This is a genomic window from Microbacterium sp. A94, from assembly GCF_051842855.1.
Lineage (GTDB): Bacteria > Actinomycetota > Actinomycetes > Actinomycetales > Microbacteriaceae > Microbacterium.
Genome location: NZ_JBPXMU010000001.1, coordinates 568011 through 679112, shown reverse-complemented (window position 1 = coordinate 679112; position 111102 = coordinate 568011). Strand labels below are relative to the sequence as shown.

The 111102-nt window shown below is 63.9% G+C and carries 112 protein-coding genes and 3 tRNA genes (2 of these 115 running past the window's edge); 75 read left to right on the top strand and 40 right to left on the bottom strand.

Going from position 1 to position 111102, the window contains the following annotated elements:
* The 7 genes from ACSU1L_RS03425 to ilvC form a co-directional block, all read left to right on the top strand.
* On the top strand, positions 1-1151 hold the 3' portion of the coding sequence (locus ACSU1L_RS03425; RefSeq protein WP_439254725.1) for an MFS transporter. Its footprint begins 85 nt before the window's first position; the window shows 1151 of its 1236 coding nt (coding positions 86-1236); the start codon falls outside the window, past its left edge; it ends in the stop codon at positions 1149-1151.
* A 40-nt stretch (positions 1152-1191) separates the two neighbouring features.
* Positions 1192-2604 carry an alpha,alpha-trehalose-phosphate synthase (UDP-forming) gene (locus ACSU1L_RS03420; protein ID WP_439254724.1) on the top strand — a complete coding sequence of 471 codons (1413 nt, stop codon included), beginning with the start codon at positions 1192-1194 and terminating at the stop codon, positions 2602-2604.
* 35 nt (positions 2605-2639) lie between these two features.
* Positions 2640-3437 (top strand): trehalose-phosphatase, encoded by a 798-nt coding sequence (otsB, locus tag ACSU1L_RS03415; protein ID WP_439254723.1) that lies wholly within the window; start codon positions 2640-2642, stop codon positions 3435-3437.
* 9 nt (positions 3438-3446) lie between these two features.
* Positions 3447-5162 (top strand): dihydroxy-acid dehydratase, encoded by a 1716-nt coding sequence (ilvD, locus tag ACSU1L_RS03410; RefSeq protein WP_438254756.1) that lies wholly within the window; start codon positions 3447-3449, stop codon positions 5160-5162.
* A gap of 70 nt (positions 5163-5232) precedes the next feature.
* Positions 5233-7035, top strand: coding sequence for an acetolactate synthase large subunit (locus ACSU1L_RS03405; RefSeq protein ID WP_438254754.1), 1803 nt, complete (start codon positions 5233-5235; stop codon positions 7033-7035).
* A gap of 3 nt (positions 7036-7038) precedes the next feature.
* On the top strand, positions 7039-7548 hold the full coding sequence (ilvN, locus tag ACSU1L_RS03400) for an acetolactate synthase small subunit (protein ID WP_438254753.1): 510 nt from the start codon (positions 7039-7041) through the stop codon (positions 7546-7548).
* Between the two features lie 81 nt (positions 7549-7629).
* Positions 7630-8658: a ketol-acid reductoisomerase gene (ilvC, locus tag ACSU1L_RS03395; RefSeq protein ID WP_439254722.1), complete on the top strand. Its 1029-nt coding sequence runs from the start codon at positions 7630-7632 to the stop codon at positions 8656-8658.
* A gap of 54 nt (positions 8659-8712) precedes the next feature.
* On the opposite strand, the gene ACSU1L_RS03390 is transcribed toward ilvC, so the two are convergent.
* Entirely contained in the window at positions 8713-9651 is a 939-nt protein-coding gene (locus tag ACSU1L_RS03390; RefSeq protein WP_439254721.1) for a hypothetical protein, read from the bottom strand.
* Positions 9652-9721: 70 nt separating this feature from the next.
* On the opposite strand from ACSU1L_RS03390, the gene ACSU1L_RS03385 reads away from it, so the two are divergent.
* The 3 genes from ACSU1L_RS03385 to serA all read left to right on the top strand — a co-directional run bounded on the left by ACSU1L_RS03385 (position 9722) and on the right by serA (position 12260).
* A complete protein-coding gene (locus ACSU1L_RS03385; RefSeq protein WP_439254720.1) occupies positions 9722-10192 on the top strand; it encodes a hypothetical protein in 471 nt (156 codons plus the stop codon).
* On the top strand, positions 10189-10524 hold the full coding sequence (locus tag ACSU1L_RS03380; RefSeq protein WP_439254719.1) for a hypothetical protein: 336 nt from the start codon (positions 10189-10191) through the stop codon (positions 10522-10524). The genes ACSU1L_RS03385 and ACSU1L_RS03380 overlap by 4 nt, the downstream gene beginning before the upstream one ends.
* 131 nt (positions 10525-10655) lie before the next feature.
* Entirely contained in the window at positions 10656-12260 is a 1605-nt protein-coding gene (serA, locus tag ACSU1L_RS03375; protein ID WP_439254718.1) for a phosphoglycerate dehydrogenase, read from the top strand.
* Positions 12261-12287: 27 nt separating this feature from the next.
* On the opposite strand, the gene ACSU1L_RS03370 is transcribed toward serA, so the two are convergent.
* Positions 12288-12845, bottom strand: a complete 558-nt coding sequence (locus tag ACSU1L_RS03370; RefSeq protein ID WP_439254717.1) for a TetR/AcrR family transcriptional regulator — start codon at positions 12843-12845, stop codon at positions 12288-12290.
* Between the two features lie 65 nt (positions 12846-12910).
* Between ACSU1L_RS03370 and ACSU1L_RS03365 the strand changes: the two genes are divergently transcribed.
* The 9 genes from ACSU1L_RS03365 (at position 12911) to ACSU1L_RS03325 (ending at position 22180) form a co-directional block, all read left to right on the top strand.
* Positions 12911-14446 carry an MFS transporter gene (locus tag ACSU1L_RS03365; RefSeq protein ID WP_438254744.1) on the top strand — a complete coding sequence of 512 codons (1536 nt, stop codon included), beginning with the start codon at positions 12911-12913 and terminating at the stop codon, positions 14444-14446.
* Positions 14447-14512: 66 nt separating this feature from the next.
* Complete coding sequence (locus ACSU1L_RS03360; protein WP_439254716.1) at positions 14513-15562, top strand: 3-isopropylmalate dehydrogenase; 1050 nt, start codon at positions 14513-14515, stop codon at positions 15560-15562.
* Positions 15563-15607: 45 nt separating this feature from the next.
* Positions 15608-16702 carry a branched-chain amino acid aminotransferase gene (locus tag ACSU1L_RS03355; RefSeq protein WP_439254715.1) on the top strand — a complete coding sequence of 365 codons (1095 nt, stop codon included), beginning with the start codon at positions 15608-15610 and terminating at the stop codon, positions 16700-16702.
* A 139-nt stretch (positions 16703-16841) separates the two neighbouring features.
* Positions 16842-17618 carry a fumarylacetoacetate hydrolase family protein gene (locus ACSU1L_RS03350; RefSeq protein WP_439254714.1) on the top strand — a complete coding sequence of 259 codons (777 nt, stop codon included), beginning with the start codon at positions 16842-16844 and terminating at the stop codon, positions 17616-17618.
* Positions 17615-18874, top strand: coding sequence for an MFS transporter (locus tag ACSU1L_RS03345; protein WP_439254713.1), 1260 nt, complete (start codon positions 17615-17617; stop codon positions 18872-18874). The genes ACSU1L_RS03350 and ACSU1L_RS03345 overlap by 4 nt, the downstream gene beginning before the upstream one ends.
* 12 nt (positions 18875-18886) lie before the next feature.
* Positions 18887-20392: a glutamate--tRNA ligase gene (gene gltX, locus ACSU1L_RS03340; protein WP_439254712.1), complete on the top strand. Its 1506-nt coding sequence runs from the start codon at positions 18887-18889 to the stop codon at positions 20390-20392.
* A 63-nt stretch (positions 20393-20455) separates the two neighbouring features.
* Positions 20456-20953: a lipocalin family protein gene (locus ACSU1L_RS03335; RefSeq protein ID WP_439254711.1), complete on the top strand. Its 498-nt coding sequence runs from the start codon at positions 20456-20458 to the stop codon at positions 20951-20953.
* A gap of 94 nt (positions 20954-21047) precedes the next feature.
* Positions 21048-21119: transfer RNA gene (locus ACSU1L_RS03330), tRNA-Gln, on the top strand.
* Positions 21120-21217: 98 nt separating this feature from the next.
* On the top strand, positions 21218-22180 hold the full coding sequence (locus tag ACSU1L_RS03325; RefSeq protein ID WP_439254710.1) for a DNA topoisomerase IB: 963 nt from the start codon (positions 21218-21220) through the stop codon (positions 22178-22180).
* On the opposite strand, the gene ACSU1L_RS03320 is transcribed toward ACSU1L_RS03325, so the two are convergent.
* The 4 genes from ACSU1L_RS03320 to ACSU1L_RS03305 all read right to left on the bottom strand — a co-directional run bounded on the left by ACSU1L_RS03320 (position 22181) and on the right by ACSU1L_RS03305 (position 25804).
* Positions 22181-23434, bottom strand: a complete 1254-nt coding sequence (locus ACSU1L_RS03320; protein ID WP_439254709.1) for a sugar ABC transporter permease — start codon at positions 23432-23434, stop codon at positions 22181-22183.
* Positions 23431-24228 (bottom strand): ATP-binding cassette domain-containing protein, encoded by a 798-nt coding sequence (locus ACSU1L_RS03315; RefSeq protein WP_438254731.1) that lies wholly within the window; start codon positions 24226-24228, stop codon positions 23431-23433. Before ACSU1L_RS03315 ends, ACSU1L_RS03320 begins: the two co-directional genes overlap by 4 nt.
* Positions 24229-24330: 102 nt before the next feature.
* Positions 24331-25437, bottom strand: coding sequence for an ABC transporter substrate-binding protein (locus tag ACSU1L_RS03310; protein ID WP_439254708.1), 1107 nt, complete (start codon positions 25435-25437; stop codon positions 24331-24333).
* Between the two features lie 163 nt (positions 25438-25600).
* On the bottom strand, positions 25601-25804 hold the full coding sequence (locus ACSU1L_RS03305) for a cold-shock protein (RefSeq protein WP_036279545.1): 204 nt from the start codon (positions 25802-25804) through the stop codon (positions 25601-25603).
* A 294-nt stretch (positions 25805-26098) separates the two neighbouring features.
* Here ACSU1L_RS03305 and pepN point away from each other — a divergent pair, with 294 nt between their 5' ends.
* Positions 26099-28591: an aminopeptidase N gene (pepN, locus tag ACSU1L_RS03300; protein ID WP_439254707.1), complete on the top strand. Its 2493-nt coding sequence runs from the start codon at positions 26099-26101 to the stop codon at positions 28589-28591.
* A 7-nt stretch (positions 28592-28598) separates the two neighbouring features.
* Here the strand turns inward: pepN and ACSU1L_RS03295 are convergent, their stop codons facing one another.
* A complete protein-coding gene (locus ACSU1L_RS03295) occupies positions 28599-29237 on the bottom strand; it encodes an MBL fold metallo-hydrolase (protein ID WP_439254706.1) in 639 nt (212 codons plus the stop codon).
* A gap of 156 nt (positions 29238-29393) precedes the next feature.
* Here ACSU1L_RS03295 and ACSU1L_RS03290 point away from each other — a divergent pair.
* Positions 29394-29466 (top strand) — tRNA-Glu (locus tag ACSU1L_RS03290).
* A gap of 141 nt (positions 29467-29607) precedes the next feature.
* The gene (locus ACSU1L_RS03285) at positions 29608-30042 is read left to right on the top strand and encodes a hypothetical protein (protein ID WP_438254725.1); all 435 of its coding nucleotides are present in this window, start codon (positions 29608-29610) and stop codon (positions 30040-30042) included.
* Between the two features lie 20 nt (positions 30043-30062).
* Here the strand turns inward: ACSU1L_RS03285 and ACSU1L_RS03280 are convergent, their stop codons facing one another.
* From ACSU1L_RS03280 to ACSU1L_RS03265, 4 genes are read right to left on the bottom strand one after another with little or no spacing between them, the layout of a single operon-like run.
* The gene (locus ACSU1L_RS03280) at positions 30063-31313 is read right to left on the bottom strand and encodes an MFS transporter (RefSeq protein WP_439254705.1); all 1251 of its coding nucleotides are present in this window, start codon (positions 31311-31313) and stop codon (positions 30063-30065) included.
* On the bottom strand, positions 31313-31861 hold the full coding sequence (locus ACSU1L_RS03275) for a helix-turn-helix domain-containing protein (RefSeq protein ID WP_438254723.1): 549 nt from the start codon (positions 31859-31861) through the stop codon (positions 31313-31315). The genes ACSU1L_RS03280 and ACSU1L_RS03275 overlap by 1 nt, the downstream gene beginning before the upstream one ends.
* A gap of 60 nt (positions 31862-31921) precedes the next feature.
* Positions 31922-32935 (bottom strand): DUF4349 domain-containing protein, encoded by a 1014-nt coding sequence (locus ACSU1L_RS03270; RefSeq protein ID WP_439254704.1) that lies wholly within the window; start codon positions 32933-32935, stop codon positions 31922-31924.
* Positions 32932-33489 carry an RNA polymerase sigma factor gene (locus tag ACSU1L_RS03265; protein ID WP_439254703.1) on the bottom strand — a complete coding sequence of 186 codons (558 nt, stop codon included), beginning with the start codon at positions 33487-33489 and terminating at the stop codon, positions 32932-32934. The genes ACSU1L_RS03270 and ACSU1L_RS03265 overlap by 4 nt, the downstream gene beginning before the upstream one ends.
* 112 nt (positions 33490-33601) lie before the next feature.
* Between ACSU1L_RS03265 and ACSU1L_RS03260 the strand changes: the two genes are divergently transcribed.
* From ACSU1L_RS03260 to ACSU1L_RS03225, 8 genes are all read left to right on the top strand, one after another.
* Positions 33602-34441, top strand: coding sequence for a hypothetical protein (locus ACSU1L_RS03260; protein WP_439254702.1), 840 nt, complete (start codon positions 33602-33604; stop codon positions 34439-34441).
* A 187-nt stretch (positions 34442-34628) separates the two neighbouring features.
* Positions 34629-35645 (top strand): TerC family protein, encoded by a 1017-nt coding sequence (locus ACSU1L_RS03255; RefSeq protein WP_438254718.1) that lies wholly within the window; start codon positions 34629-34631, stop codon positions 35643-35645.
* Between the two features lie 153 nt (positions 35646-35798).
* The gene (gene leuC, locus ACSU1L_RS03250) at positions 35799-37268 is read left to right on the top strand and encodes a 3-isopropylmalate dehydratase large subunit (RefSeq protein ID WP_439254701.1); all 1470 of its coding nucleotides are present in this window, start codon (positions 35799-35801) and stop codon (positions 37266-37268) included.
* A 2-nt stretch (positions 37269-37270) separates the two neighbouring features.
* Complete coding sequence (gene leuD, locus ACSU1L_RS03245; protein WP_438254715.1) at positions 37271-37891, top strand: 3-isopropylmalate dehydratase small subunit; 621 nt, start codon at positions 37271-37273, stop codon at positions 37889-37891.
* Between the two features lie 77 nt (positions 37892-37968).
* Positions 37969-39336 carry a UDP-N-acetylglucosamine 1-carboxyvinyltransferase gene (gene murA / locus ACSU1L_RS03240; protein WP_438254714.1) on the top strand — a complete coding sequence of 456 codons (1368 nt, stop codon included), beginning with the start codon at positions 37969-37971 and terminating at the stop codon, positions 39334-39336.
* Positions 39337-39341: 5 nt separating this feature from the next.
* Positions 39342-40097 carry a lysophospholipid acyltransferase family protein gene (locus ACSU1L_RS03235; RefSeq protein ID WP_439254700.1) on the top strand — a complete coding sequence of 252 codons (756 nt, stop codon included), beginning with the start codon at positions 39342-39344 and terminating at the stop codon, positions 40095-40097.
* Positions 40087-41220, top strand: a complete 1134-nt coding sequence (locus ACSU1L_RS03230; RefSeq protein WP_438254711.1) for an NAD(P)H-dependent glycerol-3-phosphate dehydrogenase — start codon at positions 40087-40089, stop codon at positions 41218-41220. The genes ACSU1L_RS03235 and ACSU1L_RS03230 overlap by 11 nt, the downstream gene beginning before the upstream one ends.
* Entirely contained in the window at positions 41126-42214 is a 1089-nt protein-coding gene (locus tag ACSU1L_RS03225; protein ID WP_439254699.1) for a D-alanine--D-alanine ligase family protein, read from the top strand. The genes ACSU1L_RS03230 and ACSU1L_RS03225 overlap by 95 nt, the downstream gene beginning before the upstream one ends.
* 13 nt (positions 42215-42227) lie before the next feature.
* Here the strand turns inward: ACSU1L_RS03225 and ACSU1L_RS03220 are convergent, their stop codons facing one another.
* Entirely contained in the window at positions 42228-42743 is a 516-nt protein-coding gene (locus tag ACSU1L_RS03220; RefSeq protein ID WP_438254709.1) for a DUF3515 family protein, read from the bottom strand.
* Positions 42744-42766: 23 nt separating this feature from the next.
* Here ACSU1L_RS03220 and thiL point away from each other — a divergent pair, with 23 nt between their 5' ends.
* Positions 42767-43759, top strand: a complete 993-nt coding sequence (gene thiL, locus ACSU1L_RS03215) for a thiamine-phosphate kinase (RefSeq protein ID WP_439254698.1) — start codon at positions 42767-42769, stop codon at positions 43757-43759.
* Here the strand turns inward: thiL and rsmD are convergent.
* Positions 43729-44307 (bottom strand): 16S rRNA (guanine(966)-N(2))-methyltransferase RsmD, encoded by a 579-nt coding sequence (gene rsmD, locus ACSU1L_RS03210; protein ID WP_439254697.1) that lies wholly within the window; start codon positions 44305-44307, stop codon positions 43729-43731. The genes thiL and rsmD overlap by 31 nt on opposite strands.
* A gap of 44 nt (positions 44308-44351) precedes the next feature.
* On the opposite strand from rsmD, the gene ACSU1L_RS03205 reads away from it, so the two are divergent.
* The 7 genes from ACSU1L_RS03205 (at position 44352) to ACSU1L_RS03175 (ending at position 50638) form a co-directional block, all read left to right on the top strand.
* Complete coding sequence (locus ACSU1L_RS03205; protein ID WP_439254696.1) at positions 44352-46532, top strand: ATP-dependent DNA helicase RecG; 2181 nt, start codon at positions 44352-44354, stop codon at positions 46530-46532.
* Positions 46533-46591: 59 nt separating this feature from the next.
* A complete protein-coding gene (gene coaD / locus ACSU1L_RS03200; RefSeq protein ID WP_438254703.1) occupies positions 46592-47089 on the top strand; it encodes a pantetheine-phosphate adenylyltransferase in 498 nt (165 codons plus the stop codon).
* A 120-nt stretch (positions 47090-47209) separates the two neighbouring features.
* On the top strand, positions 47210-47707 hold the full coding sequence (locus ACSU1L_RS03195; RefSeq protein ID WP_439255039.1) for a YceD family protein: 498 nt from the start codon (positions 47210-47212) through the stop codon (positions 47705-47707).
* A gap of 2 nt (positions 47708-47709) precedes the next feature.
* Positions 47710-47919, top strand: a complete 210-nt coding sequence (rpmF, locus tag ACSU1L_RS03190; protein ID WP_438254702.1) for a 50S ribosomal protein L32 — start codon at positions 47710-47712, stop codon at positions 47917-47919.
* A 17-nt stretch (positions 47920-47936) separates the two neighbouring features.
* A complete protein-coding gene (gene rnc, locus ACSU1L_RS03185; RefSeq protein ID WP_438254700.1) occupies positions 47937-48629 on the top strand; it encodes a ribonuclease III in 693 nt (230 codons plus the stop codon).
* On the top strand, positions 48622-49497 hold the full coding sequence (gene mutM / locus ACSU1L_RS03180) for a bifunctional DNA-formamidopyrimidine glycosylase/DNA-(apurinic or apyrimidinic site) lyase (protein ID WP_439254695.1): 876 nt from the start codon (positions 48622-48624) through the stop codon (positions 49495-49497). Before rnc ends, mutM begins: the two co-directional genes overlap by 8 nt.
* A 4-nt stretch (positions 49498-49501) precedes the next feature.
* On the top strand, positions 49502-50638 hold the full coding sequence (locus ACSU1L_RS03175) for a hypothetical protein (protein ID WP_439254694.1): 1137 nt from the start codon (positions 49502-49504) through the stop codon (positions 50636-50638).
* 38 nt (positions 50639-50676) lie between these two features.
* Here ACSU1L_RS03175 and ACSU1L_RS03170 read toward each other — a convergent pair whose 3' ends face one another.
* From ACSU1L_RS03170 to ACSU1L_RS03150, 5 genes are all read right to left on the bottom strand, one after another.
* Entirely contained in the window at positions 50677-51996 is a 1320-nt protein-coding gene (locus ACSU1L_RS03170) for an FtsX-like permease family protein (protein ID WP_439254693.1), read from the bottom strand.
* Complete coding sequence (locus ACSU1L_RS03165; RefSeq protein WP_438254694.1) at positions 51993-52688, bottom strand: ABC transporter ATP-binding protein; 696 nt, start codon at positions 52686-52688, stop codon at positions 51993-51995. Before ACSU1L_RS03165 ends, ACSU1L_RS03170 begins: the two co-directional genes overlap by 4 nt.
* Positions 52689-52826: 138 nt before the next feature.
* Positions 52827-53903, bottom strand: coding sequence for a GNAT family N-acetyltransferase (locus ACSU1L_RS03160; protein ID WP_439254692.1), 1077 nt, complete (start codon positions 53901-53903; stop codon positions 52827-52829).
* The gene (locus ACSU1L_RS03155) at positions 53900-54988 is read right to left on the bottom strand and encodes a GNAT family N-acetyltransferase (protein WP_439254691.1); all 1089 of its coding nucleotides are present in this window, start codon (positions 54986-54988) and stop codon (positions 53900-53902) included. The genes ACSU1L_RS03160 and ACSU1L_RS03155 overlap by 4 nt, the downstream gene beginning before the upstream one ends.
* Before the next feature lie 15 nt (positions 54989-55003).
* Positions 55004-55288: a hypothetical protein gene (locus ACSU1L_RS03150; protein WP_439254690.1), complete on the bottom strand. Its 285-nt coding sequence runs from the start codon at positions 55286-55288 to the stop codon at positions 55004-55006.
* A 479-nt stretch (positions 55289-55767) separates the two neighbouring features.
* Here ACSU1L_RS03150 and smc point away from each other — a divergent pair, with 479 nt between their 5' ends.
* Positions 55768-59319, top strand: coding sequence for a chromosome segregation protein SMC (gene smc, locus ACSU1L_RS03145; RefSeq protein ID WP_439254689.1), 3552 nt, complete (start codon positions 55768-55770; stop codon positions 59317-59319).
* Positions 59320-59440: 121 nt separating this feature from the next.
* On the opposite strand, the gene ACSU1L_RS03140 is transcribed toward smc, so the two are convergent.
* A complete protein-coding gene (locus ACSU1L_RS03140) occupies positions 59441-60109 on the bottom strand; it encodes a hypothetical protein (RefSeq protein WP_439254688.1) in 669 nt (222 codons plus the stop codon).
* A gap of 147 nt (positions 60110-60256) precedes the next feature.
* Here ACSU1L_RS03140 and ftsY point away from each other — a divergent pair, with 147 nt between their 5' ends.
* Complete coding sequence (ftsY, locus tag ACSU1L_RS03135; RefSeq protein ID WP_438254685.1) at positions 60257-61132, top strand: signal recognition particle-docking protein FtsY; 876 nt, start codon at positions 60257-60259, stop codon at positions 61130-61132.
* A 21-nt stretch (positions 61133-61153) separates the two neighbouring features.
* A complete protein-coding gene (locus ACSU1L_RS03130; protein WP_438254683.1) occupies positions 61154-61654 on the top strand; it encodes a DUF2004 domain-containing protein in 501 nt (166 codons plus the stop codon).
* A 48-nt stretch (positions 61655-61702) separates the two neighbouring features.
* Here ACSU1L_RS03130 and lipA read toward each other — a convergent pair whose 3' ends face one another.
* Entirely contained in the window at positions 61703-62689 is a 987-nt protein-coding gene (gene lipA, locus ACSU1L_RS03125) for a lipoyl synthase (RefSeq protein ID WP_439254687.1), read from the bottom strand.
* On the bottom strand, positions 62686-63324 hold the full coding sequence (gene lipB, locus ACSU1L_RS03120; RefSeq protein ID WP_439254686.1) for a lipoyl(octanoyl) transferase LipB: 639 nt from the start codon (positions 63322-63324) through the stop codon (positions 62686-62688). Before lipB ends, lipA begins: the two co-directional genes overlap by 4 nt.
* 80 nt (positions 63325-63404) lie before the next feature.
* On the opposite strand from lipB, the gene ACSU1L_RS03115 reads away from it, so the two are divergent.
* Both ACSU1L_RS03115 and ffh read left to right on the top strand, forming a co-directional pair.
* Positions 63405-63992 carry a TetR/AcrR family transcriptional regulator gene (locus ACSU1L_RS03115; RefSeq protein WP_439254685.1) on the top strand — a complete coding sequence of 196 codons (588 nt, stop codon included), beginning with the start codon at positions 63405-63407 and terminating at the stop codon, positions 63990-63992.
* Positions 63993-64070: 78 nt separating this feature from the next.
* A complete protein-coding gene (gene ffh, locus ACSU1L_RS03110) occupies positions 64071-65621 on the top strand; it encodes a signal recognition particle protein (protein ID WP_439254684.1) in 1551 nt (516 codons plus the stop codon).
* A 59-nt stretch (positions 65622-65680) separates the two neighbouring features.
* Here ffh and ACSU1L_RS03105 read toward each other — a convergent pair whose 3' ends face one another.
* Entirely contained in the window at positions 65681-67408 is a 1728-nt protein-coding gene (locus tag ACSU1L_RS03105; protein ID WP_438254675.1) for an FAD-dependent oxidoreductase, read from the bottom strand.
* Positions 67409-67498: 90 nt separating this feature from the next.
* Between ACSU1L_RS03105 and ACSU1L_RS03100 the strand changes: the two genes are divergently transcribed.
* Together ACSU1L_RS03100 and glpK are read left to right on the top strand one after the other, a co-directional pair.
* Positions 67499-68464, top strand: coding sequence for a sugar-binding transcriptional regulator (locus ACSU1L_RS03100; RefSeq protein ID WP_438254674.1), 966 nt, complete (start codon positions 67499-67501; stop codon positions 68462-68464).
* Positions 68465-68565: 101 nt separating this feature from the next.
* Positions 68566-70065, top strand: a complete 1500-nt coding sequence (glpK, locus tag ACSU1L_RS03095; RefSeq protein WP_438254673.1) for a glycerol kinase GlpK — start codon at positions 68566-68568, stop codon at positions 70063-70065.
* Here the strand turns inward: glpK and ACSU1L_RS03090 are convergent, their stop codons facing one another.
* A complete protein-coding gene (locus ACSU1L_RS03090) occupies positions 70066-71211 on the bottom strand; it encodes a glutamate--cysteine ligase (RefSeq protein WP_439254683.1) in 1146 nt (381 codons plus the stop codon). It lies immediately after the preceding gene.
* Between the two features lie 210 nt (positions 71212-71421).
* On the opposite strand from ACSU1L_RS03090, the gene rpsP reads away from it, so the two are divergent.
* From rpsP to trmD, 4 genes are read left to right on the top strand one after another with little or no spacing between them, the layout of a single operon-like run.
* On the top strand, positions 71422-71841 hold the full coding sequence (gene rpsP, locus ACSU1L_RS03085) for a 30S ribosomal protein S16 (RefSeq protein WP_438254671.1): 420 nt from the start codon (positions 71422-71424) through the stop codon (positions 71839-71841).
* 6 nt (positions 71842-71847) lie between these two features.
* On the top strand, positions 71848-72078 hold the full coding sequence (locus ACSU1L_RS03080) for an RNA-binding protein (protein ID WP_438254670.1): 231 nt from the start codon (positions 71848-71850) through the stop codon (positions 72076-72078).
* A complete protein-coding gene (gene rimM, locus ACSU1L_RS03075; RefSeq protein ID WP_438254669.1) occupies positions 72062-72643 on the top strand; it encodes a ribosome maturation factor RimM in 582 nt (193 codons plus the stop codon). Before ACSU1L_RS03080 ends, rimM begins: the two co-directional genes overlap by 17 nt.
* A 20-nt stretch (positions 72644-72663) precedes the next feature.
* A complete protein-coding gene (trmD, locus tag ACSU1L_RS03070) occupies positions 72664-73377 on the top strand; it encodes a tRNA (guanosine(37)-N1)-methyltransferase TrmD (protein ID WP_438254667.1) in 714 nt (237 codons plus the stop codon).
* 1 nt (position 73378) lies between these two features.
* Here trmD and ACSU1L_RS03065 read toward each other — a convergent pair whose 3' ends face one another.
* The 4 genes from ACSU1L_RS03065 to ACSU1L_RS03050 all read right to left on the bottom strand — a co-directional run bounded on the left by ACSU1L_RS03065 (position 73379) and on the right by ACSU1L_RS03050 (position 75383).
* Entirely contained in the window at positions 73379-74203 is an 825-nt protein-coding gene (locus ACSU1L_RS03065) for an SURF1 family cytochrome oxidase biogenesis protein (RefSeq protein ID WP_439254682.1), read from the bottom strand.
* On the bottom strand, positions 74200-74391 hold the full coding sequence (locus ACSU1L_RS03060) for a hypothetical protein (protein WP_438254664.1): 192 nt from the start codon (positions 74389-74391) through the stop codon (positions 74200-74202). Before ACSU1L_RS03060 ends, ACSU1L_RS03065 begins: the two co-directional genes overlap by 4 nt.
* Positions 74388-74741, bottom strand: coding sequence for a DUF3099 domain-containing protein (locus tag ACSU1L_RS03055; RefSeq protein ID WP_438254662.1), 354 nt, complete (start codon positions 74739-74741; stop codon positions 74388-74390). Before ACSU1L_RS03055 ends, ACSU1L_RS03060 begins: the two co-directional genes overlap by 4 nt.
* A gap of 63 nt (positions 74742-74804) precedes the next feature.
* The gene (locus tag ACSU1L_RS03050) at positions 74805-75383 is read right to left on the bottom strand and encodes a DUF4190 domain-containing protein (protein WP_439254681.1); all 579 of its coding nucleotides are present in this window, start codon (positions 75381-75383) and stop codon (positions 74805-74807) included.
* Positions 75384-75511: 128 nt separating this feature from the next.
* Between ACSU1L_RS03050 and ACSU1L_RS03045 the strand changes: the two genes are divergently transcribed.
* The gene (locus tag ACSU1L_RS03045; protein WP_438254660.1) at positions 75512-76222 is read left to right on the top strand and encodes a beta-ketoacyl-ACP reductase; all 711 of its coding nucleotides are present in this window, start codon (positions 75512-75514) and stop codon (positions 76220-76222) included.
* 95 nt (positions 76223-76317) lie between these two features.
* Here ACSU1L_RS03045 and serB read toward each other — a convergent pair whose 3' ends face one another.
* Positions 76318-76953, bottom strand: coding sequence for a phosphoserine phosphatase SerB (serB, locus tag ACSU1L_RS03040; protein ID WP_438254659.1), 636 nt, complete (start codon positions 76951-76953; stop codon positions 76318-76320).
* Positions 76954-76975: 22 nt separating this feature from the next.
* A complete protein-coding gene (locus tag ACSU1L_RS03035; RefSeq protein ID WP_438254658.1) occupies positions 76976-78220 on the bottom strand; it encodes a glucose-1-phosphate adenylyltransferase in 1245 nt (414 codons plus the stop codon).
* Between the two features lie 46 nt (positions 78221-78266).
* On the opposite strand from ACSU1L_RS03035, the gene glgA reads away from it, so the two are divergent.
* The 3 genes from glgA (at position 78267) to ACSU1L_RS03020 (ending at position 80593) form a co-directional block, all read left to right on the top strand.
* Positions 78267-79451 carry a glycogen synthase gene (gene glgA / locus ACSU1L_RS03030; RefSeq protein ID WP_439254680.1) on the top strand — a complete coding sequence of 395 codons (1185 nt, stop codon included), beginning with the start codon at positions 78267-78269 and terminating at the stop codon, positions 79449-79451.
* A 17-nt stretch (positions 79452-79468) separates the two neighbouring features.
* The gene (locus tag ACSU1L_RS03025) at positions 79469-80254 is read left to right on the top strand and encodes an ABC transporter ATP-binding protein (protein WP_438254656.1); all 786 of its coding nucleotides are present in this window, start codon (positions 79469-79471) and stop codon (positions 80252-80254) included.
* An 84-nt stretch (positions 80255-80338) separates the two neighbouring features.
* A complete protein-coding gene (locus ACSU1L_RS03020; RefSeq protein WP_438254655.1) occupies positions 80339-80593 on the top strand; it encodes a type B 50S ribosomal protein L31 in 255 nt (84 codons plus the stop codon).
* Between the two features lie 62 nt (positions 80594-80655).
* Here the strand turns inward: ACSU1L_RS03020 and ACSU1L_RS03015 are convergent, their stop codons facing one another.
* Positions 80656-81375: a 3'-5' exonuclease gene (locus ACSU1L_RS03015; protein WP_439254679.1), complete on the bottom strand. Its 720-nt coding sequence runs from the start codon at positions 81373-81375 to the stop codon at positions 80656-80658.
* 60 nt (positions 81376-81435) lie between these two features.
* On the opposite strand from ACSU1L_RS03015, the gene ACSU1L_RS03010 reads away from it, so the two are divergent.
* Complete coding sequence (locus tag ACSU1L_RS03010) at positions 81436-82383, top strand: alpha/beta fold hydrolase (protein ID WP_439254678.1); 948 nt, start codon at positions 81436-81438, stop codon at positions 82381-82383.
* Here the strand turns inward: ACSU1L_RS03010 and ACSU1L_RS03005 are convergent.
* On the bottom strand, positions 82355-82828 hold the full coding sequence (locus ACSU1L_RS03005) for an Lrp/AsnC family transcriptional regulator (protein ID WP_438254650.1): 474 nt from the start codon (positions 82826-82828) through the stop codon (positions 82355-82357). The two genes, ACSU1L_RS03010 and ACSU1L_RS03005, sit on opposite strands and share 29 nt — an antisense overlap.
* Before the next feature lie 168 nt (positions 82829-82996).
* Between ACSU1L_RS03005 and pdhA the strand changes: the two genes are divergently transcribed.
* The 3 genes from pdhA to ACSU1L_RS02990 are packed head-to-tail and all read left to right on the top strand — an operon-like array spanning position 82997 to position 86503.
* Positions 82997-84109, top strand: coding sequence for a pyruvate dehydrogenase (acetyl-transferring) E1 component subunit alpha (gene pdhA / locus ACSU1L_RS03000; protein ID WP_439254677.1), 1113 nt, complete (start codon positions 82997-82999; stop codon positions 84107-84109).
* Between the two features lies 1 nt (position 84110).
* Entirely contained in the window at positions 84111-85121 is a 1011-nt protein-coding gene (locus ACSU1L_RS02995) for an alpha-ketoacid dehydrogenase subunit beta (RefSeq protein ID WP_439254676.1), read from the top strand.
* Positions 85118-86503 carry a dihydrolipoamide acetyltransferase family protein gene (locus ACSU1L_RS02990; protein WP_439254675.1) on the top strand — a complete coding sequence of 462 codons (1386 nt, stop codon included), beginning with the start codon at positions 85118-85120 and terminating at the stop codon, positions 86501-86503. Before ACSU1L_RS02995 ends, ACSU1L_RS02990 begins: the two co-directional genes overlap by 4 nt.
* Positions 86504-86524: 21 nt before the next feature.
* Here the strand turns inward: ACSU1L_RS02990 and ACSU1L_RS02985 are convergent, their stop codons facing one another.
* The gene (locus ACSU1L_RS02985; protein WP_439254674.1) at positions 86525-87118 is read right to left on the bottom strand and encodes a TetR/AcrR family transcriptional regulator; all 594 of its coding nucleotides are present in this window, start codon (positions 87116-87118) and stop codon (positions 86525-86527) included.
* 96 nt (positions 87119-87214) lie between these two features.
* Here ACSU1L_RS02985 and ACSU1L_RS02980 point away from each other — a divergent pair, with 96 nt between their 5' ends.
* From ACSU1L_RS02980 to ACSU1L_RS02960, 5 genes are read left to right on the top strand one after another with little or no spacing between them, the layout of a single operon-like run.
* Positions 87215-88768 carry a carboxyl transferase domain-containing protein gene (locus ACSU1L_RS02980; RefSeq protein WP_439254673.1) on the top strand — a complete coding sequence of 518 codons (1554 nt, stop codon included), beginning with the start codon at positions 87215-87217 and terminating at the stop codon, positions 88766-88768.
* Positions 88769-88773: 5 nt separating this feature from the next.
* Entirely contained in the window at positions 88774-90762 is a 1989-nt protein-coding gene (locus tag ACSU1L_RS02975; protein WP_439254672.1) for an acetyl/propionyl/methylcrotonyl-CoA carboxylase subunit alpha, read from the top strand.
* Entirely contained in the window at positions 90759-91922 is a 1164-nt protein-coding gene (locus ACSU1L_RS02970; protein WP_439254671.1) for an acyl-CoA dehydrogenase family protein, read from the top strand. The genes ACSU1L_RS02975 and ACSU1L_RS02970 overlap by 4 nt, the downstream gene beginning before the upstream one ends.
* A complete protein-coding gene (locus ACSU1L_RS02965) occupies positions 91922-92395 on the top strand; it encodes a MaoC family dehydratase (protein ID WP_439254670.1) in 474 nt (157 codons plus the stop codon). Before ACSU1L_RS02970 ends, ACSU1L_RS02965 begins: the two co-directional genes overlap by 1 nt.
* Positions 92396-92409: 14 nt before the next feature.
* Positions 92410-93204 carry an HpcH/HpaI aldolase/citrate lyase family protein gene (locus ACSU1L_RS02960; RefSeq protein ID WP_439255038.1) on the top strand — a complete coding sequence of 265 codons (795 nt, stop codon included), beginning with the start codon at positions 92410-92412 and terminating at the stop codon, positions 93202-93204.
* Positions 93205-93208: 4 nt separating this feature from the next.
* On the opposite strand, the gene ACSU1L_RS02955 is transcribed toward ACSU1L_RS02960, so the two are convergent.
* Positions 93209-93793 (bottom strand): histidine phosphatase family protein, encoded by a 585-nt coding sequence (locus ACSU1L_RS02955; RefSeq protein ID WP_439254669.1) that lies wholly within the window; start codon positions 93791-93793, stop codon positions 93209-93211.
* Complete coding sequence (locus ACSU1L_RS02950; RefSeq protein ID WP_438254636.1) at positions 93790-94629, bottom strand: Sir2 family NAD-dependent protein deacetylase; 840 nt, start codon at positions 94627-94629, stop codon at positions 93790-93792. The genes ACSU1L_RS02955 and ACSU1L_RS02950 overlap by 4 nt, the downstream gene beginning before the upstream one ends.
* Before the next feature lie 33 nt (positions 94630-94662).
* Between ACSU1L_RS02950 and ACSU1L_RS02945 the strand changes: the two genes are divergently transcribed.
* On the top strand, positions 94663-95487 hold the full coding sequence (locus ACSU1L_RS02945) for a TrmH family RNA methyltransferase (protein WP_439254668.1): 825 nt from the start codon (positions 94663-94665) through the stop codon (positions 95485-95487).
* On the opposite strand, the gene ACSU1L_RS02940 is transcribed toward ACSU1L_RS02945, so the two are convergent.
* From ACSU1L_RS02940 to ACSU1L_RS02925, 4 genes are all read right to left on the bottom strand, one after another.
* A complete protein-coding gene (locus ACSU1L_RS02940) occupies positions 95441-96460 on the bottom strand; it encodes an acyltransferase family protein (RefSeq protein ID WP_438254634.1) in 1020 nt (339 codons plus the stop codon). The two genes, ACSU1L_RS02945 and ACSU1L_RS02940, sit on opposite strands and share 47 nt — an antisense overlap.
* Positions 96457-97017 (bottom strand): RNA polymerase sigma factor, encoded by a 561-nt coding sequence (locus ACSU1L_RS02935; RefSeq protein ID WP_438254633.1) that lies wholly within the window; start codon positions 97015-97017, stop codon positions 96457-96459. Before ACSU1L_RS02935 ends, ACSU1L_RS02940 begins: the two co-directional genes overlap by 4 nt.
* The gene (locus ACSU1L_RS02930; protein ID WP_438254631.1) at positions 97014-97607 is read right to left on the bottom strand and encodes a hypothetical protein; all 594 of its coding nucleotides are present in this window, start codon (positions 97605-97607) and stop codon (positions 97014-97016) included. The genes ACSU1L_RS02935 and ACSU1L_RS02930 overlap by 4 nt, the downstream gene beginning before the upstream one ends.
* Before the next feature lie 112 nt (positions 97608-97719).
* Entirely contained in the window at positions 97720-98547 is an 828-nt protein-coding gene (locus ACSU1L_RS02925; protein WP_439254667.1) for an SGNH/GDSL hydrolase family protein, read from the bottom strand.
* Positions 98548-98665: 118 nt separating this feature from the next.
* On the opposite strand from ACSU1L_RS02925, the gene ACSU1L_RS02920 reads away from it, so the two are divergent.
* The 3 genes from ACSU1L_RS02920 to ACSU1L_RS02910 all read left to right on the top strand — a co-directional run bounded on the left by ACSU1L_RS02920 (position 98666) and on the right by ACSU1L_RS02910 (position 102350).
* Entirely contained in the window at positions 98666-100408 is a 1743-nt protein-coding gene (locus ACSU1L_RS02920; protein WP_439254666.1) for a DEAD/DEAH box helicase, read from the top strand.
* 109 nt (positions 100409-100517) lie between these two features.
* Entirely contained in the window at positions 100518-101612 is a 1095-nt protein-coding gene (locus ACSU1L_RS02915; RefSeq protein WP_439254665.1) for a VIT1/CCC1 transporter family protein, read from the top strand.
* Positions 101613-101690: 78 nt separating this feature from the next.
* Positions 101691-102350 (top strand): hypothetical protein, encoded by a 660-nt coding sequence (locus ACSU1L_RS02910; RefSeq protein WP_438254627.1) that lies wholly within the window; start codon positions 101691-101693, stop codon positions 102348-102350.
* A gap of 55 nt (positions 102351-102405) precedes the next feature.
* Here the strand turns inward: ACSU1L_RS02910 and ACSU1L_RS02905 are convergent.
* A tRNA-Leu gene (locus ACSU1L_RS02905) sits at positions 102406-102488 on the bottom strand.
* A gap of 110 nt (positions 102489-102598) precedes the next feature.
* Between ACSU1L_RS02905 and ACSU1L_RS02900 the strand changes: the two genes are divergently transcribed.
* Positions 102599-103894: a M20/M25/M40 family metallo-hydrolase gene (locus tag ACSU1L_RS02900; protein WP_438254626.1), complete on the top strand. Its 1296-nt coding sequence runs from the start codon at positions 102599-102601 to the stop codon at positions 103892-103894.
* 29 nt (positions 103895-103923) lie between these two features.
* A complete protein-coding gene (locus ACSU1L_RS02895; RefSeq protein ID WP_438254625.1) occupies positions 103924-104751 on the top strand; it encodes an undecaprenyl-diphosphate phosphatase in 828 nt (275 codons plus the stop codon).
* Here the strand turns inward: ACSU1L_RS02895 and ACSU1L_RS02890 are convergent.
* Positions 104748-105602: a PAC2 family protein gene (locus ACSU1L_RS02890; protein WP_439254664.1), complete on the bottom strand. Its 855-nt coding sequence runs from the start codon at positions 105600-105602 to the stop codon at positions 104748-104750. The genes ACSU1L_RS02895 and ACSU1L_RS02890 overlap by 4 nt on opposite strands.
* Before the next feature lie 93 nt (positions 105603-105695).
* On the opposite strand from ACSU1L_RS02890, the gene ACSU1L_RS02885 reads away from it, so the two are divergent.
* The 7 genes in view from ACSU1L_RS02885 to tatC are tightly spaced (at most 55 nt apart) and all read left to right on the top strand, a layout consistent with a single transcriptional unit that may run on beyond the window.
* Positions 105696-106382 carry an HAD family hydrolase gene (locus ACSU1L_RS02885; RefSeq protein ID WP_439254663.1) on the top strand — a complete coding sequence of 229 codons (687 nt, stop codon included), beginning with the start codon at positions 105696-105698 and terminating at the stop codon, positions 106380-106382.
* Entirely contained in the window at positions 106379-107395 is a 1017-nt protein-coding gene (locus tag ACSU1L_RS02880; RefSeq protein WP_439254662.1) for a tRNA (adenine-N1)-methyltransferase, read from the top strand. Before ACSU1L_RS02885 ends, ACSU1L_RS02880 begins: the two co-directional genes overlap by 4 nt.
* 10 nt (positions 107396-107405) lie before the next feature.
* A complete protein-coding gene (locus ACSU1L_RS02875; protein ID WP_439254661.1) occupies positions 107406-108380 on the top strand; it encodes an FKBP-type peptidyl-prolyl cis-trans isomerase in 975 nt (324 codons plus the stop codon).
* Positions 108380-109369: a helix-turn-helix transcriptional regulator gene (locus ACSU1L_RS02870; RefSeq protein ID WP_439254660.1), complete on the top strand. Its 990-nt coding sequence runs from the start codon at positions 108380-108382 to the stop codon at positions 109367-109369. Before ACSU1L_RS02875 ends, ACSU1L_RS02870 begins: the two co-directional genes overlap by 1 nt.
* Entirely contained in the window at positions 109369-110340 is a 972-nt protein-coding gene (locus tag ACSU1L_RS02865; RefSeq protein WP_439254659.1) for a helix-turn-helix transcriptional regulator, read from the top strand. Before ACSU1L_RS02870 ends, ACSU1L_RS02865 begins: the two co-directional genes overlap by 1 nt.
* A gap of 55 nt (positions 110341-110395) precedes the next feature.
* Positions 110396-110653, top strand: a complete 258-nt coding sequence (locus ACSU1L_RS02860) for a twin-arginine translocase TatA/TatE family subunit (RefSeq protein WP_439254658.1) — start codon at positions 110396-110398, stop codon at positions 110651-110653.
* 54 nt (positions 110654-110707) lie between these two features.
* Positions 110708-111102 carry the 5' portion of a twin-arginine translocase subunit TatC gene (tatC, locus tag ACSU1L_RS02855; RefSeq protein ID WP_438254862.1) on the top strand. 373 nt of this gene lie beyond the right edge of the window, so the window shows 395 of its 768 coding nt (coding positions 1-395); it begins with the start codon at positions 110708-110710; its stop codon lies beyond the right edge, outside the window.

Below are 111102 nucleotides of genomic sequence, written 5' to 3'. Positions count from 1 at the left end.
TTCCCTTTGCGATGATGGTCGTCGGAGTACTTACCCTCGTCGTCTCGGTCAGCGGTTCCCTTTCTCTGGGCGGCCTGACGTCGGCCGCTGTCGGACTGGGCACGGCATGCTTCGGGCCTCTGCTCGGAGGCGCAGCCGACCGGTTCGGGCAGCGTCCGGTGCTGGTGATCCTCGCCGTAGCCAATGGCGCGATGCTCGTGGTCTTCACCGCTGTCGTCTATACGACATCGATTGACGCTCTCATTCTGCTCGCCGCCGTCGGCATCGGCGCCACAGCTCCGCAGGTCGCGCCGATGTCGCGCTCACGACTTGTCGCGATCATCAACGAGCGGATGCCGGAACCTGTTCGGGTGCGCACCGTCTCCTCGACCATGGCGTACGAATCAGCAGCCGACGAAACGGTGTTCGTCTTCGGTCCGTTCGTCGTCGGCATCGTGGCCTCCTGGATCGCGCCGTGGGCGCCGCTGATCGGCGCTGCCGTGCTGACCGTGGTGTTCGTCGGCGCCTTCGCACTGCACCCCAGCGGCCGCAGCATCTCTCAGGATCGCGATGCGGACGGCCGTGCGCCTTCCCGGGCATCCGAGCTCTTTCGGCCCCAACTGCTCGTCGTGGTCGTGGGGATCTTGGGGGTGGGTATGTTCTTCGGAACGATGCTGACTGCGCTGACATCGTTCATGGCAGATCGGGGTGCTTCCGAACAGGCAGGAGTGCTTTACGGTGTCATGGGAATAGGCTCGGCGATCCTGGCACTCGCTGTGGCCTGGCTACCACCACGGTTCTCGCTGCGGGCGCGCTGGTTGGTGTTCTCAGGCATTCTGCTGATCGGATCCGTCTTCCTCGGCGCCGTCGACACGCCTGCCGCGATGATGGTGGTGCTTGCCGTGATGGGCATCGGGATCGGCCCGACTCTGGTGACCCAGTACAGCTTCGGAGCTGCGCGCAGTCCGCTCGGCCGTTCGGCGACGGTGATGACGATGCTGGGCTCCGGCGTGATCGTCGGACAGTCGATCGGCGCCGCCGTCACGGGGGAGATCGCCGAGAGCCTCGGCACGTCTGCGGCGCTGCTTCTGCCGATGATCGCCGCAGCCATTGCCTTCATCGCCGGGGTCATCAACTGGTATCTGAGCCGCGTGCGCTCCCGAAGTAGCTAGCCTAAGAGCGGGGCACGGAGCCCCTGTGTGAGGAGTCACCATGGCCACCGCAGATTTCGTCGTCGTCGCAAACAGACTTCCCGTCGATCGGGTGGTGGGCCCGGACGGGGCAGAGACCTGGCGGACATCGCCCGGGGGACTGGTCGCCGCGCTCGAGCCGGTGATGCATCAGGTCGACGGCGCCTGGGTAGGCTGGGGCGGACAGGCCGATCTCGCGTTGGAGCCCTTTGAAGCGAATGGCATTCGGCTCATTCCGATCCGGTTGTCTGCTCGAGAAGTGGCGGAATATTACGAAGGCTTTGCCAACGATACGATCTGGCCGCTCTATCACGATGTGATCGCGCCCCCGCAGTATCACCGGGAGTGGTGGGACTCCTACGTCACCGTGAACCGCCGTTTCGCCGAGGCAGCGGCCGAGGCCGTCGCCCAGAACGGCACGGTCTGGGTGCACGATTACCAGCTGCAGCTGGTCCCGCAGATGGTGCGTGCTCTGCGACCCGATGTCACAATCGGCTATTTTCACCACATCCCGTTCCCGATGCATGGCCTGTACGCACAGTTGCCGTGGCGCGATCAGGTGCTGCGCGGTCTGCTGGGCGCTGACGTGATCGGATTCCAGCGTGCACAGGATGCGAGCTACTTCGTCGCGGCGGTTCGTCGCAGACTCAAGTACGACACCAAGGCGACCACCATCAGCGTGCCCGTGGACGAACAGACACGCACGGTCATCGCCAAGGCATTCCCCATTTCGATCGACACAGCGCCCTATCTCGAGCTCATCGAGAAGCCCGAGGTTCAGGCCAGGGCAGCAGAGATCCGCGAGAGCCTCGGCAATCCGAAGACCATTCTGCTGGGAGTGGACCGACTGGATTACACCAAGGGCATCCTGCACCGGATCAAGGCATACGGCGAGCTTCTCGACGCAGGGCGGCTGAAGGTCGAGGACGCCACGCTCGTGCAGGTCGCGAGCCCCAGCCGAGAACGAGTCGACGCCTACGTGCAACTGCGGGACGAGATCGAACTCGCCGTCGGGCGCATCAACGGCGACACCGACACGATGGATCACTCGGCGATCCGTTATCTGCACCAGGCCTTCCCCCGAGAGGAGATGGTGGCTTTGTATCTGGCGGCGGACGTCATGCTGGTCACAGCACTCCGGGACGGCATGAACCTCGTTGCGAAGGAGTACGTCGCGACACGCGCCGACAACAGAGGCGCACTGGTACTCAGCGAGTTCACCGGGGCCGCCGACGAGTTGCGCCAGGCCGTGCGCGTCAATCCGCACGACATCGAAGACCTCAAAGACGCCATCATGACGGCCGTGGAGATGCCGCGCGCCGAGCAGAGCAAGCGAATGCGGTCGCTGCGCCGCCGGGTGCTCGAGCACGACGTCAACGCGTGGTCGTCATCGTTCCTGGAAGCCCTGGCAACCGCCCGTGCAGCGCGCACCTGAGTGGCAATTGCTGAGAATCGACGAGGAGAAGAATGATGACTCGCCCCTGGATCCCCGGTTCCGCTGACGCAGCGTTGCGCGCTATCGCCCGCACACCGCGGTTGCTGATCGCGCTCGATTTCGACGGCACGGCTTCCCCGCTGGTCGTCGAGCCGATGTCCGCGCGAGCGCTGCCAGAAGTGAAGGCACAGCTGAGCACGCTGGCAGCGTTGCCGGATACCTATGTCGCGTATGTGTCGGGACGCAGCATGCACGATCTGAAGGAGATCAGCGAGCACACGGCCGACTCGCCGTTCGCCCTGGCCGGATCCCACGGTGCGCAGTACTGGTTTCCCGGCACCGGAGACGCCGAAGTACCTGGAGTGATCGCAGACCAGGCCGCGAATGAGCAGCTGTGGGCCGCGGCGCGACCGATCGTCGAGCGTTTCGAGGGGGTTGAGCTGGAACCCAAAACCTTCGGCATGGGTATTCATACCCGCCGGGCGACGCCTGAGGTCGAGGCTACGGTATTCGCCGAGATCGATGCCCTCACCGCTGAGCGCTTCCCGCACTGGCGACGCCGCGCAGGTCATCGCGTGCTCGAGTTCTCGTCACGGATCGAGGGCAAGGACCTGGCGATGAGTGTGCTGCGCGATCACTTCAACGCCACGGGCATCCTCTTCGCGGGTGATGACGTCACCGACGAGGATGCGATGACGGTGCTTCGCGGTGATGATCTGGGGGTTCGTGTCGGGGCGGGGGAGTCTGCGGCAACTTTGCGTGTGGACACTCCACAACAGATCGCGCTTCTTCTAGAGGCGTTGGCGTCCGAGCGCGCCGCCGGTCGGGAATAGACTGCCGTCATGTCCTCGCACGATCCTTCACACGCTTCCATTGACATTAAACCCCGCAGCCGTGTCGTCACCGACGGCATCGAGGCCACGACCTCGCGCGGAATGCTCCGCGCCGTCGGCATGGGTGATGCTGACTGGGACAAGCCGCAGATCGGCATCGCGTCCAGTTGGAACGAGATCACGCCCTGCAACCTGAGCCTTGATCGTCTCGCGCAGGGCGCGAAGGAAGGCGTGCATTCCGGCGGCGGCTACCCGTTGCAGTTCGGCACCATCTCCGTCTCGGACGGCATCTCGATGGGGCACGAGGGCATGCACTTCTCGCTCGTTTCGCGCGAGGTGATCGCCGACTCTGTCGAGACGGTCATGATGGCTGAGCGCCTCGACGGCAGCGTGCTGCTGGCCGGCTGCGACAAATCGATCCCCGGCATGCTCATGGCCAGCGCTCGCCTGGATCTGTCCAGCGTGTTCCTGTACGCGGGCTCCATCGCCCCCGGCTGGGTGAAGCTCTCGGACGGCACCGAGAAGGACGTCACGATCATCGACTCGTTCGAAGCCGTCGGCGCCTGCCGTGCCGGCCTCATGAGCGAGGAAGACCTCAAGCGCATCGAGTGTGCGATCGCCCCCGGTGAGGGCGCCTGTGGCGGTATGTACACCGCCAACACGATGGCATCCGTCGCCGAGGCGCTCGGGCTGAGCCTTCCCGGATCTGCTGCACCGCCCGCTGCCGATCGCCGCCGTGACTACTATGCGCACCGCTCCGGAGAGGCGGTGATCAACCTGTTGCGTCAGGGGATCACGACCCGCGACATCCTGACGAAGGAAGCATTCGAGAACGCGATCGCTTTGGCGATGGCACTGGGCGGTTCGACGAACGTCGTTCTGCACCTCCTCGCGATCGCCCGTGAGGCCGATGTGGATCTGACGCTGCACGACTTCAACCGCATCGGCGACAAGGTTCCTCATGTCGCAGACATGAAGCCGTTCGGGCAGTACGTCATGAACGATGTCGACCGGCACGGCGGCATCCCGGTGATCATGAAGGCGATGCTCGACGAGGGACTCCTGCACGGTGACGCCCTCACCGTGACGGGCAAGACCCTGGCCGAGAACTTGGCGGAGTTGAACCCCGGACCGATCGATGGTGACGTCATCCACACCTTCGACAACCCGATCCACGCAACCGGCGGTTTGACGATTCTGCACGGCTCGCTCGCACCGGAAGGCGCTGTCGTAAAGACAGCCGGCTTCGACGCGACGGTCTTCGAAGGACCCGCCCGTGTGTTCGAACGCGAGCGCGCGGCGATGGATGCCGTTGCCAACGGCGAGATCGAATCAGGCACTGTCATCGTCATCCGCTATGAAGGTCCCAAGGGCGGACCGGGCATGCGCGAGATGCTCGCCATCACGGCGGCCATCAAGGGCGCGGGTCTCGGAAAAGATGTACTACTCTTGACTGACGGACGATTCTCAGGCGGCACAACCGGCCTGTGCATCGGCCACATAGCACCCGAAGCAGTGGACGCAGGTCCCATTGCCTTCGTGCGCGATGGTGATCTGATACGGGTCGATATCGCAGCTCGCTCTCTTGACTTACTCGTCGACGATGCAGAGCTCGCCTCCCGCCGCTCTGGCTGGGAACCGCTTCCCCCGCGCTATACCCGTGGCGTTCTTGCCAAGTACGCAGCCCTCGTCCGCTCCGCTGCCCAAGGCGCGACGACGGGTTGATCCTTCGGCAGGCTCAGGGACCGCACGTCGGTCCGACCCTGACGAAACAATCAGATCATCAAGGAAAATCATGACTGCTGATTCTGCTTCGGCCGTGCCGCGGCCACCATCCTCGAAGTCCACGCCGCCCGAAATGAGCGGCGCAGAAGCTGTCGTCCGCTCGCTGGAGCTGCTGGGCGTCACCGACGTGTTCGGTCTTCCCGGTGGTGCGATCCTGCCGGTCTACGACCCGCTGATGGACACCGACAAGCTTCGCCATATCCTGGTTCGCCACGAGCAGGGAGCCGGTCACGCTGCGGAGGGCTATGCCTCGGCATCCGGCCGCGTCGGCGTCTGCATCGCGACGTCCGGACCCGGCGCGACCAACCTGGTCACCGCCATCGCTGACGCGTACATGGACTCCGTGCCGATCGTGGCGATCACTGGTCAGGTGTTCTCGACGCTGATGGGAACGGATGCGTTCCAGGAAGCCGACATCGTCGGCATCACGATGCCGGTGACCAAGCACTCCTTCCTGGTGAAGGATGCCGCCGACATCCCCGGAGCCATCGCTGCTGCATTCGAGATCGCCTCGACGGGCCGCCCTGGTCCGGTGCTGGTCGACATCACGAAGGATGCGCAGCAGAACATGGCGCCGTTCGTGTGGCCGCCGAAGATCGACCTGCCCGGCTACCGTCCGGTGACGAAGGCTCACGGCAAGCAGATCCAGGCCGCGGCGACAATGCTCGCCGAAGCCAAGAAGCCGGTCCTGTACGTCGGCGGCGGTGTGATCCGCGGCCGCGCATCCGCTGAACTGCTCGAGCTCGCAGAATCCACCGGTGCACCGGTGGTGACGACGCTGATGGCTCGCGGCGCGTTCCCCGACTCGCATCCTCAGCACCTCGGCATGCCGGGAATGCACGGCACGGTGCCGGCCGTTCTCGCGCTGCAGGAGGCAGACCTCCTCGTCTCGCTCGGTGCGCGCTTCGATGACCGGGTGACCGGTAAGTCGGAACTCTTCGCCCCGAATGCGAAGGTGGTGCACGTCGACATCGACCCCGCGGAGATCTCGAAGATCCGTATGGCGGATGTGCCCATCGTCGGCGATGTTCGCGACGTGCTCGTCGATCTGGATGCTGCATACCGTGGCGCGATCAATGGTGCCAAGCCCGACACCGCTGAGTGGTGGTCGTACTTGGACGGTCTGCGCGACGAGTTCCCGCTCGGCTATACCGAACCCAGCGATGGGCTGCTCGCACCGCAATACGTGATCAAGCGCATTGGCGAGCTGACCGGTCCCGAGGGCATTTACGCCGCCGGGGTCGGACAGCACCAGATGTGGGCTGCGCAGTTCATCAAGTACGAGCGCCCCAACGCCTGGCTGAACTCGGGTGGGGCCGGAACCATGGGCTACTCCGTTCCGGCAGCGATGGGCGCGAAGGTCGCTGAGCCGCACCGGCCGGTCTGGTCGATTGACGGTGACGGCTGCTTCCAGATGACGAACCAGGAACTCGCGACCTGTGTCATCAACAAGATCCCGATCAAGGTCGCGATCATCAACAACTCCTCGCTGGGCATGGTTCGCCAGTGGCAGACGCTGTTCTACGACGGCCGGCACTCGAACACTGACCTGAACACCGGGCATGGAACAGTTCGAATCCCCGACTTCGTGAAACTCGCTGAAGCATACGGATGCCTCGCCATCCGCGTGGAGAAGGAAGAGGAAGTCGACGCCGCGATCCAGCTTGCGCTGGACACCAACGACCGTCCCGTCGTGATCGACTTCGTCGTCTCGGCCGACGCGATGGTGTGGCCGATGGTGCCCCAGGGCGTCAGCAATAACTACGTGCAGTATGCCCGTGACCACGCACCCGCCTTCGATGAGGAGATCTGAGCCATGTCAACTCACGTTCTGAGTCTCCTCGTGGAGAACACGCCGGGTCTGCTGACTCGTGTCGCCGGACTGTTCGCCCGCCGCGGCTTCAACATCGAATCCCTCGCCGTCGGGGTGACCGAGGTTCCGGGAATCTCCCGGATCACTGTGGTCGTCGACGTCGACAAGCTGCCGCTCGAGCAGGTCACGAAGCAGCTGAACAAGCTGATCAACGTCATCAAGATCGTTGAGCTCGACCCGGCATCCTCCGTGCAGCGCCAGCACGTCCTCGTCAAAGTGCGAACAGATAACACGACTCGCTCGAACGTGATCGAAGTCGTGAACCTGTTCCGCGCCTCGGTCGTGGACTATGCCGCCGATGCGCTGGTGATCGAGGTCACCGGCGATAAGGGCAAAGTCGAGGCGTTGCTGCGCGCACTGGAGCCATTCGGCATCAAGGAACTCGCCCAGTCCGGACTGCTCGCCATCGGGCGCGGCAGCAAGAGCATCACAGAGCGCGTTCTGCGCAGCTGACCCTTCGACAAGCTCAGGGACCGTCTGGTCCTGCAGGGACCGTCTGGTCCTGAAACAACCACAATCAAGGAGAAACACAACGTGAGTACTGAGATCTTCTACGACGATGACGCAGACCTGTCCCTGATCCAGGGCAAGAAGGTCGCGATCGTCGGCTACGGCTCGCAGGGCCACGCCCACGCGATGAACCTTCGCGATTCAGGCGTAGAGGTCGCCATCGCGCTCAAGGACGGCTCGAAGTCGATCGCCAAGGCAGAAGAAGCCGGATTCCCGGTGAAGAATGTTGCGGATGCGACGGCCTGGGCCGACGTCATCATGATCCTCGCGCCGGACCAGCACCAGCGCACGATCTACTCCGACTCGATCGCCCCCAACCTGGCTGAGGGCAAGACGCTGGCGTTCGCGCACGGCTTCAACATCCGTTTCGGCTACATTGACGCGCCCGCGGGCGTCGACGTCATCCTCGTCGCTCCCAAGGCACCCGGTCACACCGTGCGTCGCGAGTTCGTCGCCGGTCGTGGCATCCCGGACATCATCGCTGTCGAGCAGGACGCCTCGGGTCAGGCCTGGGCGCTCGCGCTGTCGTACGCGAAGGCCATCGGCGGCACGCGTGCCGGCGTCATCAAGACGACTTTCACCGAAGAGACCGAAACCGACCTGTTCGGCGAGCAGGCTGTGCTCTGTGGCGGCATGAGCCACCTCGTGCAGGCAGGCTTCGAGACCCTCGTCGAGGCCGGATACCAGCCTCAGATCGCTTACTTCGAAGTTCTGCACGAGCTCAAGCTGATCGTTGACCTCATGTGGGAGGGCGGCATCGCCAAGCAGCGCTGGTCGATCTCGGACACCGCTGAGTACGGCGACTACGTATCGGGCCCGCGCGTCGTCGACGCACGCGTCAAGGAAAGCATGCAGGGCGTGCTCGCCGACATCCAGTCGGGCGCCTTCGCCAAGCGCTTCATCGACGACCAGGACAACGGGGGCAAGGAGTTCCAGGAGCTGCGCGCCAAGGAAGAGCAGCACCCGATTGAGGTCACCGGCAAGGAGCTGCGTTCGCTGTTCTCATGGAAGCAGCAGGACGAGGACTACGTCGACGGCTCAGCCGCACGCTGATCCATCGTTATACGAAAATGGGCGCCCCTCGCGGGGCGCCCATTTTGCGTTCGGCTATTCGGCGACAGCCTCAAGCTTGAGTGGATCATCGGCCGGGTCAGCCCACACCGGCTGCGGCAGCAGCGTGTCTACGGCCCCGCCCTGGATCTCACGCAGCGCATCCGTGATCTCATCGGCGTTCTCGGGAACAGCCAGATCGCAGGCACGCAGCTCGGACACGAACTTCAGCGTGAGCCGGCCCTTGCCGGCCTCGATGGCTTCGGCGGTCGTACCGGTGATCTTCTCGCTGCCCGTTTGAATATCCGAGACCTCGTCGCACACGTGGTAAACGCTGCCACCGGCGACCCAGACGACCTCGTCCTGGCCGAGCAGCTGAATCACGGCGGACTGGTCAGCCGTGTACTGCTCGACGGACGGCGGGTTGTAGTCGATCCCCAGTGCGACCGCGACAGCCGCAAAAACGACGCCGATGATGCCGGCTGTTGTCTTCTGACCCTTGTCCATGTCCTTGTTCAGGAAGATCAGAATGATCAGCGGCAGGAACGCGACGATGGCGATGATCGCACCGAGCTGGTTCTGCACGAAGAAGCGAACGGTGTCGGACTTCTTCGCCGGATCCAGCCGATTGGCCTTCTTCCACAGCATCGAACCGGTGATCGAGAGCGCTGCGATCACGACGAGGGCGACGATGAGGGCGATGAAGGCCCATTGCGGGAAGGTGGCGGTCGCATTCTGTGTTTCCAGAAGCCCGGTATCGGGGTCGCGGATCAGCGTGCCGTCTTCGCCGACGAACTCGCGCTGGCGCAGCAGCCAGAAGATCGCGACGGCTTCGGCCGCGATGGCGACAGCCCACAATGCTGCTGCTATCCAGCGGAAGGTCGTCGCCTTCTTCTTCGACGCCGGGGTGGGAACCCAGGAGCGGTCGGATCCGTCGGCAGGCTCCGGCACGGAGGCGTCAGCCGAATCGGCGACCTTGTTCTTGCGCTCAACCACGTAAATTCTCCTCAGACTATGAACGCCCTGAGCATATCGGGCGGGGTGCAGTGATCGCTACGCTGGACACATGACATCGGATGCTGACGACGCGCTCTCTTGGGCGGGCGATGAAGACACGGCTGCGCCCCAGCCAGCCGCCACTCCTGCGCTGCCGGATGGATGGAATGCCGTCGGTAAAGACAGCGAAACGGTGGGGCGCCTCGAAGAGGACGGTTCCGTAACCGCTCCGACGGAGCCGAAGCCACTCAGCACGCCGATGCTCCTTCTGCTCGGTATCGTCGGCGGCGTCTACCTGCTGTACACGATCGGTTGGATCGTCGGCGGACTCAACCTGCAAGGCGGCGCCCTGTTCCTGATTCCCGGCGTCATGTACCAGGTGGCGTTGTGGGCGGCGGTGCTGGCCCCCGCCCTGTGGTTCGCCGCCGTCTGGTTCTTGACCCGTACCGCAGCCAGTTGGGTGCGCGTGCTCGGTCTGCTGGGCGGAGTGTTTCTGCTCGTGCCCTGGCCGTTCGTCATGACAGGAGTGATCGGAGCATGAGCGAGATGACAGCATCCCGTGGGCAGAGCCTCGGCCTGGGTAAGACGATCATCATCGGTTTGGCAGGACTCTTCTACGCTTACGGAGTGTGGAACGCCGTCGCGTACCTGGCAGCCGTGGCCGGCTTCGGCTTGAACGCGTACGGCTGGTTCGTGCTCATCTTCTCGGTGCTCTTCCCGATCCTGGTCTTCGCGGCAGCTTACGCATCAGGCCGACGCCGCAGCGCCGCGGAGCTCAGCATCACTCTGATCGCTGGACTGGGCCTGGTGGCCGTGTTCTGGATGAACGTCGTCGCGTTGAGCACCCTGAACTTCGCCTCGCTGACCGGATAGTGCGCATGACGCATCGCGTCACACGGCACGGAGCACCGTTCACCCTCCGGTAAGGTGGAACCGATCGCGCCCCGACGGTGTGCGGCGCATCGATCCCACCCGCGCTTGTCGCTTATCTCGAAGGATCCGCTGTGTCGAAGCCCGTCGTGCTCATCGCCGAAGTTCTCTCGCCCGCCACGATCGAGGCCCTCGGCCCCGACTTCGACGTACGACAAGTCGACGGCACCGATCGAGAGGCGCTGTTCGCGGCGCTCGCTGACGCGCAGGCCGTCCTCATCCGCTCTGCGACCAAGATCGATGCGGAGGCACTGAGCCACGCACCGAAGCTGAAAGTCGTCGCCCGCGCCGGGGTGGGCCTGGATAACGTCGATATCCCGGCGTCGACGAAGGCCGGCGTCATGGTGGTCAACGCACCGACGTCGAACATCATCTCTGCTGCAGAACTCACCTGCACGCACATTCTCAGCCTTGCCCGCCACGTGCCCGCGGCGCACGCATCGCTGGCTGCCGGCCAGTGGAAGCGCAGCGCGTACACCGGTACGGAACTGTTCGAGAAGACCCTCGGCATCGTTGGCCTCGGCCGTATCGGTGCTCTGGTGGCCGCTCGAATGCAGGGATTCGGCGTGAAGGTCATCGCCTACGATCCCTACGTCACGAGTGCACGCGCGCAGCAGCTCGGCGTCGAACTGCGCACACTCGACGAGCTGGTCGCTGAGGCAGATTTCTTGACGATCCACATGCCCAAGACGCCCGAAACGACAGGCATGATCGGCGCAGAACAGTTCGCGGCGATGAAGAAGTCCGCCTACGTCATCAACGTCGCCCGTGGCGGCCTGATCGATGAGGAGGCTCTCCGCGAGGCTCTCATCGCCGGTGAGATCGCCGGTGCCGGTCTCGACGTGTTCACTTCTGAGCCTCCGGCGGAGGGCGGCTCCGCACACGCCCTGCTGGACCTGCCGAACGTCGTCGTCACACCCCACCTCGGCGCATCCACCGACGAGGCACAGGAGAAGGCCGGCGTTTCGGTCGCGCGCTCCGTCAAGCTCGCGCTTGAGGGTGACCTGGTTCCGGATGCTGTCAACGTCGCTGGCGGCATCATCGACCCGTTCGTCCGTCCTGGCATCGCGCTCGTCGAGAAGCTCGGTCAGATCTTCAGTGGCCTGACTACGTCTGCTCTCACGAGCTTGGACATCGAGGTCCGCGGCGAATTGGCGGACTATGACGTCAGCGTCTACCGGTTGGCTGCGCTCAAGGGCATTCTTTCGAATGTTGTCAGTGAGAATGTCTCCTACGTCAATGCCCCGCTGTTCGCAGAGCAGCGTGGTATCGAGGCTCGTCTGATCGTCGAGAAGGACAGCCCGGAGTATCGCAACCTCACCACCCTGCGCGGGGCTCTGGCCGACGGCACTGTGCTGTCCGTGGCCGGTACTCTGGCGGGCACCCGAATGGTGCAGAAGATCGTGGGCATCAACGGCCACGACATCGAGGTTCCGATCGAGACGCACCACATCGTCATGCAGTACACCGACCGTCCGGGCATCGTGGCGGTGTACGGCCAGAAGTTCGGTGCGGCAGGCATCAACATCGCTGGCATGCAGGTTGCTCGCCGTGAAGCAGGTGGCCAGGCGTTGACCGTTTTGACCGTCGACTCCCGCGTTCCCGAGGATCTGCTCGCCGAGGTCGGCGAGGCGATTGAGGCCAACGTCATTCGCGAGATCGAGATCACCGAGGTCTGATCAGCGCCCGCCTCCTGAGCTCAGCGCTCAGGAGGCGGAACGCAGAACAAGCGCAATGAGTTCGTCAAGCCGGTCTCCGACCGGCACGGGCGTTGCGAGTCCGCTGGCTTCAGTGCCCGCGGCATCCAGCGCGTTGTTGTAGTAGAGGCCGTCGCTGAGTAGCATCACCAGGTCGAGCGCTGTTTCATCGCGCACGTGGGGGCGTAAAGCAGCAGCCCATGCCTCGCGGATGCGTCTCAAAGCCTCGGATGCTGCGACGGAACCTCCCTGGGCGACGCGCGATGCGGCGACCAAGGCGCGGTCGAGCGCGGCATCTTCCATCACGGAGGTTCGCAGAAAATAGGCGACAGCACCCTCCGGGGCAGTTGCCATGCGTTCGAGGTCTTCCTCCGCGAGAGTTTCGAGACGCTCCAGGAGCCCGGTGATCAGGTCTTCTTTCGCTGCGAAGTGGTACAGCAGACCGCCCTTGGAGACTCCGGCGGCCTTGGAAGTCGCATCCAGTGTCGCCGTGCGCTCACCATCCTCGATGAGGATCGCTTCGAAGGCGTCCAGGACGCGCTTTCGGGCGCGGGGAGGTCTGGCCATGTCTGTTACTATACCATCTGGACGGTTCAGTATCTCGACGCCGTCGAACGCAGAAGAGGATCTCCATGACGCAGGCCACGCCGACTGACACCGGCGGAATCTACGCACCCCGAGTGGGCGCACGCGGGTGGTTCGCACTCGTCGTGCTGATGCTGCCCGTACTGCTCGTATCCGTCGACACCACGGTGTTGAGCTTCGCGCTGCCGGAGATCGCGATCGCTCTCGCTCCATCCGGTGCCCAGCAGCTGTGGATCATCGACGCGTACCCGCTCGTGCTCGCCGGTCTGCTGGTCACGATGGGAACGCTTGGGGACCGATTCGGCCGCCGCCGCATGCTGCTGTTCGGTGCCACAGGCTTCGCGGTGGTCTCGGTACTCGCTGCTTTCGCGCCCACAGCCGCATTGCTGATCGTGGCGCGCGTGATGCTCGGATTCTTCGGAGCAATGCTGATGCCCTCGACGCTGTCGCTGCTGCGCTCGATCTTCCAGAATCGCGATCAGCGACGAATGGCCATCGCCGTGTGGGCCTCCGCCTTCTCCGCTGGTGCCGCGCTCGGCCCGATCGTCGGTGGGATCCTGCTGGAACACTTCGCGTGGGGATCGGTGTTCCTCATCGCCGTGCCGGTGCTCATTCCGTTGCTGATCTGCGCGCCCCTCCTTGTTCCGGAGAGCCGCGACCCGGCACCGGGCAAGATCGACCCGATCAGCATCCTGCTCTCGCTGGGGACCATGATCCCGATCGTGTACGCGATCAAATCCTTTGCTGTGGACGGTCCCACTCTCATCGCCGCGGCGTGGGCGATCGTCGGGGTTGTCTTCGGCGTGATGTTCGTCCGCCGGCAGTTGCACGCAGAGTCTCCGATGCTCGATATGGCACTGTTCCGCCGGGGCTCCTTCTCCGGTGCGATCCTGGTGAACCTGCTCAGCGTGGTGGCGCTGGTGGGATTCTTGTACTTCGTCCCGCAGCACCTGCAACTCGTGCTGGGGATGTCACCGATGATGGCCGGCCTGGCGCTCGTGCCGGGAATGCTCGCCGTCATCGTCGCCGGGCTGAGCGTCGTGCCGATATCGCGCCGTCTGCCTCCGCATCTGGTCGTGCCCGCCGCCCTGGTGTTCTCTGTCGTTGGATACCTCCTGGTCGCATTCACGGCAGCAGGGCACGGGCCATTGCCGCTGATCATTGCCTTCGCTGTGCTCGGGATCGGAATCGGTGCGGCCGAGACGATCTCCAACGAACTCATCCTCTCCAGCGCACCCGCTTCGAAAGCGGGTGCAGCGAGTGCCGTCTCAGAGACCGCCTACGAGTTGGGTGCTGTGCTGGGCACAGCCATCCTCGGCGGAGTCATCACGGCTCTGTATCGCGGTGCACTCGTGGTTCCAGAAGGCGTGCCTGCCGAAGCCGGTCGTGTTGCCCGGGAAACTCTTGCCGGCGCTTACACGTCAGCTCAGCAGTTGCCGGATGCGGTCGGCACGGCGCTGTGGGATGCTGCGGCGTCCGCGTTTGAATCCGGAATCATGGTCACGTCACTGATCGGCGCGGCACTCGTCGTGCTCGCTGGTTCGATAGCCGCCGTCACACTGCGCGCACCACGCGCACGCTGACCAGTACGCTGGGAGATACCGCGCGCCGGAGACTCGACGCCGCGGATCCCGATGCAAGGAGAGTCCATGTCGCGTGTCGTGAAGCTTGCGGTCATCCCGGGTGACGGGATCGGCCCCGAGGTCGTCGCAGAAGCCGAGAAGGTGCTCGACGCCGTCACCGCCGGATCCGATGTCGTGTTCGACAAGACGCGCTTTGCGCTCGGCGCTGCACGCTATCTCGAAACCGGCGACACGCTGAGCGATGAAGACCTGGAAGCGCTCAAGGCGCAGGATGCCATCATCCTCGGCGCTGTCGGAGGAACACCTGGCGACCCGCGCCTGAAGAACGCGAACATCGAGCGCGGCCTGCTGCTGAAGCTGCGGTTCACACTCGACCACTATGTGAATTTGCGTCCGTCGAAACTGTATCCCGGGGCATCCGGGCCTTTGGCGGATCCGGGCGAGATCGACTTCGTCGTCGTCCGCGAGGGGACCGAGGGTCCGTACGTCGGCAATGGCGGTGCCATCCGAGTCGGCACCGCGCACGAGATCGCCAATGAGACGAGCGTCAATACTGCTTTCGGTGTCGAGCGCGTCGTGCGCTACGCATTCGCTCTCGCCGAGCGTCGCCGTCAGAAGCTCACTCTGGTGCACAAGACCAACGTTCTGGTCCACTCCGGGGGCATCTGGCAGCGCATCGTCAACGAGGTGGCTGTTGAGCATCCGAATGTGGTCGTAGACTATCTGCACGTCGATGCGGCCACGATCTTCCTGGTCACAAACCCCGATCGCTTCGACGTGATCGTCACCGACAACCTCTTCGGCGACATTCTCACGGATTTGGCAGGCGCCGTCACCGGTGGCATCGGCCTCGCCGCTTCAGGCAATATCAACCCCGACGGCGCGTACCCCTCGATGTTCGAGCCCGTTCACGGCTCGGCGCCGGACATCGCAGGTCAGCAGAAAGCCGACCCGACTGCGGCCATCCTGTCTATCTCGCTCCTGCTCGACCATCTCGGGCTCCGCGAGGAATCGGCCCGCGTGACACGCGCGGTCGAGGAGGACATCGCAGCCAGAGACGGCTCTCGAACCACCAGCCAGACGGGCGACGCCATCATCGCCAGACTCCAGGCGTAGTCTGGATTCACGCGAGCGCCGCCCGCATCGAACGCAGGATGTGACATGACAACCACCGAAACCGAACTCGCTCCGTTGGAGTTCGCAGTGACGAAGAACCTCGCAGCAAAATCCGCTGCTGAGCGTGAAGAGATTCTGAAGGCACCGGGCTTCGGCTCGGTCTTCAGCGACCACATGGTCGATATCTGCTGGTCGGCACGTGGTGGATGGCACCGCCCGCGCGTGCAGCCCTACGGGCCGATCTCCTTGGATCCGGCAGCGGCCGTGCTGCACTACGGCCAGGAGATTTTCGAGGGCATTAAGGCCTATCGCCACGCGGATGGCTCTGTGTACACGTTCCGTCCCGACCAGAACGCCGCGCGCCTGCAGCGCAGTGCCCGGCGCATGGCCTTGCCAGAGCTGCCGAGTGAGTACTTCCTCCAGTCATTGCGCGAGCTCGTTGCGGTCGATGGCGCGTGGGTGCCGTCGGGCGAGGACCAGAGCCTGTACCTCCGGCCGTTCATGTTCGCAAAAGAGGCGTTCCTGGGCGTGCGTCCCGCGCAGAAGGTGGCGTACTACCTGATTGCGAGCCCCGCAGGCTCGTACTTCAAGGGCGGAGTGAAGCCGGTGCGGATCTGGCTGTCCGAGACGTATGCGCGTGCAGGTAAGGGCGGTACAGGGGCAGCAAAGACCGGAGGCAACTACGCCTCGAGTCTGCTCCCACAGGCTGAGGCCGCCGATCAGGGCTGCGACCAGGTCGTCTTCCTCGATCAGGACGGCAATGTCGAAGAGCTCGGTGGCATGAACGTCGTGTTCGTGTACAAGGACGGGCGTATCGTCACTCCGCACTCCGACAGCATCCTGGAAGGAATCACCCGCGACTCGTTGCTGCAGTTGGCCGAGGACCGCGGACACACCGTCGAGCGGCGTGCGGTTTCCCTGCAGGAATGGCGCGACGGGGTGGCATCTGGCGATATCGTCGAGGTTTTCGCCTGCGGTACCGCGGCGGTTGTGACTCCGATCGGCGCTCTGGTGACCGGCGAGTTCGAAGATCAGCAGCCCATCGGCGACCTCGCGCTGTCCCTGCGGGAAGAGTTGACCGACATCCAGTACGGTCGCCGCGCAGACAAGCACGGCTGGCTGCAGCGGCTCGACGGCTGACCTCAGTTCTACCTGTACGGATGCAGGGCCGATGCCCGGATGCAGGGCGAAACCACGGTGTTTCGTCCTGCATCCGGCTTTTCGCCCTGCATCCGGGCAGACGGATGAAGGGGACCAGCCGCGCGAGTAGGCTGACAGGGTGAAGATCGCTCGGTTCAGCCACAATGACGCTATTCGCTACGGCATCCTCGATGAGCAAGAGCTCGTCGTCCTCGATGGGGATCCGATGTTCGCCGGTTTCGAAACCACGGGCGAGCGCGTTCTGCTGGCGGATGTTGCGTTGCTCGCACCCGTCATTCCGCGGTCGAAGGTGGTCTGCGTCGGCAAGAACTATCACGATCACGCCGCAGAAATGGGGGGAGTGGCACCCGAGGAACCGCTGCTGTTCCTCAAGCCCAACACTTCGGTGATCGGCCCTGGCGACACGATCGTGCGTCCGACCCTGTCTGAGCGTACCGAGCACGAGGGTGAGCTGGCCGTGGTCATCGGTCGCATCGCCAAGAACGTCAAGGCAGCGGATGCTCTGGACTATGTGTTCGGGTACACCGTCGCCAACGACGTCACTGCCCGCGACCTGCAGAAGAAAGACGGACAGTGGACTCGGGGCAAGGGTTTCGACACCTTCTGCCCGCTCGGCCCCGTGATCGAGACCGAATTCGAGCGGGATGACGCGACAATCGAGACACGCGTGAATGGCGAAGTGCGTCAGAGCGCGCCGCTCAGCGACATGATCCATTCGGTTGAAGAGATCATCGAATACGCATCAGCGGTGTTCACGCTGCTTCCCGGTGACGTCATCCTCACAGGAACGCCCGCCGGGGTAGGCACCTTCGTCGCCGGGGACACCGTCGAAGTCGAGGTCTCAGGCATTGGCATCCTGCGCAGCTCCGTGCGGGACGCGATCCCGGTTTCGTGAGCGTACCGACCGTTCAGGAGCAGCGCGCTCTCCAGCGCCGAACGGTGCTGGTCCTCTCGGCAGGACAGGTTCTCGGCGGCATCGCCTTCGGTGCGACCGTCTCGCTCGGAGCATTGCTGGCCGCCGACATCTCCGGGGACGATGCGCTATCCGGACTTGCCACCGCCTCCGTCACACTCGGGGCGGCGCTGTGCGCCATTCCGCTCGCGCGGTTCGCGAGTGCGTTCGGCCGTCGGCGCGCGCTCACCCTCGGTAACCTCTTTGCGCTCGTCGGCATTGGCATCGTCATCCTCGCAGCGGCGCTGCGTCTCTTCCCATTGCTGCTGGTCGGGATCATCCTCATCGGCGCCGGGAACGCCGGAAACCTGCAGTCGCGATTCGCCGCAACCGATCTCGCGCAGCCTGTGCACCGCGGACGTGATCTGTCGATCGTCGTGTGGGCGACCACTGTGGGCGGTGTCTCAGGTCCGCTGCTGCTCGGCCCCGGTGAGATCGTGGGTCAGGCCATCGGGATGCCGCCGCAGACAGGTTCGTACCTGTTCTCGCTCGTTGCCCAGTCGGCCGCCTTCATCCTGTACATCATTGCTCTCAGGCCCGACCCGCTGCTGCTGGCACAGCGGCTGCTGGCGTCAGCCGCCGCGCAGACGCACACCGCTGCGCTCCGCGACCACGCTGGCGTCGCCCGCTACGCGATGTTCGCTATTGCCGGTGCGCACATCGTGATGGTTTCTGTGATGGCGATGACGCCGATCCATCTGTCGCACATGGCACACGACATGCACGGTGGGCACGCATCATCCACAGACATCACGACGCTTGTCGGCATCACGATCGCCGCTCACGTAGCGGGGATGTACGCCCTGTCGCCAGTCTTCGGCATCCTCGCAGACCGCTGGGGCCGGCTGCGCGTGGTCCTGCTGGGCCAGGTGCTGCTCGCAGCAGCCCTCGGTTTCGCCTTCTTCACCAACGATCAGGCGGGGGGAGTGATGATCGCATTGATCCTGTTGGGCCTCGGTTGGAGCGCCTCGACGGTTGCTGGCGCGGCTCTGCTCACCGAAGCCACCACACCGGAACTTCGTACGCGTCGCCAAGGACGCAGCGACTCGCTCATGAGCTTCTGCGGCGCTGGTGGCGCAGTTCTCGCGGGGGTCGTGATGGCGAACTTCCAGTACTCTGGCCTCGCCGTGGTCGCAGCCGTCGTCGTAATCGCGATCGCCGTCGCGTCTCCGCTCGGAAGGCTTCGGACACCCGCGTAGGATTGAGGAGATATGGCTACTCCTCACGCTCTCACCACCACTGCTTCGGGCTCTGACGTCCGCGTTCGCTTCTGCCCGTCTCCGACGGGTCTGCCGCATGTCGGTATGGTGCGCACTGCCCTGTATAACTGGGCGTACGCCCGTCATAACGGCGGCAAGATGATCTTCCGCATCGAAGACACGGATGCCGCACGCGACAGCGAGGAGAGCTTCCGCCAGCTCGTCGACGCTCTCACCTGGCTGAAGATCGACTGGGACGAGGGCGTCGAGGTCGGTGGGCCGCACGGGCCGTACCGCCAGTCGGAGCGTCACGACATCTACCGCGGCGTCATCGAGAAGCTGCTCACGACGGGTGCGCTATACGAGAGCTACTCGAACGCGGAGGAGATTGACGCACGCAACGAGGCAGCCGGTCGGGCGAAGCAGCTCGGCTACGACAACTTCGATCGCGACCTGACCGATGAGCAGAAGGCAGCTTTCCGCGCAGAGGGGCGTCAGCCGGCGTTGCGCTTGCGCGTGCCGGATGAGGATCTCACGTACGTCGACCTCATCCGCGGAGAAGTGACCTTCCCCGCCGGGTCTTTCCCCGACTTCGTGGTGGTTCGGCCCAACGGCATCCCGCTGTACACGTTCGTGAACCCGGTCGATGACGCACTGATGGGAATCACCCACGTGCTGCGCGGCGAGGACCTCATGCCCTCGACTGCACGTCAGCTCGCGCTTTACGCCGCGCTGATCGACGCCGGCGTCACAACCTTCGTGCCCCGTTTCGCTCACATGCCGCTGGTGCTGGGGGAGACCGGCAATAAGAAGCTGTCCAAGCGCGACCCACAGGCAGACCTCTTCCTGCACCGCGAGCGTGGCTTCATCCACGAGGGCCTGCTGAACTATCTCGCATTGCTCGGCTGGTCTATCGGCCCTGACCGCGACATCTTCTCTCTCGACGAGTTCATCGAGGCGTTCGATATCGAGAACGTCAACCCGAACCCGGCTCGCTTCGACCAGAAGAAGGCCGAGTCGATCAACGGCGACCACATTCGGATGCTCGGGGAGAAGGACTTCGCGGAACGCACCATCCCGTATCTCGCCGCTGCGGGCCTGTTCGAAGAACCGACCCACGAACAGCTCGTGATGGCTTTCCGGGTGGCACCGCTCGTGCACGAGCGCGTGCAGCTTCTGGGGGAGGTGCCCGGCATGGTCGGATTCCTCTTCTCGGACGATGTCTCCTATGACGCCGATGCGCTCAAGGGTCTGCCTGCGAACGCAGCGGATGTTCTGGATGCCTGCACCGCGGCTCTGGAGCCGGTCACCGAGTTCACCACCGAGAAGATCCAGGAGGCGCTGTCAACAGCACTCGTGGAGAAGCTGGAGTTGAAGCCTCGCGTCGCTTACGGGCCTCCTCGCGTGGCCATCACCGGACGCCGGGTATCGCCGCCGCTGTTCGAATCGATGGAGTTGCTCGGCAAGGAAGAGTCGTTGCGTCGCCTCGGCGCACTGTCTCAGCACTTGCGCCGATAGGCAACCCCCTCATCGTGAGCTCTGTGACCGAATACCGTGGTGCAGACCGAACGAGGAGGAACAATGACTGACCATGAAGCACGCTCTGTCGATGTATTTGATCTGCAGCGCTATCTCGGCCTCTGGTACGAGTTGGGGCGTTTGCCGTTGCGTTATGAAGACGATAAGGCGACCGATGTCACAGCGGAGTACTCGCTCAACGACGACGGCACCGTAAAGGTCGACAACCGCTGTCGCGATGAGCAGGGAGAGCCGACTCAGGCGCTCGGTTTGGCGATTCCGGATGAGGATCACCCGGGCCGGTTGGAGGTCACCTTCCTTCCCGAGGGGTTGCGCTGGATTCCGTTCACAAAGGCGGACTACTGGGTTCTAAAGATCGATTCTGACTACCGTTATGCGCTCGTCGGTACGCCCGATCACAAGTACCTGTGGTTGCTCGGGAGAGAGCCTCAGACGGATGCTGCCACCCGTGCGGAGTACCTCGAGGAGGCGCGGTTGCAGGGATATGAGGTGAAGAACTGGATCGAAGCGGGTCAGTCTGGACACCGGGTCGAGATCTGACCGCGGCGACGCGCCCGGAGGGGTGCGCACGTTTTGGCAGGAACACAGAAGTCGGGTAAAGTTAACTCTCGGTGCAAGGCTCCGGTTTTGCCCTTGGGGTATGGTGTAATTGGCAACACAGCGGTTTCTGGTACCGCCATTCTTGGTTCGAGTCCAGGTACCCCAGCATTCAGAACTCCCCGCTTTCGAGCGGGGAGTTCTTGCTTTCCCGGGGAATCACTTTCGAGTCAACGCTGTCGTCATCAGCGTTGGTACGGTCATCGCATGGTGATCACTCGTGAGTGGATCGACGGGGATGCGGTCGACCGGGACGGTGGGCGCCGCATCCGAAGCAAACGTGAGATCAAGCGCATAGATTCTCTCGCGATTCCGCCGGCCTGGTCCGATGTTGAGATCGCGCGTTCGCCGCGTGCCAAGGTGCTTGCTCGGGGCATTGACGACGCCGGACGCACACAGATGATCTACAGCCCGGCCTTTCGGCGCAGGCAGGAGAAGAAGAAGTACGCACGGATCCTGCGTTTCGCCGAGCGTCTGCCACGGCTGCGTAAGCAGGTCGATCGAGACATGCGGCGACGTCGGCTGAGTGAGGACAAGGTCGTCGCCTGCATTGTGAAGCTGATCGATCAGGAGTTCTTCCGGGTCGGAGGGGCCGAGTACGCGCGCAAGCACGGGCATTACGGCGTCACGACGCTGCACAGCAAGCACACGGAGATCACCTCGAAGAAGGTCACTTTCGATTTCGTCGGAAAAAGCGGCGCCCGGCACGTCAAGACCGTGCGCGATCCGCAGATCGTCCGTGTGATCCGCCAGCTTGACGAGATGCCCGGGTACGAGATCTTCCGGTTCTTCGACGAAGACGATGTCATCCACAATGTCGACAGCAAGCGTGTCAATTCCTATGTGCACAAGCACATGGGCGCGGAGTTCTCGGCGAAGGATTTCCGCACGTGGGGCGGTACGCTCCTGGCGACGTCAGCGCTGCTTGCCCGCGAGAGTACAGCGGAGGTGGATGCTGCTGCCATCCGCGATATCGTCGCCGATGTTGCGGAACGGCTCGGCAACACACCGGCAGTTACCCGGGACTCCTATATCGATCCTCGCGTGTTCAGCGCCGTCGAGGACGGTGTGACGATCCCCGAAGTTCGACGAGCTATGACCCGAATGCGTCCACGAACCTATCTCACCGTCGAAGAGCAGTGCGTGCTGCGGATCTTGCAGAAGCGCTGATCATGCACGTCCGTGCGTCGTGCGACTGCGGCGAGACGCCGCATCCAGCATGACTGCGAGAAGCAACACCGCGCCGGTGATCATGTACCGGAACGAAGAATCGAGATTCATCAACGTCAGCCCGCTCGAGATGGACTGAATCACGATGATGCCCAGCAGCGCGGCATAGGCGGATCCGCGCCCGCCGAACAGGCTCGTTCCGCCGATGACAGCTGCCGCAATCGCATTGAGGTTGACATCTCCGGTGCCGCTGCTCTGCGCGGCCGCTGCGAGTCGTCCAGCAGCGAGCATGCCACCGATCGCTGCGAAAGACGAGGCCAGCATGAACACCGACATGTAGATCCAGTTCACGTTGATTCCCGCCCGGCGGGCAGCCTCACGGTTGCCGCCGACGGCGTAGACCGAGCGACCCCACTTGGTGCGCGTCAGCGCGTACTGCATGACCAGCACGAGGCCCACGAAGAAGACGAACATCCAGCCGATGCCACGGCCCTGATTGAGGTACCAGACAGCGAGCAGCAGCAGAACAGCCAGGAGTGCGGTCTGGACGACCATCATCTGCAGCGACTTCGTGGAGAGGTCGGCCTTCCGTCGTGTGCGGGCAGCGAAGAACTGGTAGCAGAAGAACGCCGCGGCAGTCAGCGCGATGAGCGTGTACGACAACCAGGCAGGCACGAAGGCGAGCTGCCCGAACCAGACCAGGAACGAGTCATACGGGAGGTTGATGGTTCCATCAACGCCCAACACCCACAGTTGCAGGCCAAGGAAGCTCAGTAGCCCCGCCAGAGTGATGACGAATGAGGGCACCCCGAAGCGGTTGTAGACGAAGCCATAGATGAAGCCGACAGCGACGCCGACGGCGACCGCCGCGAGAATCGCCAACATGATCGGCCACTGCATATTGACGAACGTGACGCCGAGCACCGCTGCTGAAAGACCACTCACAGATCCTACGGACAGGTCGATTTCTCCCAGCAGCAGCACGCATACGACACCGAGCGCGATGACACCGACGGCGGCAGACTGCATGAGCAGGTTGCCGAGGTTTGCGGGGGAGAGGAAGACCGGGTTCAAAAACGAGAAGATCCCCCAGATGATCACCAGCCCGGCGATAACCGGAAGAACACCGAGGTCACCCCCGCGCACGCGGTCGATCGCACTGCTTACTGCCCCGCGGAAGCCGGTGCGCTGGATCAGCCGCTCATCCTGGAGGTCGGTCGCGATGGAGTTGGTAGCCATATCGATGTCGCTCATGCGTCGGCTCCGTTCTGTGTTGCTCGAGCAGCAGCCCGGCGTGTGACGACGTTGTCGCTGGCACCGGTGATTGCAGCGATGATCTCGTCCGAGGACACATCTCCGACGGCGAACGTGCCGTTGTTCTTCCCCAGTCGCAACACGGCGACTTTGTCCGCCACTGCCTGCACGTCCGCCATATTGTGGCTGACCATGATCACAGCGAGGCCATTCTCACGCAGACGCTCCACCAGGTTCAGCACCTCGGCAGTCTGAGCGACTCCGAGGGCAGCGGTCGGTTCGTCGAGGATGATGAGCTTCGGGCTGCCGAGCAGCGATCGGGCGATGGCGACAGTCTGGCGCTGGCCACCCGAGAGGGATGCCACCGGGATCCGCACCGACGGGATCTTTGCAGACAGCTGCCGCAGCAGCTTCCACGACTGAACCTCCATCTCGACCTCGTTGAGTTTCCAGGCGTTGATCTCGCGACCGAGAAACAGGTTTTCGACGACGCTGAGGTTGTCGCACAGCGCGAGATCCTGGAACACGGTGGCAATTCCCAGCTGCAACGCGGAATCCGGCGTCGGAATGGTCACATCGGATCCGGCGAACGTGATCGTCCCGGCCGTTTGGCTGTGTACACCAGACAAGATTTTTACGAGCGTTGATTTTCCGGCACCGTTGTCACCGACGACGGCGACGACCTCGCCGGTGTGCACATCGAGATCGATGCCCGTGAGCGCGGCTACCGCGCCAAAATTCTTGCTGATGCCGCGCAACGAAAGTACGGGCGAATCAGTGGAAGGTGATGTCATGGAAGCCTCTTTTCCGGCGAGGGCGGCGAGATTGCTGTGGAGCGCGTCAGAGCCGGTCCCGTGCGTTTGCAGCAGCGAGACCGGCTCTGCGCGTATCGACGGCTACTTTTCGATACCCGCCGCAGTGCACGCTTCAACGTACTCATCAGTGCACACCTGGTCGTAGGTGTAGATGCCGCCGTCGAAGATGACTTCCTTGACGTTGTCGAGCGTCACAACCTCAGGAACGAACAGCTGCGAGGGAGTGTCGAACAGCTCAGTGCTGGCTTCCGGAGTCTCACCGTTCATGAGCTGTACGGCGATCTCGGCAGTCGCCTCAGCGACGATGCGGATCGGCTTGGAGATGGTGTTGTACTGATCGCCCGCAATGATGCGCTGGATAGCCGCGATCTCGGCGTCGTTGCCGGTGACCGGCGGTACGTCCGTGATTCCAGCGGCCTTGAGAGCGGCGATGGAGCCTCCGCCCGTGCCATCGTTTGCGGCGACGACGCCGAGGATCTCATCGCCGAACTGCGCAACCTGACCGGAAACCCAGTCCTGGGCCTTGGCCGGCACCCAATCGGGGGTGTCGAAGGACGCGAGAACGGTGAAATCGCTCGCCTCGATGGCTTCGACCGAGCCCTCCTTGATAAGCATGGCTGCCTTGTCCGACGGCGAGCCATTGACCATGAGCAAGCCGCCCTCGGTCACGCCTTCGGATTCCAGATGCGCGACAAGGTCGGTTGCGATGAGTGAACCGATCTCCTTGTTGTCGAAAGAGACGTAGTAGTCGGCCGGTACGTCCACGATCGGGCGATCGTAGGTAATCACCTTGATCCCGGATGCCTGCGCACTGGTGACGATGGATGCCGCAGCCGTGGTGTCGACTGCGTCCAAGACGATGACCTTCACGCCCTGGGCGATAGCGGACTCTGCCTGTTGTTGCTGCTTCGTCGCGTCAGCATCCGCGTTCTGGTAGATGACCTCGCAGCCGTCACAGAGTTCAGCAACCTTCGCCGCGAAGAGCGGGTGGTCTTGCTGCTCGTACCGTGTGGATCCGCGATCCGGCATGAGAAAGGCGATGCTGCCGGAACTGGCTGATTCCCCGCCGCCACCATCGCTGCCGCCACCGGATTCTTCGCCTCCCGAGGCGCAACCGGGTAGGGAGAGGAGGAGCGCTGAGGCAAGCGCAATACCAAAGAGGGACTTTCGCCCGTGGGACATCTTCATTGAGGCTCCTTCGCAGGACTGCTGTGTCAAGGGGACTCGACGAGCGTATCTTTGGAGCACATCAGGGCATTGGCGACGCTCATAAGAGCGTTAATTTTGCCGGAAACGCCGAAGGCCCGGTTCCCACGCGAGGTGGGAAACCGGGCCTTCAGTTTGTTCTAATTCAGAGCGCGTTGATGTTCGTCGCCTGGGGGCCCTTGGGACCCTGCTCCGTGTCGAACTCGACCTTCTGTGCTTCCTCGAGGTTGCGGTGTCCGCTGCCCTGGATCGCGCTGAAGTGCGCGAAGACATCGGCGGATCCGTCATCGGGAGCAATGAAGCCGTAGCCCTTGTCGGAGTTGAACCATTTGACAGTGCCAGTGGCCATGCTGTGTTTCCTTTTTTGTTCGTGGGCCGAGCATCGACCCGTTATGCCTCGACGATGTTCGGCTCGGCAGCTTAGGGGGCTCTCAGGGTGGCGGCGATTGATCGCGGCACTACTCATCTGAGTGCGTGAGGTAGACGGTGGAAGGTGATCGAGTGGCCACCATGCCAATGAGGCAATCGGACCGATGAATACGCGGAGATTCCGGGTGCCATCGTGAATGTGTCAACTCAGCTTAGCGGATTCTGCCGAGTTTCTGTTCACAGCGATGAGACTGAGTCGTGAAACGATGGTCTGATGAGCTCCGCGAATCTGAATAGAGACGAGACGGCCGCGCGATCCGCGAACGTCACAGTGCACGCTATCCGCGTCGAACTCGACCTGCGCGAGGCCCCAGATCAGGCCAGATCAGGTTTCACCACCAGCTCCACATTGGTGTTCGACGCCACAGTCTCTGAGACGTGGATTGATTTTATCGGCGAGTCGGTGCAGCGCGTCACGGTCAACGGTGTCGAACAGTTGGTCGCGTACGACGGTGCACGGATCGCCATCGCCGGCCTTGAATCCTCTAACACCGTCGTGATCGAGGCAACGGGTGCGTACAGCCGATCCGGCGAGGGACTTCACCGGTTCGTCGACCCTGTCGACGGGGAGACCTACCTCTATACGCAGTATGAGCCGGCCGACTCCCGCCGGGTGATGGCCTGTTTCGAACAGCCCGACATGAAGGCGGCCTACACGTTCGTTGTGCATGCCCCGCTGGGCTGGCACGTGCTGTCGAACCAGAGCGCCGTCGCTACGACCGACCACGCTGATTCCCAGACGGTTGAGTTCGCCCCAACGCTTCCGCTGTCGAGTTACATCACCTCGGTTGCCGCTGGACCGTATCACCGGGTAAACGCGACTTGGACGCGTAACGAACAGACGATCGAGCTCGGAGTTCTGTGTCGTCCGTCGCTGGCGGCATACCTCGAAGAGGATGAGATCATCACGGTCACTCGGCAGGGACTCGATTTCTTCTCCGACGCCTTCGCATTCCCGTACCCCTGGGGCAAGTACGACCAGATCTTCGTACCCGAGTACAACCTGGGCGCTATGGAGAATCCCGGGCTGGTCACCTTCACCGAGGCCTATCTCTCTCGTGGCGCTGCGACAGACGCGCAGCGTGGTGCGAGAGCGAACACCATTTTGCACGAGATGGCGCACATGTGGTTCGGCGACCTCGTCACGATGCGCTGGTGGGATGACCTGTGGCTGAAGGAATCGTTCGCCGATTACATGGGCGCGCATGCCTCGGCTGTCGCTACCCGGTACACGGACGCCTGGGTACGCTTCGCTGCGAACCGCAAGGCTTGGGCGTATCAGCAGGATCAACTCCCCACGACGCATCCGATCGTCGCCGACATCACTGATCTCGAAGCGGCGAAGCTGAACTTCGACGGCATCACCTATGCGAAGGGAGCGGCCGTCCTCAAACAGCTCGTCGCTTTCGTCGGCGAAGAGAACTTCTTCGAGGGTGCCCGCCGGTACTTCGTTGCGCATGCCTACGGCAACACCACGCTTGAGGATCTGCTCGTCCAACTGGAGGACGTATCGGGCCGCGATGTGCGCGCTTGGTCGCGCGCCTGGCTTGAGACGAGCGGAATGTCCACACTCTCGCTCGAGACGGACGCGGATGGCGCTCGGATGCTGGTGCAGACGGATCCGCGTCCGCACCGTCTGCGCGTGGGCCTGTACGACCTCGTCGACGGCCGTTTCGCCCTCCGTGAGAAGGACGAATTCGACATCGTCGAGGAACGCACGCCAGTCGACTTCGATTCCGCTGATCTCGTGTTGATCAATGACGATGACCTCACCTACGCCAAGGCGCGATTGGATGAGCGCTCACTCGCAGCGGTGGAAAACGGCCTGTCTACGCTTGACCCGCTCCCGCGTGCGCTCGTGTGGTCTTCGCTGTGGAATGCGACACGCGATGGCGATCTGTCGGCGGTGCGGTATCTCGGTATCGTCGCAGCTCACGCACCGCGTGAGGAGAACATCGGCCTCCTCAGCGGGGTGGTTGCGAATGCTGCGTATGCCGTCGGTCATTTTGTGCCGGATGCCGTGCGAGCCCAGCACCGTCGCGCCTGGCTGACGAGCACATGGCAGGCGCTGCAGGAGGCGGAACCCCGCAGTGACGCTCAGCTGTCGTGGGCGCGGGCGTTCGCTGCGGCATCCGCCTATGACGATGGCTACGCCGAGCAGGCGCGGGCGCTCCTCGCCGGGGAAGCGCCACTCGGCCTCGTCATTGACCCCGACCTGCGCTGGGCGCTGCTGACTTCGCTGCGCACCACGGGTCATGCGACCGGGGAAGAAATCTCGGCCGAACTTGATCGCGATGAGACCGCCAGCGGCCGCACCGCGTCGCTGCGTGCCCTCTGGTCGAAGCCGATCGCCGCGTCGCGCGGCACAGCGTGGCATGCGGCCTGGGAGGATCTTTCGCTGACCAACGATCACCTCAGTGCGGTGATCAGTGGTGTGCGGGCCGGTGGCCGCCGCGACCTCATCGCGAGTCTCGACGAGGACTACTTCGATCGAATCCTCGGAGCCTGGCGGGATCGCAGCATCGAGCTCGCTCGGCGTCTCGTCGTGGGCTTGTTCCCCGCATCCGATGATCTCTCGCTCGTTGACGGATGGCTGGCGGAGAACGACTCGGCTCCGGCGGCGCTTCGCCGACTCGTCATCGAACAGCGCGATCATCTCGCGCGCGACCTGCGTGTGCGAGCGGCTCAGGCCCAGTTGCCCGGCTAGAGATCGTTCAGAATTCGAGCGAATCACCCGGGTTGAGTTCGAAGAACTCGCCGCCATACTGCTCGGTCGACCACTGCAGACGTTCGCGGTGCATCCGGCGACCCGCTTCAGAGAGCGTCATGTCATGCACGCCGAAGGCACGGCGCGGCCTCACCTCGAGGACGAAGTCCATCGCTTCGCCGATCTTCAGCCAGGGAGCGCCGAGCGGGGCGGCGAGCACATCGACATCGACGCCGACGGGAACAGCGTAGGAATCACCGGGGTAGTAGAGCATGCCGTTGACCAGCACACCGACATTCTGAACCGCGGGCAGCGACGAGTGGATGACGGCGTGCTCGCCGCCGAAGAACTGCAGCGTGAACGCGCCCGCGGACACAATGTCACCGGGGGTGACGACAGTGATGTCATAGTCACCGGCGGCCTCGGCTACGCCGGCGGGGGCGAAGACAGGGATGCCGGGAACCGCGGCGAGGATGCGATCAAGATGAGCTGCAGTCCAGTGATCGGCGTGCTCGTGCGTGATCACCAGCGCGACGGCATCGGAAAGGTCATCCAGAGGCGAGGTGAAGACACCAGGATCGACGATCAGGGTGTCGCCGTCGTGTTCGAGACGGAGCGTGGCATGTTCGTGTTTTGTGACGTGCATAACGCTGAGTCAACTCCTTTCCCGCGCGGGCGGCAAACCCCGATCTCGCGGAGACTCGCCCGAGAAACTCCGTCGGGGTGTCTCGATTTGGCGGAGCCGAAATCCTCGTGGCATACTTGTCTAGTTGTCGCGGGACGGAAACGCTCCGCAAGACCTGGCCCCATCGTATAGCGGCCTAGTACGCCGCCCTCTCACGGCGGTAACACGGGTTCGAATCCCGTTGGGGTCACAACACAGAAAACCCCCGGCATGCCCGGGGGTTTTCGCGTATCTCCCGTCAAGCCGTCAGGAATCGAGAAGCGGCCTCGGATGTCGCGTCGTAGCGTGGGTGTAGAAGCACAGAACCACCACGACGAACGAGGAGAGCGAAATGGCTGACAAGACCGCAGGACTGTCCCAGGACGAGCGAGACGCTGTCAAGGAGCGCGCAGCAGAAGTGCGAGCGCAAGAAAAGTCTGGAAAGTCACGCGCGGCGGGGGAGAAAGCGATCCGCGAGGCTATCGCGGCGATGCCTGATGATGACCGCGCACTCGCTGAGGGAATAGATCGCATCGTCTCTGAGGTAGCGCCCCACCTCATGCCGAAGACCTGGTACGGATTCCCGTCCTACGCCGACGCTGATGGCAAAGTCGTCGTCTTCTTCAAGGCTGCTTCGAAGTTCACCACTCGCTACGCAACGCTGGGTTTTGAGGAATCGGCGAAGCTGGACGACGGCGACCTCTGGGTGACATCGTTCGCCCTTCTTGCGCTGACACCGGACACCGAGAAGACGATCGCCGAACACATCCGCAAGGCTGCCGGCTGAGCAACCGCGGGGGAGCGGCTTCAGGCAGTTCCCTGCGAAGCCGGCGTGCGCAGCGATATCTCACGAAACGCCGGATTTCGCAGCGGCAGGATCATCAGCAGGGCCATTGCTGAACCGTAGACCGCAAACGGCACCCACAGCGCCGTTGCCGACGCCAACGCGCCGAACGCGGCCATGGCCAGGGGCATCAGCACGTCATCGCCGAGCCGGGTGAGGGAGCCCATTCGTCCGAGATACGACGGATCAACGGTCGCGGCGAAAGTGGCACCGAGGAGAACGGATGCATATCCGGCGGTCGCGCCGATCGTGAAACTCGCTGCGCCGACCGACCAAGCGGGACCGATCCCGAGCGCCACGATGCCGATTCCCTGCACGACCAGTGCGGCGAATCCGGCTCGCGCCTCACGTTTCGGGCGCCACTTCGCCACCGATACCGCCCCGAGCGCAGCGCCGAGGCCTAGCAGCCCCTCGAAGATGCCGACGGCCGATGCACCCCAGCCCTCGTCATGGGCGCGCAGCGCGATGCCGATCGCAATGGCCGGACCGCTCGCAAGGTTCAAGCCAGACACCGCAATCACGAGCGTGCGGGTGGTGGGGGCGTTGCGCAGATGGGCGAACCCCTTTTGGATGCCGCGCAGCGCCGATTCTTTGTCTGCTCGAGGCAGAGCGAACCGGGGCCGCAACCAGATGGCGATGAACGCGACGACCACGGTGAAAGTTAGCGCATTCACCGAGGCGCTGCCGACGAGCCCCATGGCAGCGACGAGGAAGCCACCGGCCGCCGCACCTGCCATCGTTCCCAGACGCGATGCGGTCTGCATCACGGCGGTGTATGACGGAAGATCCGACGTCCGCACCAGTTGCCGTGCAATCGTGCCGGCGGATGGCTCGTAGAAAGCGTCGCAGGCGCCGAATGCGATGGCTGCGAGCAACAGAATCAATACGGATGGCGGAGATGCCAGCACCCACAGGGCAACGGTGATGAGCACAACCACTCGAATGCTGTTGAACAGCATCATCACGTGACGAGAGTTCGCACGATCGGCGAGGATCCCGCCGAACAGCAGGATGACAGCTCGCGGCAGGGTGCCCGCAGCCACGATTAGGCCCGCAATGGCCGGGCTGGTGATCTGCACGGCTGTCCATGCCAGGGCGATGGTCCACACCGCATCGCCTGCGTCCGAGAGCGCCTTTATGCCGATCCACGCATGAACGGCGCGATCTCGAGGAAAGCGTGGCGGCTCGCGAAGAAGCAGAGGCTCGGCGGTCATCACGGCTCCGTGGGAAACGCTCGCGCGAAGAAGAAGACGGGCGTGCGTTGTTGCCCGTCTTCGAGATCGACGCTCTCGCGCCACTGTTCCAGCAGGAGTCGCACGCGGTTCGAGAGATCGGTGAGCTCCTCCGGTGTCGCCCACCCCAAGTTCTCCATATTGAAGGCGTCGTAGTCTTTGAGCTCAGCGCGCTGTCGACGCTTGTACCAGCGTTGCAAGCGCTCGATCTGCTGCCGGATACCGGTTCGCTCGGCCTCGCGCGCAAGAAGCGCATCGGCGGGCGAGTCCTCGAAGTCATCGGTCGACCAGGTGAATCCGCTCCTCGCGACTTTCCACCAGCTCGTGCGCTTGTCGCCGTGGGGATCAGTGGCGCGTTCGACGACGCCTGCGCGCTCCAGCATCCGCAGATGGTGGCTGATGCTGCCGACCTGGCTGTCCAGGACGCGTGCTATCGCCGTGACCTGCGAGGTTCCGTAGAGCAGTAGAAAGTCGAAGATGCGTCGGCGCAGCGGGTGGTGCACAGCAGTGATTACGGAGATATCTTCCACAATCCACAACGCTAGATGCGGTCTGCGAATCTCACAAGACTTCTTGTATACCCCGGAAAATCAGGCTTCTGGCGACTTCCCGCGCCGCCGGCGCACCAGCCAGATGACCAGAACAACGACGCCAGCGACGGCGAGCCACGGCAGCAGGAACCCGAACGCGATCACGAGTGCGTTCAGCGAGACGATCAGTCCGTTCCAGCCCGCGAGCAGGCCATCACCGAATCCCGCGGGATCGGCTGTGGTGGCAGTAGTAGTGCGGGTGAGTTCGACCTGCAGCGAGGACATCGCCACCTGATCGTCCAGAGCTGCCAATTGCTGCTCGTAGGACTCGAGTTGGGCCTGGCGCTCGGACAGCGCCACTTCGGCCTCGATGAGCTCGGAGAGAGTTCCGGTGTTCGACATGAGTTCCGTCAGGCGCTCAACAGAAGCACGAGTCGCATCCACCCGCGCCCGCAGATCGATCGCGGTCGAGGTTACATCCTGCTTTGAGACGGATGACGACAGCACGGTGCCGGACTCAGCCAGCTCTTCGATGACCGTGGCCAGATCTGCAGAGGGAACTCGGATCCCGATCCACCCGTATTCGGATTCGGGAGGCGCTTCGACGGAGGTTTTGTCCGTGACCGGCGCCGAACGGATCTCTGTCGTCTCCACATATCCGCCGTGCGTATCGGCGAGCGCCGCGATAGCGTCCGCAGCATCCCGGATATCGGCGACCTGGAGTGTTGCGTTGGCAGTCTGGATGATCTCACGGCCCGAGTCCTCGGCGACTGCCTGGTCGACCTGCGCGGATGTCGTGGCCGAGTCGGCCGCGGATTCGGGCATCGCTCCGCCGCTGGCGGTCATCGAGGTACCAGAGTCAACGATGTCGAGGATCGGCGGTGCGACAAGGATGCCGGCGGCGAAGGCCGCAGCGATACCCAAGCCGGTGAGCCACCGGCGTCGACGCGAGCGTGCAGCTGATGGTTGAGTAATCGGTCGCTTGGCGGTTATCTCTGCGAACACGGCATCCTCGATTCTGGCGATGCTCTCCGGTGACAACTCGGGGAGTGTGGGCTGGTCTTGTGGGTTCATGCGTCTCTCACTTCCTCAACGGCGCCGCGCATCCGCGTGCGCACTCGGGAGAGACGGTTGCGAACAACAGCGTGACTGACGCCGAGCTCGGCAGCTGCAGCCTCATACGCGTATCCCTCCGACGCGCACAGGCGGAAGATGTCCTGATCCAGGGCGCTCAGAGTCCCGATCTCCTTCGCGATCCGGTCGGCAAGCGCCGCCGTGATGACCTGATCCTCGACGTTCACCGTGTCGGCGATCGTCTCATCGGCAGCATCCGTTGTGTGCAGTTGATCGCGTCGTTTCTGGCGCAGCCGGTTTGCCGACTGGAACCGGCAGATCGTAGCTAGCCACGGCAGGATCGACTCGCCGGCGAGCTGCAGGTCCGGCAACTTTCGCCAAGCCGTGACGAAGGTCTCCTGGGTCACGTCTTCGGCGTCGACGGGGGAGTTCAGGATGCTGTGGGCGATCCAGTAGACCGGGCGAACGTGCGCGCGATACAACAAGCGAAAGGCGCTCTCATCACCTGTCGCTGCCCGTGCGGCCAGTTCCTGATCCTCAGATCGCTCTGACATCTGGCTCCTTTCGGTGTCTCTCACTAGAGAGTGTCGGCGAATGCGTCATCGTCTCAGAATCATTTCTTGCCCGGGCGCGGACGTCCAGCTGTCATGGTGCACACTGGCAGATATGAGGATGCTTCGACGGGTCGCGGCCGGAGCAACCTGTGTCTTTGCCCTTGCGCTCACCGGGTGCACATGGTCTGAGGATGCCAGTGCGAATCTCTGCGCGGAGGACCTCGTCGTCGCATGCGAAGGAGGCGACGGCTGGCTCTCGGTGACGATCGGGGATGATGCAGACGCGCAGGAAACCCTCGCCTTCGCGCGCCGTCTGCATTCGGCAGGTGCATCCGAGAATCTGACCGCCGGTGTCACCCTCCAGCGGGAGACCGCGGATGCTCGCCAACTGGACCCCGAGGTTGAAGCCCCCGCGCTATGGAAGCTGACCGTGTACCCGGCAGAAGAAACGGCGGTCGAATCCGATCTGACCGGGATGCTTGCCGTGGCCGATGTGCCCGGGGTGCGGGGGATCGGCGTCGCCGACGGTTGGCCCTATGTGCGCGTTTCAGACCTTGAGCAGTTCGATGACGTGTTCATGTCGGTGTCTTCCACGCTCCTGTTCGAGCATGGTGGCACGTACACGTTGTTCGCGCTCGAGGAGAGGCTCAGGATCGTTCACGTTCCCAGCCGCACCGCCGACGTCGCAATCCTTGAAGTCATCGATCTGGCACGCAGCTACCCCGCCGCTGAAGTCCTCTTGGAAGCGCCTACGGCTGGGCCGCAGTACCCGACGCTATATGTCGCGCGCCTGACACCGGAACAGGTACATGACATCGATGCTCGACTGCGTCAGCCGCACCTGGCCGGCGCAGACGTTGATGGGTACCCGGTGGAGTTCGTGCTCGGTTCGATCGGGCCCGATGGTGTGACGTACACAGGTGGGACGTTTGGGGACGTCCCACCGAGCTGAGGGGTCTGCGCAGCGTTCCCAGTGCGGGCGTGCCTCAGGTAGCATTGCTGAGGCGAGAGGGAGTATCCCAGTCCGCGCGTATCGTCATCACGAGCACCATCAAAGTTGCTCCGGGCGCGCGACGCACTCAGTGCGGGGGAGAGACTTTCGGCACTTAATCGACCCTCGCGAAAGGTGCTGAGCACTTTTGAACATCCCTGTCTGGTTTGAGATCACCGCATTGGCGGTTCTGGTCGTCGTCCTCATCGGCGACCTGCTTCTGGTGCGCCTGCGACCGCACATCCCCTCGACAAAGGAATCCAGCCTGTGGGTCGCCTTCTACGTCGGCCTCGCTCTGATCTTCGCCGTTCTGCTCTACTTCATCGCCGGCGGTCAGTTCGCTAGCGAGTTCCTCACCGGCTGGGCGCTGGAGTACAGCCTGTCGATCGACAACCTCTTCGTGTTCGTGCTGATCATGGCGCAGTTCTCGGTCCCGAGGCGCCTGCAGCAGCAGGTGCTGATGGTCGGAATCCTTATCGCCATCGTCCTGCGCGGTATCTTCATCGTCGCCGGCGTCGCGATCATCGAGAACTTCTCTCCGATCTTCTATATCTTCGGAGCCTTCCTGATCTGGACAGCAATCCGCCAGGCCATGCCGGAGGGAGACCACGAAGGCGAAGCCAAGCGCGAGAACTTCATCGTTCGTCTGCTCCGTCGTCGCATCGACATCAGCGATGAGTACGACGAGGCCAAGCTGCGCACGGTCGTCGGAGGCAAGCGCATGTGGACTCCGATGATCATCGTGTTCGTGGCGATCGGTGTCACTGATCTGATGTTCGCGATTGATTCGATTCCCGCCATCTTCAGCATCACGCAGAACACGTTCCTCGTGTTCACCGCGAACATCTTCGCTCTGATGGGTCTGCGTCAGCTCTACTTCCTGCTCGGCGATCTGCTCGATCGTCTGCGGTACCTGCACTACGGCATCGCGGTCATCCTGGGGTTCATCGGGGTCAAGCTGATCCTGCATGCCATGCACGTCAACGAGCTGCCGTTCGTCAACGGCGGACAGCACATTGAGTGGGCACCGGACATTCCGATCTGGCTGTCGCTGACCGTGATTGTCGGCGCGATGGGTATTGCCACCGTTGCCAGCCTTATCGCCTCGGCAAATGACCGACGCCGGGCGCCTGAGCAGCTGCATCCCGAGCCGCCCACACACTGATCGTCATGGTCCCGACCACCCGTCGCACCGGTGTAAACTGACCGGCATGCGGCGGGTGGTTCTTCTTCTTAGCGGCCGCGACGAGACCTCGAACTAGGCCTCCTCGTCGCGGAGTTCAGCGCGGCCGAACCACCGACTTCTGGAGATATCAACATGACCTCAGCTGATACTGCTCATTCGAGCGGCCCACGCACACTCGCCGAGAAGGTCTGGGATGACCACCTCGTCGTCAAGGGCAACAATGGCGAACCCGACCTCATCTACATCGACCTGCACCTCGTGCACGAGGTGACGAGCCCGCAGGCCTTCGATGGTCTGCGTTCAGAGGGCCGACCGCTGCGCCGTGTCGACCTCACGATCGCGACCGAGGATCACAACACTCCGACGCTCGAGATCGACAAGCCCATTGCCGATCTCACCAGCCGCACCCAGATCGAGACACTGCGCCGCAACGCCGCAGAGTTCGGTGTGCGCCTGCACTCGCTCGGCGACGCAGAGCAGGGCATCGTGCACGTCGTCGGACCGCAGCTGGGTCTGACCATGCCGGGTATCACCGTGGTCTGCGGTGACTCGCACACATCCACGCACGGCGCATTCGGAGCCATGGCCTTCGGCATCGGAACGAGCGAAGTCGAGCACGTCATGGCGACTCAGACTTTGCCGCTGAAGCCCTTCAAAACGATGGCGATCACCGTTGACGGCGAGCTCAAGCCCGGTGTCAGCGCGAAGGACATCATTCTCGCCGTGATCGCCAAGATCGGCACCGGCGGTGGCCAGGGCTACGTGCTCGAGTTCCGTGGCAGTGCGATTCGCGCGCTCTCCATGGAGGGGCGCATGACGATCTGCAACATGTCGATCGAAGCGGGCGCCCGCGCCGGCATGGTCGCCCCGGACGAAACCACATTCGCCTATCTGCAGGGTCGTGCGCACGCTCCCGAAGGGCAGGACTGGGAGGATGCCGTCGCCTACTGGCGTACGCTGCCCACCGATGACGGCGCGACCTTTGACGCCGAGGTCGTCCTCGATGCGAATGAACTCGAGCCGTTCGTGACCTGGGGCACCAACCCTGGCCAGGGCAGCTCGCTTTCTGCGACCGTGCCGAATCCTGCAGAGATGTCAGACCCCAACGAGCGAGTGGCTGCGCAGCGCGCTCTGGAATATATGGACCTCATTCCCGGGACGCCGTTGAAGGAGGTGCCGGTAGACGCCGTGTTCATGGGCTCCTGCACGAACAGTCGTATCGAAGACCTCCGCGCGTTTGCGTCAGTGATCAACGGTCGTAAAAAGGCAGACGGCGTGCGCGTCATGGTCGTCCCCGGCTCCGCGCGCGTCCGCTTGGAAGCCGAGGCCGAGGGGATCGACCAGATCGTCAAGGACTTCGGTGCGGAATGGCGTTTCGCCGGTTGCTCGATGTGTTTGGGAATGAACCCTGATCAGCTCGCCCCCGGCGAGCGTTGCGCTTCCACCTCGAACCGAAACTTCGAAGGTCGGCAGGGCAAGGGCGGCCGCACCCACCTCGTGTCTCCGCTGGTGGCAGCAGCCACTGCGGTTCGTGGCACACTGTCCAGCCCGAGCGATCTGTTGGATTCGCCGGTCGCCGAGTCTATCGAAGCGGGAGTCTGATCATGGAAAAGTTCACCACTCACACCGGGATCGCCGCACCGCTGAAGCGTTCGAACGTCGACACGGACCAGATCATCCCCGCGGTGTTCCTCAAGCGCGTGACCAAGACCGGTTTCGAGGACGCGTTGTTCCACGCCTGGCGTCAGGACCCGGAGTTCGTACTCAATCAGCCGGCGTTCCACGGAGCGTCCGTGCTCGTCGCCGGTCCTGACTTCGGCACCGGCTCGAGCCGTGAGCATGCCGTCTGGGCGCTTCGCGACTTCGGTTTTGCCGTTGTGCTCAGCCCGCGCTTCGCAGACATCTTCCGCGGCAACTCGGGCAAGCAGGGGCTGCTCGCAGCAACGATCTCCGAAGAAGACCTCGAGCGCATCTGGGCAGCGATCGATGCGAACCCCGGCATGTCGATCACGGTTGATCTTGAGGCACGCACGGCGACGGTCGGTGACCCGGCTGAAACCTCAGACGCGGCTTTCCAGGTCGAGATCGGAATCGACGATTACACTAGATGGCGGCTCCTCGAAGGGCTCGATGACATCGGGCTCACGCTGCGCAACGAAGACAAGATCACGCAGTTCGAGGCCCGCCGCGAGTCGTGGCGGCCACGTACGCTCCCTGTCCGCTGACACGGAGCACACCGTGAGCCTGGGGCATCCGCTCCAGCGGCTGAGCCGCGACCGTGAATGTGAAGTGAGGCCCTCGAATGACCACAACCGTGCGCGCTGAACTTCAGGATGGAGTTCCTGCTTTGACCGGAGACGTACTGGCGATTCGAGGCGGCCGACCGCTCCGGGGTCGTGTCGATGTAACAGGCGCGAAGAACCTCGCGACGAAAGCCATGGTTGCCGCTCTCCTCGGAGAAGACGCCAGTGTTCTTCGGGACGTGCCCAACCTCAGTGATGTTGCCGTTGTGCGCTCGCTCCTCGAGGTTCACGGTGTGCGGGTCACCGAGGGTGACGAAGCAGGTTCGCTGCGTCTGGACCCGAGCGACGTCGAATCTGCTCACATGGAAGAAATCGACGCACACGCCGGTGCCTCCCGCATCCCGATCCTGTTCTGCGGACCACTTCTTCATCGGCTCGGTCAGGCATTCATCCCTGACCTGGGCGGATGCCGTATCGGCGACCGCCCGATCGACTTCCACCTTGATGCACTCCGCAAATTCGGCGCGGTCGTTGAGAAGCTTCCCAGCGGCATCCGCCTATCGACGCAGGGCGGGCGTCTGCACGGTGCGAACATCCACCTCCCGTACCCGAGCGTCGGCGCCACCGAGCAGGTGCTGCTCACAGCAGTGCGCGCCGAAGGTGTCACCGAACTGCGCAACGCCGCCATCGAGCCGGAGATCATGGATCTCATCGCGCTGCTGCAGAAGATGGGCGCGATCATCTCGTACGAGCCGAACCGTGTCATCTTCATCGAGGGGGTCGAAAAGCTTCGCGGATACGATCACCGCTCGATCTTCGATCGCAATGAGGCTGCATCCTGGGCTTCGGCAGCTCTTGCCACCGACGGGGAGATCTTCGTCGGCGGTGCGAAACAGCCAGAAATGCTGACCTTCCTCAACGTCTTCCGCAAGGCCGGCGGCTGGTTCGACATCCAGGAGGACGGCATCCTGTTCCGACGCGATGGCGAGATCCGTCCTGTCGTGGTGGAGACCGACGTGCACCCGGGCTTCATGACTGACTGGCAGCAGCCGCTGGTGGTCGCGCTCACGCAGGCGAACGGCCGTTCCATCGTGCACGAGACGGTCTATGAGAACCGGATGGGCTTCACACAGGCCCTCGTGAAAATGGGCGCCGATATCGTCGTCCACCCGCACGGACTGCAGGATGGACCGCGACGCGTGCCGCGCCGCGAACTGGAGCAGGCAGCGGTCATCACCGGTCCCACACCGCTGCACGGCGCAGACATCGTGGTGCCTGACCTCCGTGGCGGCTACAGCCATGTGATCGCAGCGCTCACCGCGCAGGGGGAGTCCCAGGTGTCGGGTGTTGACATCCTCAGCCGCGGATACGAGAACTTCCTCGCTAAGCTCGATGTGCTTGGCGCCGACTTCGACGTCGTTCGGTGACGCTGATGGGCTCTCGCTCATCTGAGAAGTCCCGCCCGAGCCTCTTTTGGCCGCTCGCGGGCCTCGTGGTGCCCATCGTTGGTTTTCTCGCGAAGATCGAGATTCGCGGCAAAGAGAAACTTCCTCAGAAGGGTGCCTTCGTCCTGGCTCCCAACCATTACTCGGAGTTCGATCCGCTCATCGTTGCTGTTGCTGTCTGGCGTCTCGGGCGTGCGCCGCGCTTCATGGCGAAAGAGAGCCTGTTCCGGATTCCTGTGGTCGGGTGGGCGCTGCGTAAAACCGGAATGGTTCCGGTGTCGCGCTCTGCCTCGGCCAAAGCCGCGAGAGAGACGATCGCGCAGTCGAAGGCTCTCGTCGAGAACGATCGCGGTGTCATCGTCTACCCCGAAGGCACACTGACTCGCGACCCGGATATGTGGCCGATGCGCGGCAAGTCCGGAGCGGTGCGGCTGGCATTGGCAGGCGACCTCCCGGTGATCCCGATGGCGCAGTGGGGCACCCACAAGATCATGGGCAGGTATCAGAAGGGCCTGAGTCTGTGGCCACCGCGCAAGCGAGTGCAGGTGCTGATCGGCGATCCCGTCGATCTGTCTGACTTGAAGGAGCACGCCAGCGAGTCGGCGGTTCTCACCGAGGCCACCAACCGGGTGATGAACGCGATCACGGCGCTGCTGGAAGAACTGCGAGACGAGAAGGCACCCGAGAAACGGTGGAACCCTGCCGATCACGGTCAGAAGGAGACGGGACGCCTTGACTCGTAAGAATCAGACCTCAGACGGTCCCCGGGTCACAGTCATCGGCGCGGGCAGCTGGGGTACGACTTTCGGCAAGATCCTCGCCGACGGCGGAGCCCAAGTAACAATGTGGGCGCGGCGGCCGGAGCAGGCTCTCGAGATCGCCGAGGGCAAGCGCAACTCGAAGTATCTCCCCGGAATCAACCTGCCCCGCACGATCACCGCCACTCACGAACTGGCCGCAGCGGTGGAGGGCGCCGAGCAGGTGTACCTCTCGGTGCCCAGTCAATCGCTGCGTGAGAATCTCAAGGCACTCCGACCACTTCTGACGAACTCGGATGCGCCGCTCATCAGCCTGATGAAAGGCGTCGAACGCTCCAGCGGCCTGCGTATGAGTCAGGTCATCGAGCAGGAGCTCGCCTGCGACCCGCTTCGCATCGCCGTCGCATCCGGGCCGAACCTCGCTCTCGAGATAGCCCGGGAACAGCCGACGGCAGCGGTGATCGCCTCGCTCAGCCAAGAGACTGCGGAAACCGTCGCCCGTGCCGCGCGCAACTCGTATTTCCGCACTTTCGTGAACACCGACGTCATCGGCACGGAGTTCGGCGGAGTGCTCAAGAACCTCATCGCCGTTGCCATCGGCATCGTCGATGGAGTCGGATACGGCGAGAACACGAAGGCCTCGATCATCACCCGCGGTCTCGTGGAGATGACGGACTTCGCCGTAGCTAACGGTGCGCAGCCGGAGACATTGCAGGGCCTCGCCGGCCTGGGCGACCTTATCGCCACCTGCCAGTCGCCGTTGAGCCGCAACAACACCGCCGGACGGCTGCTGGGTCAGGGATACGGGTTCCAGGACGTCGTCAAGCAGATGAACCAGACCGCAGAGGGTCTGGCATCCGTCGCCCCGATTCTCAAACTCGCACACGAGTCTGACGTGTACATGCCCATCGTCGAACAGGTGAAGATGGTGCTCGACGGGAAGATGAACCCCCGCGATATCGCACCGCACCTGACGACTGAAGACGACACTCCCCAGGAGGAGAGAACCAATCATGGACAAGCAGACGGTGGTGGTGCTCTTCGGCGGGCGTTCCAGCGAGCATTCCATCAGTTCCGCAACGGCGGGCGGAGTGCTGCAGGCGATTGATCGCGACCGCTACGAGGTCATCCCCGTGGGGATCACACGTGCGGGAGCCTTTGTGCTCGAAGCCGATGACGCAGCGAAGTTCGCCCTGGATTCCGCGCATCTGCCCGAGGTGATCGATAACGGTACTCGCGTGCTGTGGCCACAGCCAGAAGGCGACCGCACACTGCGTGTGGCACAGACCGATGGATCCGTCACCAATTATGGCGAGATCGATGTTGTGCTTCCGCTGCTGCACGGGTTGCACGGCGAGGACGGTGCTATACAGGGCTTCTTCGACGTGATCGGGGTGCCCTATGCAGGATGCGGCATCTTGGATTCCGCCATCTGCCTGGACAAGCACTTCACGAAACTCGCCCTGGCATCGGCCGGTATTGCCGTCGCACCCGGGCTGACGATTCGTCGTACGCAGTGGGAGAGCGATCCCGATCGCGTCCGCAGCGAGATCGCCGCCCTCGGGGGCATCCTGTTCGTCAAACCGGCCACCGCCGGATCCAGCGTCGGCGTTTCCTGCGTTGTCGACGGTGAGGGCCTGGACGAGGCGATGCGCATTGCATTCGACGAAGACGACAAGGTTCTCGTTGAGTCCAAGGTTGAAGGTCGTGAGATCGAGGTCGGAGTTCTCGCCGGACGCGACGGCGCATCGGCGCGCGCCTCGCTTCCGGGCGAGGTGGTCCTGACCTCGCGGAGCTTCTACGACTTTGAAGGCAAGTACCTCGGCGGTGATGGCGTGGAAATCGTCTGTCCGGCGGATGTCGACGACGAGCTCATCGCACGTCTGCAGGCAACGGCTGTTCGTGCGTTCGAAGCCGTGGATGGACAGGGCCTGGCACGGGTGGACTTCTTCGTGACGCCCAGCGGAGAGTTGATCGTCAACGAGCTGAACACGATGCCCGGTTTCACGCCGATCTCGATGTTCCCGAAGTGCTGGATCGCCTCCGGCCTCAGCTACCGCGATCTGATCACCGAGCTCGTTGAGCTCGGACTGGAGCGCTGACGCGCGCGGCGCTTCAGCCGTCCAGCAGTTGCTGGGTGTCTTCGTCCAGTTCGTCAGGTGTCGTGCATTTGCCGACGGCGGGGATAGCGGTGATTGCGCCGACCAGCGAACGTGAGCTGATCACGTCATTGGAGCTGACGGCACCGGTGTTGACGTAGAGCTGCACGGCGGGGTCGCGCCCGTAGGTGGTCAGCGTCAAGAACGGGGTAGCTGAGGAGTCGACGAGCCAGTCGACACCTTCCAGCGTGACGCACTGCAATTCGCTCGTGGGCGCGGGAACGGTCACCCCGCAGCGCAAGAGCACGGCCGAATCCTCACCCGGAGCGCCCCAGGCAGCAGTGGCCTGAGCATCGGTCCATCGGCGGTCGAGATCGGCAACGCTGCGGGCGTTGTTCAAACCAACCGATACCTCAGCGCAGAGCGGATTATTCGAGTCCGCGGCCGGCTCCAGGTGCACGGTCGTCGAGCATCCGCTCAAGAGCGCCGCTCCCAGCACAACGGAGGCGACGGCGGCAAAACGACGAGACATGATTCCAGGCTACCTTTGACAGCATGCGTTCCCACTCAGCTGATGACCCGCGCCTGGGCGATGTCTCCGAAGGCACGGTTCTGCGTGCCATTCTGGCCCGCACCCCGCGCGCGGCCGCCGCGATCATCGGACCCGGTGATGACGCGGCTGTCATCGCGGCAGCGTCGGGAACAGTGGTGGCGACAACGGACACGCTCGTACACGGTCCCGACTTTCGGTTGGCCTGGTCCAGCGGTTACGACCTGGGCTGGAAATCAGCCGCCGTCAACCTTGCGGACATCGCCGCGATGGGTGCTCGGCCGACCGCGCTGCTGGTCGCGCTGGCCGTTCCGCGCGATATGCGTGTGTCGTTCGTGGAGCAGATGGCGGACGGGCTGCGCGCAGCCTGTGAGGCCCTTGCGCCGGGGTGCGCGGTGGTCGGCGGCGATCTGACGGTCTCTGATGTGCTGACGGTCGCCGTCACGGCGCTCGGCGATCTGGAGGGGCGGGATGCTGTCACACGAGGGGGCGCACGCGTCGGGGACGTCGTCGCCGTAGCCGGCGAGCTGGGGCATGCTGCCCGCGGACTCGCGGTGCTGTTCGGGAAGTTCCGCGATCAGGGCACACCGATTGCCGTGGTCACGTCCCAGTTGGCAGCAGGGGAGCGGTCCGCGTTGGATGCCCAGCTGCGCCCGGCACCGCCGATCGGGCTGGGCGTCATGGCATCCGTCGCCGGTGCGACCGCGATGATGGACATCTCTGATGGGCTTGCGCTGGATGCACGGCGGCTTGCCGCGGCATCCGATGTCACGCTCGATCTGGTGCGTTCTGCGCTGGGCGAGGATGCGCTGCTGGCACTGGCTGGCGGCGAGGATCACGCACTGCTGGCAACGTTCCCACCGGGCGTGTTGCCGCCCGGGTTTCGGATCATCGGTTCCGTGCGCGAGCGCGTGGACGAGGGCGTGCTGTGCGACGGCGAGCCGGTGGACGTTAGTGGCTGGGATCCCTACCGTGACTGGGACTCGACGACGGGCTGAGCCCACCACAGCGCGGTGTCACCGTAGGGCTTCTCACGGAAGACTTCGAGCCCGGCGGCTGCGACATCAGGCGCTGTCGCCCGTCGTGCACGCTCGATGACGACAACAGCGTCTTGCGACAGCAACGGCGAAAGTGCGATGAGATCGGCGGTCATCGCCGCATCGTCGAGATCGTAAGGCGGGTCGATGAAGACCAGGTCATAGGGACCGGCGGCCCGAGACAAGAACGCCAGCACAGCAGTTTCGTGAACATGCGCGACGGTGCCGGTGACGGCCTTGCTCACCGTCGCGATATTGCGGCGGACAATGGATGCCGCAGAGCGCGACCGCTCGACCAGCTCTGCACTCACGGCACCGCGACTCAGCGACTCCAGCGCGAGTGCTCCGGACCCGGCATAGAGATCGAGCACGCGGGCACCGGCGATGGCGTCCGCTGACTCGAGCGCACCGAACAGCGATTCACGCACGCGGTCGCTGGTGGGGCGAGTGCCCTTTCCCGGCACCTCGAGGCGGAGGCCGCGCGCGGCGCCGGCGATAATTCTTGTCACCCGTTCAGCCTATGGCTGTCCGGGGCGTTCTCTAGACTTCAGACATGGTCTTCTCTCTCACCTCGAGTCTGTCCGACGCCATCGGTCCGGCCGCCGCGAAGAAGATCGAGCGTGCCTTCGCAATGACCACGGTGGGGGATCTCCTCGGTCACTATCCACGGCGCTACGCCGATCCCGCAGAGCTCACTCCGATCCTTGACCTGCCCGTGGGTGAGACGGTGACGATCGTTGCAGAGGTGCTTTCCGCGACGGCACGTGGCATGCGAAACCGCCCCGGGGCAATGACCGATGTGATCATCGGGGATGGTAATGGTCGCGTGTCGTTGACGTTCTTCGCCAAGAATCTGAAACAGGCGGAGTGGCGGGCAGGCGAGATGCGTCGCGGACGTCGTGGGGTGTTCTCCGGCAAAGTCGGAACGTACAACGAGGTCACCCAGTTCGCGCACCCGCAATATGAACTCTTCGACGACGACGAGAGCGCGCAGGCACGTGCTGACGACAGAGCGCATCGACCGATCCCGATCTATCCGGCAACCTCTGCTGTCTCAAGCGGACAGTTTCGTGAACTCGTGGAGGCGGTGCTGCCAAAGCTCGGCGAGGTTCCTGACCCGCTCACGGATGAAGTGCGACGGCGCGAGCAACTGCTTGACGCCCGCACAGCGCTGGTGCAACTGCATCGTCCGCAGAATCTCAACGAAGTCGACCCGGCGGTGCGCACAGTGCGTATGCACGAGGCTCTCGTGCTGCAAACAGCGCTGCTGCAGCAGCGGGCTGCCGTTCGCGAGCTGAGCGCGACGAGCCGGGATGCGACACCCGGCGGATTGCTCGAGCGATTCGATGCGGCGCTGCCGTATACGCTCACACCCGATCAGCAGACTGTCGGCGAGCAGATCGCGGCAGATCTCACCGGCAGCTGGCCGATGAATCGGCTCGTCCAAGGAGAAGTCGGCTCGGGTAAGACCCTGGTCGCGCTGCGGGCGATGCTGCAGGTTGCCGAGACCGGTGGCCAGGCGGCGCTGATCGCGCCCACCGAAGTGCTGGCTTCCCAGCATCTGAGATCAATAACACGGATGCTGGGGCCACAGCTGGCACCCGAGGTCATGCCGACGCTCCTGACGGGGCAGATGTCAGCACCGGAGCGCCGGAAAGCCGCGCTGCGCGTTGCGTCCGGGCAGTCACTGATCGTGGTCGGAACTCACGCTCTGCTGGGGGATAAGACCACCTTCGCTGATCTGGGACTCGTGGTCGTCGATGAGCAGCACCGTTTCGGCGTCGAACAGCGCGAAGCACTGCGAGCCAAAGGATCGAGCCCGCACGCACTGGTGCTCACCGCCACGCCTATTCCTCGCACCGTCGCGATGACTGTTTTCGGTGATCTGGACACCTCGGTGATCCGGACCATGCCTGCCGGGCGCGCCGGGATCGAGACATTCGTCGCCCCGTTGGCGGAGCATCCTGACTGGTTCCGTCGGGTCTGGGATCGGGCGGCTGAAGAGGTCGCACAAGGACGGCAGGTATTCGCCGTGTGCGCGGCGATCGATACGACCAAGAAGAGCAGCGGCGAAGAGGACGCGGCCGCGCTCGTCCCCACCGAAGAAGGCGCCACGGGGCCGCGCTGGGGAGTTGTGCAGTTGGACGAGGCGCTGGCGACCCACCCAACGGTCGGACAACTCAGGCGCGCGGTTCTGCACGGCAAGATGCCTGCCGATCAGAAGGATGCCGTGATGCAGGCGTTCGCCCGCGGCGAGATCGATGTTCTGATCGCGACGACGGTGATCGAGGTCGGTGTCGACGTTCCGAACGCCTCCACGATGATCGTGTTGGATGCTGACCGTTTCGGAGTCTCACAATTGCACCAGCTTCGCGGACGGGTCGGCCGTGGCGAGGTACCGGGATTGTGCCTGCTGGTGACCGAGGCCGAAGCCGGGTCGCTGGCCCGCGAGCGGGTTGAAGCCGTAGCTGCGACCCTCGATGGCTTCGCCCTGGCTGAAGTCGACCTCGAGCTGCGCGGAGAGGGCGATGTACTCGGTTCTACGCAGTCCGGCGTGCGCTCGTCGTTGCGCCTGCTGCGCGTGGTCAAAGATTCCCAGCTGATTGCCAGGGCCAGAGATCTCGCCGAGCAGATCCTCGAAACAGACCCGCAGCTCGCATCTCACACAGGACTGCGGGAGGTCATCGCGCAGCGCGTGACGGAGGACGATCGGGCGGCTCTGGCGAAGAACTAGATCGGCAACGTGCAATAGGCTGACCTCATGCGACGTACTGAGCGTTCGAAGGAGTCGAAGTGAGCAGCCGGATCGCCGTTGTCCCAGGTTCGTTTGACCCACCCACGCTTGGTCATCTTGATGTGATCAGACGAGCAGCGAAGCTCTATGACGAGCTGCACGTGCTGGTGGTGCACAACCCCGGCAAGCAGGCGATGCTGCCGCTTTCACAGCGAATGTCGCTGCTTGAGCAGTCCATCGCCGAAGAGGGGATGGGAGGCAACATCGTGGTGGATTCCTGGAGCATGGGTCTCCTGGTCGACTACGCCCGAAACGTCAATGCGGGCGTGCTGGTCAAGGGCATCCGCTCACAGATAGACGTCGCCTACGAATCTCCCATGGCCATCGTGAACCGACACCTCGCTGACATCGAAACAGTCTTCCTGCTGCCCGATCCCTCGCACGCGATGGTTTCGAGTTCCCTCGTGCGCCAGGTCGCGGCACTCGGTGGAGATGTGGCACCGTTCGTGCCGCGGGCGGTCGCTGCGTTCCTCGACACCGGCGCACGCGGACTGTGACCTGTCCGCGCGGGTGACAGTGCCGTTCCTGGCATCCGCCGGTAACATGAAAGTGTGAAGACCCGATTCAACGGCCCATTCGTGGTGCCGGTCCGAGACATCGTCCGACGACCAGGGGAGATGCGGGAGCATCAGTTCTCCTTTGCTCTGAAAGAGCAGTGGGGTGAGGGCATCGTCTCGTTCGAAGCCGGTACCGAGCTCGACATCGAGGTGCGCCTGGAGTCAGTGCACGAAGGCATTCTGGTAACCGGAAGCGTCGACGCTGAGTACACCGGCGTCTGCGGAAGATGCCTCATTGACATCACTGAGCCTGTCGAAGTCGAGTTCCAGGAGCTTTTCGCGTATCCTGGTGAAGAAGAAACTGACTTCGAGGTTCAAGACGACCACGTGGATCTTGAAACGCTAGTCAGGGAAGCGGCCGTTTTGGCTCTTCCATTTCAGCCGGTGTGTCAGCCGGATTGCCCGGGGCTCGACCCGAACACGGGTGAGAAGCTGACCGGAAGCGCCGGGGCGGAGAGTGACACTCCCATCGATCCTCGGTGGAGTGTGCTCCAACAGATCACAGACCAGGGGAGCGCGGCAGACAGTCGTGCTCCTGAGAATACAGAAGAGAGTTAGCCATGGCAGGTAACCCCCCGAAGCGCAAGGTTTCCCGTTCGAACACCCGCTCGCGTCGCGCGCAGTGGAAGGCGGAGGCCCCGGCCCTCGTCAAGACCATCGAGAACGGCAAGGTCGTTTACAGCCGCCCGCACCAGGCGAAGGTCGTCACCGACTCGCAGGGCACGGAGCTGTTCATGGAGTACAAGGGCCGCAAGGTCGCAGACGTCTGAGTCGCGGTCTCACGATCGTGGCGGAGGTCCCCGGCGGGACTGCAGCTCTCGCAAAGAAGCTCAGGGTCGATATCGACCCTGAGCTGCTTGCGTTGGCGTTGACCCACCGCTCGTACGCGTATGAGCACGGTGGCATTCCGCACAACGAGCGTCTCGAGTTCCTCGGCGATTCCGTGTTGGGACAGGCGGTGACAGTGATGCTGTTCACCACCCATCCCGATATTGATGAAGGCCAGCTTGCCAAACGGCGTGCGAGCGTCGTCTCGACGGTTGCGCTGGCAGAGGTCGCTCGTGGTATCGGCTTGGGGCAGCACCTGCTGCTGGGACGCGGTGAAGAGCAGACTGGTGGCCGTGACAAGGACTCGATCCTTGCCGACACCATGGAAGCTGTTTTCGGCGCCACCTATCTGTGGGCGGGCCCGGAAACGGCAACCGAGCTTATTCTTCGGTTGACCGAGCCGTTGCTCGCCGACCCGGAGCGCTACGGCGCCGCAATGGATCCGAAGACGAGCCTGCAGGAACTGGCTGCTCGCATCGGCTCCACGCCGCCGCAGTACACGATCACCTCAAGTGGTCCCGACCACGATCGGCGCTTCACCGCGACGGTTCTCGTCGGTGCAGTTGCCATGACAGGCGAGGGCACCAGCAAGAAGACCGCTGAGATGGCGGCTGCCCTCAGCGCTTGGCGCTCCCTCAGCAAGAGTGCCTGAACTTCCTGAGGTCGAGGTTGTCCGCGCAGGCCTCGCCCCCGCCGTTATTGGCGCAACGATCACCAGTGTTGAGGTCTTCGACGAGCGTGCGCTGACCCGCCATACGGCCGGTGTCGTCGATTTCGTCGACCGCTTGGAAGGCGTATCGATCACTGCGGCATCGCGCCGTGGCAAATTTCTGTGGTTGCCGCTGGCAACTCCGGGATACGCGCTGACGGCGCACCTGGGGATGAGCGGTCAGATGCTGCTTCGGGTTCCGAATGCTCCAGCCGAGCGCCACGAACGGATCCGGATCGGTGTCGAGCATCCCTCGCACGGAAGACTGGCCGTCGTCTTCGCCGACCAACGTACCTTCGGCTCTCTCGCCGTGGACGCTCTTGTGCTCGACGGCTCCGATTCGGTGCCCATGCAGGTGCAGCACATCGCTCGTGACCCCTTGGATGCTGAGTTCGATGACGCCGCGTTCATCGCCGCAGTGCGGCGCCGATCCAGCGCAATCAAGCGCATTCTGCTCGACCAGACCGTCATCAGTGGGATTGGCAACATCTACGCCGATGAGTCGCTCTGGGCGGCGCGCATCCATCCGGAAACCGACGGGCGCGCTCTTTCGGCGCAGGCTGTCCGCCGCCTGTTGAACGAGGCCCGACTGGTGCTGCATAAGGCGCTGGCAGAGGGCGGCACGAGCTTCGACGCACAGTACGTGAATGTCAACGGCGAGGCTGGCTACTTCGCGCATTCGCTGAATGCCTACGGTCGCGGGGGCCAGTCGTGCCCGCGCTGTGGTGGCGAGATCCGGCGTGCGGCGTTCATGAACCGCTCAAGTCACTATTGCCCGCGCTGCCAGCGACGTCGCAGAGTCGGTGGATGAGGGCATGAATCTGCAGTGGCTGAACGCCCCGGAGGCTGATGTCGCCGCGGCGATGGCTCGGCTACGCCGGGAGGGCCGACCGAGCTGGGTGCCCACGGTGCGCCAGATGCTTGTTCACGTGAACCGCTGCCTGATGCTGTGGTATCTCTGCTTAGCCTGGTTCACCCTGGCGGTACGGATAGACACTCTCCAGGACAATCGGATCACAACCGCTGACGTGCGCGACATGGCGGTCGTCGTCATCGTTTTTCTCTTCTGGTGCGTCGGTGCCTTTTGGTTGAGTCGGTGGTCCAAACGGCCGCCGTCACCGCGTTCCCGCATAACGGAGTGGCGGCAGACGCTGACAGCCCTGGCCAACGGATTTGAGCCGCAGCCCACACGTCGTGCGCACTTTCGCTCCCTGATCACCGTGGGCAATGACGAGACGTTTTTCTACCCGAGGTTCGTGGCAGACGGGATCGAGTTCGGCAACCTGCGACGTGGGCGCGGTGGGGGCGACATTTGGCGCTATCTGGTCGTGAAGCTTCCGGTGCTGATGCCGCATCTCATCCTCGGTTCCGAAGCGGCAGGTGGAGTCTCGAAACGGCTGCCGGTGCGTGTGGATCCTGCACAGCGGCTCTCGCTGGAAGGCGACTTCGACAGGTTCTTCCAGGTTTTCGCGCCGGAACGCTACGAGCGTGACGCCTTGTTCGTGCTCCCGCCCGACGTGATGGCGGCGCTCATTGACCATGCGAGTTCGTTCAACATCGAGATCGTGGACGATTCAGTAGTCTTCTTCGCACCCGAAGCGGCAGACTACGCGAAACCACACGCTTGGCTCGCGATCGATGCAGCACTGCGTGGAACTGCGCCGCCCCTGGTTCGAACGGCGACCCGCTACCGTGACGAGAATGTGCCTGGCCAGGATGGATTGTCAGCGCTGGCAGGCTCGCGAACCGCGGTTGAGGCATCCGACCAATCGTGGACAGCGCCCAGACCGAGGATCGGATCGGCCGGTCAGCGGCTGAAGCTCAGCGATCGTCGCACGGGGTGGTCGGCCGTGCTCGGAGCGCTCGGCTGGTTCGCCATACTCGCATTTCTGTACGTGGTCCCGGGGCTGTTCCTGTTCGCCGCGGTCATGTCGATCGTCGACGGCCACTGACGCGGGGCCGCTCGGTCGCTCCCTGGCGATGCTGGCCGTCAGGCCGCGGCGAACGCCCGCGCCAACAACGGTGTTGTCACCCGTGCGCCGAGCCACACGAGTCCGATTCCGGCGGCGATAACCGCGGCGATCGTCAACAGCGACAACGGTGCGACGATGATCGAGATGCCGATCAAGGGGAGCATCATTGCGGCGGCGCACACGGCCGATCCGATCGCCGTCATCAGCAACGGCGACATCATCGACTGGCGGCGTGCAATATCGACGGTGCGCAACGGCATGCCGAGAAAGTGCAGACTCCGATGCAGATCACGCTGATCGAGGATGCTGGATGCCTGATTCACGCCGACGGAAACAGCAACCATCAGGAACGAGGCAGCGAGCGTGATGATGAGCCCGGTGCGAATGTCGACGGCGAGCATGAGATTGGCATCCGCCTCAGCACCGCTCATGGTGTCCATCAGTGAAACGCCCGTGCCGGCGAAGACCGCGACGAAACTCGTCATCGCCACGCCGCTAACCTGTCTCCACGCTGCCTTCGGAGACTCCAAGACATGACGGGCAGAAAGCAGTTGCTCGGGGCGCTGGGCACGGTTCAGGCGTCGGCGCGCCTGCAACTTCAGGACCCAGGGGCCGACGAGGTTGAGCACGGCGAGAACTGCGCCGAAGAGCGCAGCAACCACGAGAATCGTGACTGCCAGTCCCGCGACCTGGGGGAACACCTGGATCAGGGCGATGGCCACCGCGATCACTACCACAGCGAACACCGCGCGAATCCAGTGAACTTTTGGCACGTCAGTGCGCATCCGCACGCCGAGCGGCGAGATGACGACGCGCCGCAGGCCGATCGCGGCGCTGACCGCGGAGAGCAGAACGACCCCGATGACGACCGCGAGGATGTGGATTGCTGGCAGCAACACTGATTCGATCCCCAGCGCTTCGCCACGGAAAGGAATCAGAGCCACCAGCGGGGCCAGAACGAAGTATCCGAGCAGCCCGGCAACGGCACCGGCGAATGCCAACAACGTCGACTCGATCACCGTCGCTGCGACGACACCGGCAGGGGAGACTCCGAGGAGCCGAAGCGTCGAGAGCTTCTCATCCCTGCGCCGTGCCGAGAGCCGAGCTGCCGCACCGCCGAGTGTGAACAGCGGGACAATCAGCAGGACGACGGCGATTGCGGCGAGCGCTTGGTAAAGCCCTGCGTCAGGGTCAGTCCACGTCCAGAATGCCTGTGCGCCGCCGATGACCGTCAGGACGAGCGCGGTCACAACACCGAAGGCGATGATGGGGAGGGCGACGATGGCACGGTCTCCCGGCGAGGTTCGCAGTAACAGAGCGAGGACACGCGCGTTCATGCGGAGACACCGCTCTGGACGAAACGGCCGTCACGCACGTGCAGGGTCTGTGAGCAGCGCGCGGCGACATCGGAATCATGTGTGACGACGAGCAGCGTCTTGCCCTGGCCGGTCGTCGACCAGAGCAGAGCATCCATCACCTCGGCGCCGGTCTGTGAATCCAATGCTCCCGTCGGTTCATCTGCGAAAACGAGCTCGGCGCCGGCCACCTGAGCGCGGGCGATCGCGACGCGCTGCGCCTGGCCACCAGAGAGCTCGCCGATTCGGCTGTCTTCTTTTCCTGCCAGTCCGAGCGCGTGCAGCCACGAAGCGGCTTGGGTTGTGGCATCAGTTTTCTTCACGCCGTTGATCATGAGCGCGAGCGCCACGTTCTCGACGGCCGTCAGCTCCGGCATCAGCAAACCCTGCTGAAAGACGAAACCGAACTGCTCGCGCCGCAGACGTGACCGTACACTTTCGGACCCGCCGGTCACATCGATCGGTGCGCCGGATGCGGGCATGAAGCGCACGGCACCGGCATCCGGTGTGACGATGCCGGCAAGCACGTGCAAGAGCGTCGTCTTGCCGGATCCCGACGCTCCCATGATCGCGAGCGACTGGCCGCGCTGCACACGCAGGTCTACGCCGGCGAGGGCGGAGGTTGTCGCATAGCTCTTTGTGAGTCCGGAGGCTTCGAGGACGAAATCATTCATACCTCCAGCCTCGTCGCCGGTGCCCGTGCGGTCATCCATCTGCAGTCGTGTCAAACCGGCTGGGCGTACATCGCGAGGATGATCCTCGGCTGGCTGGCTGGCTGGCTGGCTGGCTGGCTGGCTGTCAGCAGGCAGGCCTCAGCCGAGTCGCTTCTGCCACCCTCCGGCATAGGAAGCAGGCACGAAGCCGATCGCCTCGTTGATGTCGAGCATCCGACGATTCTCTTCCGCGTTGAATGTCGAGACTTTGGGCGATTTCGGGGCCAGCTCCTTCCACCGCAGCAGGTTCGCACACTTCACGATCGTGCCCAGGCGTCGGCCCCGGTGCTCCTTCGCGACGAGCGTTCCCCACTGATGGGTGACGCTCGCGCGATCCGCGCCGACCAGCAGCTCGTTGAACGCCACCATGGCACCGGTCGGCTCATGAATCACCGCCGCGACCGACATCATCTGACCACCCGCGGCGAACTGCATGTCGCGGCGACTAACCTTCTCGTCATCCCAGATCTCTGCCTCCATGAGGAGGTCTCCGCTGGGCACATCAGTGGCCATACGAGCGATCATGCTTCCGTATCCGGCACGTAACTCGGCAGGCGTCGGCAGCGTCCAACTCACGACGCGGTAATCTGCCCCAGCGATGGCTGAGGCCTCCCGAAGCCGGCGCTCAGCATCGATGAGCGGACCGTCGAGGGGGAGTACGCTGTTGCGCTCGACCTGCTCGAGTGCGTAGCCATTCGCTGCAAGCAGCGCGCTGAGCGGCGTGGATGCGACCTCACCCCAGCCGGTCGCTGGTGTCAGCATCCGCTCGTCCGGGGCCGCGGGATGCAGCGACCACGTCTGCAGTGCGGAACGTTCGAGTACCCGCGCTTCCTGCTCGACACGCTCCAACAACGCTTGGCCGACGGCGCCCGCGAGCTCGTCGGGAAGAGCCATGAATCCGATCTCTGCGGAGGTCGTTCCCACGGCGTTCGACGTTGTGATCTCGGCGGCGCCGACGATCTGACCGTCCCGCCGTGCGATGAAACCGCGCCGCGTGCGGTCGGTCTGGTCGAGCCACGAAGGCAGCAGCTGTTCGGGGGTGTCGTCGAGATCGTCGATGCCGCTGTCGAGTTGCGCCATCCGATTGCCGAGGTCGACCATCGCACGAAATTCCGCAGCGTCGATCGTGTCGAGGGATGCCGGAATCACCAGGTCGGTGATGATGGGTGCGTTCACGTCAGATCTTTCTTCCAGGCGCCCTCATAGGCGAACGGTGCGAAGCCCAGGGCCTCGTTGATGTCAAGCATCGGGCGGTTCTCCTCGGCGTTGTAGGTGACCACGCGCGGGGACGCAGGGAACGTCTGGTGCCATCCGAGGAGACCGGCCGTCTTCACCAAGGCGCCGAGACGATGGCCGCGATGCCCCGCCAGCACGAGGGTGTCGTACTGATGGGTCACGCTGGACGCATCGCTGATACTCATCGCCAACTCGTTGAATGCGCACAGCTCGCCGGTGGCGAGGTGCTGCGCGGCTGTGACCTGGATCGTGAAGCCCTTCGCGGTTTGTCGCGCATCGAGTTCTGCCACCCGTGCGGCATCCCAGATCTCCTCGGGCATTCCGAGATCGGCGTCTGGGGCGTCGGTCGACATTCGGGACTTCATCCACGCGTAGCCGTCAACATACTCGGCAGGCGTTGGCGACAGCCACTGCACGACGCGGTAGTCCTGCGCGTGCTCTTGGGCTACGGCCCGCGCGCGCTCGAGTCCGTGAACGGTGTCAGCATCCCAGGTCAGAGCGCTGGCGCGTTCGACCTGACCGAGCGCGAACCCGCGGCGCTCGAGGAAATGTGCGACGTTGTCGCGGGGCACAGATCCGAAGCCGGTTGGCGAGCAGATCACATCGGTGTCGTCGCCGTGGTGCTCCACCCAGCACAGGAGCTTGCGAACCCCGGCTTCTCGAAGTTCCGATTCGAGGTGAGCGAGCGCCGCAGTGCCGAGGCCCTGGCCCCCGTGCTTCTGAAGCAGAGCGATGACACCGATGGCGGATTCGCCATCGGCATCCTGCAGGATGTCTGCCGCGATGCATCCGATCATCGAGCCGTCCTGCTCGATGTACCACTGACGCCTGCGCGAAGCGCGCGTCGAGTAAAGCACGGGCAGTAACGACTCGACTGGCAAAACATCATCATCGCGTCCGCTCGTCTCGAGAATCGATGCATTGCGCACGTCCGCGTACTGGCGGATCAGCGGGGTGGGTGCTGCACCCGCCTCCGGAAGAGGAAGCGGGTGCAGCGTCGCGGCGTCGGTGAGGGTGATTGCCATGATTGATCCTTTCGATCAACGCTGAACGCGGTGCAGGTCGTACATGACCACGGCCAGCGCCTCACGCTCGACGGTGCGGCGTGTTTCGAGCATGAGCATTACTTGCTCACGGCTCATAGCTGGCTTCGACGGCCGGTTCGGGCGCTGGGCACGGACTAGCAGCCACAGGCCGATACGCAATGACAGCCGATCGCGCAGAGCGAGTTCGTGCCGGTTGCTGGGAACGGTGATCTCGAGGATCTCCTGGTCCTCGGTACATGGCGGGTGGGCGGTGCTGCGAAGCAGCGTGCGAGTACTCACGGTGTTGCTCGTTTCGTGTAGAGATGGGTGCAGAGTCCGATGATCGGATGCAGAGGCCTGTGCGCTCGAAAGATGAGACGCGGCCAGAAGGGGTGCAGAGGGTCGAAGAGAGACGACCGATGCGGAGGCGGCGTAGACCGGCAGAGAAGGCCCACTACGGGCCAGGAATCTCAGATGGCGGTGCTACGACAGCGTGCTGGGACGGATGCCGAAGTACGAGGACGCCAGATTCTCCGCACGATCCGCGGCAGTGCCTGCGGTGTGAGCGATGAGAGTTGAAGTAATCATGAGCGTCCTCCTTTCGTGAGCGATCCGGTTTGTCAATTTAGTGGGCAGGCACAGCGTACGTCAAGCAATTGCCGTCTTTACGGCGTGTCGCGGTCGTCGCGGATCCGGAGTCGCGCCGCGCGGGATGCTGGATTCCGGGGCGGCTTCGGATAATCTTCAGGCGTGATTCTTCCCGAACGAGTGGTGCTCGTATGCATCTGAAGAGCCTGACGCTTAAGGGCTTCAAGTCGTTCGCACAGCCGACCAGTTTCGTGTTCGAACCCGGCGTTACCTGCATCGTCGGGCCGAACGGATCCGGCAAATCGAACGTCGTCGACGCCCTGGCCTGGGTGATGGGTGAGCAGGGCGCCAAGACGCTGCGCGGCGGCAAGATGGAAGACGTCATCTTCGCCGGAACATCCACGCGTGGTCCTCTGGGCCGTGCCGAAGTGCAGCTCACCATCGACAACAGTGACGGCGCTCTGCCGATCGAATTCGCCGAGGTGACGATCAGCCGCACGCTGTTCCGCAACGGCTCCAGTGAGTACGCGATCAACGGCTCAAGCTGCCGGCTGCTCGACGTGCAGGAGTTGCTCAGCGACTCCGGTCTCGGTCGAGAGATGCACGTCATCGTCGGGCAGGGACGTCTGGACACCGTGCTGCAGGCATCGCCGGAGGATCGTCGCGGGTTCATCGAAGAAGCCGCCGGCATCCTCAAGCACCGCCGGCGCAAGGAGAAGACCCTCCGCAAACTCGACGCCATGGAGGCCAATCTCACCCGGCTCAGTGATCTCGCCGGCGAGATCCGGCGCCAGCTCAAGCCGCTCGGCCGGCAGGCCGAGATCGCCCGCGAAGCACAATCGATCGCCGCCATCGTCCGTGACGCGAAGGCGCGCATCTTCGCCGATGACGTCGTCGCGCTGCGAACCGCGCTGGCTGACCATACGAACACCGAGCAGGAGCGGCACACGGAGCGGCTGGTGCTGACAGATCAGGCCGATACTGTTCGTGCCGGCATCGCTCGGCTCGAAGCTACTCAGAACTCGGCCGGCGTCGACGAGGCACGGCGCATCACTTTCGGCCTTGAACAAGCACAGGAGCGGATGCGGTCGCTCTACACGCTGGCCAACCAACGGCTCGCGCTGCTGGGGTCGAACGAGGACGACGCTGCCGTCACCGCAGTGACGGTGACACAGGCGATGATCGACGAGGCCAAGGATGAGATCACGGCGATATCGGCCGGTCTCGGTGACGCTCAGGATGGTGCGGCAAGCGCTAGCCGCGAGGTCATCAACGCGAGGGCAGAACTCGATACCCTCGATGTGGACATCGCCGAGCAGAGCGCATTGGTCTCCGAGCATGACATGCGCATCACTGCGTTACGCGGCACGGCAGAGGCAGCGGCCTCCGCACTGGCTGCCGTTCGTGGCGCTGTGCTGCGCCAGGAGAACGCGCTCGAAGCGGCCCATGAACGACGCCGTGAGGCGGCCGATGCGCTTGAACAGATCGATGAAGCGGAAGCCCCAGTAGGAACCGCGGCTGAGCATGCCACGGCCTATGAGACTGCGCAGCGGGAAGCGACTGCCGCCGAGACCGAGCGGGAAGCGCTGCGGGAGAAGTTGCACTCAGCTGAGCGCGAGGCGGAGTCACTGACGGCGAAGGCATCGGCACTGAGCAGCGCCCTGTCACTTTCGGGCGGTGCGGCCGAGGTGGTGAAATCCGGCGCTGCGGGCGTGCAGGGACTGGTCGGCGATTCCGTACAGGTGACGGCAGGATTTGAAGCTGCGATAGCCGCGGTTCTCGGACCGCTTGCCGAGGGCGTGCTGGTCGACGACTCGGCGGCAGCATTCGCGCTGGCAGCAGAATCTGTTGAGCAGAAACTCGGTGTCGTAGATTTCGTTGCCGCTGAAGCTGCGGCGTCTGAGGCCGTGCTGCCGGAGGTTGCCGGCGTGACGGCGGCGACGTCGGTCGTCACTGCCCCGGCTGGTGTGCTGGCGGTGCTCTCTCATGTACTGGTGGCTGACGATCTTGACGCAGCCCGCCGCGCGCGAGCGGCACTGGACGCGCTCGTAAACACGACCGTCACCATCGTCACAACCGGCGGTGATGTCATCACCGCACAGACGCTGCGAACCGGATCGGGCGGGGAACGCTCGCGCTTGGAGCTCGCCGCGGAACGGGATGCGGCGCAGGACCGGCTCGCCGAGGTCCGCGTGATCGTCGACTCACTGCGCACGGCGCGGGAGGATGCCTCGGAGCGGGTGGAGACCACGCGTCGTCAGGCGAAGGATTCGTTGCGGGCGCTGCGTGAGCACGATGCGGCGCTCGCGACGCACGCGGAGCAGGTCAACAGAGTCACCGTTCGTCATGAGTCGGCTGTTGCGGAGTGCGAGCGGCTTGAGGCCGGGCTCGCGCAGGCGCAGGCAGCCGTCGCGGATGCCGAGGCCGGAGCGGCTTCAACGACGGCTGAGTTGGCAGCGGCTGAGGCGACGCCGAGGCCAGTGCTGGATGCCTCGGCCCGAGACGGCCTGCTCGAAGCGCTGGAGAGCGCCCGCGAAGACGAAGTGCGCGCGCGGTTGGAGATCGAGACACTGCGTGAGCGTGTGCGTGCAGCTCAGGCCAGGGCCGCGAGCCTGGAGCGCCAGCGGGAGCAGGAACGGGATGCTGCGGCGGAAGCTGCGCGGCGTGCCGTGATCCGGCGGGCGCAGCGCGAAGCGGCGACCGCTGTGGCTGATGAACTGCCGCGGGTTCTGGATTCGATCGACCGCTCGGTGACGGAAGCGCGCATCAGCCTGAGCGAGGCAGAGAGCGCCCGATCAGCGCAGAACGAGGAGTTGACGGCGTTCCGTGCACAGGAGACTTCGCTTCGCGAGCGGCTTGCCGGGCTCACCGAGAGCGTGCACGGGCTGGAGCTGCAGATCCATGAGAAAAAGCTGCATCTGACCAGTCTGCTGGAGCGCGTGGCATCCGAACTCGCGCTCGACGAAGATATTCTCGTTGCGGAATATGGGCCGGATCAGCCGGTGCCGCGCGACCCGCTGGCAGAGCCGGAAACCGCCGAGGACGACGGCGCGGATTCCACCGCTATCCCGTATGACCGACGCATCCAAGAACGCCGTCTCTCCGAAGCTCAGCGAAAGCTCAACCAACTCGGTCGGGTGAACCCGCTGGCGTTGGAGGAGTTCGCCGCGCTCGAGCAGCGCCATGCGTTCTTGACGGAACAGCTCGCCGACCTCACCCAGACCCGCCAGGATCTGTTGACGATCATCACTGATCTCGACGAACGGATGCAGACGATCTTCGCGAGTGCGTTCGAGGATACTCAGCGCGCCTTCGGCGAGGTCTTCCCGCTGCTGTTCCCTGGCGGATCGGGAAGTATCTCCCTGACTGATCCGGACAACATGCTCACCACGGGCATCGAGGTCTCGGTACGGCCTGTTGGTAAGAAGATCGAGCGGTTGTCCCTGCTTTCTGGTGGTGAACGGTCACTTGCCGCTGTCGCGCTGCTGGTGGCGATCTTCAAGGCCAGGCCGAGCCCGTTCTACATCCTGGACGAGGTCGAGGCGGCGTTGGATGACGCCAACCTCGGTCGTCTACTCACCGTGTTCGAGCAGCTGAGGGAAAGTTCGCAGTTGCTGGTGATCACGCACCAGAAGCGCACGATGGAGATCGCCGATGCCCTGTACGGCGTATCCATGCGCCAGGACGGTGTCTCGGCGGTTGTCGGCCAGCGCGTGGGCGACCGCGCCGCTGCCGCAAGCTGAGCGAAGAGCATCCGCAGACCGGACCGAATCCCAGACGACCAAACTCGCCCGTGGCGTGTCCGGCCGACCGGCACGTGCGACACGCCGCCGCGACCCTCGAGCGTCTGGGAATCGGGACGGGTCAGTGTGAGAGTGCGCTGGTGAATTCCGCCACATGCGCGGCGAACTCCGGGAGATCCTGCGGCCGGTGCTGTGCGCCGACCAAGATCTGATGCCGGGCGCCATGAGCGGCGAGAACGTGGGCGATCGCTTCGTACTCATCGTTCCACCCGCCGGTGATGACGAGAGTCGGGATGCCGGTGAGCAGGTGTGGCCGGACAGCGTGGCCCCAGGGCACGTTCGTCTGCGCCCAATACTCGGCGAGTGGACGTTCCTCGTCCCAGGCATCCCCGTCGAAGGTGCCGCCGAACATCAGCGTGCGCAAGATTGCCCAGCATCCGCGGAGGTTGCCGTCCGCGGCCTGCGCGCGTGCCTCGGTCACAGCGGAGATATGCCGCTCGACTGGTGGCTCTCCACGCACGATGTCGTAGAGCGCAGGCTCCACGAGGACGAGTCCTGCGACGTCGAGAGCTCCTGAAGCTGCAGCGAGGACAGTGGGCACCGCGCCGATCGAGTGCGCGAAGAAGAGCGAGCGCCGGTCGGCACGTGTGCGAAGGAGGACCCCGACCTGCTCCTGGACGGAAGATCCCGCATCGAAACTGAGGAACTCGCCGTGCTCATGGCCCAACGTCGGCCACGCGGCTGTCTCACGACGTCCCGCACCGTGGACATACAGAGCATCGAACGTCATGGTCGAGAGCATATTCTGTGCCTAATCCCAGATGGCTCACGGTGCCCACGGCGTGTCCGGCCGACCGGCACGTGCGACACGCCGCCGCGACCCTAGAGCGTCTGGAAATCGGGACGGGCACCAGGCAGCACCGCCTAGGCTGGAGCCATGGCGGAGAAGTCTTGGTCCCTGGGTCGCGCGCTGCGCGGCATGTTCGTCAAACCCACGATCGATGAAACGACGTGGGAAGACCTCGAGACGGCGCTGATCACGGCGGACTTCGGGCCGGACATTTCCGAGCGCATCGTCGACGAGCTGCGCGACAAGGTTGAGAAGTACCGCACGACCGACCCGAAAGATCTGCAGCGGATGCTGCGCGAGACGCTGGAAGAGCACTTCGCGAAGTTCGACACGACGCTGAAGCTCACGGAGCGCCCAGCTGTCGTGCTGGTCGTCGGCGTCAACGGCGTCGGCAAGACGACCACGATCGGGAAGTTCACGAAGTTCCTGCGCGGATACCAGCGCAGCGTCGTCGTCGGTGCCGCAGACACCTTCCGTGCCGCGGCCGTCGAGCAGCTCGCAACCTGGGCCCAGCGCGGGGGAGCGGCGATCGTTCGTCCTCAGCAGGAGGGGCAAGATCCGGCATCCGTCGCGTTTCAGACCATCGAGTATGCACAGCGCGAGGGCATCGAGATCGCAATCATCGACACCGCGGGGCGCCTGCACACCAAGGGCGGCCTGATGGATGAACTCGGCAAGATCCGCCGCGTCATCGAGAAGCAAGCACCGATCAGCGAGGTTCTTCTGGTTTTGGATGCCACGACCGGACAGAACGGCGTCATGCAGGCCGAATCGTTCCTCGAACATGCTGGTGTCACCGGACTCGTGCTCACCAAGCTCGATGGCTCAGCCAAGGGCGGCTTTGTGCTGGCGGTACAGGAGCGAACGGGAATCCCCGTCAAACTCCTCGGTCAGGGTGAGGGAATCGACGACCTCACGGGTTTCACGCCGCACGTCTTCGTGGCATCCCTTGTCGGGCAGTGATTGGACTGGTTTCATAGCGTTATGGCGATCGAACACGACTACTTCGGGCTTTTGTCCTCGGGGCCGGACGGATCAATTTTTTGGTCCGAGACGGTCGACCTCGGCGACCAGTCGGTGACGGTCGACCTCACCGCTCCGGACCAGGATGATGTTTCCCCGGACGCTCTCGATATCGCAGCTTCGTTGATCTCTGGACTCGAGGATGTGGATGCCACGGCACGGCGCGGAATGCTCGCGGAGGTGGATGATCGCACCAGCGAAGTGACCGAGTACATCCTGCAGCAGCAGGAAGCCTATGGCGATGAGCTCGCAGAGGTCTTGGTGGATGTCAGCGGTGACGATTCGGTCGACATCATCCGCTCGTTGCGACTGATGAGCATGACGATCTTGGCCGATGAGCACGGTGGATCCGAGCCGTTCGCCGTACTCGAGTACGCGCTGGATGCTGACGAGACCGATGAAGTCCTGCTGGTGAACCTCGCCTCAGACGGCACCGTGCAATCGGTCATGAGCGCCGACTAAATCTTTCCGCCCACTCCGGACAGCGCCGACGCGCTGCCCGGAGCGTCATCACACGGCCTGCGCGAAGCCCCGATCGGCGCTTTCTGCGATGTGCGCCAGGTGCGGTGGGATCTCGCGTCCCTTCGACAGCATTGACTGCGCCCAGAGGCGCCCGGCGCGATACGACGACCGCACGAGCGGACCCGCAAGAACCCCGAGGAACCCGATTCGCTCGGCTTCCTGCTTGAACTCGACGAATTCGTCCGGCTTCACCCAGCGTGCCACCGGCAGGTGCCGCGGGGTCGGGCGTAGATACTGCGTGATCGTGATGATGTCGCAGCCCGCATCATGCAAGTCCTGCAGGGCGTCGATCACTTCGGTTGGTTCCTCGCCCATGCCGAGGATGAGGTTCGATTTCGTGATGAGGCCGGCATCGCGGGCCTGAGTCAGCACACCCAACGAGCGCTCGTAGCGGAACGCCGGGCGGATGCGCTTGAAGATGCGCGGCACGGTCTCGACGTTGTGGGCGAACACCTCGGGCCGCGCGTCAAAGATCTCCCCGAGGAAGTCGGGGTCGCCGCCGTGGTCGTTCGCGAGCAGTTCGACGCCGGTGTTCGGATTCTGCGCATGGATCCGCCGTACCGTCTCGGCGTTCAGCCAGGCCCCGGTGTCGGGAAGATCGTCGCGTGCAACGCTGGTGACCGTGGCATAACGAAGCTCCATTCGGGCGACGCTTTCGGCGACGCGGCGCGGTTCGTCCGTGTCATAAGCGGCAGGTTTGCCGGTGTCGATCTGGCAGAAATCGCAACGACGCGTGCACTGCGATCCGCCGATGAGGAAGGTCGCTTCACGATCTTCCCAGCACTCGAAGATATTCGGGCAACCGGCTTCTTGGCATACCGTGTGCAGGCCTTCGTCCTTCACGAGCGAGTGCAGTGCCTGGTATTCGGGCCCCATCTTCGCCTTGGTCTTGATCCACGCGGGCTTTCGTTCAATCGGCGTCTCGGCATTGCGCACTTCAAGCCGCAGCAGCTTCCGCCCTTCTGGCGCGCTCATGCAGCCACCGCCGAGTACTCGGTGAGGAACGCTTCGGCCACAGCAGTGACAAGGTCTGCGGGCGAGGTCTCTGCACCGACTACTTCACTGACTGTTGTGACTCCGGCATCGGCGATGCCACACGGGATGATCCCGCCGAAGCCGGCGAGCGAGTTGTTGCAGTTGATCGCGAAGCCGTGCATCGTCACCCCGTTCTGTACGCGCACGCCGATTGCCGCGACCTTGTCTTCCGAGAGCGGACGGCGCACCCACACCCCGCTGCGCCCCTCGACCTGATAGCCATCCACACCGAGCGGCCGGAGAATATCGATCAGCACGCGCTCGAGCCGTCGCACGTGTGCCACGACATCGATCGGTTCGCGCAGACGCACGATCGGATAGCCGACGAGTTGGCCCGGGCCGTGCCAGGTGATCTTCCCGCCGCGATCGACATCGATAACAGGTGTGCCGTCCTGCGGACGCTCGTGATCCTCTGTGCGCTTGCCGGCTGTGTAGACGGCCTCGTGCTCGAGCAGGACCAACGTGTCCGGGCGAGCGCCGTCGACGACGTCGTGATGGATGCTGCGCTGCAGCGCCCAGCCGTCGAGATAGGGGACAAGGTCTGGCGCGAGACCCGGAGTCAGGATGTCGAGCATGATCACCTTTCACATATTGTTGGATGCGGTCTAACAATACATCCCGAGAGTCGAATCGGCGTGCGATGTACGGTGAGAGGGTGATAAATGAACCTCGAGCCGGGCGTCCCCGCGCCTCATCGCGAGAGACGCTTGCCGAGGCTGCGTGCGAGCTCTTCCTCGAGCAGGGCTACGGCTCGACGTCGGTCGCAGATATTACTCAGCGCGCAGGCGTCAGCCGTTCAAGCTTCTTCAACTACTTCGCATCGAAGAGCGATGTGCTCTGGTCGGGGCTGGACGCCCGGATCGAGCAGGCGCTGACAGCGATTTCGAATCTCGGGTCGGATGCCGGGGGAGCAGAGTTGCGTGCGATTCTCGTGCGCGTCATGACGGACTTCGCGCCGGATCCGCTTGCCCTCGCTCTGCGCAACGCCACTGTGATGGGCCTCGAAGAAGAACTCGTGCGTGACACCGGGCTTCGCCAAGCGCGACTGGCCGCCGGCATTGCCGAGGCGGCATGCCGTGCCGACATCGGCGCGATCCGCGCCGACATCCTCGGGGCCGCCTACGCGGCAGCGCTGATGTCATCACTGCGCGTCTGGGCCGAGCGTGGAGCAGGCAGTGGGTCGTTGGAGGCGCTGTTGAACGAGGCAATGTCGGACGTTCACGAACTTCCGTGGAGAATCTGAACGGCTCGCGGAGGAAACCAGTTCGCGGCGCGCGCAAGGTCGAGCTCGAGGTCGCGCTCGCGTAGAATCGAGAGCACCATGGCTACCTTTGGCACGCTCTCCGATCGGCTTACCGAGACTTTCCGCAACCTTCGCACGAAGGGAAAGCTGACTGCCGCCGACGTCGACGGCACCGTCCGCGAGATCCGACGCGCTCTTTTGGATGCCGACGTCGCACTCGCTGTCGTCAAGGACTTCACGGCGAAGGTGCGGGAACGCGCTCTCGGCGATGAGGTCAGCAAGGCACTGAACCCGGCGCAGCAGGTCGTGCAGATCGTTAACGAGGAGCTCGTCGGGATCCTCGGCGGCGAGCAGCGGCGACTGGAGTTTGCCAAGACTCCGCCGACGGTCATCATGCTCGCGGGTCTTCAGGGCTCCGGTAAGACGACCTTCGCTGGCAAGCTCGCCAAGCAGCTGCAGAAGGACGGGCACACCCCGCTCCTGGTAGCCGCCGACCTTCAGCGCCCCAACGCCGTGAACCAGCTTCAGGTCGTTGCCGAGCAGGCCGGTGCCACCATCTACGCTCCCGAGCCGGGCAACGGCACCGGTGACCCGGTGAAGGTTTCGCGCGACGGCGTGGAGCACGCCCGCCGTCAGCAGCACGACGTCGTCATCATCGACACCGCCGGTCGTCTGGGCGTCGACGCCGAGCTGATGAAGCAGGCATCCGACATCCGCAAGGCCACGAACCCGGACGAGGTCCTGTTCGTCATCGACGCGATGATCGGTCAGGATGCTGTCAACACGGCGAAGGCCTTCCAGGAGGGCGTCGACTTCACCGGTGTTGTCCTTTCCAAGCTCGATGGTGATGCACGAGGCGGAGCTGCCCTCTCTGTGGCATCCGTCACCGGGCGCCCCATCATCTTCGCCTCCACCGGTGAGGGCCTCGATGACCTCGAGCCCTTCCACCCGGACCGCATGGCGAGCCGCATCCTCGACCTCGGTGACATCCTCACCCTGATCGAACAGGCCCAGGAGGCCTTCGACGAGGACGAGGCGCAGAAGGTTGCCGAGAAACTCGCGAACGAGGCCTTCACCCTTGAGGACTTCCTCGACCAGCTTCAGCAGATGAAGAAGATGGGTTCGATGAAGAAGATGCTCGGGATGCTCCCGGGCATGGGCCAGATGAAGCAGCAGCTCGAAGACTTCGATGAGAAGGAGATCGACCGCACCGAGGCGATCATCCGCTCGATGACTCCGGGCGAGCGTCACAACCCCAAGGTGCTCAACGGCTCGCGCCGTCTGCGTATCGCCAAGGGGTCTGGCATGACCGTTACCGACGTGAACTCCCTCGTGCAGCGCTTCGACCAGGCTGCGAAGATGATGAAGACCGTCGCGCGCGGTGGCACCCCGAACATCCCTGGGATGGGTGCTATGCCCGGTATGGGGCGTCCCGGTGCTTCCTCCAAGCGCGGCAAGAAGAGCAAGAGTAAGAGTGTGTCCCGCTCGGGCAACCCGGCAAAGCGTGCAGCTGAGAACGCCGGCTTGCCGACCGGACCCGCCACCGGTTCCGGATTCGGACTGGGCGGACAGACGGCTCCGACCGAAGCCGACCTCGCCGAGATTCAGAAGCTTTTCGGTAAGAACTGATCTTCACGAAAAGGAGCTCCCGCCAATCGGCGGGAGCTCCTTTCGCATTGCGAGACGGCTCAGCTGGAGGCGATCTCCGCGACAGCGACAGCGACAGCGACATCGACGCCGTGCGCCTCACGCAGCTGCGTGAGCGTGTCGTCGATCTCTGCTGCGGTGCGATCTGCAGACCACTGCAGCAGCGGCGCCAGCGCCTCAGCTATCGTCTGTACGACCTGGGCATCCGCATCGCCGGTGAAGGCGAGGCTGGTACGACGGAAGATGACGTCCGCGACGTGGCAGGCCTGTTCGTTCTCGACCATCCAGAGCAGTTCTCGGGTGGAGAGCGCATCGCCGATCACGGCAGCGTCTTCGGCTTCGGCGATGAACGCAGCGACATCGGCGGCACGCGTGCCGTAGCGGGTGAAGAGCACACGGCCTCGGGCGGTGTCGCCGACGTTGTCACGCAGCCACTCGATCTTGCGTCGTGGCGTCTTCGGGTAGCCGTTTCCGCCGCCGATGCGCACGCCCACGGTGCTGGCGACGCGCTCGCGCCCCAGCTCCTCCAACACGTGATTCGCGAGGTTCTCTCCGAGCGCACGGAACGTCGTCCACTTGCCGCCGACGAGGCTGAACACGGCGGGGGAACCTGCGTCCTTGCGTCGCTCGATGCGGTAGTCACGCGACACAAAACCGGGGGCAGTGTCATCGTGGTGCGGCAGGGGGCGGATGCCCGAGTACCGATAGACGATCTGCGAGCGGTCGACGGCGATAGTGGGGAAGACATGGCCGACCAGGTCGAAGAAGTACTGAACCTCTTCCTCGGTGCAGCGGGCGGGCTCGCGGGGATCTGCCTCGAGATCGGTCGTGCCGACGAGCACGCGATCCTTGAGCGGGTAGATGAGGACAATGCGCCCATCGGAGTGCTCGAAGAAGATTTCGCGTCCGGCGGTCGCTTCGAGCAACTCCGGATTGTCGAGCACAATGTGCGATCCCTTGGTGCCGCCCATGAACGCCGTATCGGTTCCGAGTGCCTCGTTGGTGAGATCCGTCCACGGTCCTGACGCATTCACAACAGTGTCGGCTGTGATGTGGAACTCGTTACCGGTCTCGCGGTCGCGCAGCAGCACGCCCTGGTCATCCAGCCCGACGGCCTCGACATAGTTCAGGGCGTGGGCGCCGTCATGAGCAGCCTCGCCATCGCGCAGCACGTCCAGCGCCAGCCGCTCCGGGTCATGCACAGACGCGTCGTAGTAGGTGGCCGTGTACTTGATGTTCTTGTCGAGCTTGGGCAGCTGCTCGAGTGATTTCTTGCGGCCGAGGAAACGGTGCCGGGGGACCGAACCGCCGTCGCGGGAGAACGTGTCGTAGAGGGTGAGGCCGATCTTGATCAGGAACGCACCGCGCTCCTGAGGCTTGCCCTGTTTGTGGGTCAGGAAGCGCAGGGGCGCCGCGAGGATGCCGGAGAAGGTCGAGTAGATCGGAATCGTGGTCTGCAGGGGCTTGACGTAGTGCGGGGCGACCTTGAGCAGACCGTTGCGCTCCTGGACGGACTCCTTGACGAGCCGGAACTCGCCGTTCTCCAGATAGCGGATGCCGCCATGGATCATGTGGCTCGACGCCGCGGTCGCACCAGATGCGAAGTCATTGCGCTCGACCAGCAGTACGTCGACGCCCTGCATCGCGAGGTCACGGAACGTGGCGATGCCGTTGATTCCAGCACCGATGACGACAACGCTCGTGCGGCCGCTCTCTCGTGCGGCGCGGACGTTGTCGCGTTCGATCGGGGTCGTGATGGCAGCGCTCATATGTCTCTCCTTGCTGGGCCTTCACGGTATATCCTGAGCGTGTCAGCACAACTGCGCAAGTGAGATGCACGAACGTGCAAGGAGGCTTCCATGGTCGAGCGGCCAGCGAGTGATCCGCGGGCGGCCTCTGCGCTGCGCGCGGCCCAGATGTATTACCTGCAGGACATGACGATGGATGCCATCGCTCGAGAACTGGCGACGTCGCGCTCGTCCATCTCGCGGCTGCTGACCCATGCACGGGACACGGGCCTGGTCGAGATTCAGATTCACCCGCCGCAGGAGCAGGAGCTGCGATTGGAAGAGGCCATCCGGACGCGTTTCGGCATCGCCGCACACGTTGTGCCGACCCCGCAGGGTTTGTCCGATGTCGAACGCTTCGAACGCGTAGCCATGAGCGCTGCCCGTCAGCTGCCGCTGTACTTCGAGTCGAACATGACGCTCGGCATCGCCTGGGGATCAACGCTTGACGCGATCAGTCGCCATTTGCCGAAGAAAGACACGCATAACTCGACGGTCGTGCAACTCAACGGCGCTGGGAATACGTTCACGACCGGCGTCGACTACGCCAGTGAGATCCTGCACCGGTTCGGGCAGGCGTTCGGCGCCAGCATCCAGCAGTTTCCGGTACCGGCGTTCTTCGACGACCCGGCCACGAAAGAGGCGATGTGGCGTGAGCGCAGTACCCGGCGAGTCCTCGACCTGCAGGCGCGCGCCGACGTGATCCTGTTTGGTCTCGGGTCGCCGTTCGCCGAGATCCCGAGCCGCGTGTACATCGGCGGATACCTGGAGAAGGCCGATTACCGGAGCCTGCGCGATGAGCACGTCGTCGGCGACATCGCGACCGTGTTCTACCGGCCAGACGGCAGTTGGCGCGACATCCAGCTGAACAGTCGTGCGACCGGGCCGGCTTTTTCGGTCTTGGCTCGATCATCGCGGCGAATCTGCGTGGTTTCGGGCGCACAGAAGCTGCCGAGCCTGCGCGGGGCGATCGCGACCAGACTGATCACCGATCTGGTTCTGGACGAACATCTTGCCGAGCAGTTGGTCGCTTCGTGAGTAGCGATTGCACATTCGTGCATCACGGCTGAGTCACACGTCCGTCTTCTTCTAGGCTGTTGCAGAGCAGACAATGCCGTCACCGGCTGGAGAGAACACCTATGCACATCGTCGCCATCGATCAGGGCACCACGAGCACACGCGCCATCGTCTTTGACCACAAGGGCGCGATCGTCGCAACCGGTCAGCGAGAGCACGAACAGATCTTCCCCCGAGCCGGGTGGGTCGAACACGACGCCAGCGAGATCTGGCAGAACGTTCAGCTCGTCATCGATGAGGCCGTCGCACAGGCCGACATCACGGCTGCCGATGTCGCCGCGATCGGCATCACGAACCAGCGTGAGACCACCGTCGTGTGGGATCGCGCGACCGGCGAGCCTATCTGCAACGCGATCGTCTGGCAGGACACCCGCACGCAGCCCTTCATCGATGAGCTCGCAGCCGACGGCGGAGTGCGTCGTTTCGCCGAAACAACGGGGCTGCCGCTGGCAACGTACTTCTCGGCTTCCAAGATCGCCTGGGCTCTGGACAACGTCGACGGAGCTCGCGAGCGCGCAGAACGCGGGGAGCTGTTGTTCGGAACGACCGACGCCTGGGTGCTGTGGAACCTCACCGGAGGACCAGAGGGCGGGGTTCACGTCACAGATGTGACCAACGCGAGCCGCACGCTGTTGATGGACCTGCGCACACTCGACTGGGACGAATCGCTGCTGGCCGCCTTCGGCGTCCCGCGCTCAATGCTTCCGAGCATCCGATCCTCGTCCGAGGTATATGGCGAAGCTGCCAGCACAACGCTGCAGGGCACGCCGATCGCGTCGATCCTCGGCGACCAGCAGGCTGCAACCTTCGGGCAGGCCGCGTTCGATCGGGGCGAGTCGAAGAACACCTACGGCACGGGCAACTTCCTCATCGTCAACACCGGCGAAGACATCGTCGCCAGCGACAACGGCCTGATCACCACGGTGGCGTATCAGCTTGGTGAGGAGCCGCCCCGCTACGCACTGGAAGGCTCCATCGCCGTCACCGGCTCCCTCGTGCAGTGGCTGCGTGACAACCTCGGCTTGATCTCGGAAGCCCCCGAGGTCGAAGAGCTTGCGTTGACTGTGCCAGACAATGGCGGCGTCTACATCGTGCCCGCCTTCTCCGGATTGTTCGCGCCGTACTGGCGGCCGGACGCGCGTGGCGCGATTCTCGGCCTCACCCGTTTCGCGAACAAGGGGCATATCGCCCGCGCCGCTCTCGAAGCCGTGGCCTTCCAAACCCGTGAGGTGCTGGATGCCGTCACCGCTGACACCGGCGTCACGTTGCAGGAGTTGCGGGTCGATGGCGGCATGGTCGGCAATGCCACGCTGATGCAGCTTCAGGCCGACATCATCGGCGTTCCCGTCATTCGACCAGCTGTGATCGAGACGACGGCTCTGGGCGCGGCATACGCAGCCGGCCTTGCTGTCGGGGTGTGGAGCGATCTGGACGAGCTCAGATCCATGTGGCGGGAGGACGAACGCTGGAGTGCCAGCATCGACGACGACGAGCGTGAGCGGAGACTCGCTCGCTGGCGCAAAGCCGTGACCCGCACTTTCGATTGGGTCGACGAGGACTAGTCAGATCACTGGCACTCCGGGCCCGGAGCGGAACTCACGGATGAGGTGCTGTACGACTTCGTGGAGATCGCCGTCCGTGGCATCTGCAACAGCGAGCTGACGTTCATAGCTGGCACCCTCGCTGAGGATTGTGTGGATGGATGCGAGCTCGGACTCGCACCCCAGATCTCTCGCCACTGGGGTGAGCGCAGCGATCTGCTCCCGCAGATGATCCCGTACCGGCTGCTGTGAGCCGTCGGCATCGATTATCAGTCGGGCGTCCAAACCATACCGAGCCGCACGCCACTTGTTCTCGCGGTGAAACCAGGCCGGCATCTGCGGCAGCGGCTCACCGGAATCCAGCATCCGCGAGAAATGCTCGACGAGAACCTGCACGAGCGCCGCGACGGAGGCGAGTTCGGTGAGCGTCGACAAACCGTCGCAGGCACGCACCTCGATCGTGCCCCAACGCGGTGCCGGGCGAATATCCCAGCGAATCTCGGAAGCATCGGCCATCACATCGGTGCGGGTCATGTCGCCCAGGTAGCGTTCGAACTCGGCCCAGCTCTGCAGCGGCCAGGGCAGGCCTGCTGTGGGTAGCTGCTGGAACACCAGGGCGCGGTTCGAGGCATATCCGGTGCGCTCGCCCGCCCAGAACGGGCTGGACGCCGCCAGCGACTGCAGATGCGGCAGGAAACAGGTCAGCGCATTGATGATCGGGAACACCTTGTCGCGATCTTCCACGCCGATGTGCACATGGATGCCCCAGATCATCATGTTGCGGCCCCACCACTGGGTGCGTTCGATCATCCGGTGATAGCGGGACTTGTCGGTCACCTGCTGATCGAACCACTGCGCGAAAGGGTGACTGCCGGCCGACAGCAGTTCAATACCGGCGGGATCCGTCGCCGCGCGAACAGCGGTGATGGCATGGGCGATGTCGCCGATCGCCTGGGACACCGACGTGCCGATGCCACTGGTGACCTCGATGGTGTTGGTGAGCAGCTCGCCGGTGACGGTATGCCGCTCCGGTTCGCTCTCGGCCTCCAGCGCCTCGAGCAGTTCAGGCGCCCGCCCGGCGAGATCACCTGTGCTCGGATCAGCGAGCATGACCTCCCATTCCAGACCCACAGTGGAGCGTGGCGAGGGCGCGAATTCTTGCTGCACGTGCACATTCTGACACGCAGATGCGGCGACACGCCTGGACCCTGAGTGTTGAGGTTTCGCGACTGCCTCCGGCATCTGGCAGAATAGAAGGTCGAACGACGTTCTCGACCCTCTATCCAGATCGCGTTCACTCATTAGAGCTTCCGCCGGGTTGTGCACCCCACTCTCCAGGCGATCAGTTCGTTTCCTTCCACACAATTCAGGAGAATCGTGGCTGTAAAGATTCGTCTCAAGCGCATGGGCAAGATCCGTGCGCCTTACTACCGCATCGTCGTCGCCGACTCGCGCACCAAGCGCGATGGCCGCGTCATCGAAGAAATCGGCAAGTACCACCCGACCGAGCAGCCCTCGTTCATCGAGGTCGACTCGGAGCGTGCACAGTACTGGCTCTCCGTCGGCGCACAGCCGAGCGAGCAGGTTGCTGCGCTCCTCAAGCTCACGGGCGACTGGGGCAAGTTCAAGGGTGACAAGGACGCGAAGTCCACTGTCCAGGTTGCAGAGCCCAAGGCTCCGTTCGAGATCGACGCTTCGAAGAAGTCCGTCGTGAAGCCCAAGGCAGAGAAGGCCGCTGAGCCGACCGCCGCAGCCGACGCGGAGGCCGCTGAGGCCCCCGCAGCCGACGCCGAGTAATTCGCTGTGCTTGCCGCCGCGCTCGAACACATCGTCAAGGGGATCGTTGATCACCCCGACGATGTTCGCATCGAAGCTTCCAACTCGCCGCGAGGCGATCTGCTCGAGGTGCGCGTGCACCCCGACGACCGGGGGCGCGTAATCGGGCGCGGCGGACGCACCGCAAAGGCACTGCGTACGCTCATCACGGCTCTGGCTGATGGGCGTCGGGTTCGCGTTGATGTCGCGGACGACTGACGTGGTGTCGACAGAACGAAACCAGGGCAAGAACCAGCTGCGCGTCGGACGCCTTGTCAAGGCTCACGGCCTCAAAGGCGCGCTGAAGCTGGAGCTGTACACCGATAACCCTGAGCGACGTTTCGTCACCGGGGCCGAGTTCACGTTGCAGGTGCCCGAGGCATCTCCGTGGCACCGCAAGACCGTCGTTGTCCGCGAGTACCGGGTGATGAACGGCAATCCCGTGGTGTTTTTTGACGGCATCGATGACCGCGATAGCGCCGAGGGTCTCGTGCGCGCGATCCTCTGGATCGATCAGGATGTTGACGAAACCGAGGACAACGCCTGGTACGACCATCAGTTGGTCGGCCTCGATGTCGTGCGTGATGATGTCGTTATCGGCAAGGTCGTCCGGGTCGAGCACATGCCTGCGCAGGACCTGCTGATCGTCAAAGCCGGTGAGCAGGACATCATGGTTCCCTTCGTGGAAGCCATCGTTCCGTCCGTTGATGTGTCCGGTGGCCGTGTCGTTGTGACCCCGCCTCCTGGCCTCTTCGAAGAGCTTCCCGACGCCACAGCTGAATGATCGATCACTACGATCAACGCATGCACTCATCGCCTGGCTCAGCCCACCGCATCGACGTCGTCTCGATCTTCCCGTCGTACTTCGACGGGCTGACGCTTTCCCTGCTGGGCAAAGCGCGCGAAAGCGGACTGCTTGATCTGCATGTGCACGATCTCCGCGACTGGACCGACGACCGGCACCGCACAGTGGACGACACGCCCTACGGAGGCGGCGCCGGCATGGTGATGAAGCCTGAACCCTGGGCGCGTGCCATTGACGACCTGGCGACCGCATCGACGACGCAGCCGACCTTCATCTTTCCGTCGCCGGCAGGCGAAGTCTTCCGACAGAGCACTGCGCGTGAATTTGCACAGCGTGAGCACCTCATCATCGGCTGCGGTCGCTATGAGGGTATCGATGAGCGGGTGTTCGAGTACGCCGCGACTGTCGGGGAAGTGCGCTTGGTCAGCCTGGGCGATTATGTGCTCAATGGCGGCGAGGTCGCTGCGATGGCGATGATCGAAGCTGTTGGACGCCTGATTCCCGGCGTCGTCGGCAACCCCGAGAGCCTGGTCGAGGAGTCGCACGAGGACGGGCTGCTCGAGTACGCCTCATACACTAAGCCCTCGCTCTGGCGTGACCGTGCGGTGCCCGAGATTCTGCTCAGCGGCAATCACGGAGCGATCGCGAAATGGCGGCGCGAGCAGCAGCTTGAGCGGACGAGACTTCGACGCCCCGATCTGCTCGGCGACTGAATCAGACGCGAGCTTCGACGTCGTCGAGCAGCTCGTCCTCGACATCCGCATCGCGATCACGACGACGGGGGCGCTTCACAGGCGTCGGGCGTCCCTCTAGCTCTTCCCGACGCTTCTGTACCTCTGTGCGGATCATGTAGAAGATGAAGATGAACCCCATGATGCCGAACAGGATCCACTGGATCGCGTACGACAGGTGCGGGCCCGGATCATCAGTGGGGGAGTCGAAGCCACCCGGGGCGGTTTCCGGTGCCGGGTCTTCGCTTTTGATGAGACCGTAGGCCCCCGTGATGACATCGCCGCCGACAGCATCCGCGATGCTCGGCAGATGAATCGTCGGCACCTGTCCTTCGGGGGCGCTGCGTCCCGACGTTGGCAGGGGCTCACCCGGACGTAGCCGAACGGTCACCTCGACGATGCCCGAGGGCGGCGCAGGAACAGCATCGGGCAGCGGGCCCTCACCGGGCGGAACCCAGCCGCGGTTGACGACGAAGATGCGACCGTCCGTGTCCCGGAAGGGGACAAGCACTTCGAACGCGCTGGTACCGCCGTGCGGCCGGTTGCGCACGAGCATCTGGTCCCCGGCGAGGTACTCGCCCTGGAGCTTCACCGGACGCCATTCCTCGTCCGCCGCCAGAGTTCCGCCGCTCCCGATGAGTTCATCCAACGCAACCGGGGCAGCGTCGTAGTTCTTCTCGACGAGCTCGATCTGTTCGGCGCGGTTCGCGCCCCGTTCGAACTGCCAGTTCGACAGGAAGACGCAGGCAACGGCGAAAGCGGCCGCGATAACGAGGTACAGGCCCCATCGGACGAAACGGTTGCTCACTTCGGGAGTCCTTCACGTATGGTCACGGGAAAGTCCCGGGCGGCGAGATAGTCGTAGAGGAACGTCGCATGTTCATCGCAGGCCAGCCAGATCTTCTCGCGATCCTCCGGGTGAATGCGCGGATTTCGCCAGACGATCTGCTGGGTGGCGTCGCTGCGACACGCGGCGCGTGAGCACTGATGCGTCACTGCTCAGCGTCCTTCGGTCGTTCCTGCAACCGGATCACCGGCGGGTCCTCGACCTTCTCCGGCGGAGGAGCTGAGGAAGAGGCAGCCAGCTGCTCCGTCGGGGACTCTGCCGCAGTGCGCGTTGTGGGACTGACGGCGTTCGCAAAGACCACCGCGATATACGGCAGCACGGCCGCGGCGATGGCGAACACCCAGGTGTACCAGCCGTAGGGCGTCACCAAGACCGTCAACGCGAAGCAGACCATGCGGATCACCATCGTGAGCACATATCGCCGGGCGCGACCGGTCGCCTCTTCCTGCGGGGACTGCGGCAGGGAGGTGACTGCGGGGGCCTGGTGGGAGCGTTTCACGGTACCTCAAGCCTACGCCGCGTGGACGTTGCCGGATGCCGTGAAAGCGGTGAATCGACGGCGCTAGGCCACCATCAGTCCGATGCTGCCGAAGAAGAGCAAGGAGACGACGAGGATGATCAGTCCGATGGCGAGAATGGCGACTCCGAAGTATCCGAGGACGAGTCCGGTGATAGCCAGCCCACGGCCACCGATCGCCGAGTTCTCCCGGCTGCGCTTGAGCGCCATATGTCCGGTAATCACGGCGACGATGGATGCTGCCAGGGGCACCAGGGCGAAGCTCAACAGGAGACCCGCTATCCCGGTGATCAACGAGGTCACGGATAGACCGCTCGGCGATGGAGCAACAGCGTATGGCTGGCCCGCGGCGTAGGGCTGGTGGGCAACGTAAGGCTGCTGCTGCGGTGCGTACGGCTGCTGCTGGACTGCGTACGGGTGCTGCGGCTGCTGCGGCTGGACGTACTGCTGCGGCTGCTCGTAATGCTGGGGTTGTGCATACTGCTGTGGCTGCACGTACTGCGGGGGAGTCGTGCTGGGTTGCACAGCAGCACCCGGGTAGGGAGGCGGCGGAGCGTACGGGGTCGCCTGCGGAACGGGCGGAACAGCCGAGTCCGGTCCGAGGGGGTTGTTGTTGTCGCTCATGAGGCTGCCTTTCGTTGTTGACAGGCTGGCAGGAGACCATACCTCTGTCAATTTGCTCCAACGCAGCACGGACTGCCGTCCCGATAGGATAGCTCGGGCCAAACCGTGCGCCTTGGGAGTGGGAAAACATGAGTTCAGAACGCGTCGTCCTCGTCACCGGCGGCAACCGCGGCATTGGCCGTGCGATCGCCGAGCGGTTCGTCCGCGATGGTTATCGTGTTGCTGTCACTGCCCGGAGCGGGGAAGGTCCTGAGGGCACGCTCACTGTGCGCGCAGACGTGACGGATGCCGCCTCGGTCGATGCCGCCTACACCGAGGTCGAAGCGAAGCTCGGTCCGGTCGAGATCGTCGTCGCCAACGCCGGCATCACCAAAGACACGCTGCTGATGCGGATGAGCGAAGACGACTTCGACAGTGTCGTCGCGACCAACCTCGGCGGCACCTTCCGGGTGGTCAAGCGTGCGTCCAAGGGCATGTTGAAGGCACGTTTCGGTCGAGTTATCCTGATTTCCAGCGTCGTCGGGCTGTATGGATCCGCCGGCCAGGTCAACTACTCGGCGTCGAAGAGCGCGCTGGTCGGTTTTGCCCGTTCGCTCACCCGCGAACTCGGTGCCCGCGGCATCACGGCCAACGTGGTCGCTCCCGGATTCATCGAGACAGATATGACGGCGGAGCTGCCGGAAGAGACGCAGAAGAAGTACAAGGCGAACATTCCTGCCGCACGCTTCGCCACGCCGGACGAGGTTGCCGGGGTCGTGACGTGGCTCGCCGGTGACGACTCGGGCTACATCTCAGGCGCTGTCATTCCCGTCGACGGTGGACTGGGAATGGGACACTGACTCGTTAATCAGAGTCACCAGCCGCTCCGGGGCCGGTGGGCATGCATGCCGGGACCGAGCGCGGCACCTCTGACATCGGACAAGACCCGGTTGATTCAGGGCAGTAGAGCGATGACCTCGCTGAGATCCTGCGGTCCGATGACGATGCTTGCCGCTTCCCGCACTGCAGGTTTCGCGTTGAACGCGAGTCCGAGACCCGCCGCCGCCATCATCTGCAGGTCGTTGGCGCCGTCGCCGATCGCAATCGTCGCGTGCGGCGCGACGCCGAGCTCGGACGCCCAAGACATGAGCGAATGCGCTTTCGCGGCAGCATCCACGATTTCACCCTCGACCTGACCGGTGAGCTGGTCATCGGCGACGGCGAGCCGATTCGCCCGCCAGCGATCCACGCCCAGTGCCGGGGCGATGTGGTCGAGGATCTCGTGGAATCCCCCCGAGACGACCGCGACGATGCCGCCGCGCTGGTGCACAGCATCCGTCAGTTCGCGCACGCCCGGTGTCGGCTCGACGCGCGCACGCACGCGCTCGAACGCGGATGTCGGCACCCCCTGCAACGCTGCGACGCGCGAACGCAGACTCGCCGCAAAATCGATCTCGCCGCGCATGGCGGCCTCAGTAGCCGCCTGCACTTCGGCGCGTCTGCCGGCTTCGTCAGCGAGCAGCTCGATCACCTCGTTGCGGATGAGAGTGGAATCGGCATCAAGAACGACGAGAAAACGCGCAGCAGTCACGCGATCGAGCGTAGCGCGCAGATCAGCGTTCGATCTGCACACCCTTTCCGACCACGGTGATTCCGGAGTCGGTTACGGTGAAGCCTCGCTCCAGATCACGCTCCCGGTCGACGCCGACGGTTGCACCGTCGAAGAGGACGACGTTCTTGTCGAGCACCGCTCGATGTACCCGTGCACCCTGGCCCACGATCACCTGGTCGAACAGCACGGAGTCGGTTATCGTCGACCCGCCGGCCGCGAGCGTCCCCGGACCCACGACACTGCGTTCGAGATGCGTGCCAGACAGCACAGAGCCCAGCGACACGATCGAGTCGATCGCATTGCCGATGCGTCCGACCGCATCACGCACGAACTTTGCGGGCGGTGCGTTCACGCTCTGCGTGCGAATCGGCCAGGCCGTGTTGTACAGGTTGAACACGGGCAGTGTGGAGATGAGATCCATATGTGCATCGAAGAACGAATCGATCGTTCCGACATCTCGCCAATAAGCGCGATCACGCAACGACGAACCCGGAACATCGTTGTCCTTCATGTCGTAGTAACCGGCCTCGCCGCGATCTACGAAATACGGGATGATGTCGCCACCCATGTCGTGGCCGGAGGTTGTGAGTTCGCCATCGGCCTGCACAGCCTCGATGAGCGCATCGGTGTCGAAGATGTAGTTGCCCATGGACGCGAGCACCTCATGCGGCGCGTCCGGGAGGCCGGCAGCATCCGTCGGCTTCTCCAAGAATGCCCGGATGCGGCCGCTGCCGTCGTCCTCGGCGTCGATCACACCGAACTGATCTGCGAGAGAGAGCGGTTGACGGATGCCCGCAACCGTGGCTTTCGCGCCGGACGCGATGTGGGCATCGAGCATCTGACGAAAATCCATGCGATAGACGTGATCGGCACCGATGACCACAACGATGTCCGGCTTTTCGTCATTGATGAGGTTCAGGCTCTGCAGAATAGCGTCGGCAGATCCGGAGAACCAGCGCTTCCCGAGCCGCTGCTGAGCGGGCACAGACGTCACGTACGAATCGAGGAGCGACGACATCCGCCACGTCTGCGAGATGTGCCGGTCGAGGCTGTGGGACTTGTACTGGGTGAGCACGACGACCTGCCGCAAACCGGAATTGATGAGATTCGAGATTGCGAAATCGATCAACCGGTATTGGCCGCCGAACGGCACCGCCGGTTTGGCTCGATCCGCTGTCAGGGGCATGAGCCGCTTGCCCTCGCCACCGGCGAGGATGATGCCGAAAACCTTCTGAGGGACCGCCATGGATCCACCATAGATCCCGAAGGTGTCGCTGTACTAGCGTTCAGACATGCGCGTTGACATGATCACGAAGGAATATCCGCCGGAGATCTACGGCGGAGCGGGCGTTCACGTGGCAGAACTCGTCACAGCGCTACGGAAATCCATTGATGTTCAGGTACGGGCCTTCGGCGCTGATCGCGATGAAGCAGGCACACGCTCATATCGGACCCCTGCTGAACTCTCCGGTCTCAACGCGGCAATACAAACCCTCGGCACCGACCTTGCGATGGTCGGCGATATCGGGGGAGCAGACCTGGTGCACAGCCACACCTGGTACGCGAACTTCGCCGGTCACATCGCCTCACAACTGCACAGCATCCCGCATGTTCTGACAGCGCACAGCCTCGAGCCGCTGCGCCCGTGGAAGGCGGAGCAGCTCGGTGGCGGCTATGCCGTCTCCAGCGGCATCGAGAAGCTCGCCTATGAGAATGCGGCGGCCGTCATCGCCGTCTCCGCCGGTATGCGCTCGGACATTCTGCGCAGTTACCCGCAGATCGACCCGGATCGGGTGCACGTCATCCATAACGGGATCGATGTGCAGCGCTGGCAGCCGGTGCGCAACCCGGCGTTCCTGCAGACCATCGGGCTGGACATCACGCGCCCGTCTGTGGTCTTCGTCGGGCGGATCACCCGCCAGAAGGGGCTTCCGTATCTGCTTCGGGCCGCAGCCCAGCTGCCACCCGAGGTGCAACTCGTGCTCTGCGCGGGCGCGCCGGATACGCCCGAGATCATGGCCGAGGTGCAGGACGGGGTCCGCCAGTTGCAACAGAGCAGACAGGGCGTGATCTGGATCGAACGGATGCTGCCTCGCGAGGAACTGTCCGCAATCCTCACCGCCGCGACGACTTTCGTTTGCCCATCGATTTACGAGCCTCTGGGCATCGTGAACTTGGAGGCGATGGCGTGTGGTGCGGCGGTGGTCGGTACCGCGACGGGAGGCATTCCCGAAGTCGTCGATGACGGCGTAACGGGGCGGCTTGTCTCGATCGAGCAGGTGCAGGACGGCACCGGAACACCCGTTGACCCGGACCGCTACGTCGCAGATCTCGCGCGCGTGCTGACCGAAGTCTGCCTGGACCCGGACCGTGCGGCATCGTTCGGGGCAGCCGGTCGACAGCGAGCGGCCGAAGAGTTCAGCTGGTCCGCAATTGCTGACGCCACCCGCGCGCTGTACGCAGACCTGATGCCCTGAGCCGATAGGCTGGAATCATGCCGAGCGCTCTGGAATTCACCGATGTCGTCGTGCGCCGTGACGGGCGCAACATCGTCGATCATGTGACCTGGCAGGTTGCAGACGACCAGCGATGGGTGGTGCTCGGGCCGAACGGCGCGGGCAAGACGACCCTGCTGCAGTTGGCCGACACGCTGATGCACCCGACGGAGGGCAGGGTCGACATCCTGGGCGAGACACTCGGTCGCGCCGACGTGTTCGAGATCCGTCCGCGCATCGGCTTCGCTTCCTCTGCGATGGCCAAGCGCATCCCACGCGACGAGACAGTGCTCAACGTCGTACTCACCGCGGCCTTCTCAGTGATGGGCCGCTGGAACGAGAAGTACGAGAACATCGATGAGCGTCGCGCGCTGCGCGTTCTGGAGGAATGGAAACTCGGTCACCTCTCAGACCGCACGTTCGGCACACTCAGCGACGGCGAGCAGAAGCGTGTGCAGATCGCTCGTGCGGTGATGACCGACCCGGAACTGCTCCTGTTGGATGAGCCGACGGCATCCCTCGATCTCGGCGCGCGTGAAGAACTGCTGAGCCTGTTGAGCGGGTACGCATCGTCGCCCACGACGCCGGCGATGGTCATGGTGACTCACCATGTCGAAGAGATTCCGATCGGATTCACCCACGTGCTCCTCATCCGTGACGGCGCGATCGTTGCTGCCGGTCCGATCGCCGAGACGCTGACTGCCGCGGCCCTCACCGACACGTTCGGCTTGCCGATCGCACTCTCGTCGGAAGAAGGTCGGTACGCGGCGCGCGCGACTTCGTGACCGCGCATCTGCTAAACTCGACCCCTGGTGCACCTGCACCCTCTGACTTTCAATTTGTACGCACCCGCAAGCCAAGGAATCCGCATGAAGACTGACATTCACCCCGCCTACAAGGACATCGTGTTCCGCGACCTCGGCTCGGGCGAGACGTTCCTCACCCGTTCCACCGTCACCAGCGACAAGACCGTTGAGCTGGACGGCGTGGAGTACCCCGTCATCGACGTCGAGATCTCCTCGGCTTCGCACCCGTTCTACACGGGCAAGCAGCGCATCATGGACTCGGCCGGTCGCGTCGAGAAGTTCAACCAGCGCTTCAAGGGCTTCGGCGGCAGCAAGTAAGCAGCTTCCCGCAGCACGAAGGCCCCGCTCCGGCGGGGCTTTCGTCGTTCATGGGCGGGGGTTCAGACGCTGGTGTACGCCCGTACCGGCCAGGTGCCGTCGAGCGCATCGCTGGCGTCGAGCCGGCCGATGCGGATGAAGTATTCTGTGAGGCTTTCGGCCTGAGTACGGGCCCAGCTGATCTGCTGAGTGTGTAGCTCTTGGGCTGAAGGAGCGAGCTCGAAGGATCGGCCGATCGCCTGCGCGACGCGGCCCGCGGCAATGGCATCTGCTGAGGCCTCGTGTGCGCCATCGAGCTGGACACCATAGTGTTGAGCGACCACTTCGAGCGTTCGTTTGCCCTTGCGGTACCGGTCAACGGCCTTATCAATCACCAGCGGGTCGATGATCGGGCCCGGAGTCTCAAGCGGTGCGATGCCATGACGCAGGCACTCGTTCGTCAGCAGTGAGAAGTCGTACGAGGCGTTGTACGCGACCACCGGCATTCCCTGTGCAAACAGGGCGCGCAGTGCTGCGGTGATCTCGCTGACGACCTCGGCAGCCGGATGCCCGTCGCGCTGGGCCTGTGCGGTGGTCACGCCGTGCACGGCCGCTGCACCGTCCGGAATAGGGATACCGGGATCGGCCATCCACGATCGGGCTGCGATCTGGCGCCCCTTCGCGTCGAGCACTCCGACGTGCGCGGTGACGATGCGATCGGCGCTGACATCGACACCCGTCGTCTCAAGATCGAAGACGCCGATGCGACCGAGCCAGTCGGGGAGTTCGAGATCTGTTGCCATGCCCTAACGGTATGGAGAGCCTCGGACATTGTCGCTGAGGCTCGCCCGTAGACTGGAATCATGCCCGTCTTCTCGCCGTACGCCGATCGTTTGAGCCGTATTCCGATTGAGCGTCACGAGGTCGAAGTGCGCGGCGGAACAACAGCGTATTGGGTTTACGGTCCGTCAGCCGACTCGGATACCGACCAGAGTGCACAGGACGCGGCGGCCCCGAAGACAGAGCCGTTGACCGTCATCGCCGTGCACGGTTTCCGCGGCGAGCACCATGGCCTCGAGCCGGTTCTGGCCTACCTGCCTGACGTGCGCGTGATCGCGCCTGACCTTCCCGGCTTCGGCGAGACGCCACCGTTACCCGGACGCACCCACGATCTCGACGAGTACGCGGGGTGGTTGCAGGACTTCACCGCGGCGGTGGCACCGGGAGCGGTGATCCTCGGGCATTCTTTCGGTTCGATCGTCAGTTCGGCCGCTGTCGCCACCGGTTTGCAGACTCCCCGTCTCATTCTCATCAACCCGATCGGCGCGCCGGCACTGGAGGGGCCGAAGGGACTGATGACCCGGCTGGCCGTTCTCTACTACGAACTGGGCGCGAAGCTGCCGGCCAAGCTCGGCACAGCTCTGCTGCGCAGTCGTCTGATCGTCCGCGTCGCCAGCATCACGATGGCGAAGACCAAGGACCCCGTGCTGCGGCGTTTCATCCATGACCAGCACGACACCTACTTCTCGGACTTCGCTGATCGTGACGTGCTTCGGGATGCCTTCGTCGCCAGTGTCTCGCACGATGTGCGAGCCTTCGCCCCGCGCATCGCGGTGCCGACGCTGCTGGTGGCGGCGCAACAGGATGACATCACCCCGATCGAAGCTGAACGGCATCTGGCCACTCTGTTCCCGAGCGCGGAGCTGGTGGAAATCGCAGATGTCGGACACCTGATCCACTATGAAACCCCCGCGGAAGCGGCCGGGCACATTCGTCGCTTCCTCAGGGTTCCCGTCGCGCAAGGCCGATGAGCCCCGCAACACGGAACGGAATCACTTCGCCCATCGCCAGCGAAGTCTCGGTACGCTCCACGCCTTCGATGGACAGAATTCGCGCATCCGTGTCAAAGAGATGGCGTGCATCACGGCACGCCACTCGCGCAAGCAGATCGATGGATCCGCTCAAACCGTGCACCTGCAGAATCTCGGGAATTCGTGCAAGTTCCGCGGTGATCCGCGGCAGATCGGTTTGACGCAGCCCGATACTCACGAACGCCTGCAGCGGGAAACCGAGCACCTCCGGTGAGAACGAGCGTTCGTAGGACAGGAACACTCCGGTCTGCTCAAGCCGAGCCATTCGGGCCTGAATCGTATTGCGCGACAAGCCGAGCATGTCTGCGAGCGCGACAATCGTCGTGCGTGGATCCTCAGCGAGCACAGTGAGCAGTTCGAGATCAACTCGGTCAAGCGTCGACATAGTGCCAAACGTTAGCAGGATCTGTGCCGCGTTAATGGGCAACATGCTCAGCGGTTTGCTCAATGCTTGAGCGTGCTGATCAGTAGACGTACGCTCGAAGCATCCGATGACGATGTCGGAGCAGGCGTGCAACTCCTCACGAGGGAGTCACCTGACAGGAGGACGATGATGTCACCGCAGACCACCCCGATCGCAGACACCACACAGGATCTTGAGCTCTCCGAGCGGCTCATCGCGCCCGACGGGACGCGCCTGAGCAACCCCGCGCTGGACGCATTGGTCGCTGACGTTGACGCCGCGCAACTGCGCGACCTTCATCGCGACATGGTGATTCTTCGTCGCATCGACTCCGAGGGTGTTGCACTGCAACGACAGGGACAGCTGGGCCTGTGGGCACCGTGCAACGGCCAGGAGGCGGCGCAGATCGGCACAGCACGCGCTCTGGACCCAATCGACTTCGTGTTCCCGAGCTACCGCGAGACCGGCGTGATCTACGCGCGGGGCGCGCAGCCGGCGGACTTCGTCCGCGTGTGGCGCGGTGAAGAGGGTGCGCCCTTTGATCCGCAGGAGATGCGCGTTGCGCCGCTGCAGATCATCATCGGCGCCCAGACACTGCACGCCGTCGGCTACGCGATGGGCATCAAATACGACAAGGCCCCGGAAGTTGCCGTGACCTATTTCGGAGACGGCGCCACCAGCCAGGGTGATGTCAACGAGGCCATGGTGTTCGCTGCTTCCTATCAGGCCCCGGTGGTGTTCGTCTGCCAGAACAACCACTGGGCGATCTCCGAGCCCGTTGCTGTGCAGTCGCAGTATCCGATTGCCGGCCGCGCCCCCGGATTCGGCATCCCCAGCATGCGTGTCGACGGAAACGACGTACTGGCCTGTATGGCTGCGATGCGCTGGGCTCTGGCGCATGCGCGGGCAGGTAAGGGACCGGCGTTCATCGAGGCGGTGACCTACCGGATGGGGCCGCACACCACCTCCGACGACCCGACGCGTTACCGGGATGCTGCCGAGCTTGAGGCCTGGCGCACGCGTGACCCGATCGCACGGTTGGAAGCGCACCTGCGCACCGCCGGAGAGATCGATGACGAGCAGATCGCCGCAGCACATGCCGACGCAGATGTCATCGCTCGTCAGATGCGTGCCGAATGCATCAGCATGGTGACCCGTGAGCCGCTCGCCGTCTTTGATGGTGTGTACGCCGAGCCGCATTGCGGTATCGATCGCCAGCGCGATGAGTACGCAGCGTACCTCTCGAGCTTCGAGGAGGCGTGAGATGACCGTGATGACTCTGGGCAAGGCCCTCAACGCTGGACTCCGTCAGGCCATGAAGGACGACGACAAAGTCGTGCTGATGGGTGAAGACATCGGAAAGCTCGGGGGCGTATTCCGCATCACCGACGGGTTGCTGGACGAGTTCGGCGCGACGCGCGTGATCGATACTCCACTCGCCGAGTCCGGGATCGTCGGCGCCGCAGTCGGGCTGGCCTACCGTGGGTACCGACCCGTGGTCGAGATCCAGTTCGACGGATTCGTCTATCCGGCGTTCGATCAGATCGTCTCGCAGGTTGCGAAGTTGCACTACCGCACGCAGGGCCGGGTGAAGATGCCGATCACGATCCGCATTCCCTGGGCCGGTGGAATCGGTGCGGCGGAACACCACTCGGAGTCCCCGGAAGCCTACTTCGTACACACCGCCGGGCTACGGGTGATCGCTGTCTCCAACCCGGAGGACGCCTATCGCTGCCTACAGCAGGCGATCGCATCAGACGACCCGGTGATCTTCTTCGAACCCAAGCGCCTCTATCACCACAAGGGCGAGGTTGACCTGGATTCTTCGCTGGCGGACGCTTCGCCGATGGGGCTCGCCCGTGTCGTCCGCGAAGGATCGGATGCCACGGTCATCACGTACGGCGCAATGCTGTCAACAGCGCTGGATGCCGCGGACGCTGCCGCCGACGAAGGCTTGTCTCTCGAGGTCATCGATCTGCGTTCGTTGTCACCCATCGACTACGACACGGTCGCCGCATCCGTTCGGCGTACCGGACGCGTCGTGGTCGCGCACGAGGCATCACGGGAGGCCGGAGTTGCGGCTGAGGTGATCGCAAGCATCACGGAGCGCTGCTTCGAGTACCTCGAGTCCGCCCCTCTGCGCGTAACCGGACACGATGTGCCGTATCCGCCCGCAAAGCTGGAGAAGTTCCACCTGCCGGATCTGGACCGGATTCTTGATGCCGTCGACCGCGTCCTTGAGCGACCGAACAGCTTGACGGGGGCCGAATCATGATCGAAGAATTCCGTCTTCCTGATCTCGGTGAGGGGCTCACTGAAGCCGATGTCGTGCAGTGGCTCGTTGCGCCCGGTGACACAGTCACGCTGAATCAGACCCTGGCCGAGGTGGAAACCGCCAAGGCTGTTGTTGAGCTGCCGTCACCCTATGAGGGCACCGTGCACAGTCTGCACGCCGAGGCCGGAGACACCGTGGCCGTTGGTGCACCGCTCATCGCCTTCGACGTCGCCGGCGAAGCCTCGGATGATGAAGCGCCGCCAGCCCAGGCCCAGGCCCCGACAGAGGAAGCGGAGAAGACACCGCCGAATCTGGTGGGTTATGGCGCAGCTCCGTCGAGCACGGCACGCCCGGTCCGGCGCGCTCGGCGCTCGGCTGTGGGGACCAGGACTATCGATACCGCTGTGTTGGAGGCGGCCCCGCACGATGTTCTCCCCGAGATGCCAGCGCCCCGCCAGACCGGTGAACGGCCGCGTTCCACGCCGCCGGTGCGCGCCTACGCCAAGCGGCTGGGCGTAGACATCGTCCTGGTTGCCGCGGAAGTCGGTGACCGGCTCATCACACGCGATGACATCGATGCCTATGCCGAGCGCATCGGTGCGGCTCCGCAGACCGGTCCCGCTGAGACAGCAGCATCGAAGCATCCGGCGCCGCCTACAGCGCCTCCGTCGACGCCGGGGGAGCGTGAAACACGCATTCCCATTCGCGGGGTGCGCAAGCACACCGCCGCCGCGATGGTGCAGAGTGCGTTCACCGCTCCGCACGTGACCACCTTCCACACGGTTGATGTCACCGAAACGATGGATCTCATCGCGAGCCTGCGTCAGGATCGCGCTCTGGCCGAGCATCGGATCGGACCGCTTGTCGTCGTGGCGAAGGCCGTCTGCCTGGCCCTGACCCGTACACCTGGGCTGAACTCGCGCTGGGACGAGGAAGCCGCAGAGATCGTACAGCCGCACTACGTCGATCTGGGCATTGCCGCGGCAACCGAGCGTGGTCTCATCGTGCCGAACATCCGTGATGCGGATCAGATGAGTCTGCCAGAGCTCGCCGACGCACTGAGTGCTCTGACCGAGACTGCGCGGTCCGGGAAGACCTCGCCGGCCGAGCTGATGGGTGGCACATTCTCGATCACCAACATCGGAGTCTTCGGTATCGATGCGGGAACCCCGATCCTGCCGCCCGGTCAGTCGGGAATTCTCGCGGTGGGAGCGGTTCGTCGTCAACCCTGGGAATACCGCGGTGAGATCGCGCTGCGGCAGATGATGACGCTGAGTCTCTCGTTCGATCATCGCGTCGTGGATGGCGCCGAGGGTGCGCGCTTCGTCAAGGACGTCGCGGATATTCTCGAACAACCGGGCCGGGCGATGCTCCTGCGGTGATCGCGCGGAGCCGGTCTGAAATCAGAGGCCAGCGAGCAGTGCGGCCTCGGCCATCGTGATCAGCGTGCGCGCGGTTGTCTTCTTCGAACGGGAAGCGCTGCGCGTGCTGTGGGGCGTGGAGTTGATGAGGCCGAAGCACGCCTGGACGCGGAGGCGCAGCTCATCGGTTGCGCCCGACTGCAAGGGATGCAATGCGTCGATCCACAGGTCAATATAGGTGCGCTGCAGGCGGCGGACCTCCGCCTGGTCAGCATCTGCGAGATGGGCCAGGTCCCGGTCTTGCACCCGGATGACGTCGGCGTTGGACAGTGCGAAATCAACGTGGAAGGTGACGAGTGCCCGCATCCGCTCGCTCTCGTCCGCTGCGCCGTCAAACACGTTCCGGCCGCCACTGACCAGTTCCTCGCTGACCTTGATCAGCACGGCTCCCAGCAGAGCCTGCTTGCCGGCGAAGTGACGATACACAGCGGGACCGGAGACGCCGACGGCGGACCCGATGTCCTCAAGACTCACCCCGGAGTATCCGCGCTCGGCAAAAAGGCGCGCCGCTTCCTGCAGGAGGGCATCGGCACGCTCGGCCTTGGCGCGATCTCGCGCAGTGACAGGGGTTGTCATCTCAGTTAATGCTCGCTAACCTAAATGAACTGGTTAGTGAACACTAACCGAAAATGCATGATGAGTGCCACCACGTGAGTCAAGGAGGACATCACGATGCCCCCTACCCAGCAATCGCTCGCGCGCGAGCTGCGCGACCGTCTGGCGACCGCCGCGCTCGGAGGTCCCGAACGTTCCCGCCAGCGGCACGTTGAACGGGGCAAGCTGCTGCCGCGAGAGCGCATCACCCGGCTGCTGGATGAGGGCAGCCCCTTCCTCGAGGTCTCGCCGCTCGCTGCGGACGGTATGTACGACGGCGAAGCTCCGGGGGCAGGTGTCATTGCAGGCATCGGTCTGGTGCACGGGCGGCATGTGATGGTCGTATGCAATGATGCCACCGTCAAGGGGGGCAGCTACCTGCCGATGACGGTGAAGAAACACCTGCGCGCGCAGGAGATCGCGCTGGAGAATCGGCTGCCGTGCCTCTATCTCGTCGATTCTGGGGGAGCATTCCTCCCCAAACAGGACGAAGTGTTTCCCGACCGCGAGCACTTCGGTCGCATCTTCTTCAACCAGGCCCGTATGAGCGCGGAACGCATCCCGCAGATCGCGGCCGTGCTCGGCAGCTGCACCGCCGGTGGTGCCTACGTCCCCGCTATGAGCGATGAAACAGTGATCGTGCGCAACCAGGGCACGATCTTCCTCGGCGGGCCACCGCTGGTGAAGGCGGCGATCGGCGAGGTCGTCAGCGCTGAAGAACTCGGCGGGGGAGAGCTGCATGCCCGCCGCTCGGGCGTCGTCGACCATCTCGCCGAAGACGATGAGCATGCCCTGGAGATCGTGCGCAACATCGTTGCCACCCTGCCGCAGCCCGCGCAGCCGGCGTGGGATGTGGATCCCTCTCACGAGCCTGCGGAGCCATCCAGCCTGTACGACGTGGTTCCCGTAGACGTGAACGCAAGCTACGACGTGCGAGAGGTTATCGCCAGACTTATCGACGGCGATTCGTTCCACGAGTTCAAGGCAGAGTACGGCACGACACTGGTCACCGGATTCGCCAGGCTCCACGGACATCCGATCGGCATCGTTGCGAACAACGGCGTGTTGTTCAGCGAGTCCGCCCTCAAGGGAGCTCACTTCATCGAGCTGTGCGACCAACGCGGCATTCCCCTGCTGTTCCTGCAGAACATCACCGGCTTCATGGTCGGCTCCGAAGCTGAAGCCGGCGGCATCGCCAAGGACGGCGCGAAGATGGTCACCGCTGTTGCCACGACTCGGGTGCCGAAGCTGACCGTCATCATCGGTGGATCCTTCGGCGCCGGCAACTACTCGATGTGCGGCCGCGCGTACTCACCGCGTTTTCTGTGGACGTGGCCTGCCAGCCGGATCTCCGTGATGGGTGGCGCGCAAGCAGCCTCGGTGCTGGCGACCGTGAAAGAAGACCAGCTCACCGGGCGCGGTGAGAACTGGAGCGGCGAGGAGCGCACCGCGTTCGAAGCGCCTATCCGTGCCCAGTACGAGACTCAGGGGGAGCCCTACTATGCCACTGCGAGGCTATGGGATGACGGAATCATCGACCCCGACCAGACCCGCGACACGCTCGGGCTCGCACTGGATGTCATCGCCCGCAGCCCGCTACCTGAACCGCGCTTCGGCCTTTTCCGGATGTGAGTGCCATGACCACTAGTGAGCCAGCCGCCGCGATCACCACTCGTCGTCCCGCGCGCGCGGACTTCGACACCGTCCTCGTCGCCAACCGCGGGGAGATCGCTCGACGCATCATTCGCACTCTGCGCGAGCGTGGAGTGCACAGCGTCGCCGTCTACAGCGAGGCCGATGCCACATCGCCACACGTCCGTGAAGCCGACAGCGCCGTGCTGATTGGCCCCGCACCGGCAGCGGAGTCATACCTGAGCGTTGACGCCATCATCGCTGCCGCGCAGCAGAGTGGCGCGCAGGCGATTCATCCCGGGTACGGTTTTCTGTCTGAGAGTATCGCCCTCGCAGAAGCCTGTGCGGAAGCGGGAATCACCTTCATCGGCCCCTCGCCCCGAGCGATTGAGATCATGGGCGACAAGTCCGCTGCCCGGGAACAGGTCGAAGCCCATGGTGTGCCGGTCGTCCCCGGCTTCGATGTCACCGGACTTTCGGACGAACAGATTGCCCAGCGTGCCGCAGAGGTCGGCTACCCACTGCTCGTCAAGCCCAGTGCCGGCGGCGGCGGAAAGGGGATGGAGGTCGTCTCGCAGGCTGATGAGCTCGCCGGTGCGCTGGCATCGGCTCGTCGCGTGGCATCAGCAGCGTTCGGCGATGATTCGCTGCTGTTGGAGCGACTCATCGCGCGCCCGCGCCACATCGAGGTACAGGTCTTCGGCGACGCCCACGGCACGGTGATCGCCCTCGGCGAGCGCGAGTGCACGCTGCAACGACGGCACCAGAAGGTCGTTGAGGAAGCTCCCTCCGTGGGGCTCGCGGAAGCCGTTCGAACGCAACTGTTCGCCGCGGCGATTCGAGCGGCCGAGAGCGTCGAGTATGTCGGTGCCGGCACCGTAGAATTCCTGGTCGATGCGGATGCCCCGGATGAGTTCTTCTTCATCGAGATGAACACGCGACTGCAGGTGGAGCATCCCGTCACCGAAGCGGTCACCGGACTGGATCTTGTCGCGTTGCAACTGTCGGTTGCTGCGGGGGAGAAGCTGCCCGAGCCGCCGGCCCTGACTGGCCATGCCGTCGAAGCCCGCATCTACGCGGAGTCTCCGGAACGGGGCTTTCTGCCGTCGACCGGGCACGTGTTGCGTTTCGATGCGCCGCCGGGCGTGCGCGTGGATGCCGCGATCGAGACGGGCAGCGAAGTCACCGGCTTCTACGATCCGATGATCGCGAAGGTCATCGCCTCCGGCCCTGACCGGGAGTCGGCGCTTGCCCGACTGGACGCGGCTCTCGCCCGCACTGTTGTGCTCGGGGTGGAGACGAACATCGCGTTCCTGCGGCAGCTGGTGACCAACGAGCGTGTCCTGCGCGGGGACTTGGACACCGGGCTGATCGAGACGCTGCTTCCGCTGTCGCCCCTCGTGGCGTCGCCCGGCATGCTGCAGGCCGCGAGAAACACCGTGCTGCATGAGAAACAGCCCCAGAACGTGTTTCTCATGCAGCAAGGCAATTCTCACCGCAGCGGATCGGTCTGGGCAGCCCTGACCGAGGAAACCGCTCACGAGATCGCTTTCCTCACCGACAGTGGCGAGCTCGTCGACGTACCTGGCGGATGGACATCGGATGCCGACGCCGCCGCCAGTGCGATCGACGAAGAAGGAGCGGTCTGGGTGTCGGTGGCCGGTCACACCTCGCGGCTCCGCCCGCTGAACCGGCGTGCTCGCATGCGCCATCGTCTGGCTGCTCAGCAGCCCGCAGCCGCCGAGACGAGCCCGGAAGCGCGAGCCCCGATGCCAGGCAGCGTCGTCGCGGTACACGTCACCGACGGAGCCCACGTCACAGCGGGACAGCCGCTCGTGTCCATCGAAGCGATGAAGATGGAGCATCCGGTGCTCGCACCACACGACGGCGACGTGCATCTACTGGTTGCCGTCGGCGACCAAGTACGGCGTGACCAATCCGTTGCGACCGTCACGTCCGCCTCAGAACACCCCGACGGAGGAGAACGACCATGACCTACGACCTCACTGAAGAAGAACTCGAACTGAGCACCATGGTGCGTGAGTTCGCCGACGCCGTTGTCGCACCGCAGGCGTACGAGGCTGATCGCACGCACACGCTGTCGATGGACGTTGTTTCGCAGATGGGCGAGCTTGGGCTGTTCGGGTTGCCGTTTCCTGAGGAAGTCGGTGGGCAGGGCGGCGACTACATGGCTCTCGGCCTTGCGATCGAAGCCCTCGGCCGGGTGGACCAGTCCATCGCGATCACACTGGAGGCCGGAGTAAGCCTGGGCGCAATGCCGGTCTTCCGGTTCGGAACGGATGCGCAGCGCGCCGAGTATCTGCCGGATCTGCTCGCTGGCCGCGCCCTGGCCGGGTTCGGACTGACAGAGCCTGAGGCCGGCAGCGATGCCGGCGCCACCCGCACAACCGCTCGCCGCGATGGCGACGAATGGGTCATCGACGGATCGAAGCAGTTCATCACGAACTCCGGCACGCCCATCACTCGATTCGTGACAGTCACCGCGGTCACCGGTACCACTCAGACTCCGGGCGCGCAGGCGCGTAAGCAAATCTCGACGATCATCGTTCCCAACGGCACCCCGGGCTTCACCGTGGAAGCACCGTACGACAAGGTCGGTTGGCATGCCTCAGACACACACCCGCTGAGCTTTGACGGCGCGCGCGTCCCCGCGGAGAATCTGCTGGGTGAAGAGGGGCGCGGGTTTGCGAACTTCCTCAACATCCTCGACGAGGGGCGCATCGCCATCGCGGCGCTCTCAACGGGCGCTGCGGAGGGATGCTTGGAAGCCGCTGTCGACTACGCCAAGAGCCGCACAGTCTTCGGCAGCGCGCTCAGCACGCGTCAGAACGCTCAGTTCACGCTGGCGAGGATGCGTACCCGGGTGCACACGGCCCGCCTGGCCTGGCATCACGCCGCACGCCTGCGGGACGCCGGAAAGCCGTTTGCCGAGCCGGCCGCGATCGCGAAGCTCGTTGCCGGAGACGCAGCGATGGACAATGCTCGGGATGCGACGCAGATCTTCGGCGGCAACGGCTTCATGAACGAGTTCTCGGTCGCACGCCACTATCGTGATTCGAAGATCCTCGAGATCGGCGAAGGCACGACCGAGGTGCAACTGCTGGTGATCGCTCGTGGATTGGGATTGACCTGATGACCGACATCGTCCAGCGCGGACTGTACTTCGAAGAGTTCGAAGTGGGTGCGCGTTACCTGCATCGACCAGGGCGTACAGCCACAGAGGCCGACAACATGCTGTTCACCACGTTGACGATGAATACCCAGGCACTGCACCTGGATGCGGCCTTCGCTGAGACCCAAGAGTTCGGCCAGCGGCTGATGAACTCGATGTGGACGCTGTCGACCATGGTCGGGGCATCCGTCGCCCAACTGACCCAGGGCACGCTGGTGGCCCAGCTCGGACTCGGTGACATCGCGTTCCCGCATCCGCTCTTCGCCGGTGACACCCTGTACACCGAGAGTGAGATCACCGATAAGCGGCTATCCGGGTCGCGTCCGGAGCAGGGTATCTGCACGATCGCGCACACCGGTCGTAACCAGGACGGTGTCATCGTCGCAACCGCGACACGCGTCGCTCTCATGCACTGCCAGCCGAAGGAGCAGTGACCGTGGCGCTCGAGATGGGGCCTGCCCTGCTGTTCTGCCCGGCGGATAGACCGGAGCGCTTTGCGAAAGCTGCTGATCGCGCGGATGCCGTGATCCTCGATCTGGAAGATGCCGTAGCACCGGATGCGAAAACCGAGGCCCGCCGGAACGTGCTGGCCTCAGCGCTCGACCCGGCCCGGATCATCGTACGGGTCAATGCGCCAGACAGCCCGGAGTTCGCGGACGACCTCGCGATGCTCGATCAGTCGAGCTATCGCAGCGTCATGGTTGCGAAAACCGAAGATGCGGCCGCGTTGGATGCCTTCGACGACAGATTCGAACTCATCGCCCTGTGCGAGACGGCGCGGGGCGTCAGCGCGGCGGCAGAGATCGCTAATCACCCGCGCATCGTGGCGATGATGTGGGGAGCCGAGGACCTGGTCGCCTCCCTCAGCGGCACATCGAGCCGGTATCCCGACGGCACATACCGCGACGTTGCACGCTATGCGCGCTCGCGCATCCTTGTGGAAGCAGCAGCACATGGGAAGGCCGCAATCGACGCGGTGCACATCGACATCGACGACATGGCGGGTCTCGCTGAAGAGGCGCGGGATGCAGTGGCCTCGGGCTTTGCGGCCACGGCATGCATCCACCCGAGCCAAGTCGGCGTCATCCGTGAAGCCTATGCGCCCGATCCGCAGGCGCTGACCCGGGCACGCGCGATGCTGGCGGCTGCTGTGGGCGAGCGCGGGGTGTTCCGTTTCGAGGGCCAGATGATCGACGAGCCCCTCCTGCGTCATGCTCGCGCGACGGTGGCACGGGCGCAGTAGACGCTCAGACGGTACTGGGCAGCAGCAACCGCAGAACGCCGGGCGAAGATTCGAATCGGTGCACGGAACCGTTGCGCAGCAGCTCACCTTCGCGGGGGAGACTGCCGCTGGATACATGGTTCAGGAGTGCACGAATCACGCCGCCGTGGGTCACGACGATCACGGATTCGGCGACAGGCGCTGAGCGTCGCCGAGCGTCGCGGGCGATGGTGTCCAGAGCATCCAGCGCGCGCTCGCATACCGCAGCCAGCGTTTCCGAACCTGCGGGGGCGGCATGCCAATCGCCGTACCGGGTGAGATAGTCGGCCACGAGAATTCCCTCTCCCTCACCAAATGAGCGCTCGCGCATGTCCGGGGCCAATACAGGCTCGGCCAGACCCAGCTCTGCGGCGATGATCTGGGCGGTTTCATGCGCACGCACGAGGGGACTGGCATAGACGGCGTGGTGGGTGTCGGGGGCGAGCCTTGCGGCAGCGGCGCCGGCATCCGCTCGTCCCGTCTCATTCAGAGGGATATCTGTGGTGCCCTGAATGCGGCGGGCGAGGTTCCAGTCGGTCTGGCCATGTCGTACGAGGGTCAAAAGTGTCACGTCAGAAGCTCCTGAAGGGCGGGAAGGACATCACTGGTGCCGGCAGCGAGCGTCACATGCGCCCAAGGATCGGCACGGGTGGGCTCATGGTTGATGATGATCAGGGGGATGCCGCGTCGGCGGGCGCGTTCGACGATGCGCACGCCCGAGTTCACTACGAGGGAGGATCCGGCGACGATCAAGGCATCGCTTGCGTGCAGCAGCGATTCCGCCGCGCGAAACCTGTCACGGGGGACGAACTCGCCGAAGAAGACCACGTCAGGTTTCAGCATCCCACCGCATACCGTGCAGCTGGGCACGATGAAGTTCTCGGTGCTCTCCGGAGCAACGTCGCCGTCGGGGTTGAGCTGGATGTTCTCCGGGACGGTGATCCAGGGGTTCAGCTGTTCCAGCTGGGTCGCGATATCTCGCCGGTCGAATACCTGACCGCATTGCAGACAGCCGACTCGCCGCATCGTGCCGTGCACCTCGATCACGCGTGCACTGCCAGCACGCAGATGCAGTCCATCAACGTTCTGGGTGATGACGCCGGTGACGAGGCCATCGCGCTCCATTTCAGCCAGCGTGGTGTGGCCGGTGTTCGGCTGGGCTGAGGCGAAGGCCCGCCAGCCGAGATGACCGCCGATCCAGTAGCGACGTCGGGCCTCTTCGTCGGCCAGGTAGCGCTGGCCGGTCATCGGGTCGGTTCGGGTACGCGCGCCCTCACCCCGATACGCCGGGATGCCCGAATCCGTAGAGATTCCTGCTCCGGTGAGTAACGCAATCCGGCGTCCGCGAAGCAGATCAGCTGCGGCTGCGATGCTGTCAGAGACCTCTGCAGCTGTCGTCGCACTCACGGAACCTCCCGCATCGAGTCTACTGTCGAGGGTATGCATCTCGAGTACGTGTCAGATCCGGCCGACCCGCGCCTGGCCGACTACCGCAACCTGACTGATACCGCGTTGCGACGGGTGCAGGAGCCTGCCGGCGGGCTTTACATCGCCGAGTCAGCGAAGGTGATCGAGCGGGCGATCAACGCCGGTCATAAGCCACGCTCGGTGCTGGTCCAACAGCGCTGGGTGGAGGGGATCGCTGAACTGCTCGGGCAGGAGAGCGATACGCGGATCATCGTCGTGACGGATGACGTAGCTGAAGCAGTTACCGGCTACGCCGTGCACCGGGGAGCTCTGGCTGCGATGCATCGTCCGCAGATGCCACGCCTCGCTGACCTTCTCAGTGCGGCGAACGAATCAGCGGACGCGGGCCGATCACGGATCGCGATCCTGGAGAACCTCACCGATCATGCGAATGTCGGCGGCGCGTTCCGCAATGCTGCGGCACTGGGCATCGACGCGGTGCTGGTTACGCCCAGGTGTGCTGACCCGCTGTACCGGCGGAGCGTGCGCGTGAGTATGGGCACGGTCTTCCAAGTGCCGTGGACGAGGATTGAGAGTTGGCCGGCGGACATTGAGCTGTTGAAGGACGCGGGTTACGTCGTTGCGGGAATGACCCTGGGGGAGGGCGCCATTACCCTCGATGAGCTGGTCGTCGAAGATCACGAGAAGCTCGCGCTGGTGTTCGGTACCGAAGGTGACGGCATCATCCCCGCTACCGATCGCGTGCTTGCCCGGAGAGTGACGATTCCGATGATGGGTGGCGTTGACTCTCTCAACGTCGCGGCGGCATCGGCAGTGACCTTTTACGCGACGAGGTGACGCGTGAACCCAGGGCGATTGCGCGTTTCTCGATCAAGAGCCACGATGCATACCCGAGGGCCATCGAAACAGACAACGACAGAGCGATGTTGACGAGCAACGGTACAGGACCGAACAACACGATCAGCAGCTGCTGGACGGGAAAACCCCAGAGATACATACCGTAGGACGGATCGCCTGGTCTGCGCACGACACCTGCACTCCGGCTCGGTCTGGATCCGATTGCCACGACGGCGTAGGTGACTACGGGCCACGCGAGCAGGGTAGCGGCGGAGCCCTGCGTGGGTCCGATCGCAACGAGCCCGATCAGTGCTGGCCAGATCGGCCAGTGCGCAAGCTTGCCACCTCTAGAAGCCAGCGAACCGAGCAAAAAGAAGACCAGTGCCATTGCCGTCGTGCGCATCGGCCCAAAGAGCCAACCCGTGAGGACTGCTGATCCGATCGTCAGGATGAGCGCTCCGCGGATCGCGCGGCCAGCGCGATGTCCCAGCAGCGCGGTGACGAGCAGCACGAGGTAACAGCAGAATTCGACGCCCAGGCTCCACAGCGACCCGTTGACGACAGGTTCAGGGTTGGTCGTGAACACTCCTGGCAACTCGTACTGCGCAAAGAGCAGCATGGTCAGGAGGTATCGCCAGGTATCACTCGACGCCCAGTAATCAGCAGCTGGGAGCGTGCTGGCGACCGGGCCGATCAGAAACACGGTCAGCACGACGACGACGATCAGTGCTGGGAAGATCCGCAGGCAACGCCGGATCAAGAACTGTATCGCCCGCGGGTCGCGTTCCCAACTGGTGGCCAACAGGTAGCCGCTGATCGCGAAGAAGATGTAGACGCCGAGATGATGAATACGGATTCCCGCGAAGGTCGGCACACCCGAGAGCCCCGAAAGCGGCCAGGCATGGCCGACAATGACCATGGAGGCTGCGGCCAGGCGGAGAGCATCGAACAGATTGGAGGGGCGAGCGCTCAAAGTTCAGTCGATGCAGTGCTGTCGGCGAGCTGGTGAGCCAGCCGTGCGCGGGCGCGGGAGAGGCGGCTGCGCACAGTGACCGCCCGCCGGCCCAGGATGGCCGCGACCTCCTCTTGGGTGAAGCCTTCCCAGTAGACGAGGGTGATGATCTCCTGGTCGATCGCGGGCAGGTCCGAAATGAGATGCCGGACATGCTCGGCCACGTCCGGATTTAGCGCGGCCGTTGAACCATCGAGTTGCGCGGCCAGATCCGCGCGGACATGCGACCGCAGACGGTCGCCGAGAGCTGAACGTCGTCGCACGCCACGGCGATACTGGGAGAGCACGTTCCTGGCGATCCCGAACAGCCAGGGCTTCATCGCTTCCGGCATGATTGCGTTGCGCTTCGGGCTTTTCCATGCAGCGAGAAAGGTCTCGCTGAGGAGGTCGGCGGCATCTTCTTCCGGTGTCACCCGGCGAATGAAATACCCCAGCAACGCAGGGGCTGATTCGCGGAAAGCCCGTTCGATGTCAGGCGACTGGGTCGCGAGTGGCCTGGGCGGCAAGGCGATCGTCACCGGAGCTGTCCTGTGCAGTCGCTACTCAGCCAGGAGTCGCCACTCCCGCTGATATCGAGTTCGACGAGTGCGTCTGTCAGCAAGAACGACGTCAGCGAGAACGAGAATGCTTCATCGTCGGACAAGAACTCGTCTGTGGGAATCCACTGCGACGATGCCGGCAGCACCCCTGGTGTTGCCTCCGTGTCACCGGTCAGGACGAGCGCGTAGTCGTAGATCCGCTGGCCGATCCCGGAGAAATCATGAGTCTGGAAGTACTCGATCACTGCGTGCGGCTGCGTTGCGAAAAGCGAGCCGCCTTCGATCTGGGCCGTACACGAGACGGGGATTCCGGTGTTCGTCGTGTACTCCACCGCGAGCGGCAGATCGGCATGCAGCAGGTTATCGACGACCACCGCGCTCGCGGTGAGCGCGCCGACGGCGACTATCGCCCCAGGAATGAGCCAGAGTGCACGCGCCGGCTTGCGCACCCGGCTCGCGGAGCGCCGTGCCTCGGCGACGACGGAGTCCAGCGCCGCCGACGTCGAAGCGGGCGGGGTGTAATCTCGACCGCTGCCCGTGAGCAGCTCGTCAAGCGTGGGCTTTCGCATGTTGTCTCCCAGCGTTCCACGACAGCGAAGAATCCGTCGTCACCAAGGAAATGGCCAGCATGCGCAGAAATGTTGCATGGAGATTCACATTGCGTTGAGCGAGTCGCTCACACTAGGAAGGCTCGTAGGGCGCGATCGGTGAGGCCTCAGGCCGCTTCGCTGTGATCAGGTCGCCGGAAGACTGGTGACGCAGCCGCCGAAGAACCCAGGGCACCAGGTGCTCCCGTGCCCAACCGAGGTCCTCCGCCCGCACCTCGCGCCAGGTTCGCGCGGGCAACGGATCCGGCTGCATCGGCCGCAGATCGTTCGGCACGTTCAACGCACGAAGCACCATGCGTGCGACCTCGTGGTGGCCGAGGGCGTTGAAGTGGAGCCGATCATCGCCGAAGAAGCGCGGATCCTGCACTGTCTTGAGTGACCACTGATCAGCAACGATGCAGTCGTATCGATCGGCGATCGCGCGCACGTTCTCGTTGTAGATGGCGACTTTGCCTCGAAACGCTCGCAGCACGGGCGTGAAACCCGTGTCGATACCGGTGAACAGCACGACCGCCGCGCCGGTCGACGTGAGTCGAGCGACCGCATCCTCAAGCTGAACGGCAATCTGGTCGGGATCGGTGCCGGGGCGGATGACGTCGTTGCCGCCGGCGCAGATCGAGATGAGATCAGGGCGCAGCGTTACGGCCGGTTCGATCTGTTCTGCGGCGATCTGCGCGATCAGCTTGCCCCGGACGGCGAGGTTCGCATATGCGAAGTCATCAACCTGCTGGGAGAGCACCTCTGCGACGCGATCAGCCCATCCTCGGTGCCCGTCTGGCGCGGCGGGATCGGGGTCTCCGATGCCCTCGGTGAACGAGTCGCCAACGGCCACGAACCGACGCCACGGATGCGTGGACTCGTTTGGCATATACGGTGTACGCGGAGTTTCGTGAGCGGTCATCATGCTCTCCTTCATGCCGTGCCATGGATCGTGACCGTGCAGGCACCGAGCCTACCCTCAGCGTCGTCGACGGTGGGGGAGGATCCCGATGTCCGCGCCCTCGCTTATCCTTGAATCGATGCTCTCTCCGTCATTCCCCCAGCGCGCCCCATGGGGAACGGCCGACAAACTTCGTGCCTGGCAGCGCGAGGCTCTCGAGACCTATTTCGCGCGTGATCAACGGGACTTTCTGGTCGCCGCAACACCGGGCGCTGGTAAGACGACCTTCGCGCTGACTCTGGCTGTGGAATTGCTTCGCATGGGCGAGGTGAACCGCGTCATCGTCGTCGCGCCGACGGAGCATCTCAAGACACAATGGGCGGATGCTGCGGCCCGGGTACATATCCGGCTGGACCCTCGATTCCGTAACAGCCACTGGGCACCATCGCGGCAATATCACGGTGTCGTCGTCACATACGCGCAGGTGGCCGCCAAATCTTCTGTGCACCGTCACTTGACCGAAGATGCCAAGACCCTGGTCATCCTCGACGAGGTCCATCATGGTGGCGACGCGTTGAGCTGGGGCGACGCGATCCGTGACGCCTATGGTCCAGCCAAACGACGCCTATCGCTGTCGGGGACGCCCTTTCGCAGCGACACCGCTCCGATCCCGTTCGTCACGTACGCCCCGGATGAGTCCGGCGCCCGGATCTCGAGCACGGACTACGCCTACGGTTACGGCCGTGCCCTTGCCGACGGTGTGGTGCGCCCCGTGCTGTTTCACATGTACTCCGGCAAGATGCGCTGGCGCACAAGTGCGGGGGATGAGCTCGAAGCCCATCTCGGACAAGACAACACCAAGGACGTCAACTCCCAGGCCTGGCGCACGGCGCTGGATCCTGAGGGGGCGTGGATGCCTGCGGTGCTGTCAGCCGCTGACCGCCGGCTCACCGAGGTCCGCAATCATGTGCCGGATGCCGGTGGCTTGGTGCTGGCGACGGATCAGACAGTGGCGCGCGCCTACGCGAAGATCTTGCACAGCATCACTGGCGAGCAGCCCACGGTCGTGCTCTCCGATGACGCCTCCGCTTCGGAGCGCATCGAGAAGTTCAGCGCGAATACCAGCCGGTGGATGGTCGCAGTGCGGATGGTGTCGGAGGGCGTCGACGTTCCGCGCCTCGCGGTGGGTGTCTACGCAACGTCATCGTCAACGCCCCTGTTCTTCTCGCAAGCCATCGGACGTTTCGTGCGTGCACGACGCCGCGGCGAGGCAGCGAGCGTGTTCTTGCCGAATGTTCCTGTGCTCATGGGGCTCGCAAACGAGCTTGAGAAGCAGCGCGACCACGCACTTGATCGCCAGAGCAAAGACGAAGACGGTCTTGATGACTCGTTGCTGGAGAGCGCGAATCGTGAAGAAGACGCATCCGACGCGCTGACACAGGAATTCAGCTACCAGGCGATCTCGTCTCTCGCTCACTTCGACCGCGTGGTCTTTGAGGGACAGGATTTCGGTCAGCTGGCTGAGCCTGGCACCCCCGAAGAAGAAGAGTTCATCGGCATCCCGGGGTTGCTGGAGCCTGAGCACGTTCATGAGTTGCTGATGCAACGCCAATCTCGGCAGTCGAAGCTGCGCGAAGCGCGCGAGGCCGTCGAAGGCCCAGAAACCGTCACCACGCTACCGGCGCCGTTGCATCGCACGCTACGTGAGCAGCGGCAGCTGCTGAACAGCCTGGTGGGCCTTTACGCTCGACAAGCCGGTGAGCCACATGGCGCCGTGCATGCCGAACTGCGTCGCCTCTGCGGGGGACCTGCCGTCGCCCAGGCGACCGTCACACAACTGCAATCGCGTATTGAGCTGCTGCGCAAGCGGGTTCGCTCTTAGGAGCCCCGAAATGCTGGCAATCCCGCTGTTTCGGCGGGGAGGGCGTCCGTGCATCGATACGGTTGATGAGCCCCAGCTGGGCACATGCACTACTTTTCTCGGAGGAACAATGACTGCGCCTGCAGCCGCAGAGCCGACCCCCGCTGACCGGCGGCGCTGGGCGCGCTACCTCGTGGAGGAACGCACTGAGGGCTCCGTTTATCAGCAGCTTGCCGCACGGAAGACGGGTGAGGAGCAGGCGATCCTGCAGAGACTCGCCGATGCGGAACGGCGCCATGAACAGCACTGGCTTAATCTGCTGGGGCAGGAGCCCGCACGCTTGCCGCGAGCGGGCTTTCGCTCGCGCTTGCTGAGTTGGATGGCAGGCCGATTCGGATCGATCTTCGTGCTGGTACTTGCTCAGAGCGCAGAAGCTCGCTCGCCGTATGACACCGAGAAGTACGCGACTCCGGCAATGCGCGCCGACGAGAAGATCCACCACGAGGTGGTTCGCGGCCTTGCCGCGCGCGGACGGCGCCGGCTCTCCGGCTCGTTCCGCGCCGCCGTATTCGGTGCCAACGATGGTCTTGTGAGCAACCTCGCCCTCGTGCTCGGCATCGGCGCTACCGGCGTCAGCTCGGGTTTCGTGCTGTTCAGCGGTATCGCCGGATTGCTCGCCGGGGCCTTGTCGATGGGGGCAGGCGAGTTCGTATCGGTGCGATCTCAGCGCGAGCTGCTGGCATCCACCGAGGCTAATGAGGATGCGGCGTTGGCCGCCGGCGATCTCGACATCGATGAGAACGAGCTTGCGCTCGTCTACCGTGCGCGCGGTATCGATCAGGACGAGGCACTGGCCCGCTCACGCCGGATCATCACCGCTGCGCAAGAGGGGGTACGCCGCACTGCTACCGGCCCTATCCGCGCGGCATCGAACGATCACGACATCATCGGTAGCGACTGGACGGCAGCGATTTCGAGCTTTTTGCTCTTCGCCTCGGGGGCGATCATCCCGGTGTTGCCGTGGATCTTCGGCCTGCACGGACTCACGGCGATCGTGGTGGCGCTTGTACTGGTGGGCATCGCGCTTCTCGGCACCGGAGCGATGGTCGGTGTGCTTTCGGGCGGCCCGCCGCTTCGTCGCGCGTTGCGACAGCTCGCTATCGGCTTCGGTGCCGCTGCAGTCACTTACGCGCTGGGGCTGTTCTTCGGCGTCGGCGCGGTCTGAGCGCGTCCGAGCGAATGCTCACCGCCCACACCGGGCGCGCTATGGTGACGACGAAGGAAGTCATCAGGAGGTGGAGTCATGCGTCGAGATGCAGCGCGCGTGCAGACCCAGCGGATCGCTGTGCTCGTGGGAGCGTTCGTCGTTATTGGGATCATCCTCTGGATAGATATCGCTACGGGCATCTGGCAAGAGTTGGTGATTCTGTCGGGGTTGGCGGCCGGCCTGGTCACCTTCCTGCTGACGGCGCTCGTGCTGAGCCGCGTCATGGAGAAGTCGGCGGCGAGAAGGTGGGCGCCCGTCAACCGTCTGGCACTCTCAGAATTCCTCCATGCCCTCGCTGATGAAGAAGGCAGTGAGATCTCTCGGGGACGGGTACACCCCCGAAGCATCCCGACGCTAGTGGATGCGAGCACACCCGCTGAACTGTCGGCGCAGTTGCATGTGCTGCGAGAAGTCGTCGTCGATGAACGGCGGAGACTCTCCGAAGCGCTAAGCCGCTGGGCAGAGTTCCTGGCCTCCAGCGGGGACAACGAAGAGATTCTCCGGCATGTGGCAGCGATCGCGCTGCGGCTGGATCGCGTTCGGGATGCCGCGCTCGAGCTGGAAGAATCGCCACAACCGCAAAACAAGGAACCGCTCGTACGAGAGATCGATGGATGCAATACGAAGTTCAGTGCACTCGTCGATGAGTTGCAAGAACGACTCAGATTCGATCCGCAGGTCTCAGAGAGCACATAAGAATTCGACCTGATGGAATGAAAAAGGCTCCCTTTCGGGAGCCTTTTTCGTTCTGTGCGCGGAGGGGGACTTGAACCCCCACGCCCTTGCGGGCACTACGACCTCAACGTAGCGCGTCTACCATTCCGCCACCCGCGCAGGTGATGAAAAGTCGTTGCCGACCGAAGAGAAACATTACCAGATCTCGGCAGGCTCGACGAACCACAGTGCACCCCGGGCGTGCCGGAGGACTTCGGTAGCCTGACCATATGGTTCCGTCCTCGCATCCCGAAGTCGTGCGCATCGCGCAAGATCTGATCCGGTTCGACACGTCCAATTTTGGTGGCGGACGCGCCAACGGCGAGCGGGAAGCCGCCGAGTACGTCGGTGCGTATCTCGAGGGCCTGGGGCTGGCTGCTGAGTACTACGAGCCGATCTCGCGCCGCACGAATGTCATGGCGCGCGTGCCCGGTCGCGATTCGAGCAAACCTGCACTTGTCGTCCACGGTCACCTCGACGTCGTTCCCGCGATAGCCGAAGACTGGAGCGTTGACCCTTTCGCCGGCGAGATCCGGGAGGGGATGCTGTGGGGTCGCGGCGCTGTCGACATGAAGAACATGGATGCGATGATTCTGACTTCTGTCGCAGACATCCTCAGAGCAGGGGAGCAACCCGAGCGTGATCTTGTTCTGGCGTTCTTCGCCGACGAGGAGAACGGCGGCGTCGAGGGCTCGGCCCTCGTCGTCAAAGACCGCCCCGAATGGTTCCGCGGTGCCACCGAAGCGATCAGCGAAGTCGGCGGATATTCGATCAACGTCGATGATCGTCGCGCCTATCTGCTGCAGGTGGGGGAGAAGGCGCTCATCTGGATCAGACTTGTCGCGCATGGCCGCGCGGGCCACGGCAGCCGCCTGCACGACGATAACGCCGTGCTGAAACTCGCGCAGGCCGTTACTGCCATCGGGAACACGCGCTGGCCCATCCGGCTCACTCCCACCACGCACGCGCTGCTGCACGGACTCAGCGAGCTCACGGGCCGTCCCGTTGATGATCCCGACGCACTTGCGGGAGCATCCGGTCCCGCCGCGGCGTTTCTTCGCTCGACGTTTCGAACGACCGCGAACGCCACCGCGCTCAACGCCGGCTACAAGCACAATGTGATTCCGGAACGCGCCGAAGCACTTATCGACGTGCGAGTACTTCCCGGTACCGAAGACGAGGTCCTCACCGAACTGCAACGCATCGTCGGTGACGACATCACGATCGAGACCGTCGTCCGCGACATCGGGATGGAAACCCCGTTCTCCGGCGAGCTGGTGGAGGCAATGGTCCACAGCCTCGGCAAGTACGACCCCGGAGTTCCGGTGATTCCCTATCTTCTCGGTGCCGGCACTGACAACAAGGCTCTCGCAACCCTCGGCATCACCGGATACGGGTTCGCACCGCTGCGGCTGCCGCCGGATCTGGATTTCACAGGGATGTTTCACGGGGTTGACGAGCGCGTACCCGTAGAATCGCTTGTCTTCGGCAAGCAGGTTCTCACCGATCTGCTGCGCTCCTACTAACCCGCTCCGCACCATCAGAAGGTCTCTCCATGCATTTGCTCGAAGCGCTGTTCCTCGGCATCATCCAGGGACTGACCGAGTTCCTCCCGATCTCATCGAGTGCGCATCTGCGCATCGTCGGTACGTTCACCGGGTCGGGCGAGGATCCGGGTGCGGCTTTCACGGCGATCACTCAGATCGGCACAGAGGCAGCCGTCGTGGTGTTCTTCTGGCGCGACATCACGAGAATCATCGGCCGCTGGTTCCGCTCACTGGCCGGCAGCGTTCCCCGCAATGACCCCGACGCCAAAATGGGCTGGCTGATCATTATCGGCAGCATCCCGATCGTCGTTCTGGGCTTGTTGTTCCAGGACCAGATCGAGACCGTGCTGCGGTCGATGTGGATCGTTGCGATTATGCTCATCGCTTTCGGAATTCTGCTCGGCATCGCCGATTACGTCGGTGCTAAACAGCGCAAACTCGACCAGATCACCTACCCGCACGGCATCCTGTACGGCTTCGCCCAAGCACTGGCGCTGATTCCCGGAGTGTCTCGATCCGGTGGAACGATCACGATGGGACTTTTCCTCGGATACGAGCGCGCTGCGGCCGCGCGGTACGCATTCCTGCTGGCAATCCCCGCCGTGTTCGGCAGTGGCTTCTATCAACTGATTAAGAGCTGGGATGCGCCGGATCAGTACTTCACGCTGGGCGAGACAGTCGCAGCCACCGGAATCGCCTTCGTCGTCGCACTGGGCGTGATCGCATTCTTCATGAGCTGGATCTCCAAGCGCAGCTTCCTGCCGTTCGTGATCTACCGCATCCTGCTCGGCGGGACGCTGCTGATCCTGCTGTCGACAGGTGCTATCGCGGCTTAGCGCTTGTGGTCGCCGGGGCCGTCGCCGCGGCGCTTGAGGTATCGCTCGAACGCCTGGGCGATCGCATCGCCCGAGGCATCGGGGGAGTCCCAGGTATCGCGGGTGCGCTCGAGCTGATGGATGTACTCGGTCATATCCTCATCGTCAGCTGCCGCAGCGTCGATCGACGCCTCCCAGGTCGCGGCATCCGTGCGCAGGCGTTCGCGCGGGGTGTCGACGCCCGTGAGCTCTTCCAGACGGTCCAGCAGAGCGAGCGTTGCCTTCGGGGATGGGGTGGCGGTTGCCACGTAGTGCGGCACGCTCGCCCAGAGACTGGCGGTGGGGATTCCGGCGCGCTCAGCAAAATGCTCGAAGACGCTGAGGATGCCTACGGGCCCCTCGTACAGTGAACGTTCGATGTCGAGCGCTTCTCGCACCTGCTCATTCGAGCTGGCCGCGAAGATCGAGATGGGACGGGTGTGCGGTACGTCCGACAGCATCGCGCCGAGCGTGATGAAACCGGTCACATCATCGCGCAATGCGATGTCGATGAATTCGTTAGCGAAAGCCTGCCAGGTGCGTGCGGGTTCGACTCCGGTGAGCAGCCAGAACTCGGGTGTGCCATCGCCCGCAGGAACAGCTGGTCGCCAGAGCGCGGCCTCCGGCCAGCGCAGCTCACGCCGACCTGTTGCGTCCATTTGCGACGACGGCCGGGTGTACTGGTAGTCGAAGTACAGCTCAGGGTCCACGGAGTGCACGAGTTCATAGTCGCCGTTGTCGCGCAGCACGTCGATCGCGCCGCTGGCGGCTTCTCCAGCGTCGTTCCACCCGTCGAATGCGACAACGACGATGCGGTCTCCGAGTGCATCCATCGAGAATTCTTCTCCCGTCCAAGTTCGAGCTATCGTTCCAGGCTAGTCGGCCCTCGGCCGGTGTGGGAGACAGCGCCGGGCTAGCATGGTCGAGTGACTCAAAAGCCTCGCGCAGTCCTGTGGGACATGGATGGAACACTGGTCGACACTGAGCCGTATTGGATGGCTGCTGAGACGACGCTCGTCGAATCGTTCGGCGGCACGTGGTCACACGAGCAGGCGCTGGAACTTGTCGGCAACGGTCTGATGGACAGCGCGATGCTGCTGCGGGCAGTGGGAGTCGACATGGCGCCGGAGTCGATCGTGGACAAGCTCACCGATGACGTCCGAACCGCTCTCGCCACCCAGGGCGTCCCCTTCCGCCCTGGAGCCAAGGAACTGTTGCGCGATCTTCAAGCGGCAGGCATCCGCACCGCGCTGGTGACCATGTCGCTGCGCCGGATGGCTCAGAGCGTGGTGGATCTGATCGAGTTCGATGCGTTCGAGTACATCGTCGCCGGAGACGAGGTCGAACACCCGAAGCCGCACCCGGCTCCCTATCTGCAGGCAGCCTCCCTCATGGACATCGACATCACCGAGGCCCTGGTCATCGAAGATTCAGTTACCGGACTCCGATCGGGAATTGCGTCCGGCGCGGTTACCCTTGGCGTGCCGCACATGATTCCGCTGGATGGGCATGGCGCACATGCGCTGTGGCCGACGCTTGATGGGCGCAGCGCCTCCGACATCATTGATCTCTACGACACCACTGTCACCGCAGCCGAAGGGGCCCGCCGATGAGCGCAGCATCCACCCGAGCGCGAGGACCGTTTCGCGAGGGCGACCGTGTGCAGCTGACCGGTCCGAAAAATCGGATGCACACGGTCACTCTGACGGCAGACGGCGAACTGCACACTCACCATGGCGTTCTGTTTCACCGCGATCTAATCGGGCTGCCAGACGGCTCGGTCGTGTTGAACAGCTCTGAGCATGAGTATCTTGCGCTGCGCCCGCTGCTGCGGGACTTCGCCATGTCGATGCCGCGCGGCGCAGCGATCGTCTACCCCAAGGACGCCGCGCAGATCGTGATGCAGGCCGACATCTTTCCCGGCGCGACCGTCGTCGAAGCAGGCGTAGGATCTGGCGCCCTCTCGCTGTCTCTGCTCCGGGCCGTCGGTTCCACTGGCACACTCGTCTCGTTCGAGCGCCGCGACGACTTCGCTGACGTCGCCAGGGCCAATGTGGAGACGTTCTTCGGCGGCACCCCCGACACCTGGCGCGTCGTTGTCGGCGACCTGTTGGACGCACTTCCCACCCAGTTGCCGGCAGGAACCGTCGACCGGGTTGTGCTCGACATGCTCGCGCCATGGGAAGTGATGGAGGTCGTCGCGGACGCTCTGACCCCCGGAGGCGTCGTGCTCTGCTACGTGGCCACCGCCACACAGCTTTCACGCGTCTCCGAGTACATCCGGGGGATGGGGCTGTTCACGGATCCGGACGCCTCCGAGACGATGGTGCGTGGATGGCACGTCGAAGGACTTGCAGTGCGCCCGGATCACCGGATGGTCGCACACACAGGTTTTCTGATCACTGCCCGACGGTTGGCACCAGGCACCATCGCCCCTGAGGTCAAGCGTCGTGCGTCGAAGTCCAGTTACGGCGATGAAGATGTGGAGCTCTGGACGCCCGGCGCGGTCGGAGACCGTGAAATCACCGACAAAAACCTGCGCAAACGCGTGCGTGAAGCGACAAAAGCCGCTGAAGGGGCACGCCAAGCCGCGGCATCGCGCGACGCCGAGCATCGTTCGCAATAGACTGGAAAGCGTGCGTAAAACCTCTGCCGCCCTGGCCTCCCTCAGTCTCGCCCTCGTCGCCCTGACCGGATGCACGGCCGCGCCCGCATTCGACGGTGCTGCCTGCGACCGCGCAGCGTTGACGAGTGGGATCGAAGACTTGGCGACGATCACGGGCAATGTCGGAGACACACCGAAGGTTGAGGTCTTCTCCCCGATCGGGGCTGAGGAGAGCTCGTTCGGAGATATCGTCGTCGGTGACGGCGTCGCTTTGACCAGCCCCACGCAGGGCGCCGTTGTGGAATTCTCGATCTTCTCCGGGGAAACCGGTGAGAAGATCGCCGGCACGGCCTACGACGACGAACAGCAACAGCTCGTGAGCATCGATTACTGGGCTCAGCGTGTTCCGGCATTCGGCGAAGCGCTTGAGTGCGCGACGGGCGGCAGCCGGGTGCTTGCTGTCATCACTCCCGAAGACTTCGGCGCACAGAACTTGAGCGGTTTCGGTCTGCAGGAAGATGAGTCCGTGGTCGCGGTATTCGACGTGACCAAGACCTATCCGGCGAAGGCTGACGGTGCACCGCAGTACAACGACGCCGCGGGCATGCCGACCGTGGTGCGGGCATCCGACGGCCGCCCGGGAATCATCGTTCCGGCAAGTGCGGCACCCACCGAACTCGACGTGCAGACGCTCCTCAAGGGCGATGGCGCCAAGATCGCCGAAGACGACCGGGTACTCGTCAACTACACCGGGGTCACGTGGGACGAGCGGACGGTCTTTGATTCTTCGTGGGATCGCACCCCGGCGACATTCGACCTCGCGAGCCTGATTCCGGGCTTCACCCAGGGCCTGGTCGGTCAGACCGTCGGCTCACAGGTACTCATCGTGATCCCACCGGAGCTGGGTTACGGCGAGCAGGGCTCCGGCGCCGTTCCGGCTAATGCGACGCTGGTGTTCGTCGTCGACATCCTCGGTATCAATCCGCCGGCAGCACCGCAGCAGTGATGGCCGCCCGAATCCCGCCGGAAGAGCGTCAGACGAATCTCGTCGTGGCGCTGATGGCCACGGAGATCGGGCTCACGAAACAGCAGATCCTGGACAACATCTCCGGATACCGACAGCGTGCCGATGCCGGTGCGCGAACGGATGCCCTGGAGAAGATGTTCGAGCGCGACAAGGACGAGTTGCGTACGCTCGGTGTCCCGATCGAGACCATTGGCGACGCCGGGGACCCCAATGACCTTCGGGAAGCGCGTTATCGCATTCCTAAAGCGGAATACGATTTGCCTGCGGACATCGAGTTCAGCCCGGCTGAGCTCGCGGTGCTTCAACTGGCGGGGAGCGTCTGGAGCGCGGAGTCTGCGTCGGCCGATGCGCAAGCCGGGGTTCGCAAGATCCGTGCCCTCGGCATCGATGGCGATGAGCCGATCATCGGCTTTGCTCCGCGCATCACCACCCGCGAGGTGAGCTTCTCACCCTTGCAGGGCGCGATCGAGCGCTGCCGCGTTGTGACCTTCGACTATCTGAAGCCGGGGGAGCAGTCGCCGCGCCGACGCCGGATTGAACCGCTCGCGCTGCTGGAGTATGAAGCTCGCTGGCATGTGTATGGCATCGACCTGGATGCCGATGACGAGCGAACGTTCCTGCTCAGCCGGATCGTGGGCGATGTCACGGTGGCCAAACAGAGCTTTGACGCCGGCCTGCGAGAGGGCGCCGGCGATCGAGCGCTTGCAGGGTTGGAAGCGGTGGCGGCGCGTAACTCCGCATTGCTGGAGATAACCCCGGGAACCGAAGCATCTCTGCGCCTCGGGAGGCGCGCTGTTGCGGCGACCCAGGGGTTCACTGTTCCTTTCGTCGATGTGCATGTCTTTGCGGATGAGCTTGCCTCATACGGCCCCGAAGTCCGCGTGGTGAGCCCCGAGGATCTGCGGGATGCCGTGATCTCTCGGCTTCAGGCGATCATCGCCGCGCATCCGGAAGGGAGCATGGGGTGATGAGCGAGAAAGCCCAGCCGCTTCTGGCCGCTGACCGGGTGCGCGCCTACCTGACCCTCGTGCCGTACCTTCTTGAGCGCGGCCAGGTGTCGCTCGAGGACGCGGCGAATGAGTTCGGCGTGAGCACCGCGGAAATGCGCACGATGGTCGAGAAGCTCACGGTCATCGGCCTCCCGGGCGAGGACGGGTTCTGGCAGCAGCCGCAGGAGATGTTCGACATCAACTGGGACCTGCTCGACCAGGAAGACATTATTGAGATCACGAACGAGGTCGGACTCCGCCGTGTGCCCCGATTCACCGCTCGCGAGGCTGCCGCACTGCTGACCGGTTTGCAGATGGTCGCTGCTGTGCCAGCGGTTGCGGGCTCCGGGCTCGTCGCCGGGCTGCTGGCGAAACTCTCGCGCGCGGCTGCGGACGCCCCGGCCGAAGTTGTAATTGCGCCGACACGCGTCGACAACGTCCGCAACCTTGTCTCAGCAGCCGTTGATCAGCAGGTCGCGCTGTCGTTCCGCTATCAGGCTCCGGATGCTGCAGCCACCACCCGCACCGTCGACCCGGTGCAAGTGCTCATCACGGACGGGCAGTGGTATCTGCAGGGCTGGTGCCATCTTCGTGAGGGGATGCGCACGTTCCACCTCGATCGGGTGAGCGATCCTGAGCTCACCGATATTCCGATCACGCACGGTGACGAGCACCTCCCAGAGTCATTCATCGGAATCAGCGACGATGACGAGGTGACAGTACAACTGCCGGAGCGGCTCGTCCCGCTTCTGGGCGCTTATGTGCACGCGGACAACTCAGAGTCGTACAACGGACGCGCGACCATCCGTATCCGAATGTCGGACCCGCGCGGTGTCAAGCGCATCGCCGGCCGCTTTGGCGGCGCATTGGAAGTGCAGGATCCAGTGATCGCGCGCACGGCCGCGAGGGAATGGGCAGCAGCCGGACTCACGCTGTATGGCCAGCCGTAAGTTTCATCCCTCGGTTAGACTTGTCACCAAGCCAACCCATATTGAGGAGCAATCCATGGGCAATCTTTTCGCAGGGCCACACCTGTGGATCATCCTGATCATCATCGTCCTGCTCTTCGGCGCAGCGAAGTTGCCTGCGCTTGCGAAGAGTCTTGGTCAGTCCGCGCGGCTGTTCAAGGGTGAGATGAAGGCGCTCAAGGAGGACGATGCTCCGGCCGCCACCTCAGACGCTCCCGACGTTCCTACGGTGAAGCCTGTCCAACCGACGACTTCTCGTCCTGCGGACCAGGACACGCCTCCACGCAGTTCTTAGGCTGTGACCGAGCTGGACACGCCTGCGCCGCAGAACACCACTCGCGAGCGGCGGATGTCGCTGGGAGGGCATCTTAAAGAAGCCCGTCGACGGCTGATCATTGCGGTGATCGGGCTTGTTATCGGCATGGTCATCGCGTTCATTGTGACCGACCCGATCATCTGGTACATCACGTCTCCGATCCGCATACTCGATGAGCAGCGCGGCACAGAGACTCCTTTTGCGCAGTTCGTGTTCTCCGGGGTTTCATCGGCATTTGATCTGCGACTGCGGATCGCCTTCGCGATCGGCATGGTGCTTTCCGCACCTGTCTGGCTGTGGCAAATCTGGGCGTTCATCATGCCGGGATTGACCCGCAAGGAGATCAAGTACACCATCTGGTTCGTCGCGGCAGCGATTCCGCTCTTCTTCGGCGGCGCCTACGTGGCAGTCATGGTCGCTCCACACGT

What these genes read in the sequence shown, in the direction of transcription:
- ACSU1L_RS03420 (WP_439254724.1), top strand. Translation starts at nt 1,192, where the DNA reads ATGGCCACCGCAGATTTCGTCGTCGTCGCAAACAGACTTCCCGTCGAT.
- otsB (WP_439254723.1), top strand. Translation starts at nt 2,640, where the DNA reads ATGACTCGCCCCTGGATCCCCGGTTCCGCTGACGCAGCGTTGCGCGCT.
- ilvD (WP_438254756.1), top strand. Translation starts at nt 3,447, where the DNA reads ATGTCCTCGCACGATCCTTCACACGCTTCCATTGACATTAAACCCCGC.
- ACSU1L_RS03405 (WP_438254754.1), top strand. Translation starts at nt 5,233, where the DNA reads ATGACTGCTGATTCTGCTTCGGCCGTGCCGCGGCCACCATCCTCGAAG.
- ilvN (WP_438254753.1), top strand. Translation starts at nt 7,039, where the DNA reads ATGTCAACTCACGTTCTGAGTCTCCTCGTGGAGAACACGCCGGGTCTG.
- ACSU1L_RS03385 (WP_439254720.1), top strand. Translation starts at nt 9,722, where the DNA reads ATGACATCGGATGCTGACGACGCGCTCTCTTGGGCGGGCGATGAAGAC.
- ACSU1L_RS03380 (WP_439254719.1), top strand. Translation starts at nt 10,189, where the DNA reads ATGAGCGAGATGACAGCATCCCGTGGGCAGAGCCTCGGCCTGGGTAAG.
- ACSU1L_RS03370 (WP_439254717.1), bottom strand. Translation starts at nt 12,845, where the DNA reads ATGGCCAGACCTCCCCGCGCCCGAAAGCGCGTCCTGGACGCCTTCGAA.
- ACSU1L_RS03365 (WP_438254744.1), top strand. Translation starts at nt 12,911, where the DNA reads ATGACGCAGGCCACGCCGACTGACACCGGCGGAATCTACGCACCCCGA.
- ACSU1L_RS03360 (WP_439254716.1), top strand. Translation starts at nt 14,513, where the DNA reads ATGTCGCGTGTCGTGAAGCTTGCGGTCATCCCGGGTGACGGGATCGGC.
- ACSU1L_RS03355 (WP_439254715.1), top strand. Translation starts at nt 15,608, where the DNA reads ATGACAACCACCGAAACCGAACTCGCTCCGTTGGAGTTCGCAGTGACG.
- gltX (WP_439254712.1), top strand. Translation starts at nt 18,887, where the DNA reads ATGGCTACTCCTCACGCTCTCACCACCACTGCTTCGGGCTCTGACGTC.
- ACSU1L_RS03335 (WP_439254711.1), top strand. Translation starts at nt 20,456, where the DNA reads ATGACTGACCATGAAGCACGCTCTGTCGATGTATTTGATCTGCAGCGC.
- ACSU1L_RS03325 (WP_439254710.1), top strand. Translation starts at nt 21,218, where the DNA reads ATGGTGATCACTCGTGAGTGGATCGACGGGGATGCGGTCGACCGGGAC.
- ACSU1L_RS03320 (WP_439254709.1), bottom strand. Translation starts at nt 23,434, where the DNA reads ATGAGCGACATCGATATGGCTACCAACTCCATCGCGACCGACCTCCAG.
- ACSU1L_RS03315 (WP_438254731.1), bottom strand. Translation starts at nt 24,228, where the DNA reads ATGACATCACCTTCCACTGATTCGCCCGTACTTTCGTTGCGCGGCATC.
- ACSU1L_RS03310 (WP_439254708.1), bottom strand. Translation starts at nt 25,437, where the DNA reads ATGAAGATGTCCCACGGGCGAAAGTCCCTCTTTGGTATTGCGCTTGCC.
- ACSU1L_RS03305 (WP_036279545.1), bottom strand. Translation starts at nt 25,804, where the DNA reads ATGGCCACTGGCACTGTCAAATGGTTCAACTCCGACAAGGGCTACGGC.
- pepN (WP_439254707.1), top strand. Translation starts at nt 26,099, where the DNA reads ATGAGCTCCGCGAATCTGAATAGAGACGAGACGGCCGCGCGATCCGCG.
- ACSU1L_RS03295 (WP_439254706.1), bottom strand. Translation starts at nt 29,237, where the DNA reads ATGCACGTCACAAAACACGAACATGCCACGCTCCGTCTCGAACACGAC.
- ACSU1L_RS03285 (WP_438254725.1), top strand. Translation starts at nt 29,608, where the DNA reads ATGGCTGACAAGACCGCAGGACTGTCCCAGGACGAGCGAGACGCTGTC.
- ACSU1L_RS03280 (WP_439254705.1), bottom strand. Translation starts at nt 31,313, where the DNA reads ATGACCGCCGAGCCTCTGCTTCTTCGCGAGCCGCCACGCTTTCCTCGA.
- ACSU1L_RS03270 (WP_439254704.1), bottom strand. Translation starts at nt 32,935, where the DNA reads ATGAACCCACAAGACCAGCCCACACTCCCCGAGTTGTCACCGGAGAGC.
- ACSU1L_RS03265 (WP_439254703.1), bottom strand. Translation starts at nt 33,489, where the DNA reads ATGTCAGAGCGATCTGAGGATCAGGAACTGGCCGCACGGGCAGCGACA.
- ACSU1L_RS03260 (WP_439254702.1), top strand. Translation starts at nt 33,602, where the DNA reads ATGAGGATGCTTCGACGGGTCGCGGCCGGAGCAACCTGTGTCTTTGCC.
- leuC (WP_439254701.1), top strand. Translation starts at nt 35,799, where the DNA reads ATGACCTCAGCTGATACTGCTCATTCGAGCGGCCCACGCACACTCGCC.
- leuD (WP_438254715.1), top strand. Translation starts at nt 37,271, where the DNA reads ATGGAAAAGTTCACCACTCACACCGGGATCGCCGCACCGCTGAAGCGT.
- murA (WP_438254714.1), top strand. Translation starts at nt 37,969, where the DNA reads ATGACCACAACCGTGCGCGCTGAACTTCAGGATGGAGTTCCTGCTTTG.
- ACSU1L_RS03235 (WP_439254700.1), top strand. Translation starts at nt 39,342, where the DNA reads ATGGGCTCTCGCTCATCTGAGAAGTCCCGCCCGAGCCTCTTTTGGCCG.
- ACSU1L_RS03225 (WP_439254699.1), top strand. Translation starts at nt 41,126, where the DNA reads ATGGACAAGCAGACGGTGGTGGTGCTCTTCGGCGGGCGTTCCAGCGAG.
- ACSU1L_RS03220 (WP_438254709.1), bottom strand. Translation starts at nt 42,743, where the DNA reads ATGTCTCGTCGTTTTGCCGCCGTCGCCTCCGTTGTGCTGGGAGCGGCG.
- thiL (WP_439254698.1), top strand. Translation starts at nt 42,767, where the DNA reads ATGCGTTCCCACTCAGCTGATGACCCGCGCCTGGGCGATGTCTCCGAA.
- ACSU1L_RS03205 (WP_439254696.1), top strand. Translation starts at nt 44,352, where the DNA reads ATGGTCTTCTCTCTCACCTCGAGTCTGTCCGACGCCATCGGTCCGGCC.
- ACSU1L_RS03195 (WP_439255039.1), top strand. Translation starts at nt 47,210, where the DNA reads ATGCGGGAGCATCAGTTCTCCTTTGCTCTGAAAGAGCAGTGGGGTGAG.
- rpmF (WP_438254702.1), top strand. Translation starts at nt 47,710, where the DNA reads ATGGCAGGTAACCCCCCGAAGCGCAAGGTTTCCCGTTCGAACACCCGC.
- ACSU1L_RS03175 (WP_439254694.1), top strand. Translation starts at nt 49,502, where the DNA reads ATGAATCTGCAGTGGCTGAACGCCCCGGAGGCTGATGTCGCCGCGGCG.
- ACSU1L_RS03170 (WP_439254693.1), bottom strand. Translation starts at nt 51,996, where the DNA reads ATGAACGCGCGTGTCCTCGCTCTGTTACTGCGAACCTCGCCGGGAGAC.
- ACSU1L_RS03165 (WP_438254694.1), bottom strand. Translation starts at nt 52,688, where the DNA reads ATGAATGATTTCGTCCTCGAAGCCTCCGGACTCACAAAGAGCTATGCG.
- ACSU1L_RS03155 (WP_439254691.1), bottom strand. Translation starts at nt 54,988, where the DNA reads ATGGCAATCACCCTCACCGACGCCGCGACGCTGCACCCGCTTCCTCTT.
- smc (WP_439254689.1), top strand. Translation starts at nt 55,768, where the DNA reads ATGCATCTGAAGAGCCTGACGCTTAAGGGCTTCAAGTCGTTCGCACAG.
- ACSU1L_RS03140 (WP_439254688.1), bottom strand. Translation starts at nt 60,109, where the DNA reads ATGACGTTCGATGCTCTGTATGTCCACGGTGCGGGACGTCGTGAGACA.
- ftsY (WP_438254685.1), top strand. Translation starts at nt 60,257, where the DNA reads ATGGCGGAGAAGTCTTGGTCCCTGGGTCGCGCGCTGCGCGGCATGTTC.
- ACSU1L_RS03130 (WP_438254683.1), top strand. Translation starts at nt 61,154, where the DNA reads ATGGCGATCGAACACGACTACTTCGGGCTTTTGTCCTCGGGGCCGGAC.
- lipA (WP_439254687.1), bottom strand. Translation starts at nt 62,689, where the DNA reads ATGAGCGCGCCAGAAGGGCGGAAGCTGCTGCGGCTTGAAGTGCGCAAT.
- lipB (WP_439254686.1), bottom strand. Translation starts at nt 63,324, where the DNA reads ATGCTCGACATCCTGACTCCGGGTCTCGCGCCAGACCTTGTCCCCTAT.
- ffh (WP_439254684.1), top strand. Translation starts at nt 64,071, where the DNA reads ATGGCTACCTTTGGCACGCTCTCCGATCGGCTTACCGAGACTTTCCGC.
- ACSU1L_RS03105 (WP_438254675.1), bottom strand. Translation starts at nt 67,408, where the DNA reads ATGAGCGCTGCCATCACGACCCCGATCGAACGCGACAACGTCCGCGCC.
- ACSU1L_RS03100 (WP_438254674.1), top strand. Translation starts at nt 67,499, where the DNA reads ATGGTCGAGCGGCCAGCGAGTGATCCGCGGGCGGCCTCTGCGCTGCGC.
- glpK (WP_438254673.1), top strand. Translation starts at nt 68,566, where the DNA reads ATGCACATCGTCGCCATCGATCAGGGCACCACGAGCACACGCGCCATC.
- rimM (WP_438254669.1), top strand. Translation starts at nt 72,062, where the DNA reads ATGTCGCGGACGACTGACGTGGTGTCGACAGAACGAAACCAGGGCAAG.
- trmD (WP_438254667.1), top strand. Translation starts at nt 72,664, where the DNA reads ATGCACTCATCGCCTGGCTCAGCCCACCGCATCGACGTCGTCTCGATC.
- ACSU1L_RS03050 (WP_439254681.1), bottom strand. Translation starts at nt 75,383, where the DNA reads ATGAGCGACAACAACAACCCCCTCGGACCGGACTCGGCTGTTCCGCCC.
- ACSU1L_RS03045 (WP_438254660.1), top strand. Translation starts at nt 75,512, where the DNA reads ATGAGTTCAGAACGCGTCGTCCTCGTCACCGGCGGCAACCGCGGCATT.
- ACSU1L_RS03035 (WP_438254658.1), bottom strand. Translation starts at nt 78,220, where the DNA reads ATGGCGGTCCCTCAGAAGGTTTTCGGCATCATCCTCGCCGGTGGCGAG.
- glgA (WP_439254680.1), top strand. Translation starts at nt 78,267, where the DNA reads ATGCGCGTTGACATGATCACGAAGGAATATCCGCCGGAGATCTACGGC.
- ACSU1L_RS03025 (WP_438254656.1), top strand. Translation starts at nt 79,469, where the DNA reads ATGCCGAGCGCTCTGGAATTCACCGATGTCGTCGTGCGCCGTGACGGG.
- ACSU1L_RS03020 (WP_438254655.1), top strand. Translation starts at nt 80,339, where the DNA reads ATGAAGACTGACATTCACCCCGCCTACAAGGACATCGTGTTCCGCGAC.
- ACSU1L_RS03015 (WP_439254679.1), bottom strand. Translation starts at nt 81,375, where the DNA reads ATGGCAACAGATCTCGAACTCCCCGACTGGCTCGGTCGCATCGGCGTC.
- ACSU1L_RS03010 (WP_439254678.1), top strand. Translation starts at nt 81,436, where the DNA reads ATGCCCGTCTTCTCGCCGTACGCCGATCGTTTGAGCCGTATTCCGATT.
- ACSU1L_RS03005 (WP_438254650.1), bottom strand. Translation starts at nt 82,828, where the DNA reads ATGTCGACGCTTGACCGAGTTGATCTCGAACTGCTCACTGTGCTCGCT.
- pdhA (WP_439254677.1), top strand. Translation starts at nt 82,997, where the DNA reads ATGTCACCGCAGACCACCCCGATCGCAGACACCACACAGGATCTTGAG.
- ACSU1L_RS02995 (WP_439254676.1), top strand. Translation starts at nt 84,111, where the DNA reads ATGACCGTGATGACTCTGGGCAAGGCCCTCAACGCTGGACTCCGTCAG.
- ACSU1L_RS02990 (WP_439254675.1), top strand. Translation starts at nt 85,118, where the DNA reads ATGATCGAAGAATTCCGTCTTCCTGATCTCGGTGAGGGGCTCACTGAA.
- ACSU1L_RS02985 (WP_439254674.1), bottom strand. Translation starts at nt 87,118, where the DNA reads ATGACAACCCCTGTCACTGCGCGAGATCGCGCCAAGGCCGAGCGTGCC.
- ACSU1L_RS02980 (WP_439254673.1), top strand. Translation starts at nt 87,215, where the DNA reads ATGCCCCCTACCCAGCAATCGCTCGCGCGCGAGCTGCGCGACCGTCTG.
- ACSU1L_RS02975 (WP_439254672.1), top strand. Translation starts at nt 88,774, where the DNA reads ATGACCACTAGTGAGCCAGCCGCCGCGATCACCACTCGTCGTCCCGCG.
- ACSU1L_RS02970 (WP_439254671.1), top strand. Translation starts at nt 90,759, where the DNA reads ATGACCTACGACCTCACTGAAGAAGAACTCGAACTGAGCACCATGGTG.
- ACSU1L_RS02965 (WP_439254670.1), top strand. Translation starts at nt 91,922, where the DNA reads ATGACCGACATCGTCCAGCGCGGACTGTACTTCGAAGAGTTCGAAGTG.
- ACSU1L_RS02960 (WP_439255038.1), top strand. Translation starts at nt 92,410, where the DNA reads ATGGGGCCTGCCCTGCTGTTCTGCCCGGCGGATAGACCGGAGCGCTTT.
- ACSU1L_RS02945 (WP_439254668.1), top strand. Translation starts at nt 94,663, where the DNA reads ATGCATCTCGAGTACGTGTCAGATCCGGCCGACCCGCGCCTGGCCGAC.
- ACSU1L_RS02930 (WP_438254631.1), bottom strand. Translation starts at nt 97,607, where the DNA reads ATGCGAAAGCCCACGCTTGACGAGCTGCTCACGGGCAGCGGTCGAGAT.
- ACSU1L_RS02925 (WP_439254667.1), bottom strand. Translation starts at nt 98,547, where the DNA reads ATGACCGCTCACGAAACTCCGCGTACACCGTATATGCCAAACGAGTCC.
- ACSU1L_RS02920 (WP_439254666.1), top strand. Translation starts at nt 98,666, where the DNA reads ATGCTCTCTCCGTCATTCCCCCAGCGCGCCCCATGGGGAACGGCCGAC.
- ACSU1L_RS02915 (WP_439254665.1), top strand. Translation starts at nt 100,518, where the DNA reads ATGACTGCGCCTGCAGCCGCAGAGCCGACCCCCGCTGACCGGCGGCGC.
- ACSU1L_RS02910 (WP_438254627.1), top strand. Translation starts at nt 101,691, where the DNA reads ATGCGTCGAGATGCAGCGCGCGTGCAGACCCAGCGGATCGCTGTGCTC.
- ACSU1L_RS02900 (WP_438254626.1), top strand. Translation starts at nt 102,599, where the DNA reads ATGGTTCCGTCCTCGCATCCCGAAGTCGTGCGCATCGCGCAAGATCTG.
- ACSU1L_RS02895 (WP_438254625.1), top strand. Translation starts at nt 103,924, where the DNA reads ATGCATTTGCTCGAAGCGCTGTTCCTCGGCATCATCCAGGGACTGACC.
- ACSU1L_RS02890 (WP_439254664.1), bottom strand. Translation starts at nt 105,602, where the DNA reads ATGGATGCACTCGGAGACCGCATCGTCGTTGTCGCATTCGACGGGTGG.
- ACSU1L_RS02880 (WP_439254662.1), top strand. Translation starts at nt 106,379, where the DNA reads ATGAGCGCAGCATCCACCCGAGCGCGAGGACCGTTTCGCGAGGGCGAC.
- ACSU1L_RS02870 (WP_439254660.1), top strand. Translation starts at nt 108,380, where the DNA reads ATGGCCGCCCGAATCCCGCCGGAAGAGCGTCAGACGAATCTCGTCGTG.
- ACSU1L_RS02865 (WP_439254659.1), top strand. Translation starts at nt 109,369, where the DNA reads ATGAGCGAGAAAGCCCAGCCGCTTCTGGCCGCTGACCGGGTGCGCGCC.
- ACSU1L_RS02860 (WP_439254658.1), top strand. Translation starts at nt 110,396, where the DNA reads ATGGGCAATCTTTTCGCAGGGCCACACCTGTGGATCATCCTGATCATC.